Raw genomic sequence first — 110774 nt, 5'->3', positions numbered from 1 at the left:
GAACAGCTCGGCGGCCAGCACCTGCTGCGGACGGTGATAGACATCGGCGGTCTTGCCACTCTGCACCACCCGCCCCTCGTGCAGGATGGTGGTGGTGCCACCGAGGGCCAGCGCCTCGTTCGGCTCGGTGGTGGCGTAGATGGCGATGGTGTGGCGCGCCTGGAACAGCTCGCGCATTTCCTGGCGCAACTCCTCGCGCAGCTTGTAGTCGAGGTTGACCAGGGGCTCGTCGAAGAGGATCAGCGACGCGTCCTTGACCAGTGCCCGCGCCATGGCCGTGCGCTGCTGCTGACCACCGGACAGTTCCAGTGGGTAGCGTGACAGCAGGTTGTCGATGCGCAGCATGCGCGCCGTGCTCTCGACCTTGTCGGCGATCAGTTCCCTGGCCATTCCGGCCTGGCGCAGCGGCGACGCGATGTTCTCGAACACCGTCAGGGTCGGGTAGTTGATGAACTGCTGATAGACCATCGACACGTTGCGCTGACGCACCGGGACGCCGGTGACATCGGCGCCGTTCATCAGCACGCGGCCGCTGCTGGGTCGATCCAGGCCGGCCATCAGGCGCATCAGGCTGGTCTTGCCGGCCAGGGTGCGGCCCAGCAGAACGTTGAAAGAGCCGGGTTCGAAACTCAGGCAGGCATCATCGATATGCACCTGGCCGTCGACGATACGGGTGACGTGTTCGAGCTTGAGCGACATGGCCTGTCCTTTTTCTTGTCGTGCCATTCGATTACGAACACCTTAGCGACAAGCATGCCAGGGCCGAAAAACATCAACTATCCATTTGATAAACAAGAAAAAACGAGAAATATAAGGAGAGTTCATCGCGACCAGGCTGAACAGCTTTGCACAAGCGGATGTGAACAACTGAACAGTTCGACTGTTGACTTTGAACAGTTTTGAACAAGACTGGACGGACGCGACGCAGGTCGCGAGCACATCGCGGCGCAGATCGCGAACCTACAAGAAGAGAGCGTCCATGACAGAAGCTGCCCGCGCGCAGGCGCACGACACCATCATCGAGCAATCCTGGTCGCGCTGCCGTGACTACGGCCTGACCCACCAGAGTCCGCCCTGCTTCGACCCGCCCCCTCCCGGTGAACTCTCGGCCCTGCTGGAGAGCCGCCAGGCACTGGTACAGACCACCCACCAGGAAGTGCTGCCCTACTACGGCACCATCCTGGCCAACTCCAACTGCCTGATCATGCTCGCCGACGAGCAGGGCCGGCTGTTGCAGTCCTGGGGCGACCAGCGCTTCATCGAACCGCGCCAGGCCGCGGGCTTCGTCGCCGGCGCCAGCTGGCTGGAGCGCTACACCGGCACCAATGCCATCGGCACCGCGCTCAGCTGCGGCCAGGCCGTGCACATCCAGCACGACGAGCACTTCCTCAAGGCCAACCGCTTCATGACCGGCTCGGCCTCACCGATCTTCGACGAACAGCGACGCATGGTCGCCGTGCTCGACGTGTCCAGCGACAGCTACCTGCCGCCCGCGCACACCCTGGGCATGGTCAAGATGATGAGCCAGTCGGTGGAGAACCGCCTGATCCTCAAGCTGTTCGCCGAGCAGTACCACCTGCTCAGCTTCAATACCAGCCTGGACAACCTCGACAGCCCCTGGGCCGGGCTGGTGGTGTTCGACGAGCAGGGCCACGTGGTCTCGGCGAACCGCCGCGCCGACAACCTGCTCGGGCAACCCCTTGCCTACTGCGCCATCGAGCAGCTGTTCGACGTGCCACTGCAGCAGTTGCTCAACCAGCCGGACAATCTGCCCTTCAACCTGCGCACCAGCGGCCACTTTCGCTTCCACGCGCGGGTGCGCCGCCCTACCCGGCCAGCCCCCGTTCAACCCCGCGACTTCCGACCGCCGCTGACCAGCCGCAGCAAGCAGGAGCCGCATCTGCACGCACTCAACCTGGGCGACGCCAGAGTGGACAAGGCCATTCGCCAGGCCGAACGCCTGCTGGAGAAGGACATCCCGATTCTGGTGCAGGGTGAAACCGGCGCCGGCAAGGAGGTCTTCGTCAAGGCCCTGCACCGCTCCAGCTCACGCGCCAGCCAGGCGTTCATCGCGGTCAACTGCGCCGCCATCCCGGCGGAGCTGGTGGAGTCGGAGCTGTTCGGCTACGAGAAAGGCGCCTTCACCGGCGCCAGCCAGAAGGGCCATGTCGGCCTGATCCGCAAGGCGCACAAGGGCACGCTGTTTCTCGACGAAATCGGCGACATGCCGCTGCGCGTCCAGGCCCGATTGCTGCGCGTCCTGCAGGAACGCTGCGTGCAGCCGCTGGGCAGCAGCGAGTTGCACCCGGTGGACGTGCGCCTGATCTCCGCGACCAACCGCCCGTTGCGCCAGGACATCGACAATGGCCAGTTTCGCGCCGACCTCTACTACCGCATCAGCGGCCTGAACCTGGAGCTGCCGCCGCTGCGCGAACGCACCGACAAGGCGGCCCTGTTCCAGAAACTCTGGGAACAGCACCGCGAACCCAGGCAGTGGGCGGGGCTCAGTCGCGAGGTACTCGAGCTGTTCCAGCGCCACCCCTGGCCGGGTAACCTGCGCCAGCTCAGCAGCGTGCTGCGCGTCGCGCTGGCCATGGCCGACGACCAGCCGATTCGCGCCGAACACCTGCCGGACGATTTTTTCACCGACCTGCCCGGCGCGGCGCCGCAGCCGTCACAGCCCGTGGCAGACAGCGACGACCTGGCCAGCCAGTACCAGGCCTGCGGCGGCAACATCTCCTACCTGGCGCGCCACCTCGGCCTGAGTCGCAACACCCTGTACAAGCGCCTGCGTGAACAGGGGCTAAAGGTCTGAATACGGCCGTCATCTCGCCTTGGCGAGGCAATAAGCAAATTCGACTAGGAGTCATCCAGAGACCACAAAACTCCAGGGGTCTTTCCCACACGTGAGGATGCACGACTGATTTTTTCAGGGAATCCCAGGGAAAGACCAAACCAATGCAGCCCATGGCCATGGCACATTGCAATCAACCAGATATCTTCTAGCTTTTCCCTGAAATAACCACGCACAGGGATGCCACAAGCGATGAAACTAAGACTCTCGAAATACTGTATCTGCACTGCGACTCTGTTAGCACTGGCTGGCTGCGCACAAGGCCTTCACCACAACGAAGGCGCGACACAGATAGCACACTCCCCCGATGGCAAGCACATTCGCAGCATCTTTATTCCAGATCCAGGCAACGCCACTCAAACCAACGAGCACCCCATCGAAAAGGGAGAAGCGTTCTCCATCAAGCTGATTTCGGCATACATTTGCGACTTCCGCGAGGGTAGCGGCCCCAGAGACTGGTTCTCCAGAAGCAATGCAGGCGCTTTGCCTTGTGAGGGCGGTGATGGCAACACAAGCCTGCTAGGAACCACCAACTACACTCGTGGGGAAATTGCCATCATCGTCAATGCGGGAGAACGTAACGATGGAGTGACAGGGCTGACGTTCAACCCCGCCGATATACAACGCAATGGCCGGATTGTTTATTACAACGAAGACATCCGAGAAAGCGGCCAACTCATCAACGCATTGAATATTCCCATCTATGGTCCGAAGACATACGAAGGTGGGTCGTTCTTCATGGATTGGGCAATCCTCGAACTGGACAACGACGAAAGCGTCCAGAGCCGTCAACTGCTTCAGGAACTGGCCAAAATTGGCAGTGCAGCCTATGCCCCGGGCACTCCGGTACTCAATCTCTTGAATACTCTCGGAGGGGCACTGCTAGGCACGAACGGCGATGACGTAGAACTTCGCTACCAAGTCGAATTCGACCCGCCATACTCTGGAGTGACGAAGAAAGACAGCAATGCCATCCAGAAGCGCGTCACGCCCTATGCGCCTCTACGAGAGGGGTACTACGTCATCGTTCGGGAAGAAAATCGTGACCAGCTTCCCCCCTTTGAAAAACTTCGTGTCAGCCAAGGTAAATACAATCCCTTACTGGCAATAAAAAATGCGCCTAATCAGCCTTACCGGCTTTACAAGGATCGTTCTTGGCTACTTGTACGCGTTGCCCGTGAAGACCACGCCAAAGCATTGACTCAAGACGCTTCGACCACGGCGGCGCAGCTTCTGGAACAATTGAGTAAGGTTCCAAAAACCTCTGCTCAATATCTAGAAGTCCTGTCACAGGCGATCGAAGAGGCCCAAAAGGGCAAGCCCAAGACAACAAGCAATGAACCGATAGAGAAACGCTGAAAATTCGTCATTCTCGCGCAGGCGAGAATCCAAAACCGACAAACGTCCCGGGCTCCCGCCGTCGCGGGAGCGACGATAATCACCGTTTCTGCCTCCTAACCCATCCAGTCATACAGTTCACGCGATGCAACAAATTACGCGACGCCTGAATAACAGGGGCGGCAGCAGGGCGTACGCCCTCACAGCCACTCGACTGTGGCCCAACAATCCATCGAGGCAACGTCAAAAGACCAGCATTGAAAGGACTTGTACTATCCACACCAACACGCACCATCATCAGTCACATATTTCATTGCCGGGCAATCGCATCAACGGCCATGCCGAAACCAACACCGCCATCGTCAAGAAGACCTCGGTCCCGCGCCGATTGCCACCGATGAACTGACAAGGAACGCTCATGCCCTCCTCCCTACGCCCCCTGCTCGCCGCCCTCGGCCTCTGCCTGGCCAGCCAGAACGCGCTCGCCGAACTGCGCCCGGCCGTCGATGCCGCCGTGAAGCCCGTGATGCAGGCCTACGCCATCCCCGGCATGGCCATCGCCATCAGCCACAAGGGGCAGCAGCACTTCTTCGACTATGGCGTCGCCTCCCGTGAAAGCGGCCAGGCCGTGGATCGTCACACGCTGTTCGAGCTGGGTTCGATCAGCAAGCTGTTCACCGCCACCCTCGGCGCCTACGCGGAAGCGCGTGGCACCCTGAACCTCAGCGACAACGCCAGCCAGTACCTGCCAGCCCTGCAAGGCAGCGAGTTCGACCATATCAGCCTGCTGGACCTGGCGACCTACAGCGCCGGCGGCCTGCCGCTGCAGTTCCCGGACGCGGTAGGCGACGAGCTCCAGATGCTCGACTACTACCGCAACTGGCAGGCCGTCTATCCGGCCGGCACCCGTCGCCAGTATTCCAACCCGAGCATCGGCCTGTTCGGTCACCTGGCGGCGGCCAGCCTGGCCGAACCCTTCCAGCAGGTGATGGAGCAGGACCTGCTGCCACGACTGGGCATGCAGGAAAGCTACGTGCAGATACCGGCCGGGCAGATGCAGCACTACGCCTGGGGCTACCGCGACGACAAGGCCATGCGCGTAGGCCCCGGTGCCCTGGATGCCGAAGCCTACGGGTTGAAATCCAGCGCCACCGACATGCTGCGCTTCATCGAGGTCAACCTGCACCCGGATCGCCTGCCCTCGCCGCTGCACCAGGCCGTCAGCGCCACTCATCGCGGCTACTACCAGGTCGGTGAGATGACCCAGGCCCTCGGCTGGGAACGCTACGCCTACCCCATCAGCCTGGAACGGCTGCAGGCCGGCAACTCCGCCGACATGGCCCTGCAGCCACATCCCGTCGAGCGTTTCGCCGTGGCCAAGCCTGCCGAAGGCGATCTGCTGCTGAACAAGACCGGCTCGACCAATGGCTTCGGCGCCTACATCCTGCTGCTGCCCGCACGGGACACCGGGCTGGTGATACTCGCCAACCGCAACTACCCCAACGCCGAGCGTGTGCGCCTGGCACTAAGGATCATCGAGGCGCTATCGCCCTGAGTCAGACGTTCGCCAACCACCACTGCTGCGCGCGCATGGCCAACGGCGACAGCGTGCGCCCTGCCAGACGAACCAGTGCACAAGGCAGCGCCAGCGCCTCGGCAGGCATGGCCAAACCTGCCGCCTGGGGCAAGTCGACCACCTGGCCGCTGGCCAACTCAGCGGCCACGGCTTGCCGCCAGGTCAACAACAGCTCGTTGCTCACGAGCAACCGCCGCCGCAACAGACCCAGGTCACTGCAGGTCAGACGCACCGGTAGTTGCGCGGCATCGATATGCAGCAGGCTGCACAACCGCTGAGCAATACTGGCGTCGAAGCGCACACAACTCCAGGGATAGTCGAGCAAGCGCGCAGGCGTGATGGCCGCGCCATCAAGCAAAGGATGCTGCGCACGGCAAAACAATGAGGCTGCCTGTGCCGGCAGCTCATGCACAACGAAACGGCCATCCTCGACCAGTGGCCTGGCGTAGGCGACGAAGAACTCGATACGCTCGGCCAGCAGCGCCTCGCGCAAAGCCTCCCAGTGATTGACTTCGATATCGAGGCGCACCTCGCTGCCCGCAGGCTGCAGTTGCTCGATCAGCCGTTCAAGCCGGTCAGCCTCCACCAACTGACTGACCCCGAAAGCCAGACGCCCAGCCTGCAGCCCACGCAACTCATCAACCTCGAATTGCAGGCAGGTGGCCTGGGCGATCAGCTCGCGAGCGCGCGCAACGATCTGTCGACCGGCGGCCGTCAGGCTCACCCGACGTGTGTCGCGGTCGAACAAACGCACGCCCAGCTCGCGCTCCAGGGTCTGGATGCTACGACTGAATGCGGTCTGCGACAGGTTCGCGCGCTGCGCAGCCCGAGAGAAGTGCAACTCCTCGGTCAACAGCAGTAGGTGCTGCAAGCGTTTCAAGTCCATTCAGGCACCACCTGCATCAATAAGACTGCAATTTTGCATTGGACGACTTTATAGCCCAGCCAGCAGGATGCGTCATCGCCCTGAAGGTATCGCCTATCCATGCTCCTGCGTGCCCTGATACTCGCCAGCTTTACGTTGCTCGCCGCCTGCCAGCCATCAGCCCCTCAGCTGATCTTCGTCGGCGGTCCGATTCTGACCGTCGACCCAGAGGATCGGGTGGTCGAAGCACTGGCAGTGCAGGATGGTCGCATCCTCGCCACAGGCTCACGCCAGCAGATACTGGCGCTGGCAGGATCTGACAGCGAGATCGTCGATCTGCACGGCAAGACCCTGCTACCTGGGCTGATCGCCGCACACGAACACCCGACCCTCAGCGCCCTGTTCGCGGGCGCAGTGGATCTGTCCGGTTTCACTCATCGTGATAATCAATCGGTTTGGCAGGCGCTACGCCAGCGCGTGGCAAGCACTGCGCCGGGCGAATGGGTGTACGCCGTCGGCCTCGATCCGATCCTGGTGCCGGATCTGCAGATTCCACCCCGCCAGCAGCTCGATCAGTTGGCGCCAAACAACCCGGTGCTGCTGATCGGACAGAACCTGCACTCGTTCTGGGCCAACTCGCGCGCCTTCGCCGTTGCTGGTGTGGATCGCCACACCCCGAACCCGAGCGCGGCCTCCTACTACCAGCGCGACGACCAGGGCGAACTGACCGGGATGATCGTCGAAACCCAGGCAGCCAGGCCCTTCATGACCGAGCTCAGACGCCCCTGGGCACTGCTGCAGCGCTATGAGCGCACGCTCGATGATTTGCTAGCCAATGGCTTCACCACGGTGGCATCGCTGGGCTACAACGTGCCGCCGCTGATGGCACGCTACGCCGCGCTGCGCCACTGGCGACCACGCATCCGCCAATACTTCTATCTGACCGAACAGGAACTCGATGCCCTGCCAGAAAGCCCTGACAACGGCTCGGACAGCTTCGCCGTGCTCGGCGTCAAACTCTGGGCAGACGGTTCGCCCTACACTGGCAGCATGTTCAGCCGTAGCGCCTACCTCGACAGCCCGCTGAACCGCACCCTGGGCATCACGCCCGGCAGCTACGGCCAGCCATTGCTCGGTGTGGCGGCACTGCGCGAAAAAATCGAGCACTACAATCGCGCCGGCTGGCAGGTCGCGATCCACAGCCAGGGCGATGCCTCACTGCTCGAAGTGGCCCGAGCCCTCGAACAGGCCGCGCCACTGAGTGGGCAAGCCCCAGCAGTACGCCTGGAACACGCCATCGAACTACCGAAGCCGCTGATGCCGGAGCTGACAGCCCAGGGCGTGGCCGTGTCGTTTCATATCAACCACCTGCTCTATTACGGCGATGCCTTGCAGGACTCGGTGATAGGTCGCTTCATGACTCAACGCAGCCTGCCTGTGCGCAGCGCCTTCAGCGCCGGCCTGCACCCCACCTTGCATGCGGACAGCCCGATGTTTCCGGCCCAGCCTTTCAGCCTGATGCAAACGGCGATGCTCAGGCGTAGCCAGAGTGGTACTCCAATCAACCCCAGCGAGACCATCGACGCCCACCAGGCGCTACGCGCCATGACCATAAACGCCGCCTACCAACTGCGCCAGGACTCACTCTTGGGCAGCCTGGAGCCAGGCAAATGGGCGGACTTGACGGTGGTCAGCGACAATCCTTATCGGATGCCGCCAACGCAATTGCGGCAGATGCAGGTCAACGCCGTTTACTTGGGTGGGCGCCAGGTATACAGCGACTGATAACAAAAGGCCGCCCGTGGGCGGCCTTGGAGTGGCGCTCGCTTACTCGGCCAAGCGCCAGGTGGTGCCGCCCTTGCCGTCTTCCAGTACCACGCCCATGGCAGTGATCTGGTCACGGATGCGGTCGCTTTCCGCCCAGTTCTTCTCGGCACGCGCCTGCAGGCGCGCGGCGATCAGTGCCTCGACCTCGGCCGCATCGACCTTGCCGGCAGCGCCCGCCTGGAGGAAGGCTTCCGGCTCCAGCTGCAGCACGCCCAGCACGGCGGCCAGCTGCTTGAGCTGGGCAGCCAGGCCGGCAGCGGCCTGCAGGTCGGATTCGCGCAGGCGGTTGACCTCACGGATCATCTCGAACAGCACCGCACAGGCCTCCGGCGAGTTGAAGTCGTCGTCCATCGCCGCACCGAAGCGCTCGACGAAGGCTTCGCCACCGGCAGGCGCCAGCTCCGGCAGGCCCTTGAGGCCGTTGTAGAAGCGTTCCAGGGCGCCCTTGGCTTCCTTGAGGCTCTCTTCGGAGTAGTTGATCGGGCTGCGGTAATGGCTGGACACCAGCAGATAACGCACCACCTCCGGGTGATACTTCTCCAGCACCTCGCGGATGGTGAAGAAGTTGCCCAGGCTCTTGGACATCTTCTCGCCATCGACGCGCACCGCCCCGGCGTGCATCCAGGCCTTGGCGTACTGCTTGCCGGTGGCCGCCTCGCTCTGCGCGATCTCGTTCTCGTGGTGCGGGAACACCAGGTCCGGGCCGCCGCCGTGGATGTCGAAGGTCTCGCCCAGGCAGCAGGTGGACATCACCGAGCACTCGATGTGCCAGCCCGGACGGCCCTTGCCCCACGGCGAATCCCAGCTCGGCTCGCCCGGCTTGGCGCCTTTCCACAGAACGAAGTCCAGCGGGTCTTCCTTGATTTCATCGACCTCGATGCGTGCGCCGATCTTCAGCTCGTCGATCTTGCGCCGCGACAGCTTGCCGTAGGTTTCGAACTTAGTGACGCGGTAGTACACGTCGCCATTACCCGGCGCATAGGCGAAGCCCTTGTCGATCAGGGTCTGGATCATCTGGTGCATGCCGGCGATATGGCCGGTGGCGCGCGGTTCGATGTCCGGGCGCAGCACGGACAGACGCGCCTCGTCCTCGTGCATCGCGGCGATCATGCGCTCGACCAGCGCCTCGAACGGTTCGCCGTTCTCGTTGGCGCGGCGGATGATCTTGTCGTCGATGTCGGTGATGTTGCGCACGTAGGTCACGTCATAGCCGCGCTGACGCAGCCAGCGGGTGACCACGTCGAAGGCGACCATCACGCGGGCGTGACCGATATGGCAGTAGTCGTACACGGTCATGCCGCACACGTACATGCGCACCTGGTTGCCGATCAGTGGCTGGAAGGCGTCCTTGGTCTTGGTCAGGGTGTTGTAAATGCTCAGCATCTTTCTCTAATTCCTCAAGCACGGCGTGCAAGGCAGCGCGCGATGATCAGGCAACGCGGGGCGAGGTGAGCAAACGCTTTGCCAACCTCGCATCGACGCTGCCTGATTGAGCGCAGCGATTTGCCAGCCGTTATTGCCCCCAGGAGTCGCGCAGGGTCACGGTACGGTTGAACACCAGGGCATCGGCGGTCGAGTCCTTGTCCAGGCAGAAGTAGCCTTCGCGCTCGAACTGGAAGCGATCGTCGGCAGTAGCCTGGGCCAGCGACGGCTCGGCACGGCAACCGGTGAGCACCACCAGCGAATCCGGGTTGATGTTGTCGAGGAAGCTGCCGCCCTCTTCCGCCTTCTCCGGGTTGGCCGAGCGGAACAGGCGATCGTACAGGCGCACCTCGCAGGCCACGCTCTCGGCCGCCGGCACCCAGTGGATCACGCCCTTGACCTTGCGCCCTTCCGGGTTCTTGCCGAGGGTGTTCTCGTCGTAGGAACAACGCAGCTCGACGATGTTGCCGGCGGCGTCCTTGATGGCCTCGTCGGCGCGGATCACGTAGCTGCCGCGCAGGCGCACTTCGCCACCGGGGATCAGACGCTTGAAGCCGTCCGGCGGGGTTTCCTCGAAGTCGCTGGCATCGATGTAGATCTCGCGGGAGAACGGCAGCACGCGCACGCCCATGTCCTGCTTCGGGTGGCGCGGCAGCTCGAGGTTCTCGACCTGGCCTTCCGGGTAGTTGGTGATCACCACCTTGAGCGGCTTGAGCACGCACATGGCGCGCGCGGCGTTGGCGTCCAGGTCGTCACGAATGGCGAATTCCAGCATGCCGATATCCACCAGGCCGCCGGCACGGTTGACGCCGATCATGTCGCAGAAGGTACGGATCGACGCCGGGGTGTAACCGCGACGGCGGTAACCGGACAGCGTCGACATGCGCGGGTCGTCCCAGCCATCGACGTGTTTCTCGTCGACGAGCTGCTTGAGCTTGCGCTTGCTGGTGATGGTGTAGTTCAGGTTCAGGCGGGCGAATTCGTACTGACGCGGCGCCGCCGGCACCGGCAGGTTGGCCAGGAACCATTCGTACAACGGACGGTGATCCTCGAACTCCAGGGTGCAGATCGAGTGCGTCACGCCCTCGATGGCGTCGGACTGACCGTGGGTGAAGTCGTAGCTCGGGTAGATGCACCACTTGTCGCCCGTCTGGTGGTGATGGGCGTGGCGGATGCGATAGAGGATCGGGTCGCGCAGGTTGATGTTCGGCGAGGCCATGTCGATCTTGGCACGCAGCGAACGGGCGCCGTCCGCGAACTCGCCAGCCTTCATGCGGGCGAACAGGTCCAGGTTCTCCTCCACCGAACGCTCACGGAACGGGCTGTTCTTGCCCGGCTCGGTGAGGTTGCCACGGTATTCGCGCATTTCTTCGGCGTTCAGATCGCAGACGAAGGCCTTGCCCGCCTTGATCAGCTCGATGGCCCAGGCATGCAGCTGGTCGAAGTAGTTGGAGGCATAGCGCTCCTCGCCCGCCCACTTGAAGCCCAGCCACTCGACGTCGGCCTTGATCGCGTCGATGTATTCCTGGTCTTCCTTGGCCGGGTTGGTGTCGTCGAAACGCAGGTTGCACTGGCCGCCGAACTCCTCGGCCAGGCCGAAGTTCAGACAGATGCTCTTGGCATGACCGATGTGCAGGTAGCCGTTGGGCTCCGGCGGAAAGCGGGTCACGATCTGGGCGTGCTTGCCGCTGTCCAGATCGGCCTGGACGATGGGGCGCAGGAAGTTGGCGGCTTTTTCGACGGTGGGCTTGCTCATGGTGTCCTTAACAATACTGGCGCGGCACAGGGTAGGCCGCCTCGGGCAAAGTCCGTATCATAACCAACCTGTCAAGCCCCTGACAGGGTGCATGCCACCCTGACAAGCGCTGTTCATCCACGAGCCGAGCGCTCGAACCTGCCTCATCACGGATACGATCATGATCAAACTGCACACCAACCACGGCGTCATCACCCTGAACCTGTTCGCCGACAAGGCCCCGGAAACCGTGGCCAACTTCGAGCAATACGTGAAGGAAGGCCACTACGACGGCACCATCTTCCACCGTGTGATCGGCAACTTCATGATCCAGGGCGGCGGTTTCGAGCCGGGCATGAAGCAGAAGCCGACCCGTGCACCGATCAAGAACGAAGCCAACAACGGCGTTGCCAACAAGGTCGGCACCGTCGCCATGGCCCGCACCATGGAGCCGCATTCGGCCAGCGCGCAGTTCTTCATCAACGTCGCCGACAACAGCTTCCTCAACCACAGCGCACCGACCGTTCAGGGCTGGGGCTACGCCGTGTTCGGTGAAGTGGTCGAAGGCATGGACGTGGTCGAGAAGATCAAGGGCGTCTCCACCACCATGAAAGCCGGCCACCAGGACGTACCGGTCGACGACGTAGTCATCGAAAAGGCCGAAGTCGTAGCCGAGTAAGTCGATGATCCTGCTGATCTCCGATCTGCACCTCGAAGAGAAACGCCCGGACATCACCCGGGCGTTTCTGCATTTTCTCGCCACGCGCGCGCGCCAGGCCGAGGCGCTGTACATCCTCGGCGACTTCTTCGAGGTCTGGATCGGCGACGACGGCATGTCGCCCTTCCAGCATGAGATCGCCCGCGCCCTGCGCGAGCTGAGCGATGCCGGCACGCGCATCCACCTGATGCACGGCAACCGCGACTTTCTCATCGGCAAGGCATTCTGCCGCGAGGCCGGCTGCACCCTGCTCAGCGATCCCTGCACGGTGCAACTGGGCGGTGAGCGCGTACTGCTGATGCACGGCGACAGCCTGTGCACCCTGGATGTCGGCTACATGAAGCTGCGGCGCTGGCTGCGCAACCCGCTATCACTGCTGGTCCTGCGCAATCTGCCGCTCGCCACCCGGCAGAAGCTGGCACGCAAGCTGCGCAACGAAAGCCGCGCGCAAACGCGGATGAAGGCCAGCGAGATCGTCGACGTCACGCCGCAGGAAGTGCTCAGGGTCATGGCCGCGCATGGCGTGCGCACGCTGATCCATGGCCACACCCATCGCCCGGCCGTGCATGAGCTGGAGGTGAACGGCCAGCCGGCACGGCGCATCGTGCTGGGCGACTGGGATCGCCAGGGCTGGGCGCTGCAGATCGATGACGAGGGCTTCAACCAGGCGCCGTTCGAGCTTGCTCCCGCAAACGCCTGCGAGCCGTAGCCATACAATCCTGTAGGAGCGGCTTCAGCCGCGAAAGGCCGCTACTGCAATGTTCGCGGCTGAAGCCGCTCCTACAGTGCTCAATCTGAGGTGACCACCGCCGCCGTGGCCTTATGCAGCGATGTAGGGCGGGTGAAACCCGCCATCTCCTTCGCGGCGGGTTTCACCCGCCCTACCCGGCCAAACGCCTCCAAACCGTAGCCCGTACAAATACTCAATCTAAGGTGGCCACCGCTTCGGCGGCCTTATGCAGGGACACCACTGTGGAAACGGAACTGCTCGTCCGGCGAGGTGATCAGTTCCTGCTCCACGGCCCGCACCACCTCGATACGCGCATCGACATCGGCCGCATCGCCGTACAGGTAAGCGAGCTTGAGATAGCCCCGGTAGTGGCGCCCTTCGCTTTCCAGCAGCCCGGCGTAGAACTTGGCCAGCTCGGCGTCCAGACGCGGCACCAGCGCGGCGAAGCGCTCGCACGAACGCGCCTCGATGAAGGCGCCCACCACCAGCACGTCCACCAGCCGCTCGACTTCGCCATTGCGCAGCAGCGCACGCAGGCCGGCGGCGTAGCGCGAGGCCGATACGTGGCGGATCTCGATACCCCGGCCGCGAATGATCTTGCTCACCTGCTCGAAGTGCACCAGCTCTTCACGGGCCAAACGCGACATTCTCGCGGTCAATTCGGTCTTGGTCAGGTAGCGCCCCATGAGGCTCAGGGCTGTCTGTGCGGCCTTGTACTCCAGGTTGCGGTGATCGAGCAGCAGGATTTCCTGCTGACGCAAGGCCTCGTCCAGCCAGGCATCCGGGGTGGCGACGCCGCCAAGAAAGCCGAGAATTTCCTGCAGGATCGACACAGGTTCTTCGCCGTTACTCGGAATATGCTCGGCATTTGACATCATATTTGAAGCGCTCATGGTGCTGGCGAGGTTTAAAATGGCGGGCCATTATACGAGTGACAGGCCCGTCGACCAGCACAGCGTTGATACAGGTCAACGAGCGGCTGAAGCCGGCGCACCTATAGTTGGATAAGCGCTATTCATTCTCAGGGAGACGACCATGCAAGCGATTCGCAGTATTCTGGTGGTGATGGAGCCCCAACACCCGGAAGGCCTGGCACTGAAGCGGGCCAAACTGATAGCTGGAGTCACCCAGTCGCACCTGCACCTGCTGGTGTGCGACAAGAAGGGCGATCACAGCGCCTGGCTCAACGACCTCAGCAGCGGCCTCGCCCAGGAGGGTTTCAGCGTCTCCACCCAGCAGTCCTGGCACGACAACCTGCACCAGACCATCATCACCGTGCAGCAGGCCGAAGGCTGCAACCTGGTGGTCAAGCAGCACCTGCCGGACAACCCCCTGAAGAAAGCCCTGCTCACCCCCGAGGACTGGAAGCTCCTGCGCTACTGTCCGGGGCCGGTGTTGATGGTCAAGACCGACCGCCCATGGACCGGCGGCAGCATCCTCGCCGCCGTGGATGTGGGCAATGCAGATGGCGAGCATCGCACCCTGCATGCCGGCATCATCAGCCACGGCTACGATATCGCCGGGCTGGCCAAGGGCACCCTGCACGTCATCACCGCCCACCCGACGCCCATGCTGTCCGCCGTCGATCCGACCTTCCAGCTGAAAGAGACCATCGAGGCGCGCTACCGCGAGCAATGCCGCAGCTTCCAGGCCGAGTACGACATCAGCGACGAGCGCCTGCACGTGGTCGAGGGCCCTGCCGACGTGGTGATCCCGCAAATGGCTCACCGCCTCGGCGCCGCCGTCACGGTGATCGGCACGGTGGCGCGCACGGGGCTCTCCGGCGCGCTGATCGGTAACACGGCCGAGGTGGTGCTCGATGCACTGGAAAGCGATGTCCTGGTGCTCAAGCCGGATGAGGTGATCGCCCACCTCGAAGAACTGGTGGCGCAGCGCTGAAGCTGCCCCGGAAATGAAAATGCCGCTCGAGGTCGAGCGGCATTTTTGTATCTGCCGGTGTCGGGCTAGACCCTTACTTCCAGGCCTTCGCGCAGGAATTTCGGAGCGATGTAGCGCTCGTAGTGCGCCTCGGACAACAGGAAGAACTCGCGGTCGATGGCATCGCGCAGCTCGGGCAGGCCCCAGCCGCGAAACTCCGGGAGCAGCACCATGCCGTAGGCCTCCAGCTGATTGATCATGCGCGCGCCGCGCGCGATCAGCTGATACGCCCAGCAATAGGGCGACTGCTGCGGCACGAAGCGGATCTGCCGCTGCTCCAGCTGGCTCCGCAGGCGCTGCTCGTCGAACACCTCCAGCTTGGCCGCCATCACCTGCACCAGCAGGACTTCCAGGCGCGTCCAGACGGCGCGCTTCTCCTCGTCGCCGTAGCTGTTCCAGTTGATCACCTCGTGGTGGAAGCGCTTGCAACCGCGGCAGACCACATCGCCATAGACGGTCGAACACAAGCCTACACAAGGCGTCTTGATGCGCTGATTGGACATGGCAAAGCGATATAGACAGCAGAACGGTCGAGCATCTTAGCCCTTTGTCTAATCCAGATCACCCCTACCAATACAGGGACGTCGGCTTAACTTTGTCCGCGCTTTCCAGTAGAATCGGCCCGCCTTTTACGGCGCCAATGTCCGTTGGAAGCTGTTTTCAAAGCGTCACGAGCACAGTCGATCCTGCAGGTACGATGGCGACGCAGCCGCTCGAAGTCCCCCCGAGCGTCTGCGTCAGCCCTCATCAGAACCCGTCCTGCCGGCGTAAAACTTTGAAAGCAGCTTCTACAAGAGACTCATGCAATCTCGGCTGATCGGCTCATAAAGTCGAAAAGCGCCTGGTTCGTGAGTATCTGGATCGCGTCCCGGACAACCCTTTGGGACCACTGATGAGGGTAATAACTGTGCTTGAAGCCTATCGCAAACACGTAGTAGAGCGTGCCGCTCAGGGTATCGTGCCCCAGCCGCTGAACGCCGAACAAACCGCAGGCCTGGTCGAGCTGCTGAAAAACCCGCCGGCTGGCGAAGAAGAATTCCTCGTAGACCTGATCACCAACCGCGTGCCGCCAGGCGTGGACGAAGCCGCCTACGTCAAGGCCGGTTTCCTCTCTGCCGTTGCCAAGGGCGAAGCCACTTCCCCGCTGATCAGCAAGCAGCGTGCCGCTGAACTGCTGGGCACCATGCAGGGCGGCTACAACATCGCCACCCTGGTCGACCTGCTGGACGATGCCGCCCTCGGCACCGTTGCCGCCGAGCAGCTCAAGCACACCCTGCTGATGTTCGACGCCTTCCACGACGTCGCCGAGAAAGCCAAGGCCGGCAATGCCAACGCCAAGGCCGTGCTGCAGTCCTGGGCCGATGGCGAGTGGTTCACCAACAAGCCGGCCATCGCCGAGAAATACAGCCTGGCCGTGTTCAAGGTCCCGGGCGAAACCAACACCGACGACCTGTCCCCTGCCCCGGACGCCTGGTCGCGCCCCGACATCCCGCTGCACGCCCTGGCCATGCTGAAAATGGCCCGCGACGGCATCGTGCCGGAGCAGCAAGGCGCCATCGGCCCGCTGAAGCAGATCGAAGAGATCAAGGCCAAGGGCTTCCCGGTCGCCTACGTCGGTGACGTGGTCGGTACCGGTTCGTCCCGCAAGTCCGCCACCAACTCGGTGCTGTGGTTCTTCGGCGACGACATCCCCTACGTTCCGAACAAGCGTGCCGGCGGTTTCTGCTTCGGCACCAAGATCGCTCCGATCTTCTACAACACCATGGAAGATGCCGGCGCCCTGCCGATCGAGTTCGATGTCTCGAACATCAACATGGGCGACGTGATCGATGTCTACCCGTACGCTGGCAAGGTCTGCAAGCACGGCACCGACGACGTCATCACCACCTTCGAACTGAAGACCCCGGTGCTGCTCGACGAAGTCCGCGCTGGCGGCCGTATCCCGCTGATCGTCGGCCGCGGCCTGACCGAGAAGGCGCGTGCCGAGCTGGGCCTGGGCGCTTCCGAGCTGTTCAAGAAGCCGGAGCAACCGGCTGACAGCGGCAAGGGCTTCACCCTGGCGCAGAAGATGGTCGGCAAGGCCTGCGGCGTCGAAGGCGTGCGTCCGGGCACCTACTGCGAACCGAAGATGACCACCGTCGGCTCCCAGGACACCACCGGCCCGATGACCCGCGACGAGCTGAAAGACCTGGCTTGCCTGGGCTTCTCCGCTGACCTGGTGATGCAGTCCTTCTGCCACACTGCGGCCTATCCGAAGCCGATCGACGTCACCACCCACCACACCCTGCCGGATTTCATCCGCACCCGTGGCGGCGTGTCCCTGCGTCCGGGCGACGGCATCATCCACAGCTGGCTGAACCGCATGCTGCTGCCTGACACCGTCGGCACCGGTGGCGATTCGCACACCCGTTTCCCGATCGGCATCAGCTTCCCGGCCGGTTCCGGCCTGGTGGCCTTCGCCGCCGCCACCGGCGTCATGCCGCTGGACATGCCGGAATCCGTTCTGGTGCGCTTCAAGGGCAAGATGCAACCCGGTATCACCCTGCGTGACCTGGTCCATGCGATCCCTTACTACGCCATCCAGAAAGGCCTGCTGACCGTCGAGAAGAAAGGCAAGAAGAACATCTTCTCCGGCCGCATCCTCGAGATCGAAGGTCTGGACAACCTGACCGTCGAGCAGGCGTTCGAGCTGTCCGACGCCTCCGCCGAGCGTTCGGCTGCCGGCTGCACCATCAAACTGCCGGAAGCGGCCATCGCCGAATACCTGCAGTCCAACATCACCCTGCTGCGCTGGATGATCAGCGAAGGCTACGGCGATGCCCGTACCCTGGAGCGTCGTGCCCAGGCGATGGAAGCCTGGCTGGCCAACCCGGTGCTGATGGAAGCCGACAAGGACGCCGAGTACTCGGAAATCATCGAGATCGACCTGGCCGAGCTCAACGAGCCGGTACTGTGCGCCCCGAACGATCCGGACGACGCCCGTCTGCTGTCCACCGTGGCCGGCGACAAGATCGACGAAGTGTTCATCGGTTCGTGCATGACCAACATCGGTCACTTCCGCGCTGCCGGCAAGCTGCTGGACAAGGTCAAGGGCGGCATCCCGACTCGTCTGTGGCTGTCGCCGCCGACCAAGATGGATGCCCACCAGCTGACCGAGGAAGGCTACTACGGCATCTACGGCAAGGCCGGCGCGCGCATGGAAATGCCGGGCTGCTCGCTGTGCATGGGTAACCAGGCTCGCGTCGCTGCCAACTCCACCGTGGTCTCGACCTCCACCCGTAACTTCCCGAACCGTCTGGGCGATGGCGCCAACGTGTACCTGGCCTCTGCCGAACTGGCTGCGGTCGCTTCGATTCTCGGCAAGCTGCCGACCGTCGAGGAGTACATGGCCTACGCGAAGGACATCGACAGCATGGCTGGCGACATCTACCGCTACCTGAGCTTCGACCAGATCGCAGACTTCCGTGAAGCTGCGGCCAACGCCCAGATCCCGGTCGTTCAGGCCTGATCCCAGCGTTGTGACAAGAGCCCCGCCCAGTGCGGGGCTTTTTTATGCCTGCACAGGAGCAGGCACACTGGCATATGCCTTGCTTCGCCTCCAGGCACAGGGCCCTTTCAACGCTGGAAGCGGCTTGATCGACAACGGCGTCGTATCCCCTCCGGCCATTGCGCCGGGGTCAGGTACGACGTTTTTTTATGGCCTGTCACTGGTCATCTGCGTGAGCGTTAAGGAAGCGACATGAGCGAACACGACACCCCTCGCGACGACGCCCCGGCCTGGGGCAGCGATGCCCCTGAGAAGAGCGTCCTGAACATCGGCTTCATGGCCCTGAGCGACTCCGCCTCGGTGGTGGTCGCCGCCACTCAGGGTTTCGCCGAGAAGTACGGGCTGAGCCTCAGGCTGCATCGCCAGACGTCCTGGGCCGGCCTGCGCGACCGCCTGCTCAGCGGCGAGCTGGATGCCGCGCACAGCCTGTACGGATTGATCTACGGGGTGCAGCTGGGCCTTGGCGGCGCCCCCGCCACCGACATGGCCGTGCTGATGGGGCTGAACCAGAACGGCCAGAGCATCAACCTGTCGCACAGCCTGCAGGCGGCCGGCGTGACCAACGGTGAGGCACTCAGGCAACACGTGCACCAGCATGAGGCGCGCCTGACCTTCGCCCAGACCTTCCCCACCGGCACCCACGCCATGTGGCTCTACTACTGGCTGGCCAGTCAGGGCATCCATCCGCTGCGCGATGTCGACAGCGTGGTGGTCCCGCCGCCGCAGATGATCGAGCACCTCGAAGCGCAGCGCATCGACGGCTTCTGCGTCGGCGAGCCCTGGACCGCCAAGGCCGTCGACGAACAGCTGGGCTGCACCGTCACCACCATCCAGGCGATCTGGCCGGACCACCCGGAGAAGGTGCTGGGTTGCACCCGCGCCTTCGTCGAGCAGAACCCCAACACCGCGCGCGCCCTGATCATGGCCGTGCTCGACGCCGCCCGCTTCATCGACGACAACGAAGAGAACAAGCGCAGCACCGCCCAGCTGCTCAGCGGCAGCGAATACGTCAACGCCCCGGTGTCGGCCATCACGCCACGCTTCCTTGGCCAGTATCAGGACGGCCTGGGGCACACCTGGCAGGACGAGCACCCGCTGCGCTTCCATGCGGGCGGCCTGGTCAATCAGCCCTACCTGTCCGACGCCATGTGGTTCATGACCCAGTTTCGCCGCTGGGGCCTGCTGCGCAGCGACCCGGACTACCTCGGCATCGCCCGCCAGGTTCAGCAACTGGCGCTGTATCGCGAGGCAGCCAGCGCGCTGGGCATTGCCGTACCCGCCGAGATGCGCAGCTCCACGCTTCAGGACGGCACCTGCTGGGATGGCAGCGACCCGGTCGCCTATGCCCGCAGCTTCCACCTCCACGCCCTGGCCGACAGCCCGGCTGCCGCCCTGTAACTGCCCGGAGAGCCATCGATGCTGCGTATCCTGCTGATCAACGACACGCCCAAGAAGGTCGGCCGCCTCAAGACCGCGCTGGTCGAGGCCGGCTTCGAGGTGATCGACGAATCAGGGCTGACCATCGACCTGCCCGAGCGCGTCGAGGCGGTGCGCCCCGACGTCATCCTGATCGACACCGAGTCGCCCGGACGCGACGTCATGGAACAGGTGGTCCTGGTCAGCCGCGACCAGCCACGGCCCATCGTCATGTTCACCGACGAGCACGACCCCGGCGTGATGCGCCAGGCGATCCAGAGCGGTGTCAGCGCCTACATCGTCGAGGGCATCCACGCCCAGCGCCTGCAGCCGATCCTCGACGTCGCCATGGCGCGCTTCGAGAGCGACCAGGCCTTGCGCGCGCAATTGCAGGCCCGCGACGCACAGCTGGCCGAACGCAAGCGCGTGGAGCTGGCCAAGGGCCTGCTGATGAAGATGAAGAGCTGCAACGAAGAGGATGCCTACACCCTGATGCGGCGCCAGGCCATGAGCCGCCAGCAGAAGCTGATCCAGGTCGCCGAACAGATCATCGCCATGCACGACATGCTCGGCGGCTGAGCAACTGTACCGCTGAAACAGTTCACTGTACCGGTACGGACTGTATCAGTCAGGCAACTGTTACAGTCGCCTTCGCCGGCGCCTGTGTATGCCCCGTCCCGCCGGCCTCGGCTAGGGTAGACAACCCCTAGCCGAGGAACCCTTCATGACCGAACACGACCTGCTGGCCGAAGCCGACCGCCGCGCCCTCGCCTACCTGGACGGCACCCCCACGCGCCGGGTCTTCCCCGACGCCCCTGCCATCGCCGCCCTGGCCGCCTTCGACCAGCCACTGCCGGAGCAGGGTCACGCCGCCGAGCAGGTGCTGCGCCAGCTCGATGACATCGGCTCACCCGCGACGGTGGCGAGCAACGGCGGGCGCTACTTCGGCTTCGTCATCGGCGCGACGCTGCCGGCGGCGGCCGCCGCCGAACGCCTGGTGCTGGCCTGGGACCAGTGCGCCTCGTCCTTCAACAACTCGCCGGTGGTCGACCAGCTCGAACGGGTCGCCGGGCGCTGGGTATGCCAGGCTCTGGGGCTGCCGGCGCAGAGCGCGGTCGGCTTCGGCACCAGCGCCACCGCCTGCACCCTGACCTGCATCGCCGCCGCTCGGCGCAAGCTGCTCGCCGGGCAGGGCTGGGATTTCGATGGCGATGGCCTGGCCGGTGCGCCAGCGCTGCGCGTGGTGCTCTCGGAAACGGCGCACGTCACCGTGAAGAAAGCCCTGCGCGTGCTCGGCTTCGGCATGAATCAGCTGATCTACGCACCGGTCGACGAACGCGGGCGCATCGACCCGGCGCGCCTGCCGCCGCTGGATGCACGCAGCCTGCTGATCCTGCAGGCCGGCGAGGTCAACAGCGGCGAATTCGACCCGTTCGCCGAACTGATCCCCAGGGCCCGCGCCGCTGGCGCCTGGGTGCATGTCGACGGTGCCTTCGGGCTCTGGGCGCGGGCCTCGTCGTCGGCGCACCTGGCCGCCGGCATCGAGCAGGCCGACAGCTGGACCTGCGATGGGCATAAATGGCTCAACACCCCTTATGACAGCGCCATGGCCATCTGCCGGGACGCCAGCGCCCTGGCCGCGGCGATGAACAGCGACGCCGCCTACGCCATGGCCAGTGCCCACGCGCAGACCAACCTGACCCTGGAGTTCTCCCGCCGGGCGCGCGGCGTGGCGATCTGGGCGGCACTGGCCAACCTTGGCCGCGACGGCCTGCGGCGCATGATCGACCGACACATTCGCCAGGCCCACCTGCTCGCCGACGCCCTCAGCGCCGGTGGCTACCAGGTGCTCAACCAGGTGCCGCTGAATCAGGTGCTGGTACGTGCCGACTCGGACGCACAGACAGACGCCATCCGCGAGGCGGTCCAGGGCAGTGGCGAGGCCTGGTTCGGCCCGACCCGCTGGCAGGGACGCCCGGCGTTCCGCCTGAGCGTCTCGTCCTGGCGCACCACTGACGAGGACATCCAGGCCCTGGCCGAGCTACTGCTGCGACTCAAGCGACAGAGCGGCGCATAGCGCGCTGGACAGCCTGGCGGCGACAGGCGTATCGTCGCCGCCAGGTCACAGCAGTGACCAACGTCGCTCGGACGGTTCCGGGCGCTTACGTATCCGAGGAAATCATGGCAGAGAACGCCAAGCGCCGCTTTGCGCGCATCGATCGTCTCCCCCCCTACGTCTTCAACATCACCGCCGAACTGAAGATGGCTGCACGCCGTCGCGGTGAAGACATCATCGACTTCTCCATGGGCAACCCCGACGGTGCGACTCCGCCGCACATCGTCGAGAAGCTCGTGCAGGTCGCCCAGCGCGAAGACACCCACGGATACTCCACCTCCCGCGGTATTCCACGCCTGCGCCGCGCCATCTCGCGCTGGTACAAGGACCGCTACGACGTGGAGATCGATCCGGAAAGCGAAGCCATCGTCACCATCGGCTCCAAGGAAGGCCTGGCGCACCTGATGCTGGCCACCCTGGATCATGGCGACACCGTGCTGGTGCCCAACCCCAGCTACCCGATCCACATCTACGGCGCGGTGATCGCCGGCGCCCAGGTGCGTTCGGTACCGCTGGTGCCGGGCGTGGACTTCTTCGCGGAGCTGGAACGCGCCATCCGCGAGTCGATTCCCAAGCCGAAGATGATGATCCTGGGCTTCCCCTCCAACCCCACCGCACAGTGCGTGGAGCTGGACTTCTTCGAGCGCGTGGTCGCCCTGGCCAAGCAGTACGACGTACTGGTGGTGCATGACCTGGCCTATGCCGACATCGTCTATGACGGCTGGAAGGCCCCGTCGATCATGCAGGTGCCGGGCGCCAAGGACATCGCAGTGGAGTTCTTCACTCTGTCCAAGAGCTACAACATGGCCGGCTGGCGCATCGGTTTCATGGTCGGTAACCCCGAGCTGGTCAACGCCCTGGCGCGGATCAAGAGCTACCACGACTACGGCACCTTCACGCCCCTGCAGGTGGCCGCCATCGCCGCCCTGGAAGGCGACCAGCAATGCGTGCGCGATATCGCCGAGCAGTACCGCCAGCGTCGCAACCTGCTGGTCAAGGGGCTGCACGAGATCGGCTGGATGGTAGAGAAGCCCAAGGCCTCGATGTACGTCTGGGCCAAGATTCCCGAGGCCTACGCGCATCTGGGCTCGCTGGAGTTCGCCAAGAAGCTGCTGGCCGAAGCCAAGGTCTGCGTGTCACCCGGCCTGGGCTTCGGTGACTACGGCGACGACCACGTCCGCTTCGCCCTGATCGAGAACCAGGACCGCACCCGCCAGGCGCTGCGCGGGATCAAGGCGATGTTCAGGGCCGACGGCCTGCTGCCGGGCAAGCCCGCCAGAGCCGATCAGGAACAGTGACAGAGGGCGCCGCGAGGCGCCCTTTTTCCATCAGCGGCAAAGCTGACAAGATCTGCGACAATTCATGACGTTTGCCAACCTCAGCTGGTAGTTCCGGGGAATTGCCCGACAGAGTGAACGCCCGTACACTGCGCGCCCCTTCCCTGACGGTCGTACCTCGATGCTCTTCGTTCTGCGCATGCTGCTGATGGGCGTGCATTTCATCTTCGCCGGGCTGCTCGGCCTGCTGCTCGGCCTGTGCCGCCCCTTCAACCCGGACAACAGCCGCCTCTGCGCACGCCTCTACTCGCTGCCCGCGCTGTGCCTGCTGCGCCTCAAGCTCAAGGCCGACGTCCGCCCGCTGCTGGAACACCAGCGCTCATGCGTGATCATTGCCAACCATCAGTCCAACTTCGACCTGTACGTGCTGGGCCGCGTGGTGCCCAGGCGCACGGTGAGCATCGGCAAGAAGAGCCTCAAATGGGTGCCGTTCTTCGGCCAGCTGTACTGGCTGGCGGGCAACGTGCTGATCGACCGCAGCAACGCCCTGGCTGCCAAGCGCGCCATGCTGACCACCACCGCAACCCTGCGTGATCACGACACCTCGATCTGGGTGTTCCCGGAGGGCACGCGCAATCTCGGCCGTGGCCTGCTGCCGTTCAAGAAAGGCGCCTTCCAGATGGCGATCAACGCCGGTGTTCCGATCATTCCGGTGTGCGTGAGCAACTATGCCAGGTCCATGCGTCTCAACCGCTGGAACAGCGGCCGCATCCTGATCCGCTCGCTGCCGGCCATCCCCACTGCCGGCCTGAGCCTGGACGACATGCCGGCGCTGATGGAGCGCTGCCAGCAGGCCATGCGCGAATGCATCAGCAGCATGGACGCGGAACTGGCCAGCGCCTGACTGGCAGGCGGGTTGTCGGTGCGCACCGACAACCTGCGGCAACCATCAAAACGATCGATAGTTACTCTGCTGCACATCCATTATTCAATCGAAATGCCTTGAGCGATTCTGTGCCCACGCCTACCCAAGACCTGGAGCACGGACATGTCACGCCTCGCACAAGCGGCCCGCAACGGCGCCCTCGCAGCCATCGGCCTGTATCTGATCAGCACCTCCACGGCGCTGGTGCTGAGCTATGCCAGCCTGAAGCCAAGCACGCCGACCTTCGAACAGTCGGCGCCGCTGCAGACGCTGATCAGCCAGCTGCCGGCGCTGTTGCGCGCCCTCTCGCCAAGCTGAGGTGCGGCCATGCTCAGAACCCAACGGAGCCGCCTGCTGATGCTTGCCGGCATGGCCCTGCTGACCACCCTGCTGGCCCTGGTTGGCATCGGCAAGGGCTCGGCTGGCGCGGTGGCGCGCAACATCGAGTGCAGCCACAAGCTCGCCCATCACCTCGACCTGGCCGAGAGCCTCAAGCGGCAACGCAGCAGTCCGCCACCCAGCCGCGACGAGCACTTCTCGCCCTACTTCCTGCCCGTCAGGCAGGCATGAAAAAGCCCGGAAATCCGGGCTTTTTCATGCCTGCGAATCAGGCTCAGACCTTGGCTTTCCTGCCCTGGGCGACGAAACGCATCATCCACTCACCCACCACACTGCCCTGCTGGGCGTGCTTGAGGCTGTCCACCCCTTGCTGATAGACCTGCTCACCAAGGTGCTGCTGACGCAGCTCGAGCAGCGCCCGCGAGTAATCGTGGATGAACTCGGGATGGCCCTGGAAGCACAACACCTGATCCTCGATGTGGTACGCACCGATCGGGCAGAAGTCGCTGGACGCCAGCAGCGTGGCCTTCTCCGGCAGGCGAGTGACCTGGTCCTGGTGGCTGATCAGCAGTTGCAGCTCGTCCAGTGCCGGGCTCATCCACTCCGGGTTGCCCTGCAGGCGATAGCTGTGCACGCCAACACCCCAGCCCTGCTCGGCACGCTCGGCCTTGCCGCCCAGCAACAGCGCCAGCAACTGGTGACCAAAGCAGATGCCCAGCAGCTTGTCGCCACGCTGGTAGCGCTCGAGCAGGTACTGCTTGAGGGTCTGGATCCATGGCTCGCTGCCGAACGAATCCGCCTTGCTGCCGGTCACCAGGTAGGCGTCGAACTGCTCGCTGTCGGGCGGGTAATGCCCCTCCACCACGTTGTAGACACTGAACTCCGCCGCAACCGGTTGCTGAGCGAAAAGCTGCTCGAACATACGGCCATAGCCCTGATACTGGTCGACCAGTTCGGGACGGAGGATGTCAGTTTCCAGGATGCAGATACGCAGTGACATGAGGTTTCCTGTGTGAGCACGAAGGTAGGACGATTTGTGCGTTTTTCTTAACACATGCCCCCACACAAAGAAATAGCCAAGCCTGATTTACACGCATATTCGGCGTTCCGGAGCCCTGTGCAAGGCTGCGAACATTCGTCAATTAAAATTGACATCGCCCTGACGCAATGGCGCTGCACGAGGCGCTATCAGCCGCTTCGATAGTTACCATGCACACCATTCACTTCTGTGATGGCGAGCCTGCGGTGAATATCACTTCACCGGGCAGTCGCCCTCTTCACACAGAAGGAAATCGATCATGAGCATTTATGCCGCGCTCGCCAGCTTCGCCGCTGCTTCCACCTTCCAGACCTCCGCCCCGGCTCGCCCTGCCCCTGCGGCACCGGCAAACCGCGACGTCCGTTCCAGCTGACGACCCGCCAGGAGAGCCGCCATGCACAGCCAACTCAGCCTGGACGCCTATGGCGTCACCTACGTTCACCTGCAAGACGACGGCCTGCAGTTCGAGAGCGAAGCCGCCCTGCAGCTCGATGACGGCAGCATGCTGACCCTGCGCATGCCGACCCGCTACAGCGAGATGCTGGCCATCCACGAAGCGGTGTGCATTCAACAGGGCTGGTGCCAGGCGGCCTGACGGACGCTCCCCAAAAAAGAAACGGCCCATCGGGCCGTCTCTTTGCACACCAGTCGCCTCAGAAGCACTCGCCCTTGGCTGCCTTCTCCAGCAGCAGTGCCGGCGGCAGGAAGCGCTCGCCATATTGCTCGGCCAGGTACTGCGCACGGGCGACGAAGTCCTTCACCCCGTACTGATTGATGTACTGCAGCGCACCGCCCGTCCAGGCGGCGAAGCCGATGCCGAAGATCGAGCCGACGTTGGCATCGGCCACCGACTGCAGCACGCCCTCCTCGACGCAACGTACCGTTTCGATGGCCTGGATAAACAGGATCCGGTCGCGGACATCCTGCTGCGGAATCTGCGCATCGGCCTTTTCGAAACGCGCCTTGAGCTCGGGCCACAGGTGCTTCTTGCCAGCGGCCGGGTAGTCGTAGAAACCCATGCCCGCCGCCTTGCCTGGACGCTTGTACTCGCCCAGCATCATGTCGATGACCGCGAAAGCCGGGTGCTCGGGGATGGATTTGCCCTCTGCCGCCAGGTCCTTGATGGTCTGCTGGCGGATGTGGTTCATCAGGCTCATCGACACTTCATCGCTGATCGCCAGCGGGCCGACCGGCATGCCGGCGTTGCGTGCCTCGTTCTCGATCATCGCTGCGCTGACGCCTTCGCCAAGCATGGCCAGGCCTTCGTTGGTGAAGGTGCCGAACACCCGCGAGGTGAAGAAGCCACGGCTGTCGTTGACCACGATGGGGGTCTTCTTGATCTGCATGACGTAGTCGAAACCACGCGCCAGCGTCTCGTCGGAGGTCTTCTCGCCGCGGATGATTTCCACCAGCGGCATCTTGTCCACCGGACTGAAGAAATGCAGACCGATGAAGTTCTCCGGCCTGGCCACGGCAGTCGCCAGACCGGTGATCGGCAGCGTCGAGGTGTTGGAGGCGATCACTGCGTCGCCCAGCGCGGCGGCTTCTGCGGCGGCGGTGACCTTGCCCTTGAGCGCACGATCCTCGAATACCGCTTCGATGATCAGGTCGCAGCCGTCGAAGTCCGCCTCGCTGTCGCTCGCCTTGATCAGCTCGAGGAACGCGTCGCGCTGCTCGGCGCTCATGTGCCCCCTGCCGACCTTCTTGTCCAGCAGCCTGGCCGAGTAGCCCTTGCCCTTCTCCGCCGCTTCGACGGACACGTCCTTGAGCACCACCTCGATACCTGCCGCTGCCGATACGTAGGCGATACCCGCACCCATCATGCCCGCGCCGAGCACGCCGACCTTCTTCGTCCGGGTCTTCGGGTAACCCTGCGGGCGCGAACCGCCGGCATTGATCTCATTGAGCTGAAACCAGAAGGTGCCGATCATGTTCTTCGCCACCTGACCGCAGGTCAGCTCGGTGAAGTAGCGCGCCTCGATGATCTGCGCGGTGTCGAAGTCGACCTGCGCGCCCTCGACCGCCGCGCACATGATTTTCTCCGGCGCGGGGAAGCAGCCCCGGGTCTTGTCGCGCAACACGCTCGGGGCAATGGCCAGCATCTGCGCCACGTTCGGTGAACTCGGCGTCCCCCCCGGAATCTTGTAGCCCTGCACGTCCCAGGGCTGCCGCGCGGTCGGGTTGGCGGCGATCCAGGCCCGCGCCTTGGCCAGCATCTCCTCGCGGTCGCCGGCCAGCTCATGGATCAGCCCGGCCTTGAGCGCTGCCTCCGGGCGCACCTTCTTGCCTTCGGCCAGGTACGGCAGCGCCTTCTCCAGGCCGAGGATGCGCACCATGCGCACCACGCCGCCGCCACCAGGCAGCAGCCCCAGGGTGACCTCCGGCAGGCCGAGCTGCACATGGGGCTCGTTCAGGGCGATGCGCTGGTGGCAAGCCAGGGCGATCTCCCAGCCGCCACCCAGCGCGGCGCCGTTGATGGCCGCGACCACCGGCTTGCCGAGGGTCTCGAGACGGCGCAACTGGCCCTTGATCTTGAGGATCATCTCGTAGAAACCCTGGGCGTCGGCCGGGGTGACCTGGATCAGTTCGTTGAGGTCGCCGCCGGCGAAGAAGGTCTTCTTCGCCGAGGTGACGATGACCCCGGCGATGGTGTCCTTTTCCGCCTCCAGGCGGTCGACGATCTCGGCCATGGCCTCGCGGTACACCGCGTTCATGGTGTTGGCACTCTGGCCGGGCATGTCCATGGTCAGGACGACGATAGCGTCCTGGCCTTTTTCGTAGCGGATGGCGTCAGTCATTTTTTCACGTCCCAAATATTCGGGGAGTGCTTCAGGGGCGTCACGCGCGCGGCTCAGGCAAGGCGGAAATCATTGGACTTCCAGCGCCGCGTGGCCGAGCGCAGTCGCCCGTGACAGCTCCTAGATACGTTCGATGATGGTGGCGATACCCATGCCACCGCCCACGCAAAGGGTGGCCAGGCCATAGCGCAACTGGCGCTTCTCCAGTTCGTCGAGCAGCGTGCCGAGGATCGCGCAGCCGGTGGCGCCCAGCGGGTGGCCCATGGCGATCGCGCCGCCATTGACGTTGACCTTGTCCTCGCTCACGCCCATGTCCTTCATGAACTTCATCACCACCGAGGCGAAGGCCTCGTTGACCTCGAACAAGTCGATGTCATCCACCGCCAGCCCCGCCTTGGCCAGCGCCTTGCGCGTGGCGGGCGCCGGCCCGGTGAGCATGATGGTCGGATCGGTACTGGTCACCGCCGTGGCGACGATGCGCGCACGTGGTTTCAGGCCCAGTTCGCTGCCCTTGGCCGCGGAGCCGATCAGCATCAGCGCGGCGCCGTCGACGATGCCGGAGCTGTTGCCCGGCGTGTGCACATGCTCGATACGCTCGACATGACTGTAGACGCGCAAGGCGGTGGCATCGAAGCCCATCTGCCCCATCATCTCGAAGCTGGGCTTGAGCTTGTTCAGCCCCTCCAGCGTCGAGTCGCCCCGGATGAATTCGTCATGTTCGAGCAGCAGGATGCCGTTCTGGTCGCGGACCGGCACCAGGGACCTGGCGAATGCGCCATTGCCGCTGGCGCGCGCGGCCTTCTGCTGCGAACGCAGGGCGAAGGCATCGACGTCCGCGCGGGTGAACCCTTCCAGCGTCGCGATCAGGTCGGCGCCGATGCCCTGCGGCACGAAATTGGAGTGAATGTTGGTTTCCGGGTCCATCACCCAGGCGCCGCCGTCGGAGCCCATGGGCACGCGTGACATCGACTCGACGCCACCGACCACCACCAGGTCCTCGAAGCCGGAGCGCACCTTCATCGCCCCCATGTTCACCGCCTCCAGCCCCGAGGCGCAGAAGCGATTGAGCTGCACGCCCGCCACGCATACGTCCCAGTCGGCCACCATCGCGGCGGTCTTGGCGATGTCGGCGCCCTGGTCGCCTACCGGCGTCACGCAACCCAGCACGATGTCGTCCACCTGGCTGGTATCCAGATCGTTACGGGCTTGCAGGGCAGTCAGCAGGCCGGCGACCAGCTGGACGGGCTTGACGCTGTACAGCGCGCCGTCCTTCTTGCCCTTGCCACGCGGCGTGCGTACCGCGTCGAAAATATAAGCTTCGGTCATGGCATCCTCGGAAGGTCATGCGGCGCTGGCGATCACGGCGCCGCGCCGGTTCTTGTTTGAGCGTCCCTACCTTAGCGCCACGAGGCCAGCGCTCAATGACCGAAGCGCTCAGCGCCATTGACCACTGAGCTCAGACGAACGGTCGTTTGTTCGTCAACGGGCACATGGGCCCGAGCAACCTGTCTGCCACAAGGCATGCGGCCTGCGCGCCTGGCGAGCGTCATAGCGCGTGTTTCCTAGCAGCCAGCCATTAGCAACCAAGTCATCTAAGAAAGCGCTGACTGCAGCCCTAGAGTTAGTCATGCACCTTGACGAAAACCGGTGCAGGGAACCGTCGCTGGGTCATGCCGGGGCGGTCGATGGAACTACGCCCAGGCAGCAGCTCGCCAGGCAGACCGGCAGGCGTCCGACACGACGCCCATAACAACAAGAGGCATATGGCCATGAACAAGCAGCCGAAATACCGTCAGGCTGGCGTCATTCTCTTCGCCACGGCGGTCATACTGATCCTTCCCAACCTGACCCGTCTGGTCAGCTGAGCCAGCAACGCCCCGCTGCTGTGCAGACGCCGTGGTGCGCTCGGCACAGGGCGGGTGCTTTCCCATGACCTGGTGACACCCCGTCTGGACGGCGCGCCCGCATCGGGCAAAGATAGTTCGATCCCTCGCCAGCCCCGGAGCCAGACATGCGCCTCGCCATTCTCTTCCTTGCCGGCCTGTTCACCCTTGCCGGCGCCCACGCAGCGGAAGTGGACCAGGCTGCCGCACTCGAGACGCTGCAAGACGAAGACAGCCTGCTGATCGACGTGCGCAGCGCCGAGGAATTCGCCGACGGTGCCCTGCCCGGCGCCATCAACCTCGAACATGATCGGATCGCGGAACGCATCGCCAGCGTGGCCCCCGACAAGGACCGCCCGCTGGTGCTGTACTGCCGCAGCGGGCGGCGCTCCTCATTCGCGCAGGACAAGCTGCAGGCACTGGGCTACAGCCGGGTGATCAATGCAGGCGCGTATGACGACCTGCTGCCGCTCCTGGAGCGCGGCGAATGAGGGGGCTGCTGGTCAGCCTGATGCTTCTTGGCTGTTCCCTCTCGCTGCAGGCTGGCGAGTTCGCCGCGCAACTGAACGCTGGCACGCGCAGCTGGAGCAGCAGCGAACTGTTGCACCACCCTCAGGCCCGCGACATCGAGATCGCCGACGACGTCAGCTACAAGCGCCCCATGCGCTACCGTGCGGTCCCGATCCGCGCGCTGCTCGAGGGCGTGACGGCGGGCGATCACCTGCAGGCGGTGGCATCGGACGGCTTCGCCGCCGAGCTTCCGGCCGCCCTGCTGCTGGCCGACGAAGGGGCCAAGGCCTGGCTGGCCATCGAAGACCCGGACGAGCCATGGCCACCGCTGGCCCAGGGCAAGGCCAGCGCGGGGCCGTTCTACCTGGTCTGGACCGCCCCGCACGCCAGCCAGATCAGCCCCGAGCAGTGGCCCTTCCAGGTCGTCAGGATTCGCCAGCTCGCGGCGGTGGAGCAACGCTTCCCCGCCCTGCTCCCGGCCGGTGACGCGAGCAGCGAGGTGCAGGCCGGCTTCGCCCTGTTCCAGAAGAACTGCATGGCCTGCCACCGCCTCAATGGCGCCGGTGATTCCGCGTTCGGCCCCGATCTGAATATCCCCTACAACCCCACCGAGTACTTCACCGGCGACTTCCTGCGCCAGTATATCCGCGACCCGCAAAGCCTGCGGCGCTGGCCGCAGGCACGCATGCCCGGCTTCTCCGAGCAGGTGCTCGACGCCACGCAGCTGCAGCAGCTGATCGCCTACCTGCAGCACATGGCCACGCGCAAGCTCCCGCCGCCGGGCTAGCGCGGCAGGCTCTCCTCCAGCGCCTCGCGGATCAGGCTCTGCAGCAACTGCACCGGCTCGCTCGGCTGCGCCTCGGCGCGGTGCAGGGCCAGCTCCAGCGCCGGCAGCGGCGGCAACCCGCTGCTGCCGCTCGGCAGGACCTCGACGCCGGCCGGCAGGCACAACGCCGTACGCACGGTGATGCCCAGGCGCGCCCGCGCGGCGGCCCACAGGCCACCCAGGTTGGCGCTGGAGAACGCCACGCGCCAGGGCAAACCGGCACGATCCAGCGCCGCGCATGGCTCGGAACGGAACAGGCATGGCGCCTCGAAGCACAGCAGTGGTAACGGTTCGCCCGCCTGTTCGCGCCAGCGGGCCAGCACCTCGGCGTCGCCGATCCAGCACATCGGCACGCGGCCCAGGAGCTCGCGCCCCGGTGCAGCGGGATCGCCCCCCCAGACCAGCGCCAGGTCGAGCCCACCAGCGGCGAGCGCCTCGAGCAACTCGGCGTTGCGCGCCACCCGCACCTCGATGCGCACCCGTGGATGCAAGCGCGCAAAGCGGCCGAGCACCTCCGGCAGGAGGATTTCGCCGAAGTCTTCCTGCAGACCCAGACGCACCTCACCACCGAGCCGGCCGCTGTGCAGCGCGGCGCAGGCCTCGTCATTGAGGGCCAGCAGGCGTCGGGCGTAAGCCAGCATCAGCTCGCCGCTGTCGGTCAGCGCCAGGCCGCGCCCCGCGCGACGCAGCAGCAAGGCATCGGCCTGACTCTCGAGCTTGCGCAGCTGTGCGCTGGTGGCCGAGGTCGAGCGCCCCAGGCGCTGCGCGGCGCGAGCGAAGCTGCCCAGTTCGACCCCGGTAACGAAGGTGCGCAGGGCGTCCATGTCGAAGTTGGTCAGGCGCATGACACTCCCGTTTTTTGGAATCAACAGTTGGAAATTATCCGATTTTCAGCACGGATTCTCTCTCGCACACTGCCAGACCTCAAGCGCGAGGCATCCGGCCTGCGCATGTGCAGCGAGAACCGATCATGAACATGCCCGCCCCCACCGCCACCACCTGTCCGCCACAGGCCCCGCCGCTGAGCCAGCGCTGGAAGGTGCTGATCGCCGGCTTCGTCGCCAACGCCGCGCTGATTGCCGCTACCGCCGGCCTGCCGACCACGGCACTGAGCCTGAGCAGCGACTACGGCTTCGGCCATGCCGAACTGGCCTGGGTCTTCGGCAGCATGGGTCTGGGACTGGCTCTGAGCGAGTTGCCCTGGGGCATGCTGACCGACCGCTGGGGCGACCGCCCGGTGCTGCTCTGCGGCCTGCTGGTGACTGGTCTGGCGCTGCTTGGCCTGGCCATCGGCGGGCAGCCGGGTGATGGCGCCCTGATACGCCTGTGCGCCGGCCTGACGCTCGCCGGGCTGGCCGGCGGTAGCGTGAACGCCGCAAGCGGTCGCGCGGTGATGGCCTGGTTCGGCCCCGGCGAACGCGGGCTGGCCATGAGCATCCGCCAGACCGCCGTGCCCCTGGGCGGCCTGCTGGGGGCCTGCGTGCTGCCGTCACTGGCGCGCCAGCAGGGGTTCAGCCTGGTGTTCGGCCTGCTCGCCGGGCTCTGCGCGCTGGCCGGCTACCTGACCTGGCGCTGGCTGCACGAGGCTCCCGGCCAGTCCCTCGCGGAACCCGAGCGCCGCGCCCTGCGCCCGGCCTGGAGCGAAGCGCCGCTGTGGCGCCTGGCGCTGGGTATCGGCGTGCTGTGCATGCCGCAGTTCGTGATCCTCAGCTTCGGTGCGGTGTTCATACACGAGCAGCTCGGCGGCAGCCTGCTCATGGTCAGTGCCAGTCTGGCCACCCTGCAGCTCGGTGCCGCCGTCGCACGCGTGCTGAGCGGGCGCTGGAGCGACCGCAACGGCAATCGTCATCTGTACCTGTGGCGCTGCGTGCTGGCGGCCGCTGCGGCCTACCTGCTACTGGCCGGTGCCACCGCCCTGCTGACGCGGCAGATGCTGCCCCCGGCGCTGGTGCTGGCGCTGCTGATCGGCTGCGGCATCCTGATCTCGGCATGGCACGGCGTGGCCTATACCGAACTGGCCAGCCAGGCCGGCGTGGCCCGTGCGGGCACGGTGCTGGGCATGGCCAACACCCTGGTGTTCGCCGGCATGTTCCTCACCCCGACGCTGGTCGCCACCGGCCTGCGCCACGGTGACTGGCCGCTGGTGTGGGGCGTGGCGGCCCTGCTGACGCTGGCAGCCTGGCCGCTGCTGCGCGCGTCGCGCGGCTGAGCGGCCCTACTGCTGGCGCACCTGCAGCAACGGCGCGACCTGCACCTGCGCATGCATCTGCTCGCAACCACCGCCACGGCGCATGCCGCGCACCGGGCAGGCATCGAGGTAGTCCAGGCCGACCGCCAGCTTCAGGTGACGCTCAGGGCGTGCCAGGCAGTTGGTCACGTCGAAGCTGTACCAGGCATCGCCGACCCAGGCCTCGGCCCAGGCATGGCTGGCCAGGTGCTCGGCATCGTCCGTGTACAGGTAGCCCGACACGTAACGCGCCGGCACCCCCAGGCTGCGAGCACAGGCGAGGAAGGCATGGGTGTGGTCCTGGCAGACACCACGGCGACCGGCGAAGGCCTCGGCGGCGCTGGTATCCACCTCGGTGACGCCCGGCTGATAGACGATATGGGCATTGAGCGCATGCATCAGGTCGATCAGTCCGTTGCGGTCGCTGTGCGCCCTGGCGTGCTGCGCGGCGAACTCGCGAATGGCGTCATCCGCCTGGGTCAGGCGGGTGAAGCGCAGGAACGGCAACGCCGACTGCTGCTCGTGCTCGGCCTCGCACGTCTCGTCGATCTCCACCTGGCCCCGGGCGCCGATGACGATGGCCTCGTGCGGCTCGTCCAGGGTCAGCACATGCAGGATGTTGCCGTACGGATCGATCTGCGCATGCACCGGGCGCGGCAGATCGAGCTGCCAGCTGAGCACCTGCTGTCGCTCGCTGTCATGCGGGGTCAGGCGCAGGTACTGGATACTCGCGCGCACCTGATCATCGTAACGGTAGGTGGTGTCATGACTGATCGAAAGTCTCATGCGACCTCCAGATAGGACGTGTGGATGGTGTTGCCCAGCTGGCGCACCAGCAGGATGAAGTCGGTCAGCCAGGCGTGCAGACCTTCGTCGAGCACTTCGTCGATGCTGGTGTAGCGCAGGCGCGCATCCAGTTCGGCGGCCAGGCGCTGCGCGGGGCGACCGTTCTCTCCTGGTAGACCGGCGAGCATCAGGTTGAGTTCTTCCATGCAGGCGCGCAGCGAACGCGGCACGTCCGGACGCAGCAGCAGCAGTTCGGCGACCTTGCGCGTGCGCGGCGAGCCACGGTAGATCTCGGCGAAGGCCTCGAACGAGGACAGCGCACGCAGCAGCGCGCTCCACTGGTAGTAACTGCGCGCCGTGCGCTCCTCCAGTTCGTCGATCTCTTCGCCGAGCATTTCGTAGCGCGCATCGAGCAGACGCAGGGTGTTGTCGGCGCGCTCGATGAAGGTGCCCAGGCGGATGAAGCGATAGGCCTCGCCACGCATGATGGTGCCGAAGGTGGCGCCACGGAACAGGTGCGAACGCTCCTTGACCCACTCGCAGAAGCGACTGATGCCATAACGCCCCAGCCCCTGCTCGGCGATGCCGCGCATTTCCAGCCAGGTGGCGTTGATGTTCTCCCACATGTCGGCGGTGATGCGCCCGCGCACCGCGTGCGCATTGCTGCGCGCCGCCTGCAGGCAGCAGTAGATGCTGCCGGGGTTGCTCGCATCGAGGGCGAAGAAGTGCAGCATGCGCTCGGCATGCAGCGGGCCATGACGCTCCAGGTATTCGTCCAGCGTGCCGGTGATGAGCAGCGGCATGGCCAGTTCGTCGAGGCCGTCGCCACGGCCGTCCTGCGGCATCAGCGACAGCGAGTAGCTGACGTCGAGCATGCGCGCGAGGTTCTCGGCACGCTCCAGGTAGCGCGACATCCAGTACAGATCGGAGGCAGTACGACTGAGCATGATTAGTCCTCCACCACCCAGGTGTCCTTGGTCCCGCCGCCTTGCGACGAGTTGACCACCAGCGAGCCTTCGCGCAGGGCCACGCGCGTCAGGCCGCCAGGCACCAGGCGGGTTTCGCGGCCGGTCAGGACGAACGGACGCAGATCGATATGGCGCGGTGCGATACCGCGCTCGACGAAGGTCGGGCAGGTCGACAGGCTCAGCGTCGGCTGGGCGATGTAGGCCTCCGGCTTGGCGATCAGGCGGGCACGGAAGGTCTCGATCTCGGCCTTGCTCGCCGCCGGCCCCACCAGCATGCCGTAGCCACCGGAGCCCTGGGTTTCCTTGACCACCAGCTCGGACAGGTTGGCCAGCACGTGGGACAGCTCCTCCGGCTTGCGGCACTGCCAGGTCGGCACGTTCTTGAGAATCGGCTCCTCGTCCAGGTAGAAGCGGATCATGTCGCCGACGAAGGGATAGACCGACTTGTCGTCCGCGACACCGGTGCCGATGGCGTTGGCCAGCACCACGTTGCGCGCGCGATAGGCCGACAGCAGCCCGGCGACGCCGAGCATCGACTCGGGGTTGAAGGCCAGCGGATCGAGGAAGGCGTCGTCGAGACGGCGGTAGATCACGTCGACCTGGCGCGCCCCCGCGGTGGTGCGCATGTAGACCTTGTCGTCACGCACGAACAGGTCCGCCCCCTCCACCAGCTCCACACCCATCTCGCGGGCCAGGAAGGCGTGCTCGAAATAGGCGCTGTTGAAACGTCCCGGGGTCAGCACCACGACCGTGGGGTTGTCCAGCGGGCTGGAGCTCTTCAGCGCGTCGAGCAGCAGGTTCGGGTAGTGATCCACCGGCGCCACGCGCTGCGCGGCGAACAACTCGGGGAACAGGCGCATCATCATCTTGCGGTCTTCGAGCATGTAGCTGACGCCGCTCGGCGTACGCAGGTTGTCCTCGAGCACGTAGTAGCTGCCGTCGCCATCGCGCACCAGGTCGACCCCGGCGATGTGCGCGTAGATGTCGCGATGCAGGTCGAGCCCCTGCATGGCCATCTGGTACCCCTCGTTGGCCAGCACCTGTTCGGCCGGGATGATGCCCGCCTTGATGATGCGCTGGTCGTGGTAGAGGTCGGCGAGGAACAGGTTGAGCGCCTGCACGCGCTGGATGCAGCCACGCTCGACGATGCGCCACTCGCTGGCGGGTATGGCGCGTGGAACGATGTCGAAGGGAATCAGCCGCTCGGTGCCCTGATCGTCGCCGTAGAGGGTGAAGGTGATACCCGCGCGATGGAACAACAGATCGGCTTCGCGCCGGCGCTGGGCCAGCAGCTCGTCCGGCGTTTCCGCCAGCCAGCGGGCGAACTCTCGGTAGTGCGGGCGGACAGCGCCACTCGCGTCGTACATCTCGTCATAAAAGGTGCGGGCCATGCCGTACTCCTTGTCACCCGGACTTGCAGCATCCTCTGCAAGGCCCGAGCCAGCACTATTAATCCTTTAATTTCAACAACCTAGCAAATGATCGAATACTCCACGCACCATCAAGGTGCGGCGCAATGTTGCCGTCACAACCTGTCGCCCCATTAGGTGGCGCTGGAGCGGCGAACGCCTCGCGATGCAGGCAGAAAGCCTGCACCACCCGCTCCGCGCCGGACGCGGCCATCTGTCCGCCACATTGCGTGACCGCTCGGTCAAGTGCAATCGCTTTCGCACGCAGGCGACGGCATGACCTGCCCCCGGCTGAAGCGCCCCCTCACTGCCTGGAGGCGAGAAACTCGGCAACGACCTGCACGGCCGTGTCGAGGTGCTGCTCATGAGTGTAGCCCGACGCCTTCAGCGGCTTGAGGTCGTGGTCGGCGGCGGCCAGCCAGTGCAGGTCGATGGCCGTGGACAAGGCGTAGGCGGCGACCGCCTCACGATTACCCAGCGCATCGCGTTCGCCCTGGACGATCAGCGTCGGCGTGCGCAGCTCGGCCAGGTGGGCGACACGGGGCTTTTCCGGTTTTCCGGCGGCATAGAAAGGGTAGCCCAGGCAAACCAGGGCAGCCGCCCCCAGTTCGTCTGCCAGCAGACTGGCCATGCGCCCGCCCATGGACTTGCCGCCGATGGCCAGGGGCCCTGCGACGCGTTGGCGCACCTGGGCATGGACGTCACGCCATTGCTGCAGCAGTTGCGCCTGGGGATTGGGGGGGCGCTTGCGTCCATCCACACGGCGCTGGGCCATGTAGGCGAACTCGAAGCGCACCACGCGCACGCCGCGCGCGGCGAGCCCCTGCGCCATGCGCTGCATGAACGGACTGTCCATCGCTGCGCCTGCCCCGTGCGCCAGGATCAGAGTGGCCGTTGCCGCCTGCGGCGGTTCGTCCCACAGCCAGGGCTGCCCCTGCTCACATTGATCGGCGTCAATAAACCCAGATGGCCCTTTGCTCATGCTTGCCTCGCGTCGATATCCGTGGTGTTCATGGCCTGCTCATGCCTAGGGGTGCCACGGATGTCGGCCGCTCTGCCATAACCGTGGATGGAAGCCCAGACATGAACACAACAACCCGTTCCGCCTACAACTACAGGGTGGTTCGCCAGTTCGCCATTATGACGGTGGTTTGGGGCATCGTCGGCATGGGACTCGGCGTATTCATCGCCGCCCAGCTGGCCTGGCCCGAACTGAACTTCAACCTACCCTGGACCAGCTTCGGCCGGCTCCGCCCACTGCACACCAATGCGGTGATCTTCGCCTTCGGTGGCTGCGCACTGTTCGCCACCAGTTACTACGCGGTGCAACGCACCAGCCAAACCACGCTGTTCGCACCCAAGCTGGCTGCCTTCACCTTCTGGGGCTGGCAACTGGTGATCGTGCTCGCCGCGATCAGCCTGCCGCTGGGCTGGACCAGCTCCAAGGAATACGCCGAGCTCGAGTGGCCGATCGATATCCTCATCACCATCGTGTGGGTGTCCTACGCCATCGTCTTCTTCGGCACCGTCATGCAACGCAAGGTCAGCCACATCTACGTGGGCAACTGGTTCTTCGGCGGTTTCATTCTCACCGTGGCGATCCTCCACCTGGTCAACAACATGGAGATTCCGGTCACCCTGACCAAGTCCTACTCGCTGTACGCGGGTGCGACCGATGCGATGATCCAGTGGTGGTACGGCCACAACGCCGTGGGCTTCTTCCTGACCGCCGGCTTCCTGGGGATGATGTACTACTTCGTGCCCAAGCAGGCAGGTCGTCCGGTCTATTCCTACCGCCTGTCCATCGTCCACTTCTGGGCGCTGATCGCGGTCTACATCTGGGCCGGTCCGCACCACCTGCACTACACCGCGCTACCGGACTGGGCCCAGTCCCTCGGCATGGTGATGTCGCTGATTCTCCTGGCACCGAGCTGGGGCGGCATGATCAACGGCATGATGACCCTCTCCGGCGCCTGGCATAAGCTGCGCACCGATCCGATCCTGCGCTTCCTGGTGGTGTCCCTGGCCTTCTACGGCATGTCCACCTTCGAAGGCCCGATGATGGCCATCAAGACCGTCAACGCCCTGTCCCACTACACCGACTGGACCATCGGCCACGTGCACGCCGGTGCCCTCGGCTGGGTCGCCATGGTGTCGATCGGCTCGCTGTATCACCTGATTCCCAAGGTCTTCGGTCGCGAGCAGATGCACAGCATCGGCCTGATCAACGGCCACTTCTGGCTGGCCACCATCGGCACCGTGCTGTACATCGCCTCGATGTGGGTCAACGGCATCACTCAGGGCCTGATGTGGCGTGCAGTCAACGAAGACGGCACCCTCACCTACTCCTTCGTCGAAGCGCTGGAAGCCAGCCATGTCGGCTTCGTGGTGCGGGTGATCGGTGGCGCCATCTTCTTCAGCGGCATGCTGCTGATGGCCTGGAACGTCTGGCTGACCGTGCGTAGCGCCGAGTCGACCGAGATGGAAGCCGCTGCGCAGTTCTCGGTAGAAGGAGCCCACTGATGAAACACGAGATTCTCGAGAAGAACATCGGCCTGATGGCGCTGGTGATGATCCTGGCGGTCAGCATCGGTGGTCTGACCCAGATCGTTCCCCTGTTCTTCCAGGACGTCACCAACGAGCCGGTCGAAGGCCTCAAGCCTTACAACGCCCTGCAGCTCGAAGGTCGCGACATCTACATCCGCGAGGGCTGCGTCGGCTGCCACTCGCAGATGATCCGCCCGTTCCGCGCCGAGACCGAGCGCTACGGCCACTACTCCGTCGCCGGCGAAAGCGTCTGGGACCACCCCTTCCTGTGGGGCTCCAAGCGTACCGGTCCGGACCTGGCCCGCGTCGGCGGCCGCTACTCGGACGAGTGGCATCGCGCCCACCTGTACAACCCGCGCAACGTCGTGCCCGAGTCGAAGATGCCGGCCTACCCCTGGCTGGTGGAAAGCACCCTCGACGGCCAGGACACCGCCAAGAAGATGAGTGCCCTGCGCACCCTTGGCGTGCCCTACAGCGACGAGGACATCGCCGGGGCCGGTGATGCGGTCAAGGGCAAGAGCGAGATGGACGCGCTGGTCGCCTACCTCCAGGTGCTTGGCACCGCCGTGAAGAACAAGAGGTAAGCGCCATGTTGGAATTCATCGATGTGGGCACGCTGCGCGGGCTGGGTACCGCGCTGGTACTGATCGCCTTCACCGCAGTCACCTTCTGGGCCTATAGCGGCGAACGCCGCGACGAGTTCAACGCAGCGGCCAACCTGCCGTTCGCCGACGACAAGCCCGATGTCTGGAGTAACGAAGCATGACCGCCTTCTGGAGCCTATACATCACCCTGCTCACCGTGGGCACGCTGATCGCGCTGTTCTGGCTGATCTTCGCCACCCGCAAGAGCGAAGTGCACAAGAACCCGACCGAGCAGACCATGGGTCATGCCTTCGATGGCATCGAGGAGTATGACAACCCGCTGCCCAAGTGGTGGTTCATGCTGTTCCTCGGCACCCTGGTGTTCGGCGCGGCCTACCTGCTGCTCTACCCGGGCCTGGGCAACTTCAAGGGCCTGCTGCCGGGTTACAAGGACGGCTGGACCCAGGTCAACCAGTGGCAACGCGAGATGGATCGTGCCGATGAGCTGTACGGGCCGATCTTCGCCAAGTTCGCCGCCATGCCCATCGAGGACGTGGCCAAGGACGAGCAAGCCCTGAAGATGGGTGGCCGCCTGTTCGCCTCCAACTGCTCGGTGTGCCACGGTTCCGACGCCAAGGGCAGCTACGGCTTCCCCAACCTGGCCGACGACAGCTGGCGCTGGGGCGGCGAGCCGGAGACCATCAAGACCACCATCCTCAAGGGGCGTCACGGCATGATGCCGCCGCAGGGTGCGGTGATCGGCGAAGACGGCGTGCGCAACGCTGCCGCCTACGTCCTGACCCAGCTGGCGGGTCGCGAACTGCCGGAAGGTGAAGTCGCCGACGTCGCAGCAGGCGAGAAGATCTTCTCCACCACCTGCTTCGCCTGCCACGGCGCCAGCGGCACGGGCACCCCTGCCCTGGGTGCACCGGACCTGACCCGTCCGAGCGCATTCATCTACGGCAGCAGCTTCGCCCAGTTGCAGCAGACCATCCGCTATGGTCGCAGTGGCAACATGCCGCCTCAGGAAGATTTCCTGGGTAACGACAAGGCCCACCTGCTGGCGGCCTATGTGCTGAAACTGAGCCAGGGCAAGAACGAGTAACTCCCGCTTTGCCGGCGATCATCCCCTGGTCGCCGGCCCCTCCCCGCACCTGTGCGACCCAGTGTCGCACCTGCCGACCAATAGCCCTGCAATTTTCTTGATCTGGGCTAAGCTGCCTTTCAGTCGCCATCTGACACAACTCCAAGGCGATCCCTTCTTAGCGCTGCGCAAACTGGTTGCGCCAAAGCTGCCAGAGCTGTCTCCGGGGCCTGCCCGCAGTCCCCTTGAAAGGCTCTGAAACCCCGTTCGTGTCGGCATGTTGCGTTGCAATGGCTACCTGCTTTCTCCATACTTGCCGCCGATTTTTGCCCCATAAAACTCCATTAACCGTGGAACCCCTAGCATGAGCACAGCAATCAGTCAGACTGCTTATAACTATAAGGTGGTCCGCCAGTTCGCCATTATGACGGTGATCTGGGGGGTCATTGGGATGGGTCTAGGCGTGTTCATCGCCGCACAACTCGTGTGGCCAGAACTCAACCTGGGCCTGCCGTGGACCAGCTTCGGCCGTCTGCGTCCCTTGCATACCAACGCGGTGATCTTCGCTTTCGGCGGATGCGCCCTCTTCGCGACCTCGTACTACGTGGTCCAGCGCACCTGTCAAACGCGTCTGGTCTCCGACGGTCTGGCTGCCTTCACCTTCTGGGGTTGGCAAGCGGTCATCGTCCTGGCGGTGATCACCCTGCCCATGGGCTACACCAGCTCCAAGGAATACGCCGAGCTCGAGTGGCCGATCGACATCCTCCTGGGTGTGGTCTGGGTCACCTACCTGCTGGTGTTCTTCGGCACCATCATGAAGCGCAAGACCAAGCACATCTATGTGGGCAACTGGTTCTTCGGCGCCTTCATCCTGGTCACCGCGATGCTGCACATCGTCAACAGCATGGAAGTACCGGTCACTCTGACCAAGTCCTACTCCATGTATGCCGGTGCCACCGACGCCATGATCCAGTGGTGGTACGGTCACAACGCCGTGGGCTTCTTCCTGACCACCGGCTTCCTGGGCATGATGTACTACTTCGTACCCAAGCAGGCCGAGCGTCCGATCTACTCCTATCGCCTGTCCATCGTGCACTTCTGGGCGCTGATCACCCTGTACATCTGGGCCGGCCCGCACCACCTGCACTACACCGCACTGCCGGACTGGGCCCAGTCCCTCGGCATGGCGATGTCCGTGATCCTGCTGGCGCCGAGCTGGGGTGGCATGATCAACGGCATGATGAGCCTGTCCGGCGCCTGGCATAAGCTGCGCACCGACCCGATCCTGCGCTTCCTGGTGGTCTCCCTCGCCTTCTACGGCATGTCCACCTTCGAAGGCCCGATGATGGCCATCAAGACCGTCAACGCCCTGTCCCACTACACCGACTGGACCATCGGCCACGTGCACGCTGGCGCCCTCGGCTGGGTAGCGATGATCTCCATCGGTTCGCTGTATCACCTGATTCCGAAGGTGTTCGGTCGCGAGCAGATGCACAGCATCGGCCTGATCAACGCGCACTTCTGGCTGGCCACCATCGGCACCGTGCTGTACATCGCCTCGATGTGGGTCAACGGCATCACCCAGGGTCTGATGTGGCGCGCGGTCAACGAAGACGGCACCCTCACCTACTCCTTCGTCGAAGCGCTGGAAGCCAGCCATGCGGGCTATGTAGTGCGCATGATCGGTGGTGCCTTCTTCGTCACCGGCATGCTGCTGATGGCCTACAACACCTACCGCACCGTGCGTGCCGCCAAGCCGGCTGAATACGATGCGGCTGCGCAGATTCCCGCCGGAGTAGCTCACTGATGAAACACGAAATCATCGAGAAGAATATCGGCCTGATGGCGCTGCTGATGGTGATTGCCGTCAGCATCGGTGGCCTGACCCAGATCGTCCCGCTGTTCTTCCAGGACGTCACCAACGAGCCGGTCGAAGGCCTCAAGCCCTACACCGCGCTGGAGCTGGAAGGCCGCGACATCTACATCGCCAACGGTTGCGTTGGCTGCCACTCGCAGATGATCCGTCCGTTCCGCGCCGAGACCGAGCGCTACGGCCACTACTCCGTCGCCGGTGAAAGCGTCTGGGACCACCCCTTCCTGTGGGGCTCCAAGCGTACCGGTCCGGACCTGGCCCGCGTCGGCGGCCGCTACTCGGACGAGTGGCACCGCGCCCACCTGTACAACCCGCGCAACGTAGTGCCTGAGTCGAAGATGCCGGCCTACCCCTGGCTGGTCGAGAACAAGCTCGATGGCAAGGACACCGCGAAGAAGATGGAAGTCATGCGTGGCTTCGGCATCCCCTACACCGACGAAGATATCGCCGGTGCTCGCGATGCCGTGAAAGGCAAGACCGAAATGGACGCGCTGGTCGCGTACCTGCAGGTTCTCGGCACTTCCATCAAGAACAAACGGTAAGACGCCATGGATATCGGGACTATTCGCGGAATCGGCACGGCGGTGGTGTTCATCGCCTTCATCAGCGTGGTGCTCTGGGCCTACAGCAGCAAGCGCAAGTCGGGCTTCGACGAGGCCGCCAACCTGCCCTTCGCGGATGATCCCGAAACCAAGCGCGACCAAGACTCTTCCAGGAGCAATAACCAATGACCACGTTCTGGAGTTGGTACGTAACCATCCTCTCCCTGGGCACCATCTTCGCCCTGACCTGGCTGATCTTCGGCACCCGCAAGGGCCAGCGCCAGGAAGTGACCGACGAAACCGTCGGCCACAGCTTCGATGGCATCGAGGAGTATGACAACCCGCTGCCGAAGTGGTGGTTCATGCTGTTCGTCGCCACCATCATCTTCGCCCTCGGCTACCTGGCCCTCTACCCGGGCCTGGGCAACTGGAAAGGCCTGCTGCCGGGCTACGACTACGTCGACAGCGAGAGCAAGACCCCCTTCGCTGCCGGCGTACAGATCGCCGACGGCTCCATGCGTCACGCGGGCTGGACCGGCGTGCACCAGTGGGAGAAGGAAATGGCGCGCGCCGACGAGCAATACGGCCCGCTGTTCGCCAAGTACGCTGCCATGCCCATCGAGGAAGTGGCCAAGGACGAGCAAGCCCTGAAAATGGGTGGCCGTCTGTTCGCTTCCAACTGCTCGGTGTGCCACGGTTCCGATGCCAAGGGCAGCTACGGCTTCCCCAACCTGACCGACAACGAATGGCGCTGGGGCGGCGAGCCGGAAACCATCAAGACCACCATCCTCAAGGGTCGCGAAGGTGCCATGACGCCTCAGGGTCCGGTCATCGGCGAAGATGGCGTGCGCAACGTCGCCGCCTACGTCCTGACCCAGCTGGCGGGTCGTGAGCTGCCGGAAGGCACCGAAGCCGACATCGAAGCGGGCCAGAAGGTCTTCGCCGGTACCTGCTTCGCCTGCCACGGCGCCGACGGCAAGGGTACCCCTGCCCTGGGCGCCCCGAACCTGACCAACCCGGCAGCGTTCATCTACGGCAGCAGCTACGCGCAACTGCAGCAGACCATCCGCTACGGTCGTCACGGCAAGATGCCGGCCCAGGAAGAATTCCTCGGCAACGACAAGGTCCACCTGCTGGCCGCTTACGTTTACAGCCTGTCGCACAAGGCGCAGGAGCAGTAAGCGTAGAAGGACTCTTTTGACAAGGGTCAATGAACGCCCGGGTCGCGACTGCTGGTCGCACCCGGGCGTTGTCTTTCAGGCGTACCATATAGCCACCGTGAACTGACCCTGACCGGCACGCATCGGCCCGGGCTGCCAACCAACCGCCGTGGTATGCATTGATGAGCGAACAGATTCCCGTCCAGGACATCACCCCTCCTTCCGCCAAGAATGCCAGCGTCGATCTGTACGCCAGCCGCGAGAAGATCTACACCCGCGCATTCACCGGCCTGTTCCGCAACCTGCGTCGCGCAGGCGGAGCACTGCTGTTCATTCTGTTCTTCGGCACCGTCTGGCTGAACTGGGAAGGCCGTCAGGCCGTCTGGTGGAACCTGCCGGAGCGCAAGTTCCACATCTTCGGCGCCACCTACTGGCCACAGGACTTCATGCTGCTGTCCTGGCTGCTGATCATCTGCGCCTTCGGCCTGTTCTTCATCACCGTGTTCGCAGGCCGCGTCTGGTGCGGCTACACCTGCCCGCAGAGCGTGTTCACCTGGGTGTTCATGTGGGCCGAGAAGGTCACCGAGGGCGACCGCAACCAGCGCATGAAGCTGGACAAGCAGCAGATGAGCGGCCACAAGCTGGCACGCAAGGTGGCCAAGCACGGCATCTGGCTGGGCGTGTCCCTGCTCACCGCGATCACCTTCGTCGGCTACTTCACCCCCATCCGCGACCTGATTCCCGAGCTGCTGACGCTACAGGCCGGCGGCTGGGCGCTGTTCTGGGTCGGCTTCTTCACCCTGGCCACCTATGGCAACGCCGGCTACCTGCGCGAACAGGTATGTATCTACATGTGTCCCTACGCGCGCTTCCAGAGCGTGATGTTCGACCAGGACACCCTGATCGTCTCCTACGATCCGCGTCGCGGCGAGTCTCGCGGCCCGCGCAAGAAGGACGCCGACTACAAGGCCCAGGGCCTGGGCGACTGCATCGACTGCAAGATGTGCGTGCACGTCTGCCCCACCGGCATCGACATCCGTGACGGCCTGCAGATCGAGTGCATCGGTTGCGCCGCCTGCATCGACGCCTGCGACAGCATCATGGAGAAGATGAACTATCCCAAGGGGCTGATCAGCTACACCACTGAACACAACCTGTCAGGACGCAAGACCCACCTGCTGCGCCCGCGCCTGATCGGGTACGCTGTCGCGCTCGTCGCCATGATCGGCCTGTTCGCCTGGGCCGTGGCCAACCGCCCGCTGGTCGAGCTGGACGTGCTCAAGGACCGCGTGCTGTTCCGCGAGAACGAGCGCGGCCACATCGAGAACGTCTACACCCTGAAGATCATGAACAAGGCGCAGCACGACATGACCTACGTGATCACCGCCGACGGTCTCGACGGCCTGGTCTACGAAGGCAAGCGCGAGGTTCGCGCCCTGGCGGGCGAGGTCTACTCCTTCCCGGTGGAACTCTCCATCGCGCCGGAGAAGCTGCCTTCCAGCGCCAACAACATCGTCTTCCACGTACAATCCGCGGATGACCCCAGTATCAAGAACGACGCCGACAGCCGCTTCATCGGCCCAAGCGTCCGCTGACAACGGAAAGAGCATGACCGAACACGCACCATCGCCAGCAAAACCCTGGTACAAGCAGTTCTGGCCCTGGTTCATCATCGCCCTGCTGGGCTACTCCGTGGTGCAGGGCCTGGCCCTGCTCACGCTGGCCACGCGCAATCCACCCGGGCTGATTTCCGATGACTACTACGACGTCGGCAAGGGCATCAACCAATCGCTGGAGCGCGAGCAACTGGCCGAGCGCCTGCAACTCCACGGCGAGCTGGTGCTCGATGGCGCCACTGGCGTCGCGACCCTGGTGCTGGAGGGCAACAGCCGCCCGCAGCAGATCGTCCTCAACCTGATCTCGCCGACCCAGCCGGAGCGCGATCGTCGCGTCATTCTGCAGCCCGGCGCCGATGGCCAGTACCGTGGCCAGATGGTCGACCAGGTCAGCGGCCGGCGCTTCGTCGAACTGCTGGGCCAGGAAGGCAGCCAGAGCTGGCGCCTGTTCGAGGAAGAGAACATTGCCGACGGCAAGGCCATCATGATCGGTGACAATCCCTCCTACTGATCATGCCCGCCCCTACGCCCTGCTATCACTGCGGACTGCCGGTTCCCACCGGCAGTCATTTCCACGCCACGGTCCTCGGCCAGCCCCGTGACCTCTGCTGCCCCGGCTGCCAGGCCGTGGCGGAAGCCATCGTCGCCGGCGGCCTCGAGCACTACTACAGCCACCGCAGCGAAAACGCCGCCAACCCGCAGACCCTGCCCAAGGCCCTGCCCGACGAGCTGGCGCTGTACGACCGCAGCGACGTGCAACAGCCCTTCGTGCAGCACGAGGGCGAGCTGAGCGAAACCCAGCTGCTGATCGAAGGCATCAGTTGCGCCGCCTGCGGCTGGCTGATCGAGAAACACCTGCGTGGCGTGCCCGGCGTGGCCGAGGCGCACCTGAACCTGTCCAACCACCGCCTGCAGGTGCGCTGGCAGGACAGCCAGATCCCGCTCAGCCAGTTGCTCGCCGAGTTGCGCCGCATCGGTTATGCCGCTCACCCCTGGCACGCGGACGAGGCCGCCGAGCGGCTGGCGGCGGAGAACCGCAGGCGCATGCGCGAGCTGGGCGTGGCCGGCCTGCTGTGGATGCAGGTGATGATGGCGGCCATGGCCACCTGGCCGGAATTCAACGTCGACCTGACGCCCGAGCTGGACAAGATCCTGCGCTGGACCAGCCTGTTCCTCACCACGCCCATCGTCTTCTACTGCTGCGGGCAGTTCTTCCGCGGCGCCCTGCGCGACCTGCGTACCCGCCACCTGACCATGGACATCTCCGTCTCCCTGGCGATCGGCGGGGCCTACGTCGCGGGCATCTGGTCCACCGTCACCGGAGTCGGCGAGCTGTACTTCGACGCCGTGGGCATGTTCGCCCTGTTCCTCCTCGCCGGACGCTATCTGGAGCGGCGTGCGCGCGAGAGAACCGCTGCGGCGACCGCACAACTGGTCCAGTTGCTGCCTGCCTCCTGCCTGCGCCTGGCCGATGACGGCCAGAGCCAGCGCATCCTGCTCAGCGAACTGCAGATCGGCGAACGGGTGCTGGTGCAACCCGGCTCGCTGGTGCCTGCCGACGGGCGCATTCTCGCCGGCCAGTCCAGCGTCGACGAATCCCTGCTGACCGGCGAATACCTGCCGCAGGCGCGCGCTATCGGCGACAGCGTCACCGCCGGCACCCTGAACGTCGAAGGCCCGCTGACCGTGGAAGTCCAGGCCCTGGGCGATGCCACGCGGCTGTCCGCCATCGTCCGCCTGCTCGAACGTGCGCAGAGCGAGAAACCGCGCCTGGCGGAGATCGCCGATCGCGTTTCGCAGTGGTTTCTGCTGTTCATCCTGCTGGCCGCCGCCCTGGTCGGTTTCATCTGGTGGGAAATCGACTCCAGTCGCGCCTTCTGGGTCGTGCTCGCCCTGCTGGTCGCCACCTGCCCCTGCGCACTGGCCCTGGCCACACCGACGGCGCTGACCACCGCGACCGGCAGCCTGCACAAGCTGGGCATGCTGCTGACCCGTGGCCATGTCCTCGAAGGGCTCAACCATATCGACACGCTGGTGCTGGACAAGACCGGCACGCTCACCGAGGGACGCCTCACCCTGAGCGCCATCTATCCGCTGCGCGAACTGGATCAGGACAACTGCCTGGCGCTGGCCGCCGCCCTGGAAAACCGCTCCGAGCACCCCATCGCCCGCGCCTTCGGCCAGGCACCACGGGCCGCCGATGCGGTCGACAGCCATCCGGGCCTGGGCCTGCAGGGCAGCGTCGATGGCCGTCTGCTGCGCATCGGCGAGGCCCGCTTCGTCTGCGCGCTGAGCGGCCAGGAGGCACCGGTGATTGCCGGAGAGCACGGCCAGTGGTTGCTGCTGGGCGACGAACAGGGGCCACTGGCCTGGTTCGTCCTCGACGATCGCCTGCGCGACGACGCTCCCGAGCTGATCGCCGCCGCCCGCGAGCGTGGCTGGCACATCCACCTGCTGTCGGGCGACAGCTCGCCGATGGTCGCCGAGGTAGCGCACCAGCTCGGTATCGAGGACGCCCGTGGCGGCCTGACGCCGGACGCCAAGCTGGCAGTGCTCAAGCAGCTGCACGGCGAGGGACGCCGTGTGCTGATGCTCGGCGATGGCGTCAACGATGTGCCGGTCCTGGCGGCAGCCGATATCAGCGTGGCCATGGGCTCGGCCTCCGACCTGGCCAAGACCAGCGCCGATGCGGTCCTGCTGTCCAACCGTCTGGGCAGCCTGGTACAGGGTCTGGCCATGGCCAGGCGCACGCGACGGATCATCATCGAGAACCTGTGCTGGGCGACGCTGTACAATGGCATGGTCCTGCCCTTCGCCGCGCTCGGCTGGATCACCCCCATCTGGGCGGCGGTCGGCATGTCGTTCAGCTCACTGCTGGTCGTGCTCAATGCCCTGCGCCTGAGCCGCAGCCCGAACAGCTAGGCACGAACCGCGCTCGCCGGCGCTGTGCGTGCCTACCCATACGCCCCCACGGAGACCGCATGCCCGCGCTCTACATCCTGATCCCCGTCGCCATCGCCCTGGCCGCCTTCGCCATCTGGCTGTTCTTCTGGGCCGTGGACAGCGGCCAGTACGACGACCTCGACGGCCCCGCGCACAGCATTCTCTTCGATGACGAAGACCCGCTGCACAAGGCGGGCGTGAAACAGGCCGAAGAGCAGAGCAAGCAGGACAAGCCCGATGCTTGAGCTGGCGCCCCTGCTGGTGTCAGCCCTGATTCTCGGTCTGCTCGGCGGCGGCCATTGCCTGGGCATGTGCGGCGGCCTGATGGGCGCCCTGACCCTGGCCATCCCCCCCCAACAACGTGGTCGCCGCCTGCAGCTGCTGCTGGCCTACAACCTCGGGCGCATCCTCAGCTACAGCGCCGCCGGGCTGCTGCTCGGCCTGGCGGGCTGGGCCGTGCGCGGCAGCGCCGCCGAGGTCGTCATGCGCAGCCTGGCGGCCCTGCTGCTGATCGCCATGGGCCTGTACCTGGCCGGCTGGTGGAGCGGCCTGACCCGCATCGAGGCGCTCGGCCGTGGCCTGTGGCGGCATATCCAGCCGCTCACCCGCCGCTTCATGCCGGTCAGCAGCCTGCCGCGCGCGCTGGTGCTCGGCGGCCTGTGGGGCTGGCTGCCCTGCGGCCTGGTCTACAGCACCCTGCTGTGGGCCTCCAGCCAGGGCGATGCCCGCGTCAGCGCCCTGCTGATGCTGGCGTTCGGTCTCGGCACCTGGCCGGTCCTGCTGGCCACCGGCCTCGCCGCCGAACGCATCACCGCCCTGCTGCGCCAGCGCGGCATCCGCATGGCGGGTGGCCTGCTGGTGATCCTGTTCGGCCTCTGGACCCTGCCCGGTCCGCACCAGCACTGGCTGATGGGCCACTGAACCCTTCCCTGGCCCGGATGCTATCCGGGTCCGGCAGCGACAACCCACCGCACCCCGCCTGCCCTTGATTCAGATCAAGCCGCCCGCCCAGCTGCATCCCTAGACTGGCCGCACAGCCTGACCAGGATTATTTCCCATGCTCGAAGCCATCCAGTGGGACGCCGATCTGATCCGCCGCTACGATCTCGCCGGCCCACGCTACACCTCCTACCCGACTGCCGTGCAGTTCCACGACGACATCGGTCCGTTCGACCTGCTGCACGCCCTGCGTGACAGCCGCAAGGCCGGCCGCCCGCTGTCGCTGTACGTGCACATCCCGTTCTGCGCGCACATCTGCTACTACTGCGCCTGCAACAAGGTGATCACCAAGGACCGTGGCCGCGCCCTGCCCTACCTGGAGAAGCTCGAGCGCGAGATCGAGATGGTCAGCCGCTACATCGGCAAGGAGCAGGTCATCGAGCAGCTGCACTTCGGCGGCGGCACGCCCACCTTTCTCAACCACGACGAGCTGCGCCGGCTGATGCAGCACCTGCGTCAGCATTTCAACCTGCTGGATGACGATTCCGGCGACTACAGCATCGAGATCGACCCCCGCGAAGCGGACTGGTCGACCATGGGCCTGCTGCGCGAGCTGGGCTTCAATCGCGTCAGCCTGGGCGTGCAGGATCTCGACCCGGAGGTGCAGCGTGCGGTCAATCGCCTGCAGACGCTGGAAGAAACCCGCGCCATCATCGAGGCTGCGCGCACCCTGCAGTTCCGCTCGGTGAACATCGACCTGATCTACGGCCTGCCCAAGCAGACGCCGGAGCGCTTCGCCCGTACCGTTGCCGAGGTGATCGCCCTGCAACCGGACCGCCTCTCGGTGTTCAACTACGCCCACCTGCCCGAGCGCTTCATGCCGCAGCGGCGCATCAACAGCGAGGACCTGCCAGCGGCAGCCGACAAGCTGGCCATGCTCCAGGCCAGCATCGAGCAGCTGGCCAACGCGGGCTACCGCTACATCGGCATGGACCACTTCGCCCTGCCGGATGACGAACTGGCGATTGCCCAGGAAGAAGGCACCCTGCAGCGCAACTTCCAGGGCTACACCACCCACGGCCATTGCGACCTGATCGGCCTGGGCGTGTCGGCCATCAGCCAGGTCGGCGACCTCTACAGCCAGAACGACAGCGACATCGCCAGCTACCAGCAAAGCCTCGGCAACGGCCAGCTGGCCACCCGTCGCGGCCTGCATTGCAACGCCGACGACCGCCTGCGCCGCGCGGTGATCCAGCAGCTGATCTGTCATTTCGAACTGGATTTCCGCGGTATCGAGCACGCCTACGCCATCGACTTCCGCGACTATTTCGCTGCCCTCTGGCCAGACCTGCAGCGCCTGCATGACGACGGCCTGATCGAGCTGGGCGAACACAGCATCCGCGTGCGCCCTGCCGGACGCCTGCTGGTGCGCTCGCTGTGCATGCTGTTCGACCGCTACCTGAACGACCAGGTGCGCCAACGCTTCTCACGGGTGATCTGAAGCGCCGAGCGCCAGCGCTGCCCAGGCGCTGGCAGGCGAGTCAGGCCACGGACAGGCTCGCCACCGTCTGCATCTGCTGCTCGGTGAGGTTGCTCTCACGGATCAGCTTGATCAGATTGGCATTGGCCGAGGTCAGGGCGCCGTTGAGTGACGCCAGCTCACTTTGCAACCCTTCCAGTTGCTGGCGCTTCGCCTCCGGATCGAGGCTCTGATCGCTCATCAGCGCCTCGATCTGCGCCTGTTTCTCGGCGATCTGCGCGCGCAGCTCACGGATCATCTTCAGCAGGTCCTTGATCGCCCTGGGCAGGTCGCTGTCGTCGATGTCCTTGTTCTTCTCGGCGCTCGCCGACATGCTCTTGCCCAGGTTGGAAAGGCTCACGCGAAGCCCTTCGCGCACCTCCTCCGGGCTCCTTTCCACTGCGGTATTTTGTCGCTGAACGCCCTGGACGAGATTGCCCAGCGACCCGCCGATATCGATACGCATCACGCTGCTCCCTGCCTTGGACGATAGTGCTACAGTCTGCATCGGCCGCCGCGGAATAAACTTGAGCATCCGGTCAGGCCTCAGATAGCTAGCCCCTGCCTGCCCCGCTGCGGTACCCTTACGAGCATTGCGTGTATATCGGGAAGCCCAACGATGTCCGAGAGCATCAAGTTGCGTACGCAACATCAAGCCCATTGCAAGGATTGCAGCCTGGCTGCCCTGTGCCTGCCCATTTCGCTGAACATGGAGGACATGGACGCGCTGGACGACATCGTCAAGCGTGGCCGTCCGCTGAAGAAAGGCGAGTTCCTGTTCCGCCAGGGCGATGCCTTCGGCTCCGTTTTCGCGGTACGTTCCGGCGCCCTGAAGACCTTCGGCCTGAGCGATGGCGGCGAGGAGCAGATCACCGGCTTCCACCTGCCCAGTGAACTGGTCGGCCTGTCCGGCGTCGATGGCGAGCGCTACCCGGTCTCCGCCCAGGCCCTGGAAACCACCTCCGTGTGCGAGATTCCCTTCGAGCGCCTGGACGACCTGGCCCTGCAACTGCCACAACTGCGTCGCCAGCTGATGCGCATCATGAGCCGCGAGATTCGTGACGATCAGCAGATGATGCTGCTGCTCTCGAAGAAGACCGCCGACGAACGCATCGCGACGTTCCTGGTCAACCTCTCGGCCCGTTTCCGCGCACGCGGTTTCTCGGCCAACCAGTTCCGCCTGGCCATGTCGCGCAACGAAATTGGTAACTATTTGGGCCTTGCGGTCGAGACGGTGTCTCGCGTATTTACCCGCTTTCAGCAGAACAAGCTGCTCGAAGCCGAGGGCAAGGAAGTGCACATTCTCGATCCGATCGAGCTGTGCGCCCTGGCTGGCGGCAATCTAGACGTTTGAGTTCGCACGATTCTCGCGGGCTCAACGCATTCAGGACCCCACGATGATTTTCGACGAATTCAGCATCAAGACCCTGATCCGCCCGGTACCGGACTTTCCCAAGCCGGGCGTGATCTTCCGCGACATCACTCCGCTGTTCCAGTCACCACGCGCGCTGCGCCTGGTGGCCGACAGCTTCATCCAGCGCTACGTCGAAGCCGAGTTCAGCCATATCGGCGCCATGGATGCCCGTGGCTTCCTGATCGGCTCGATCATCGCCTACGAGCTGAACAAGCCGCTGGTACTGTTCCGCAAGCAGGGCAAGCTGCCGGCGGATGTCCTCAGCGAGGGCTACCAGACCGAGTACGGCGAAGCCTTCCTCGAAGTGCATGCCGACAGCCTCTGCGAGGGCGACTCGGTGCTGGTCTTCGATGACCTGATCGCCACTGGCGGTACCCTGATCGCCGCCGCCAACCTGGTGCGACGCATGGGCGCCGATGTGTTCGAGGCCGCCGCCATCATCGACCTGCCCGAGCTGGGCGGTTCGCAGAAACTCCAGGATGCCGGCATCGCCACCTTCACCCTGACCGCCTTCGCTCTCGACGACCATTGAGCCTCCGGACCCGCCCTCTCGCGGCGGGTCACGCTCGGGTACCCATCGACCCTTCTCGCTGAAATGACTATGCAAGCATTCGAACTCGACCAATCACCCGACTGGCGCAAGCGCCTGGGTGCCCGGATGGACAGCCTGATCACACAACGCGTGGTCACCCTGCTGATCATCATCAACGCCGCCATTCTCGGCCTGCAGACCTCGCCGGCGCTCATGGCGGACTGGGGTAAGCCGCTGCTGATCCTCGACAGCCTGATCCTCGCTTGCTTCGTGATCGAGCTGGCGCTGCGCTTCGCGGCCCACGGCGTCGCCCTGCTGCGCAATCCCTGGGCGGTATTCGACTGCGTGGTGGTGGCCATCGCCCTGGTGCCCGCCAGCGGCCCCTTCGCCGTATTGCGCGCCCTGCGCGTACTGCGGGTGCTGCGTCTGGTCTCGATCAACCCGAGCATGCGCAAGGTGGTGCAGGCCCTGCTCGCCTCGCTGCCCGGCATGGGCAGCATCGTCATGCTGATGGGGCTGGTGTTCTACGTCGCGGCGGTGATGGCCACGCAGCTGTTCGGCGCGAGCTTCCCTGAGTGGTTCGGTAACATCGGCGCCAGCCTGTACACCCTGTTCCAGGTGATGACCCTGGAAAGCTGGTCGATGGGCATCGTGCGCCCGATCATGGAACAGCACCCGCTGGCCTGGCTGTTCTTCGTGCCCTACATTCTCGTCGCCACCTTCATGATGCTCAACCTGTTCATCGCGGTGATCGTCAACGCCATGCAGAGCACGCACGAGCCGAGCGCCGAGGAGCTGGCCGCCGCCGCACGCGAACAGGCCATTCTCGACGAACTGCGCGCCCTGCGCAGTGAAGTGGCCGAACTGCGCCGCAACACGCCCTGATCCGCGCTTCGCGCGCCCGGCGTCTCGCGTCGGGTCGCGCCCCTCCCCAGGCAGCACACCCGCCTTAAGTTGGCGGCGCCAGGCGCCGCCACACCCGATAGTTACATCGTTCAATGACACAGTTGGCCTGTCGAGGTCCCGGCACCTCGACCCGAATGCTGTCACCCGGAGCCGCACGATAACCGGGAGCGCCAACTCCCCTTAAGAGGACACGAACGATGAGCGCCAGCGCCACCCTGCCCCAAACGAAATCCAGCTTCCCGGTTCGCCGCATGGATTTCAGCTTCAGCGAGACACCGAAATACTGGTTCTACGACGACCCCTTCATGAGCCAGTTCATGAACAACCTGTCGTCGCTGTTTCCCTACGGCGAGAAGTTCTTCGTCGACAGCGTACGGGCGGTCCGCGACCAGGTCAGCGAGCCGCAGCTGAAGAAGGACATCAGTGCCTTCATCGGCCAGGAGGCCATGCACTCCAAGGAGCACGCGGCGTACAACGACTACGCCAATGCCCACGATATCGACCTGGAGCGCCTGGAGCTGCGCATCAAGGTGCTGCTGGAATGGGTCACCCGCTTCAGCACCAAGAAGCATCGTCTGGCCGCCACCTGCGCCCTGGAACACTTCACCGCGACCATGGCCGAACAGCTGCTCAAGCGCGAAGACCTCACCACGCAGATGAACGATCCCAAGCTCTATCAGCTGTGGATGTGGCACGCGATCGAGGAGAACGAGCACAAGGCGGTCTGCTACGACGTCTACCAGAAGGTCTACGGCGGCTACTTCACCCGGACCCTGGTGATGCTGCTGACCACCGTGATCTTCTTCGGCGTGATCGGCTGGTTCCAGATCCACCTGCTGCGCAAGGATGGTCAGCTGTTCAACTGGCGCAGCTGGGGCTTCGGCCTGAAGAAGCTGTTCGGCCCGCGCAACGGTTTCTTCACCAAGCTGATCGGCCCTTACCTGGACTACTACCGGCCCGGCTTCCATCCGAAGGATCACGACACCGAGAAGCTGGAGAACCGCTGGCGCGAACGCCTCGGCTTCAACAGCTGATACCCCTGCAGGGCGGCCCAGGCCGCCCTTTTTCATGCAAGTGTGCAACTGCAGGAACGTCGTCAACCGCGAAAGGCATCGCGGCTTAAGCCGCTCCTACAACAGCCCTCCATGCCCTGCATATCTCACCGCCGCCGGCGTCCCTCAGCCCAGCCGCAGCTGCCCCATGCTCTGCAGCACGCTGGCGCCGGTGAACAGCATGACGATCTGCTCCTCGGCCAATGCACAGATCGCCTCGCGCCGATGCGGCTGGCCGATATAGTCCAGCGACTGCTCGAACAGACTGCGACTGATCAGCCCCGAGACCTGACGCACGGCCGCCGCACTGACGATCCCCGGCAGCAGCTTGAACTCGACGATGTCGGCGGCCATGTCGTCGGCGAAATCATCCATCACCCGGCGCAGGGCCTCGCGCAGCACCGGTGAGGCGCCATGCAGCTCGCGGACACCGATGATGAAGGCCTCCGGGTGCGCGGCAACGAAGTCGAAGAACAGCTGCACCGTCTCGTGACAGACGCGCCGCCCACGCCCCAGGTCGATCCCCAGCAGCCTGGGCAGTGCCGGCCCCTGCTCCTTGACCGCGCGCTGTGCCGCCTCGCGGCGCAGGTCACGCAACGGCTGGCGCAACAAGCGGGTGATCTCGCCGATCACGTTCAGGCCGAGATCGTCGACATCGCGAAAGTGCCGGTAGAAGGTATTGGGGTTGAGGCCCGCCTCGCGGGCCAGTTCGCGCAGTCCCAGGCTGCTGAGGCTGCGGCTGGTTGAGGTGAGGCGTAACGCCGCCTCCATCAGCAGGCGCTTGCCGGGCGCCTCGCTGGCCTTGTCACGCACCTGCGCTTCGTCGTCGTGCATCCCTTCCCCTATCTAAAGTTGGCTTGCTGGCCCGATGCCTTGCCGCCGAGTATACACATGTCTACCTTGGTATACAGATGTAGACACCAACAAGAACGACAAGCAGGAGTCCGGCCATGAATGCGCCCGTGTCACCCCCTACCGCTGCCCGCCATTGCAAGATCGCCATCCTCGGCAGCGGCTTTTCCGGCCTCGGTATGGCCATCCGCCTCAGGCAACAGGGCGAGCAGGACTTCCTGCTGTTCGAAAAGGAGGCCGGCGTCGGCGGCACCTGGCGCGTGAACAATTACCCAGGCTGCGGCTGCGACGTGCAATCGCACCTTTACTCCTTCTCCTTCGAACCGAATCCGAACTGGACGCGCATGTTCGCCAAACAGCCGGAAATCAGGGCCTACCTGGAAGGCTGCTGGGAGAAATATCGCCTGCAGGACAAGACCCGGCTCGGCACCGAGGTGGTGGAGATCCGCTGGGACGAACAGGCCGAGCTGTGGCACCTGCTGGATCGCGCTGGCAACCGCTACAGCGCGCAGTTCGTGGTGTCGGGGATGGGCGCCTTGTCCACGCCATCGATTCCCGCGCTCAAGGGCCTGGAGAACTTCAGCGGCGAGGTGTTCCACTCGCAGCAGTGGAACCACGACTACGACCTTTCCGGCAAACGCGTGGCGGTGATCGGCACCGGTGCCTCGGCCATTCAGTTCGTGCCGCAGATCCAGAAGCAGGTCGAGCACCTCGACCTCTACCAGCGCACCGCTCCGTGGATCATGCCCAAGCCGGATCGCGCCATCCGCGACAACGAGCGCAGCCGCTTCAAGCGCTTCCCGCTGGCGCAGAAACTCTGGCGCGGCGCCCTCTACAGTATCCTCGAAAGCCGGGTGATCGCCTTCGCCTTCGCCCCGCGCCTGCTGCGCATGGCCCAGGGAATCGCCAAGCTGTACATCAAGAAGCAGATCAAGGACCCGGTGCTGCGCGCCAAGGTCACCCCGGACTACACCATGGGCTGCAAGCGGGTACTGATCTCCAATGACTACTACCCGGCGCTGAGCCAGGCCAATGTCGACGTGATCACCGATGGCATCGCCGAAATCCTGCCACATGGAGTGCGCACCAGCGACGGCCAGGAACGCGCCGTCGACGCGATCATCTTCGGCACAGGCTTCACCCCCAGCGATCCACTGCCACGCGGCACGGTGTTCGGCCGTGGCGGCGTCGACCTGCTCGACACCTGGCCGGAAGGCCCGGAAGCCTACAAGGGCACCATGACCGCCGGCTTCCCCAACCTGTTCTTCCTGATGGGACCGAACACCGGCCTGGGCCACAACTCCATGGTCTACATGATCGAGTCGCAGATCACCTACGTGCTCGGTGCGCTGCGCCAGATCGACGACGGGCGCCTGCAGAGCCTGGAGCCCAAGCGCGAAGCGCAGGATGCCTTCAACAGGAAGATCCAGGGCACCCTCGGCGCCACCGTGTGGAACGCCGGCGGCTGCATGAGCTGGTACCTGCATCCGGTCAGCGGACGCAACTGCACGGTATGGCCCGGTTTCACCTGGCGCTATCGCATGCTGACCCGCCACTTCGACCCGCCTGCCTACCACTTCAGCCGCAAGCAGGCCGCCCACCCGGCGCAAAGCAACGCCATCGCCCTCGATGCCCAGGAGGCCAGCGCATGAAATCCTTCGAAAACAAGGTAGCCGCCATCACCGGCGCCGGCTCCGGCATCGGCCGCGCCCTCGCCTGGCACCTGGCTCGCCAGGGCTGCCACCTGGCGCTCTCCGACGTCAACGTCGAGGGCCTCAGGGAAACCGCCGAGCAGGCGCGCAAGCTGGGCGTCACCGTCAGCGAACAGCGCGTCGACGTTGCCGACCGCGCCGCCGTCGAAGCCTGGGCGGAACAGATCGTCGTCGAGTTCGACCGGGTCAACGTCATCTTCAACAATGCCGGCGTCGCCCAGGGCGGCACGGTGGAAGGCAACGACCACGCCGACTATGAGTGGATCATGAACATCAACTTCTGGGGCGTGGTCAACGGCACCAAGGCCTTCCTGCCCTATCTCAAGAATGCCGGCCAGGGCCATGTGATCAACGTTTCCAGCGTCTTCGGGCTGTTCTCGCAGCCCGGCATGAGCGCCTACAACGCCAGCAAGTTCGCCGTGCGCGGCTTCACCGAGTCGCTGCGCCAGGAGCTGGACATGGCCAACTGCGGGGTTTCCGCCAGCTGCGTCCACCCCGGCGGCATCCGCACCAACATCGCCAAGACCGCACGCATGAACGACAGCCTGGCCAAGGTCACCGGCCAGGCCGCCGAGCAGGCACGCCAGCAGTTCAACGACCAGTTGCTGCGCACGACGCCAGAGCAGGCGGCCAAGGTCATCGTCAACGGCGTGCTGGCCAACAAGCGGCGCATCCTCATCGGTGCCGACGCCCATGTGCTGGACTGGATGCAGCGCAGCATGCCGGCGCTGTATCAGCGCCTGGTCACCCTGTCGATGCGCCTGGCCGCACGCTTCGCCCCGAGGCCGCGCAATGCCGGCAAGGCCAGCGAAGCGACCGAATAGCAGGCTGCATGCGAACACAGGGCCGGCGCACTGCCGGCCCTGTGCGTTTGTCGGGTAGTGCCCGGGGCGTCCGCAGCTGCGCTAAGGTATGGCAATAGACGCACCCTCATCCACGCGGCGCCGCCACCGGCCCCGGCTGGAACCTCGGTGCGGCGTCGACACCGAGGGCGGCACCTTGATCCAGAAGGTGGCCTCATGAGCGTACTCACCTGCACCCACCGCGACCACACCATCCGCGCCAGTGTCATGGAGCACCCCGGCCTGCCCACGCCCTGGGCCGGCGGTTGCCAGATCACCGATCCTGCCGGCCACACCAGCAAGCGCCAGACGCTGCCGGTGGACTACGCCTTCATGGATGACCTGGACAAGGCCCAGCACGCCTCCATCGCGCACGGCAGATGGCTGGTGGACCAGAAACTGGACCACGGTCGCAACTGGCACTGAACGCGCCCTGCGTACACGAGCGGGGCGCCAGCCAGCCGCGCAGCGTCTCCTGGCGCTCCCGCTGCGGGCCTGAGCTAGTTGCGGTCGCGCAGCGGATCGAGCAACGGCTTGAGGCCGTTGTGATCGATCTCCTGCATCAGTGCCAGCAGCTGGCCCAGCTCGCCCTTGGGAAACCCCTCGCGGGCGAACCAGTTGAGGTAGTGCCCGGGCAGGTCGGCGATCAACCGGTCCTTGTACTTGCCGTACGGCATGCGGCGGGTCACCAGGAGTTTCAGCGCTTCGGGGTTCATCGTTCGCTCGGGTCGTCGAAAAAATCCGCCCATTGTGCCAGGCCTCAGCGACTCAATGCCTCACGCACGAAGTCCAGGCGGTCCTGGCCGAAGTACATGTCGTCTCCGACGAAGCAGGTCGGCGCACCGAACACGCCACGCCTGACCGCTTCCTCGGTGGTCGCCTTCAGCGCGTCCTTCACTGCGGGCTCGCCGATCTGCTGCTGCAACGCCGCAGCGTCGAGGCCGGCCGCCGCCAGCACTTCCGCGACCCTGGCCGGGTCGCCCATGTTCACGCCATCCACCCAGGTCGCCTGGAACAGCGCCTGCAGCGCGTCGTCGAGGCGCTCGGGGTGGTGCAGCTGCACCGCCACCAGCAGGCGCATGAGGGTCAGGGTGTTGATCGGAAAATGCGGATTGAAACGCATCGGCACGCCGTAGCGCTCGGCGTAGCGCGCCAGGTCGCGAATCATGTAGCGCCCCTTGGCCGGAATCATCGCCGGCGAGGCGTTGCCGGTCGCCTGGAAGACGCCGCCCAGCAGCATCGGCCGATAGACCAGCGCAGCGCCACAGTCGCGGCACAGCGCCGGTAGCTGGGTATGGGCCAGGTAGGAGGCCGGGCTGCCCAGGTCGAAGAAGAACTCCACCGTCTTGCTCATCAGCTTCACTCGCTCGTTGTTGTGGTTATCGGCTTGCACAGGTTACCAGCGCTCCATCCACGGCCGCAGGTCCAGCTCGAACGTCCAGGCATCGCGAGGCTGGGCGTGCAGGAACCAGTAGCTGTCGGCGATGTGCTCGGGGTCGAGGATGCCATCCTGATCCTTCCTGGCATACAGCTCGGGGAAGCTGTCACGGATGAAGGCCGTGTCGATCGCCCCGTCCACCACCACATGGGCCACGTGGACGTTCAACGGCCCCAGCTCGCGCGCCATGCTCTGCGCCAGGGCGCGAATGCCGTGCTTGGCCCCGGCGAAGGCGGCGAAACCGGCGGCGCCACGCAGGCCTGCGGTCGCCCCGGTGAAGAGAATGGTGCCGCGACCACGCCCGACCATGCGCCTGGCCACCGCCTGGCTGGTGAGGAAGCCAGCGAAGCAGGCCATTTCCCAGATCTTGAAATACTTGCGCGCGGTTTCATCGAGGATGCTGCAGGGCACGTTGGCGCCGATGTTGAAGACCATCACCTCGATGGGGCCGATATCCCGCTCGATGTGCTCGACCAGTTCGGCCACCTGTTCTTCACGCCGCGCATCGGAAGCAAAGCCATGGGCTTCGCCGCCCTCGTCACGGATCTGCTCCAGCAACGGCTGCAACTTGTCCAGGCTACGCCGGGTGACGCAGGCCACATAGCCTTCGCGGGCGAAACGCCGGGCAATGGCGCCGCCAGTGGCATCACCGGCGCCGATGATCAAAGCGACTTTCTTGTTCTCGTTCATGGCCTTCTCCTTTTAACTAACGATCGTTAGCTGAACGAACGTTATGCTATGCTCCCGGACAGGTCAAGCCACCCTCATCCACGGAGCCTCTCATGCGTTATTCCGCCGAACACAAGGCCGAAACCCGCGAACGCCTGCTCGCCAGCAGCGGCGCCATCGCCAAGCAGCAGGGCTTTGCCGTTACCGGCGTGGATGCGCTGATGAAAACCATAGGCCTGACCGGCGCGGCGTTCTACAGCCACTTCCCGAGCAAGGACGAGCTGTTCGCCGAGCTGATCGAGCGCGAGCTGCGTACCAGCCTGCAACGCCTGGGTGGCGAACCGGGCGCTGCCGGGCGTGACAAGCTGCAGCGCTGCCTGGCGGCCTACCTCAGCCTGGCGCATGTCGAGCAGCCCGACAAAGGCTGTGTGTTGCCGAGCCTGGGCGCCGAGATCGCGCGTGCCGACGAGCGCGTCCGGCAGCGCACCGAGCAGCAGATTCTGCAACTGCAGGAAACCTGGGCCGAGATCATCGGCGACCGGCAACTGGCCTGGACGATCCTCGCGCAATGCCTGGGCAGCCTGCTGCTGGCACGCATGCTGGCCAGCCAGGACACGCGCCAGCAGGTGCTGGATGCCAGCCTGGACATGCTCGAACACACATTGAAGCCTGTCGGCTGAGCACGTATGCCGTTAACCTAGACGGAACATCTCTGCCAGGACCGCACCATGTCCCACACCCCTTCCCCGCTGGTTGGCGAAAGCCCCCTGCATGCGATCGAGGTCCGCATCCTCGGTTGCCTGATCGAGAAGCAGCTGACCACCCCGGAAAGCTATCCGCTGACGCTCAATGCCGTGCAACTGGCCTGCAACCAGAAGACCAGCCGTGAACCGCTGATGAACCTCGAATCCGGCGAAGTCGGGCGCTACCTGCGCAGCCTGGAAGGCCGGCAACTGGTGCACCTGCAGATGGGCAGCCGGGCGGACCGCTGGGAACAGCGCTGCGACAAGCAACTGGAACTGGTCAAGCCGCAGACGGTGCTGCTCGGCCTGCTCATGCTGCGCGGACCGCAGACCCTCAACGAACTGCTGACCCGCAGCAACCGCATGTACGACTTCGATGACGTGGCCGAAATCCAGCACCAGCTGGAACGCCTGATCGGTCGCGGCCTGGCCCTGCTGCTGCCGCGCCAGGCGGGCCAGCGCGAGGACCGCTACATGCATCTGCTGGGTGAACCGGCGGACCTCGAAAGCCTGCTGGCCAGCCGCCCGAGTGGCCGCAGCGAGGCCGCGGCACCTAACGAAGATCGCCTGGTCGAACTGGAAGCGCGCATCGCTGCGCTGGAAGAACGTCTGGCGCGCCTAGAAGGCGCGCAATGACCGCTACCCCCATGGAAAAGGAGCCCAACGCGTTGAACCTCAAGACTCGTTTCAGCCTGATCATCGCCACTGCCCTGCTCGCAGCCGGCTGCAGCAGCACCGCGGAAAAATCCCAACCTGCAATCACCCCTGCCGACCCCAGCCAGGGCTGCACCTCCTCGGCGGTGGAGCACCTGAAGGGCGAGACCGCGACCCCCGAGCTGCTGGAGCAGGCACGCCAGCAGGCGGGCGCCAGTACCGCGCGCATACTGACACCGGGCAGCGTGGTGACCCTAGAATACAATAGACAGCGTCTCAACCTCAACGTCGATGACCAACGCGTGATCACCCGCGTTTCCTGCGGCTGATTGCAGCGCTGCGGATCGCTCCGCAGCGCTTGCGCCGACACTGCCCACCACCCTTGCACAGGCCAACGCCATGACCTCCCAAGTGGAACCCTGCGCCGAGCTGATGCTGGACAACCAGCTGTGCTTCGCCCTCTATTCCACCTCGCTGATGATGACCAAGACCTACAAGCCATTGCTGCAGGCACTCGGTCTTACCTACCCGCAGTATCTGGCAATGCTGGTGCTGTGGGAGAACGAGGGCATTACCGTCAGCGAGATCAGCGCGCGCATGCTGACCGATCCCGGCTCGCTGACGCCGCTGCTCAAGCGCCTGGAGAGCGAAGGCCTGCTGCAGCGCCAGCGCAGCAGCCAGGATGAGCGTGTCGTGCAGCTGTACCTGACCGACAAGGGCCGTGCCCTGCACGAGCAGGCCAAGGCCTTGCCGGCGTGCATCCTCAAGGCCTCCGGCCTCAACATCGACCAGCTGGGCGACCTGCGCGATGACCTGGTGGCCTTGCGCAAGCACCTGCAGGACGCCCTCTGAAGCAACGCCTGCTTCTGCCCGGCCTGCGCATGAAACAAGACCCCGCGACCGTCACCGGTCGCGGGGTCTTGTTTTGTCGAGCGGGTGGCGGCCACGGCCCGCACTGCCGCGACCAGGACGGCAGGGCTTACGCCTGATCGCGCACCTGCTCCCAGGTCAGATCCAGGCACTTGCGCGCCTTATCCACCAGCTCGTCCACTTCCGCCTGGCTGATCACCAGTGGCGGCGCGATGATCATGGTGTCGCCCACGGCGCGCATGATCAGGCCGTTGCTGAAGCAGTGGCCGCGGCAGACCATGCCCGCCCCCACATCAGCGGAGAAACGCTTGCGCGTCGCCTTGTCCTGCACCAGTTCGATGGCGCCGAGCATGCCGATACCGCGCACTTCGCCCACCAGCGGGTGATCCGCCAGCTCGCGCAGACGCTTCTGCAAATACGGTGCCGTTTCCGCCTTCACCCGCTCGACGATGCCCTCTTCCTTGAGGATGCGCAGGTTCTCCAGGCCCACCGCCGCCGCCACCGGATGCCCGGAATAGGTGAAGCCGTGGTTGAAATCGCCATGCGCCTCGATCACCTCGAACACCTTGTCGCTGACGATCAGGCCACCCATCGGCACGTAGCCGCTGGTCAGCCCCTTGGCGATGGTCATCAGGTCGGGCTGCAGACCGTAGTACTGGCTGCCGAACCACTCGCCGGTACGGCCGAAGCCGCAGATCACTTCATCGGCGACGAAGAGGATGTCGTACTTCGCCAGGATCGCCTTGATCCGTGGCCAGTAGCTGTCCGGCGGCACGATCACCCCACCGGCACCCTGGATCGGCTCGGCGATGAAGGCCGCCACGTTCTCCTCGCCCAGTTCTAGAATCTTCTTCTCCAGCTGGTCGGCGGCCCAGATGCCGAACGCTTCCGGCGACTGCTCGCCACCCTCACCGAACCAGTACGGCTGCGGGATGTGGGCGATGCCGGGAATCGGCAGGTCGCCCTGCTCGTGCATGAACTTCATGCCACCAAGGCTGGCACCGGCCACGGTGGAGCCGTGGTAGCCGTTCTCGCGGCCGATGATGACCTTCTTGTTCGGCTGCCCCTTGCACGCCCAGTAGTGGCGCACCAGGCGCAGCATGGTGTCGTTGCCCTCGGAGCCGGAACCGGTGAAGAACACGTGGTTCATGCCGGCCGGTGCGAGTTGGGCGATGGCCTGGGCCAGCTCCAGCACCGGCGGGTGGGCGGTCTGGAAGAAGGTGTTGTAGAACGGCAGCTGGCGCATCTGCGCGCTGGCGGCCTCAACCAGTTCCTCGCGACCATAGCCGACGGCCACGCACCACAGGCCGGCCATGCCATCGAGGATCTTGTGCCCCTCGCTGTCCCACAGGTGCACGCCACGGGCCTCGGTGATGATGCGCGGGCCGTTCTCGGCCAGCTGCTTGTAGTCACTGAACGGCGCCAGATGGTGGGCCTGGCTCAGAGCCTGCCAGTGTGCGGTTTTCGAGTTGTTCATGTCGCCTCCTTCGATCCGGGACATCACAGGTACCAGCGGTATTCACGCGGGCTGATGTCGTGCATGAAGGCCAGGTGATCCTGGCGTTTGTTCTCGCAATAGACCATGACGAACTCGCTGCCGAGACCAGCCGCGACACGCTCGCTGGCTTGCATGCGGCGCACGGCGTCGAGCATGTCCTTGGGGAAATCGACGCCGCTGCTGCGGTCATCGTTGAGCGGTGCGATGGGCTCGACCCTGGCGTCGAGCCCCTGCTCGATACTGGTCAGCAGCGCCGCCAGGACCAGGTAGGGGTTGGCGTCGGCACCGGGAAGACGGAATTCCAGGCGCAGGTTGCGGGTGTCCGATTCGGGGATTCGCACGCAGGCGTCGCGGTCCTCGAAACCCCAGCTGGCCTGGCTCGCCGAGTTCACCTGAGCACCGAAACGGCGGTAGCTGTTGTGGTTCGGCGCGTAGATCGGCATCAGTTCCGGCAGCAGGCTCAGGCAGCCGGCCACGGCATGGCGCAGCGGACGCTGGTCGTCGCGCGCCAGCAGGTTGTCACCCGCTTCGTCGTACAGGCTGACATGCACATGCATGCCACTGCCGGGGTACTGCAGGTAGGGCTTGGCCATGAAGCTGGCGCGGTGGCCGTGCTGCAGGGCCACGCCCCGCGTGACCCGGCAGAACAGCGCGGACCAGTCGGCGGCCTGCATCGGGTCGGCGTTGTGGCTGAAGTTGATCTCGAACTGCCCCGGACCGATCTCGGCGGTGATCACCGTGGTGTCGATGCCCTGCAGGCGCGCGGTCTCGCTGATGTCGTCGAGCACCTCGGCGAAGCGCGACAGGCGCTCGATGTGCATGTTCGGCTGGTCGTCGGCATCGCCACTGAGGTCATCACGCGGGTATTGCGGCAGGCCTGCCTTGAGCGCCTTGTCGAACAGGTAGAACTCCAGCTCGAACGCCACCACCGGACGGATGCCACGCGCCGCCAGGCGCTGCACCACCCGCGCCAGCACCTCGCGCGGCTCGAACTCGATGGGAGCGTCGGTGCCGTCGGAGCTGATCAGCATCTGCCCCAGCGGCTGGCGCTCCCAGGTCACCGGCTTGAGCGTGCCGGGAATCAGGCGGCGCGGCGCATCCGGGTCACCATCATGGAAGCAGTAGTCGCCGATCTCGTGGAGCCCGCCCTGGGCGCCGAGCAGCACGCAGTTCTGCGGCAGCTTCAGGGCACTGCCGGCTGCGACCTTCTCCAGCATCTCGATGGGATAGCGCTTGCCGTAGAAGTGCCCGGGAATATCCAGGCAGATCAGGTCGACGAAGCGCACCTCGGGGTGGGCCTGGCGAAATTGGCGGACTTCGTCGAGCAGCTCGACTCGGGTGGCGTTCATGATGGTCATTTCCGGTCAACGGGAAGGTTCAGGTGTAGATCCACAGCACGCGCGCAGGCGTATCGCCCTGATTGGCGTAACGCAAACGCGCGTAGCTCGGGACCTGGAAGGCATCGCCCGGGTACAGGGTGGCGCTCTCTTCGTCCTCGCCCAGCCACAGCGTCAGCTGGCCCTCGAGCACGTAGCCGGCCTGCTCCGAGCGGTCGCTCATCTGCCGCTCGCCACTGCTGGCGCCGGGCTCGAGCAGGCTGTCGACGACCATGAAGGCGCCCTGCAGGGTCGGTGATGCCATGATGTCGGTGATGCCGCCGGCCAGGTACAGGGTGCGACGCTCGTCCGGCCGGGTGACCCAGTCCAGCGCCTTGGGCTTGGGCAGGCTGTAGAAATAGGTCGTCGGCACATCGAGGGCTTCGCTGATCGCGGTCAGGTCCGCGACCGTCGGGCGCGACAGGCCGCGCTCGACCTGGGAAAGAAAGCCCACGGAACGCCCGATACGCTCGGCCAGCTCATTGAGGGTGACCTTCTTGTGCTTGCGCAGGTCGTGGATGAGAACCGCCAGCGCGGCCATCTCCAGGTTCTTGTCCATGTCAGGGCTGTCCATTTCAGAAGCTGTCTCTCAGTCGATACCAGGCCTTGCCGATGGCCTCGAGCGGCGCAGCCAGGCGTTCGCCAAAGGGGAAGTCGGGATTGCGCAGTTGCCGGTACAGCGCCAGCTCATCCTCGTTGCCGAGGATGGCGTCGCTCACCGCACGTGCCGCTGCCAGGGTCGGCAGCACGCCATGCCCGGAGAAGCCCTGTAGCCAGTAACGCCCGCTCTCCCCGCCGATGTCCGGCGTGCGCGCGCGGGTCACGTCGATATGGCCGCCCCAGGCGAAGTCGATGGCCACGCCAGACAGCTGCGGGAAGACACGCTCGAGAATGGGCCGGGTCGCCGCCGCCATGTCCTGCGGCAAGCCGCCCAGGTAGGTGCAGCCGCCGCCGAACAGCAGCCGGTGATCCGGCGTGCGGCGGAAGTAGTCGAGGACGAACTGATTGTCGGTGACGCAGGCATTGCGCGGCAGCAGCGCCTCGGCACGCTCCGCCCCCAGCGGCTCGGTAGCGATCTGGTAGGTGCCCACGGGCAGTATGCGTCGCGCCAGGCGCGGCTCCAGATGGTCGATGTAGGTGTTGCAGGCCAGCACCAGGTTGCCGGCCTGCACGCTACCTTGCTCGGTACGCACGCGGTAGCCTGCAGCATGCGCTTCCTGGCTCAGCGCACGGCTCTGCTCGAAGATGCGACCGCCGGCCGCGACGAATGCCTCGGCCAGGCCAAGCGCCAGCTTGAGCGGATTGACGTGCCCGGCCTGCGGGTCGTAGAGCCCGGCCCGGTAACGCTCGCTGGCCACCCACTCCGGCATCTGCTCGCGCGAGACGAACTGCAGGGTGCGGTGCCCCCACTTGCTCGCAGCCTCTTCCTGCCATTCGTGCAGCTGCGCCACGCGCCGGGGCAGCACGGCCGTCCACAGATGGCCACGGCGGTAGTCGCAGTCGAACGCATGGCGCTGCGGCAGCTCGCGCAGCTCGTTCGCCGCCCAGGCCATGCCGTCCCACAGACGCTGGGCGCCCTCGATGCCAAGGGCCTTTTCCAGTGGCGGCATGTCGCACGACCAGCCCAGGATCGCCTGGCCGCCATTGCGCCCCGAAGCCGCCCAGGCCACGCGACTGGCTTCCAGCACGATGACCTGCAGGCCCGCCTCGGCCAGGCGCAGCGCCGTGTGCAGGCCACTGAAGCCCGCACCAACCACCAGCACATCGCACTGCACCTCACCTTGCAGGCGCGGATGATGGCTCAGCCGGTCCTTGCAGCTATGGGCGTAGTAACTGTCGACGTGCTCATGGGCGTGGCGAAACATAGACGACTCATGAAATTTAAAATAATTAATTTCATGAAAATCTATAGAGATAAATTCACAAAGGCAAGTCAGGCGACTTGTTGTTGCAGCTCCATCGCGCATTCGAGATGGGTGAAAAGCCCCTCCTCTATGGCCTGCGCCAGCACCCGGCGCAGGCACTCGCTACCGAGAAAGGCGTCTCGTGCTGCGGCCGAGCGCCACTGCCCTTCGACTTCCCAGGTCAGCGGGTCGCCACGCAGCGGCAGGACCCGCAGCCCCTGGCAGCCGGGAATGTCCCGGCCGATCTGATCGAGCCGGGCCAGGCACTGCCTCAACCGGACGGCGCGGTCGTGGCGAGCGCGAATGGTCATACGGTGAACGATGCTCATGGCAACCTCCTGGAATGGATCAATGCAGATCGGCAGCCTGTCGCTGCAGAACATGGGGTGCGGCTTGCGGATCGGCGAAAACCGCTTCGCCACCCGCTCGAGAATCGAGCCAGGCAGTGGCGAGCAACAAGAGTGTCAGTGGTGCGATCAGCCATTTGCTGGACATGTGGCGGGCTCCTTCGGACACGTGGGGCACCGCTTAGCGGGTGGCGTAGCTACTTCAAGCGTTCGCGCGACGCAGGGACACGGCGCGATGACTGCAGAGATTAACCGCCAGGTCACGGCAGCGTTAGCCGGATACTGGCCGATCATTGCCTAAAACTGCACGATCCACCGCAACTCCACATCGCAGACCAGGACTGGTGGCATTCCTGAAACACTCTATTTCAGGGGACGTTTGCCCATTACTGGCAAATATTTGCCTAATCCTGCAGGCGCCCATGACTTGCCTGAAAAACCTGGCTAGTCTTCGCAGACCTTCTGGAGGAGCGCCATGCAGTCACTCACCCATACCGCCACCAATCTCGACACTCCTCTTGCCGACCTCAGCCATGAAATGGCGCGCCTCGTCGAACGCTTCGTCCCGGAGGATGGCCTGCACCTCACCGCCATTCCCGGCCTCAAGCTGGCGCGGGCCACCACCCCGAGCCTGCCGATGCAGACGGTCTACGACCCCTGCCTGTGCATCATCGCGCAGGGGCGCAAGGAGATACGCCTGGGCGACGAGCTCTATGTCTACGATCCGCTGAACTACCTGGTGGCCTCGGTGGTACTGCCGGTCACCGGCCGGGTGATCGAGGCCAGCCCGGAAGCCCCCTACCTGAGCCTGGCACTGGAGATCGACCCGGCGCTGATCAGCAGCCTGCTGACCGAGATGCCACCCATCCCGGCACCCGACGCGGCCTCGCAACGGGCGCTGTTCCTCGATCGCCTCGACCCGCGCCTGCTGGATGCGGTGATTCGCCTGCTGCGCCTGCTGGAGACCCCACGCGACATCGCCATGCTGGCCCCGCTGGCCCTGCGTGAAATCTTCTACCGCATGCTGCTCAGCCCGCAGGGGCATCGCCTGCATGAGGTGGTGGTGGCCGACAGCCAGAGCCAGCGCATTTCGCGCGCCATCGAGTGGCTGCGCAAGAACTTCGATCAGCCGCTGCGCATCGAAGAGCTGGCGCGCGAGGTCAACCTCAGCCCCTCGACCCTGCACCATCGCTTCAAGGCCGTCACGGCCTTCAGCCCGCTGCAGTACCAGAAGCAGCTGCGTCTGCAGGAGGCGCGCCGGCTGATGCTCTGCGACAACCTGGAAGCGGCGGCGGCCAGCTATCGCGTGGGCTACGAGAGCCCCTCGCAGTTCAGCCGCGAGTACAGCCGCCTGTTCGGCGACCCGCCACAGCGCGACATCGCACGCCTGCGCCAGGCGGCGCAGAACCAGGTCGCGTCCTGATCAGAGGCCCATCTGCTTGGCGATGATCTCGTTCATGATCTCTCGCGTGCCACCGCCGATGGAAAGGATGCGATTGTCGCGATACAGCCGTTCGACCAGCGATTCACGCATGTAGCCCATGCCGCCGAGGATCTGTACCGCATCGTAGGTCAGGCGATCGGCAATATCGGTGGCGAAGTTCTTGGCCATGGAGATTTCCTTGACCACGCTCCTGCCCGCCGCCATCTGCGCCGCCTGGCGGTAGGTGAACTCGCGGGAGACCTCCAGCTGGGTGGCCATTTCGGCCAGGCGATGCTTGAGCACCTGGAACTTGCCCACCGGCTTGCCGAACGCCTGGCGCTCGCGGGCCCACTTCATCGACTCGTCCAGGGCCAGTTGCGCCGTCATGTTGGCCATGATCGCCAGGCTCAGGCGCTCGCTCTGGAAGTTGGCCATGATGCAGGCGAAACCGGCGTTCTCGACGCCAATCAGGTTGTCCACCGGTACCTTGCAGTCATCGAAGAACAGCTCGGCGGTATCCGACGCCCACCAGCCCATCTTCTTCAGCTTGCGCCCCACGCTGAACCCCGGCGTACCCTTTTCCACCAGCAGCAGGCTGACACCGCCGAAACCTTCGCCACCGGTGCGCACCGCCACCGTGTAGTAGTCGGCACGCACGCCACTGGTGATGAAGGTCTTGCTGCCGTTGATGCGGTAGTGGTCGCCCTCGCGCACGGCACGGGTCTTCAGGTTGGCCACATCGGAACCACCGGACGGTTCGGTGACCGCGAGCGCCATGATCTTCTCGCCGGCCAGAACCTGGGGCACCACGCGCTCGCGAACGGCCGGCCTGGCCCATTTGAGTACCGGCGGCAAGCCGATATCCAGGGAGCCGAGCCCCGCCACCAGGCCACCCGAGCCACAGCGCATCAGTTCTTCGCTGGCGACGACTTTGGCGAACACGTCACCTTCGTGGCTGCCGCCGTACTGCTCCGGATAGCCGATGCCGAGAATGCCTGCCGCCCCTGCCTTGAGGTACAGCTCGCGGGGAAACTCCTCGGCCTCTTCCCAGTCGTCGATGTGCGGAAGGATCTCGCGCTCGACGAAACGCCGAACGGAGTCGCGAACCAGTTGGTGGGATTCATCGAAATACGACTGAGGGGCGGCCATGCGGGTACTCCCGTTATTGTTTTGGCCACCCTAACCTAGCGCTTGCTTGGTTTTCAAGCGAGCGTTTCATTTCTGCTCGCGCAGCGCGCGCCTGATCCGTACCTGCATGGCATAGGCTGGCGCCTCGACAGCCTCGAAATCACGGGTGTAGCGCTGGGCGAATCCGCGGCTGCCCCACTCGCGATACTGTCGTACGTGCCAGAGTTCGTGCGCCCAGAGGGCAGCATCCTGGCCAGCGGCATCAGCGCTGCGAAACACCACCACATCGATCAGGGTCACGGCCTGCACGTCCGGGTTGCGCAGCATGACGCTGGCAGCGTCCATCGCGTCGGTGCTGCCCACGCGAAAGCGCACCTCGTCGAGCAAGGCGTCATCGTAGAACGGCGCAAGCTGCGCGCGAATCATCAGGGGTATCGGCTCGGTGCCTGCACTCAGGGCCGCCTGGCGTGACTGCTGCAGCCAGGCTTCTAGGTGTGCGGCGGCCAGGTTCAGGCCATCTTCACGCACGCGGGCCGGATCGGGCACACACAGACAGCTCTGCCCCAGGCAAACCGGGATCTGGCCGAGCGCGCACTGCGCGCTTGCCGCAACCGGTATCCCGAGCAGGAGCGCCAGCGCGACACGGCGCACGAAGTCGCGGCCCATGGGCAGCGCGCAGCGTGGGTGCGAAGGGTCAGAGCGTGATCGGACGTCGGCCGGCCAGGGCGTGCGCCAGCGTGCCGCCGTCGACCAGCTCCAGCTCGCCCCCCAGTGGCATGCCATGGGCGATGCGCGAAGCGACCAGGCCCTTGCCGGTAAGGATCTGCGCGATGTAGTGCGCCGTGGCCTCGCCTTCCACCGTCGGATTGGTAGCGAGGATGACCTCGCTGAAGGCACCGGCGTCGATGCGCTCCAGCAGCTCGGGAATACCGATGGCTTCCGGCCCCAGGCCATCGAGCGGCGACAGGTGCCCCTTGAGCACGAAGTAGCGCCCGCGATAGCCGGTGTGCTCGACGGCGTAGACATCCATCGGGCCTTCCACCACGCACAGCAGGCTGTCGTCGCGACGCTCGTCGGCGCACAGGTGGCAGATGTCATCCTCGCTCAGGCTGCGGCAACGCTTGCAGTGCCCCACCCCTTCCATCGCCGCATTGAGTGCCTGCGCCAGGCGCTGGCCGCCACTGCGATCGCGCTCGAGCAACTGCAGGGCCATGCGTTGCGCAGTCTTCTGCCCCACACCAGGCAGGATGCGCAGGGAGTCGATCAGCTGGCGAATCAGAGGACTGAAGCTCATGGTGTTCCTACAGGTTGATAGCCCGGATGCGCTCCGGGGAAACGGGCCAGGCAACAGGCCCGGATGGCCTCAGGCCAGGCACTGAGGCCAGCCACCACCCTGCGCGCACGAGCGCCATGTCAGGCGTGGCGATCAGACGACGCGTGGGGCAAGGCGCAGGTGGACGAGGAAGCGCCGCATGCTGGAGCGCATGCGAGTTCCGCGTCCGCCTGCAACGCCGCCCTGTGCGTCGGCTGGACGGCACGAGGCCGGTCAGAAAGGCATCTTGAAGCCTGGCGGGAGCTGCATGCCGGCCGTCATGCCGGACATCTTCTCCTGGCTGTTCTGCTCGACCTTGCGCACCGCATCGTTGACGGCCGCGGCGATGAGGTCCTCAAGCACTTCCTTGTCTTCCTGCATCAGGCTGTCATCCAGGGTGATGCGCTTGACGTCATGGCGGCCGGTCATCACCACGCTGACCAGGCCGGCACCGGACTGGCCGGTGACTTCGGCATTGGCCAGCTCTTCCTGCATCTTCTGCATCTTTTCCTGCATCTGCTGGGCCTGCTTCATCAGGCCTGCCATGCCACCTTTCATCATGTCGCTATCCTCGGGTGTTCGTGTTAACGGGAGGTGTCGAGTGGTTCGATACTGTCGTCGCGCACCTTGGCGGCGAACTGCTGGATCATCTGCTGCACCAGCGGGTCGGCCTGGATCGAGGCCTCGGCACTGCGCTGGCGCTCGGCACGGCGACGGGCCGCCGCCTGGGCCGGTGTCTCTTGCTCGGGCTTGCACAGCTCGATACGCAACTTGATGCTGCGTCCCTGCTGCTGATTCAAGGCATCGTTGAGACGCCGCTGCTGGGTCGGATTGAACAACGCACTGTGCGCCGGGTCCAGGTGCAGCAGCCAGTCATCGCCATTGGCCTCGATCAGCGTACAGTTGGCCGCGATGCTGCCGGTCATGCCGCCCAGACCCAGTTGCGGGAACAGGGACAGCCACTCGGCGGCCAGCCCCGTGGCGGGTTTGGCGGCGGGCAGAGGCTCTTCGACCTGCGGCGCCGCGGCTTCGCTCTGACCGAAATCGTAGTCAAGCGTTTCGGCGTCCATCTCGACATAGTCGTAGTCACCGGGCGGCGGCTCATCGTCGCCAGCATCAGCGTCGGCCTCTGCCTGCACGATCGCATTGGCGACCGGGGCCACGACCTCGGCCTCCAGCGGCGCCACGACAGGCGCCGACGGCACTGCCACGACTTCGGGCTGGGCAACGGCAACAGCTTCTGGCGCCTTGGCGGTGTCCCAAGGCAGATCGACGACGGGCTCGGGCGCGACGGGTGCTTCTGGCTCTGGCTCTGGCGGCAGGCTGGCGGCGGCTTCGGGCGTGTCAACGACCGGTACCGGCACGTCCGCAACCGGCGCAGGTTCACTCACGGCCGGCACAACGCTCGTGTCCGGTGCCACGGCAGCAGGCTCGGCGGCCACCGGCATGACAGGCGCAGGCGCTACCGGGGCAGCGGCAGGCGCCGGGGCAGAAACGACAGGAGCCGGCATAGCGGTGCCGGCCACTGGGTTCGTCCGGGAATCAGCAGTGGCCTGGCTGATCCCCAACGGCTTTAGCGTGACCCTGGGAGCATCGTCGGCTCCCGCAGGGCGGAAGGCCAGCATGCGCAGCAGGACCATCTCGAAACCACCGCGCGGCTCAGGCGCCAGGGGCAGATCGCGACGGCCGATCAAACCCATCTGGTAGTAGAACTGCACATCCTCGGCAGGCAAGGCCTGGGCCAGCTGCAGCACGCGCTCGCGGTCACCCTGACCGTTGTCAACCGCGTCCGGCAGCGCCTGGGCGATGGCCACACGGTGCAGCACATTGAGCATCTCCGCCAGCACGCCATTCCAGTCCGGGCCCTGCTCCGCCAGATGGCGCACGGCTTCGATCAGTGCGCGCGCATCGCCTTCGATCAGCGCGTGCAGCACGCCATAGACCTGGCCGTGATCCAGCGTGCCGAGCATGGCACGCACATCGGCGGCCAGCACCTTGCCTTCACCGAAGGCGATGGCCTGGTCGGTCAGGCTCATGGCATCGCGCATCGAACCATCGGCGGCGCGCCCCAGCAGCCACAGGGCGTCGTCTTCGAACGGCACGTTCTCGGCGCTGAGGACATGGCTCAGGTGCTCGACCACCCGCTCCGGCGGCATGTTCTTCAGGGAGAACTGCAGGCAGCGCGACAGCACGGTGACCGGCAGCTTCTGCGGGTCGGTGGTGGCGAGCAGGAACTTGACGTGAGGTGGCGGCTCTTCCAGGGTCTTCAACAAGGCGTTGAACGAGCTGGTGGAGAGCATGTGCACTTCGTCGATCAGGTAGACCTTGAAGCGCCCACGGGTCGGCGAATACTGCACGTTGTCGAGCAGCTCGCGGGTGTCCTCGACCTTGGTACGACTGGCGGCGTCCACTTCGATCAGGTCGACGAAGCGCCCCTCGTCGATCTCCCGGCACACCGAGCAGGTCCCGCAGGGCGTGGAGCTGATGCCGGTCTCGCAGTTCAGGCACTTGGCGATGATCCGCGCAATGGTGGTCTTGCCCACCCCACGGGTACCGGTGAACAGGTAGGCGTGGTGCAGGCGCTGGCTGTCCAGGGCATTGATCAGGGCTTTGAGCACATGGGTCTGGCCGACCATTTCGCGGAACGAGCGCGGACGCCATTTACGTGCAAGAACCTGATAACTCATGGAAAACCGTCATGTGAGGAAAGCAAAAGTGGGCTAATCCTAGCGGAGCGACCGGCAAATTGCATCCGCCAACCGAGCCACTGAAAAGGCCCCTTGTCGAGTTGCGAAACAGTGCTGTTCATTTATTGCGCAATACAGTATGATTCGCGCCGTTCGTACCAAGCTGCAAGTCATCCAGGCCCTCGCGCCTCCCCGCTGGTTTCCCGGTTCAACGTCTAGCGCATTCCTGCGCAGCCGCCCTCCCCGATCCCACCTGCTGACTGATCAGGCCGACTCGCCACTCACGTTAACTGGCGCAGTTCCTCCGCCTGCCTCCGACGTACTGACCACGCCGAAGAACCGTAACAATGGAACTTTATCGTGCTAATACAGCTCCGATCGGTTGACTGCTATGGCCGCTTTTCGGCCAACCCCATGGAGCGACACCACGCGCAACGAAGCGCACATGCTTTAAAGGAAACACTTAGAAAAATGCATACTCAACATCAGATTCAGAAAGCCATCAGCACGCTGACCCACGCCTTCGCCCCATTCGACTGCCGTATCCAGGCAGCGCGCAAAGGCAGCTTCAGCTTCACCCTGGTCGACAAGACCGGTATTGCCCAGTACAGCCAGCGCCTGTACCCGGGCCAGTACGGCGACGACTCGCTGCAACAGGTGATCGAGCGCACCCGCCAGTCGCTCATCGCCTGAACCTATCGCTCATCCTGAGGTCCAAACTGGCCAATCTCAGGATGGAGTAGGTCATGGAATTCACCAACCAGCAACTCGTCGATCACCTGTTCACCCCGCTGCGTGCCAACTTCAGCTCCCCACGGCCGGACGGCAGCGTCATCCTCGCCCTGCTCGACGAGAGCGACAGTACCGTCTACAGCCGCGTGCTGGCCAAGCCACAGCTCGACGACCAGAACGCCTTCGCCCAGAGCCTGGAAGACATCCGCCTCGAACTGGCCGTACGCGCTGGCAACATTCCTGCCGAACTGCGCAAGACGCTCAAGGAACAGGACAGCGTACTGAGCTATCGCACGGCCTGAACCAGACCGCCGTCAACAGAGCGCCCGATGCCATTGGCATCGGGCGTTTTCGTTCATGGCGCAACGATCGCCGCATGCTGCGCGAGTGCGCATGGACGGCTACGGAAACGGCGGTGACGAGCAGGCGGCAGCCCTGGCGATGCGCGCGCAAGCCAAGGAAAGATGATCGAGATGGGGAATCGCAGATTGGAGGCGAGCCCTGCCAGCCACACCCCGGCACACGATGTTCCCGCTGTGGCTGCTCCCTTCCGGGCCTGACCAGGTTCACAGGTAATCGTTGCGAGGGGACCGACAGGACCCACCATCACGCAGCCCGTCATTGCGACGGGCCGCGCCATTGTAACGACTAAATGCAAAGTTACAACCGGTTCAAACACTTAGATGCGTTGCAGCACCCTCTCACACGCGAAAACGCCCCACCAGCTGCGCCAGACCGTGGGACAGCTCGGACAGGTGCTGGCTGGCCCGCGTGCTCTGCTCGGAGGTCTGCGCCGCCTCGTTGGAGAGGTCACGAATGTCGCTGATGTTGCGGGCGATCTCCTCGGTCACGCTGCTCTGCTCCTCGCACGCCGTGGCGATCTGCGCGGCCATGTCGTTGATGCGCTGCACCGACTCACCAGTGACGTTCAACGCCTGGTCGACGCCGGCAGCCTGATCGACGCTCTGCCGTGCCCGTTCGCTCCCCGTGTGGGTCGCCTTGACCGCGTTCTGCACCCCGACCTGCAGGCGCTCGATCATGCCCTGAATGTCCTTGGTGGACTCCTGGGTACGCGCCGCCAATGCCCTGACCTCGTCGGCCACCACCGCGAAGCCCCGCCCCTGCTCGCCGGCTCGTGCCGCCTCGATGGCGGCGTTGAGCGCCAGCAGGTTGGTTTGCTCGGCGATGCCCTTGATCACGGCCAGCACCGCACCGATGTTGGCGGCCTCCTGCTCCAGGGTCTGGATGGTCGAAGAGGCGCTCTCCACTTCCTGCGCCAGCTGACGGATCGAGGCGATGGTCGCCCCCACCACCTCGGCTCCTTCGCGTGACTGTTGCTCGGCACTGCGCGCTGCATCCGCCGCATTCTGCGCATTGCGCGCCACCTCATGCACGGCCGTGCTCATTTCCGTCGCGGCGGTGCTGACCTGGTCGACCGCCGCATGTTCACTGCTGATCAACTGGTCATTGGCCGCCGCCAGACCGGCAAGGTTCTTCGCCGAGTCGGCCACCTCGTCGGTGACCCGCCCCACTTCCTTGATCAACGGCTGCAGCTTGTCGAGGAAGCGATTGAAGGCATGGCTGAGCTGGCCCAGCTCGTCCCTGGACAACACGTCGAGGCGCACGCGCAGGTCGCCATCGCCATCGGCGATCTGCTCGATGCGATGCAGCAGGCTGTGCAGGGGACGCGTCACCAGCAGCGGGAAGCCGATGACCAGCAGCAGGCAGACGGCCAGCCCCACGGCAATGACGATGCCCTGCTGCCAGGCCAGTTCTTCGCCATGGGCGATCGCCGCAGTGCCCACGGCGTTGGCGGAGCTGTCCTCCAGTTCGCCGAGCTTGTTGATGGCGCCACGCATCACCTCGAACTGCGCCTCGCTGTCACCGAAGCTGAGGTGGCTGGCCTCCTCGGGGTTGCTGGCGGCCAGCTGCAATACTTTCAGGGAGGTGGCTTTCCACAGTTCGAAGCCGCGATCGAACTCGGCGACCAGCGCCATCGCTTCGCCGCCCGGCTGCATGTCCGCGAACTTGTGCACACGGTCATAGGCCTGCTGCAGGTTCTCGGTGTGCGCAGCACGCAGCTCCTCGAGATGGCTGCCCGAATCCTCGTCGAGCATGCTGCGCTCGGCGATGAACGCCTGGTAGAGATCCCGGTCGGCATTGAGCAACAGGCTGATGCCTGGCAGGAAACGGTTGGTCAGGGTCGTCGAGGAATCGGCCACCTGCGTGATGCCACGCATGCCGAGCACGCCCATGGCCACCAACAGGGCCGCCAGAAGGAGAATGGGCAGGGCAATTTTCCAGCGAAAACCAAGGTCAGTGAAGGCACGCAGCATGATTGCACTCCAGTATCAATCAGGTAAGAGCAAGCATAGTCGAGGCTGGCAAAACTGATTCGTCAGCCTTCCTGGCCGTGAGCCTAGGCACGAAGGCTTAACACTTCGTTAAGCCCGATCAGGGTGCGTAATGCGGTTGCACAGGCTTGGCTCCCCTCTCCCATTTATGGGCGAGGGGCTGGGGGTGAGGGCTGAAAATGCCGCAAAGCTGCCAGTGCCCCCTCTCCGAACGCGGCCCGCCCTAACCCTCTCCCCAACGGGGCGAGGGGACTCGCGTCCGACCACCCTTTATGTGGACAGCATTCCGACCAGGGTCCCGGCTTTTTTATCCGCCACCCGGAACCACCCGACCCGCTGCGACACTAAGCCCTATCGGAAGTGTCTGCCACGGCACTCCCGGACTGTACCTTTTGTGCTAGCTTTCCCTCGTTTTCGGCTGCCCGGGCACGACCCAGCGCACCGAACCTCTCACCTGCAAACGGAGTTACATCATGGCAATCACCAAAGACCAACTGATCAGCGACCTGGCCGAGGCCGTTTCCCTGCCGAAAGCCACTGTTCGCACCCTGATCGATCAGCTGGGCGAAATTGTCGGCGACGCACTGGAAAACGACGGTGAGATCACCCTTCCTGGCATCGGCAAACTGAAGGTGAGCGAGCGTCCGGCCCGCACCGGTCGCAACCCGCAGACCGGCAAGAGCATCGAGATCGCGGCCAAGAAAGTGGTCAAGCTGGTGCCTGCCAAGGCGCTGAGCGATGCGCTGAACTGATTGTCTGCCGGCCCGGACGCAATGCCGGGCCGGCCTGTTTCGGCTTACTTCAGTACATTCAATTCGGTGACGACGTAGCGACTCCCCCGCTGCTCCACCTGAAAGCTCACCTTCTCCCCGCCTGAAACGCCTTCCAGCAATTTCGGCTCGCCCACCTCGAACACCATGGTCATCGGCGGCATGCCGACGCTGGCGATGGGGCCGTGACGCAGGGTGATCTTCTGCGCTGCAATATCCACCTTGCGCACCTCGCCCTGGCTCAGCGGCGCGGGTTCGGCGGCCTGCAACGGCAGGCTGAACAGGGTGGCCAGGGCCGTGATCATCAATGTGCTCTTCATACGTGCATTCCTCCAGCAGGTCATTCGGCCAGCACCTGGATGCGGCCAGTCATGCCGGCCTGGTAGTGGCCGGCGATCAGGCAGGCGAAGTCGAACTCGCCTGCACGGTTGAACGTCCAGATCATCTCGCCGCTCTGCCCGGGCGCGACATGCGCCATGTAGGGCTCGTCGTGCTCCATGCCGGGAAACCTGGCCATCATCGCGGCATGCTGATCCAGCTCGGCTCGGGTGCCGATGACGAACTCATGCAGCAACTGCCCGTCGTTGTGATGAACGAAACGGATGGTTTCGCCCTGCCTGACCTGCAGGCGATCCGGTGTGAAACGCATCTGGTCGCCCATGCGGATGTCGATGCTGCGATCGACCTGTGCAGCGCTGCCAGCGATGCCCCAGGGCTTTTGTTCCATCGGCATCGCCGCAGCGTCGTGAGTGCCATGGGCTTCGCCGTGGGCAAGTGCCAACGGGCTATTCAGGACGCCACCCAGCGTCAGGGTCAGGGCAAGAAGCGATAGGGTTTTCATTCAGGATGTTCCTCGATTGGTCTGCTGACCGGGCCGCGCGTGGCGGCCCGGCGTGTTTTCAATGCCCGGCATGGCCACCGGGTTTGCGTACCTGCACGTCCACCGGCGCCTCGACCGGCCGCTCGAGCGGCATCGACTGACCGCCGCCGTCATGCGTGCGGCTCGGCTCGGCCAGGGCGCCTGTCCACTCGTAGGCCTGCGAACCAGGCGGATGCCTGAACCAGCCCGGATTGCGGTAATCACCAGCGGCCTGCTCCTTGCGCACCTTGAGCAGGGTGAACATGCCGCCCATCTCCACCGAGCCGAAGGGCCCGTCACCGGTCATCATCGGCACGGTGTTGTCCGGCAGCGGCATCGGCATCTCCGCCATGTCGGCCATGCCGCGCTCGCCCATCACCATGTAGTCGGGCACCAGCCTGGCGATCTTGCCGGTCATGTCGCGGTGATCGACGCCGACCAGCGTCGGCACGTCGTGGCCCATGGCATTCATGGTGTGGTGGCTCTTGTGGCAATGCAGTGCCCAGTCGCCCTCCTCGTTGGCGATGAACTCCACCTGGCGCATCTGCCCCACCGCCACGTCGGTGGTCACTTCCGGCCAGCGCGAAGCAAGTGGGGTCGGTCCGCCGTCGGTACCGGTCACCTCGAATTCGTGGCCGTGCAGATGGATCGGGTGGTTGGTCATGGTCAGGTTGCCGACACGCAGGCGCACCCGCTCGCCCTGACGCGCCACCAGCGGATCGATGCCGGGAAACACGCGACTGTTGAAGGTCCACAGGTTGAAGTCGAGCATCTGCATGATCTTCGGCGTGTAGGCGCCGGGCTCGATGTCGTAGGCGTTGAGCAGGAAGCAGTAGTCGCGGTCCACCTCACTGATCAGCGGATGGTGCTCCCTGGGGTGGGTGACCCAGAACCCCATCATGCCCATGGCCATCTGCACCATCTCATCGGCATGCGGGTGGTACATGAAGGTGCCGGGCCGGCGCGCGACGAACTCGTAGACGTACGTCTTGCCCACCGGGATCGCCGGCTGGGTCAGGCCCGAGACGCCGTCCATGCCGTTGGGCAGGCGCTGGCCATGCCAATGGATGCTGGTGTGCTCGGGCAGCTTGTTGGTGACGAAGATGCGTACCCGGTCGCCCTCCACTACCTCGATGGTCGGCCCCGGTGACTGGCCGTTGTAGCCCCACAGGTGAGCCTTGTAGCCGGGCGCCAGCTCGCGCACCACCGGCTCGGCGACCAGGTGGAACTCCTTGACGCCGTTGTTCATGCGCCACGGCAGCGTCCAGCCGTTGAGCGTCACCACCGGGTTGTAGGGGCGCCCGCTGTCCGGCTGCAAGGGCGGCTGGGTATCGGCGCTGGCCTGCAGCACCGGCTCGGGCAACGCCGCCAGGGACACCCGGCTGACCGCCGAGGTGGCGACCGCCGCACCGATGGCACTGGCACCGAGAAAGAAATCACGTCGTGAAACCATGTCAGCAGATCCTTGTTCAGTGGCCGCCAGCGGCCGGCTCGGCACTGGCGACTGGCGCCGCGGCGAGCGTGGGATTGGGTGTGCCCAGCAGGGCCATGTCGAGGTCGGCGCGGGCCAGCCAGAAATCGCGCTGCGCCTGCAGATAGCCATCCACCGCCTGCACCTGGCGACGGGCGTCGGCAAGCAGTTCGAAGGTGCTGATGAACATGCCGTTGTAGCGCAGCAGGTTTTCCTCGGCCATGCGCTGGCGCAGCGGCAGGACCTCGACGCGATAGTGGCGCGCCAGTTCGAAGGCGTTGCGATAGGCCTGGTAGGCCTCGCGCACCTGCGAACGGGCATTGATCGCCGTCTCGGCAGCCCGGTTGAGCGCCTGGCGATACTGCGCCTCGGCCCTCGCCACCTTGGCGCCGCTCCAGTCGAACAGCGGCAGTTCGACGCTGATCTCGTAACCGCGCTGGGTCGGTTCCTCGTTGGAGCGGTTGTTGACCACGCCCAGCTCCAGCACGTTGACGAAGCGTGTGGTGCGCGTCAGCCCAAGGTTCTGCGCCAGCCGTTCGACGTCCAGGCGCATCGCCTGAATGTCCTGGCGCTGGCTCATGGCCAGACGCTCCACCTCCGGCAGTTCATCGGCGGCATCCGGTAACGGCGGCAAGCGCTCGGGCAGGCGATAGGCAATCTGCTCGCCCCACAGGCCGAGCAGCCGGGTCAGCCGCTCGCGGCTGGCCACCCGCGCCTGTTCGGCACGCAGTACGGCGATCCCCGCCTCGGCATAGAAGCCCTGCTGCTCGGCCTGCTGCAACTTGCTGAAGTTGCCGACCGCCGCCAGCCGCCTGGCCAGTTCGGCGCCAGCTTCGGCGGCCTCCAGCACCTGCCGCGCGTAGACCAGCCCCTCCTCCGCCGCGACCGTCTGGTACCAGGCCTTGCGCGTCTCGCTGGCCAGCTCGACCACCGCCAGGCTGGTGCGGCGCTGCAACTGCTCGAAGCGCCTGCCTTCGAGACGCGAGGTCATCGGCAAGGCGATCAACCGCGCCAGGTTCAGGTGCAGGCCGCGCTCGTATTCCACTTCGCGGCCTTTCTCCAGGCGCCCGTAGGAGAAACCGGGATAAGGCACCCAGCGACCATCCGGCAATCGGATGAAACTTCATGATGTGTTCTCGCGTAGGGCGGCCAACCGGCCGCATGAGCTACAAGCACCGGTCTACGGCGCTAACCTCGGGGGCTCAGGCGAGAAAAGGACGCGGGGGGCGTTCAGGCGTGTCGGCGACGCCGATGACGAGGCGATCGGGCCAGGCCATGGGCGGCTCGGCGCTTCGCGCGATGCTGTGATTCAGGAACGGCTCGCCGGGCGCGGCGACACCGACGCAGAAGGCGCACAGGGTGCAGACACCGCCATCAGCGGCGGGCGCGGCATCCTGCTGCAGGTCAGGCGCGTCGGCCGTGGCCATGCCATGAGCCATGCCGGACGCGCCATGCTCCGTCATGTTCATCGACATGACGCTGCTGCGGTGGACCTGCTGGCAAAGTTGCATGCCGAGCGCCGCCATGGCCTGTGTCGGCAAGGCCAACATCAGCATCCAGATCAGGGCGGTACGCAGGGTCTTGCGCATAGAGGTCATGCAGCCGGTTCAGCAAGCGATGTTCGGATTATCCTTACGCCGGGCGCTTTGTCCAGCGCTACAAGGTCAAATGTCCGGCATACAGGCCATAGCCAGCCACCACGGCGGTCAGCAGCACCGCGCTGAAGATCAACCATTCATGAGGCTGGAACAAGGCCTGGCCCAGCTCGCGTTTGGCCCGCCGGAACAGCAGCACGCCCGGCGCGTAGAGCAGCGCCGACAGCAGCAGGTACTTCACCCCGCCGGCATACAGCAACCAGGCGGCATACAGAATCGCCAGCAGACCGACCAGCAGATCCTTGCGCCGTACTGCGGCTTGCGCCTCGTAGGTCTCGCCACGCACCACCAGCAGCAGCGCGTAGACAGACGACCACAGATAGGGCACCAGGATCATCGACGAGGCCAGATAGATCAGCGACAGGTAGGTGCCCTGAGCGAACAGGATGATCAGCAGGAACAACTGGATCATCGCGTTGGTCAGCCAGAGCGCGTTGGCAGGCACCTTGTTGGCGCTCTCCCGGCGCAGGAAGGCCGGCATGGTGCCGTCCTTCGCCGCGACGAAGAGGATCTCCGCGCAGAGCAGCGCCCAGGACAGCAATGCACCGAGCAGCGAGACGGCCAGGCCGACGCTGATCAGCACCGCGCCCCAGCGCCCCACCACATGCTCCAGCACACCAGCCATCGACGGGTTCTGCAACGCGGCCAGCTCGGGCTGGCTCATCACCCCCAGCGACAGCAGGTTGACCAGCATCAGCAATGCCAGCACCCCGAGAAAGCCGATCACCGTGGCCGTGCCGACATCCCTGCGCCGTTCGGCACGCGAGGAGTACACGCTGGCCCCCTCGATACCGATGAACACGAACACGGTGACCAGCATCATGTTGCGCACCTGCTCCAGCACGCTACCGAACTGCGGATTGCTGCGCCCCCAGATATCCCGCGTGAAGACGTCGCGATCGAATGCCAGGCCGACGATGACGATGAACAGCAGGATCGGCACCAGCTTGGCCACCGTGGTGACCAGGTTGATCAGCGCCGCCTCCTTGATCCCGCGCAGCACCAGGGCATGCACGCACCACAGCAACACCGAGGCGCAGCCGATGGCCAGGGGCGTATTGCCCTCGCCGAAGGCCGGGAAGAAATAGCCCAGCGTCGAGAACAGCAGGACGAAGTAACCGACGTTGCCCAGCCAGGCGCTGATCCAGTAGCCCCAGGCCGAGGAGAAGCCCATGTAATCGCCCAGACCGGCTTTGGCATAGACGTATACGCCACCGTCCAGCTCCGGTTTGCGATTGGCCAGGCCCTGGAACACGAACGCGAGCGCCAGCATGCCCACCGCCGTGATTCCCCAGCCGATCAGCACCGCACCGACATCCGCCCGGGCGGCGATGTTCTGCGGCAGCGAGAAGATCCCGCCACCCACCATCGAGCCCACCACCAGCGCGGTGAGCGCACCCAGGCTCAGTTTTCGACTTCCGTCCGACATGGCGGTCCCTCTGCGAGCTACCGCCAAACTCTAGACCAGAGCGGTGAACCTACCAGCACACTTCCCCGCTCAGCCCAGCATGGTCACGTGATGCGGGTGGCTGGCCACGCGATCGAGCCAGGCACGCACCGCCGGGAAGGATTCGAGGCTGAAGCCGCCTTCGTCCGCGACATGGGTATAGGCATAGAGCGCGATATCGGCGATGGAGTAGTGCTCACCGACCAGATAGGGCGTGCGTTCGAGCTGCCTCTCCATGACCTTGAGCGCCTTGTAGCCGAGCTTCAGGCAGCGCGCGTGCTCCTCGCGCCGCTCCTCGGGCATCCCCTGGTAGAGCTGGATGAAGCGCGCCACCGCGACATAAGGCTCATGGCTGTACTGCTCGAAGAACTGCCACTGCAGCACCTGAGTACGCAGGCGCGGCTCGCTGGGCAGGAACTCGCTGCCGTCGGCAAGGAAGTTGAGAATGGCGTTGGACTCCCACAGGCAGGTGCCGTCGTCCAGCTCCAGCACCGGAATCTTGCCGTTGGGGTTCTTCGCCAGGAAGGCTTCGCTCTGCGTCTCGCCCTTGAGGATATCGATGGGAACCCACTGGTACGGCTTGCCCAGCAGATGCAGCATCAGCTTGACCTTGTAGCAGTTGCCCGAACGGTAGTCGCCATAGACCTTGAACATCGCGTTGCCCTCCCTATCAATCCTCGCGGCAAGCTCGCCGCCAATCACCCTGCCTGCCGGAGCTGCCGTGTCCGGAGCTGTCGCGGCTCACGCCGCGCCTGCAGGCAAACAACCCTCACGCACCCTGCGCAGCACGGATCACCGCAGCCAACCGGCGCAACCCCTCGCCCAGGCGCTCCGGCGCCACATGGCTGAAGTTCAGTCGCAGATGCCCGGGGTTGGCGTCCGGGTCGATGAAGAACGGCTCGCCCGGCATGAAGGCGACATTCTGCGCCAACGCCGCATCGAGCAGCGTACGAGTATCGAGCGGCTGCTTCAGGGTCAGCCAGAAGAACAGGCCGCCCTGCGGAACCTCCCACTCGGCGAGATCGCCGAAATGCTCCAGCAGCGCACCCTGCATGGCGTCGCGGCGGATACGGTAGAAGTCACGCAGTTCGGCCAGGTGACCACGGTACTGCTCGCTGCCCAGCCACTGCAGCGCCTGCCACTGACCGATGCGGTTGGTGTGCAGGTCGGCCGACTGTTTCAGACGCAGCAGGTGCGGGTACAGGTCCTTGGTGGCGATCAGATAGCCCACGCGCAGGCCCGGCAGCAGCGTCTTGGACACGGTGCCGGTGTAGATCCAGCTGGCTTTGCGCAGGCGGCTGACGATGGGCGTGGCGCTGCCGGCATCGAACACCAGCTCGCGGTACGGCTCGTCCTCGATCAGGGTCACGCCGAATTCGTCGAGCAGCGCCGCCACGGCCTCGCGCTTGGCTTCGCTGTAGCGCGTGGCGGACGGATTCTGGAACGTCGGGATCAGGTAGGCGAAAGCCGGCTTGTGTTGTTCCAGGCGCTGGCGCAACACGGCCAGCTCGGGGCCATCGGCCTCCTGCGGCACGCTGATGCAGTCGGCACCGAACAGCTGGAACGCCTGCAGCGCCGCCAGGTAGGTCGGCGCCTCGAGCAGCACTTCGGTGCCCGGATCGATGAACAGCTTGGCGGCCAGGTCCAGCGTCTGCTGCGAGCCACTGACGATCAGCACCTGGCTGGCATCGCACGGCACCCCCAGGGCACGCGCCTCGGCAGCGATGGCTTCGCGCAGCGCCGGCTCGCCTTCGCTCATGCCGTACTGGCCCATGCTCGCCGGCATCTCGGCCCAGTCCACCTTCGGCAGCATCGGCTCGGCCGGCAGGCCACCGGCGAAGGACATCACCTCCGGACGCTGCGCCGCGGCAAGAATTTCACGGATCAGGGAGCTTTTCAGGCGGGCGATGCGTTCGGAGAAGGCCATGGTGTGTCCTGGGGTGCCAAAGTCGTTTAATTAAGTCAAACTGCTTGACCGAAACTACGCCGCCACCCAGAGATACGTCAATATGACTGACCTAAAAAATTTCTCCGAGAAATTTTTAACGTCGCCCGGCGACAGCCCCCAGGGTGGCCTCAATGGTGCGCAGGTCATTCGCAATTCCGCCGCCCAGCAGGCCGCCATGGAGGCCTTCTTCTTCGGCTATCAGGCCTTCACCGCCAAGCCCGACGAGATGCTGGCCAAGCGCGGGCTGTCGCGCGTGCACCACCGCATCCTGTTCTTCATCGCCAAGTACCCGGGCCTGAACATGACCGAACTGCTCGGTTACCTGGGCGTCAGCAAGCAGGCATTGAACATGCCGCTGCGCCAGTTGATGGAGATGCACCTGGTGCAGAGCGAGGCGGCAGCGGACGACAAGCGCAAGCGCCTGCTGGTGTTCACGCCGGAAGGCGCCAAGCTGGAACAGGCCCTGCGCCGGGAACAGGCCCGCCTGCTGCAGCGCGCGTTCGCCGAAGTGGGCGAAGACGCCGTGCAGGGCTGGCTCCAGGTCAACCTGGCCCTGGCCTCCAGCCACAGCAACTAGTCCGCGCCGTGGCCCGTGCAGCTGGCCTTCTGCAACCATCCATCGCCGATTTGACGCAGCGATTGCGTCATGGCCGCCTCCTCTGCGAACATATGCGAATCATTATCAACTCAACTTAGATCTCGCGAGGGGCGTGTGTCGGTCCAGGACTCCAGCAATCAGCAGTTGGTCGGCCTGCTCTACCGCGATCACCGCGACTGGCTGTTCGGCTGGCTGCGCAAGAGCCTGAACTGCGCGCAACGCGCGGAAGACCTGAGCCAGGACACCTTCGTCCGCCTCCTGGGGCGCACCGAGCTGCACAGCCCACGCGAACCCCGCGCCCTGCTCACCACCATCGCCAAAGGGCTGCTGGTCGACCAGTTCCGGCGCAATGCCCTGGAACGCGCCTACCTGGATGAACTGGCGCTGGCCCCCGAAGCCGTGCAACCCAGCCCGGAAGAACAGGCGCTGGCCCTGGAGCAGCTGGCGGAGATCGATCGCCTGCTCGGTCAGTTGTCGAGCAAGGCGCGCGCGGCATTCCTCTACAACCGCCTGGACGGTCTCGGCCATGCCGAGATCGCCGAGCGCCTGGGGGTCTCCCCTTCCCGCGTGCGCCAGTACCTCGCCCAGGGTCTTCGCCAGTGCTATGTCGCGCTGTATGGGGCACCGCAATGAGCCAGGTTTCGGCTCGCGCCCTGGATGAGGCGATCGCCTGGCAGCTGTGTCTGGGTTCGGGCAATGCCAGCGAGCAACAGCACCGCGAGTTCGCCAGGTGGCTGGCCGCCCATCCCGAGCACGGCCTGGTCTGGCGCCGCCTCGGCGGGATCGATCAGCAACTCGCGGCGGCCAACACGCCCCTGGCGCGCCGTGCGCTGCTGCAAGGCGGCATCAACCGCCGACGCAGCTTGCGTCGCCTGGGCGGTGGCACCCTCGGCCTGCTGCTTGCCACCGGCGTCGCCCTGACCCTGCTGGCCCAACAGCGCCCGCTGGACGACTACCTGGCCGACTATCACACCGCCAGCGGCGAGCAGCGCGACCTGTTGCTCGCCGACCGCAGCCAGGTGCGCCTCAACAGCCGCAGTGCGCTGGACGTGGAGTTCGACGCCAAAGAGCGTCGCCTGCGCCTGCGCAGTGGCGAGATCCTGATCCAGACGGCCAAGGGCGATACTCGCCCGTTCATCGTCGAGACCGAGCAGGGCCGCCTGCACGCGCTGGGCACGCGCTTCCTGGTGCGCCGCGAAGGTGCGGCGACCGAGCTGATCGTCCTGCAGTCGGCCGTCGCCGCCAGGCCGCGGGCTGCCACCGAGGAACGCATCATCCACAGCGGCGAGCAGGTGCGCATGGACCGCCATCATCTGAGCGACAGCTCGCCCGCGCCGGTCGGCGCCGATGCCTGGAGCCGCGGCATGCTGGTGGCGGACAACCTGCCGCTGCAACAGCTGATCGACCAGCTGGGCGAATACCGCAGCGGCTACCTGGGCCTCGATCCGAGCCTGAGCGGCCTGCGCATCAGCGGCAGCTTCCCGCTGCACGACAGCGACAAGGCACTGGCCGCCATCGCCCTCAGCCTGCCCGTGCAAACCGAGCGACTGGGCCCCTGGTGGACTCGCGTGGTGCCCCGGGAAAAATAGTTTTCCCTCCCCCCTGTCACTTTTTCGTTCTGCTTCGGCAAGAAGGCATTGAGATACATTAACTCTTAGGAGACGTTCGCAATGTCCTTCCGCCCTGCTCCGTTCCGCCACACACTGCTGGCCCTCACCGTCGCCTGCGCCGGCCATGTCGGCCTGGCCCACGCCGAAGCCTATCAGTTGCCGGCAGGCCCACTGGCGCCGACGCTCAATCAGATTGCCAGCCAGGCCGGCGTGACCCTGAGCATCGACCCGGCCCTGACCGAGGGCAAACGTTCGGCGCCGGTCAGCGGTGACTACGAAGCCCTCGACGCGCTGAACCAGGCACTGCGCGGCACCGGCCTGCAGCTGCAGGGACGCGGCGGCGCCTACAGCCTGGCCCCCGCAGCGGAAGCGGCGATGGCCCTGCCGGACGTTACCGTCACCGCCAGCGAGCAGGCGGCCGAACGCGCCCTGGGCCCGACTCGCGGCTACCTGGCCAACCGCACGGCCACCGGCACCAAGACCGATACGCCACTGCTGGAAACCCCACGCTCGATCTCCGTGGCCACCCGTGCGCAGATGCAGGATCGCAAGGTGCAGAACCTCGACGATGCCGTGCGCTACATGCCCGGCGTGATCGCCAGCAGCTACGGCAGCGACAGTCGCGCCGACTGGATGAAGATCCGCGGCTTCGAACCGATCCAGATGCTCGATGGCCTGCCGCTGCCCAAGGGCAGCTACACCATGGCCAAGCTGGAAACCTGGAACCTGGAGCGCGTCGCCGTGCTGCGCGGGCCGGCTTCATCGGTCTATGGCCAGACCCCGCCCGGTGGCCTGGTCGATGCCGTCAGCCGCCGGCCGCAGGCCGAGAGCAGCCATGAGGTGCAGGTGCAGATCGGCAACTACCAGCACAAGCAGATCAGCTTCGACAGCACCGGCAAGATCGACGACGACGGTCGTTTCCTCTACCGCTTCAGCGGTGTCGGCCGTGACAGCGGCACGACCGTCGAGCATATCGACGATCAGCGCTTCAACCTGGCGCCGAGCCTGACCTGGAATATCGCCGACGAAACCAGGCTGACCCTGCTCGGCCAGTTCAACCGCGACGATACCGGTGGCACCAGCCAGTTCCTGCCGTTGCAGGGCACCAAGCTCGATACGCCGGCTGGCAAGGTCGACTACAACAAGAACCTCGGCGACCCCGACTGGGAGTTCTACGACAAGACCTTCTATGCCCTGGGCTATGCCTTCGAGCACCGTCTCGACGACATCTGGCAGTTCCGCCAGAACCTGCGCTACAGCAAGCTCGAACTGGACAATCAGATCATCACCGCAGGTGGCTGGTCCGGTGCGGTCAGCGACGACGGCAGCGTCAGCCGCGGGGCCAACGTGTACGACGAGAACATCAGCCATTTCGCCGTGGACAACAACTTCCAGGCCGACTTCAGCACCGGCGCGCTGGATCACACCCTGCTGCTCGGCCTGGATTACCTGCGGGTGAACACCGACTACCGCTGGCTCTACGGCAGCGCGCCGAGCAGCAACATCATCACCCCGATCTACGGCCGGGACTTCAGCGGCGTCACCTACGGCGCCTTACAGGACTACAACCAGAAGCGCCGCAACACCGGCCTCTACCTGCAGGATCAGATCGCCCTGGACGCCTGGCGCCTGACCCTCGGAGGGCGCTGGGACCGACTGGAAACCGACTCGGTGTTCCACAACGCCAGCGACGCCAAAGACAGCCGCCGCGACAGCCAGTTCAGCGGCAACGCGGCGCTCAGCTACGTCTTCGACAGCGGCTTCACCCCGTACCTCTCCTATGCCGAGTCCTTCCAGGCCGAAGCAGGCGGCAGTGGTGGCGAAGCGTTCAAGCCCAGCACCGGCAAGCAGTACGAACTGGGGGTCAAGTACCAGCCACCCGGCAGCGACCTGCTGCTGACCGCTGCGGTCTATGACCTGAAACGGCAGAACATCGTCACCACCAACGTCGCCGGGGCCACCGAGCCGGTCAGTGAAGTCCAGGTACGCGGCCTGGAACTGGAGGCCACCGGTAACGTCACGGAAAACCTCAGCCTGACCGCGTCCTACACCTACACCAACAGCAAGATGACCGAGGTGGGCGACCCGCGTGACAAGAACCGCGCGCTGCCGCTGATCCCCGAGCATCAGGCGTCCGTCTGGGCCGACTACGACTGGCATCAGGGCGTGCTGGCAGGCTTCGGGGTGGGCTTCGGCGCTCGCTTCGTCGGCTCCACGGACAACATCGCGGTCGGCAGCATGGGCTTCGTGCGCGACGCCTCCGACGGCCACAGCAGCGCCTACACCGTCTACGATGCCGTCGTGCGCTACGACCTGGGCCAGCTCGATAGCAGCCTGCGCGGCGCCAGCCTGTCGCTCAATGCCAGCAACCTGTTCGACAAGGAGTACCTGGCCACCTGCGACGGCTTCTACTGCTATGCCGGCGACCCGCGCCGGGTCACTGCCAGCCTCGACTACAAGTGGTAGGCAGCACACCGGGGTCGCCCAGCGGGCGGCTCCGGCCCTATGCAACACCCTCAGTCAACCTGCTCCGGCAACTCGTCCGCCGCACTGAAGAACACCCGCATCAGCGCCACTCCGGCACCGAGCAGGGGCAGCACGGCCAGCAGCGCCAGTATCACGCTGGCCAGCATCACCCCGCCGACGATGTCGAGCCAGGCCATCACCCTCAGCGCCGGATAGGGGCATGCCACCTTCAGCAGGCGAATTCCCAGCCAGGCGGTGCAGGCCCCCGTCAGCGCCAGCAGCAGCATGTAGCCCAGCGTCGGCCAATCCAGAGCGGTGAACAGCTGCTCGCCGAATGCGCGGTCCGCCAGTTCCAGCGACACCGTCACCAGCAGCAGGCTCCAGATCGGAGCCGCCAGCTGCCGGGCGGCGAAGCGTGCCTCGGCGAACGCCTTGAAGCGCAGCAGCAGGTAGCAGCCAAGCAGCACCAGCATCAGGCTCAACCAACCGATGTAGCTCTGCAGCCGCTGCGCCTCGCGCTCATCCAGCCATGCGCCGGCCAGGGTCAGGCCGACCACCAGGGCATTGGCCAGCACCGCCACCAGCGCCAGCCAGCCAAGCACACGCAGCTGGCGGGCGCTCCAGCCCGGCAGTGGCGGCCCCCCGCGACGGTCGAGCAATTCCACCTGCGGTGCGCTGTAGGGATTGTCCGACTGCATCACCCTGCCCCTGTTCGACGATGGCTGCAGGCTAACCAGCCAGGTCCCGCTTGAACAGACTGTACGGTTCAACCCAGGCGTGGCTGTATCGCGACTTCATGCCGGCAGCGCAATAGGCTTTGCCAGTCACCGGAGAACAACAATGACGCCCGAACTCCTGCTCGCCTTCATCACCTTCGCCTTCGTCACCTCGGTGACGCCGGGGCCCAACAACATGATGCTGCTGGCCTCGGGCGTGAACTTCGGCTTGCGCCGCAGCATTCCGCACATGCTCGGTATCAGCCTGGGCTTCATGCTCCTGGTGACGGCGACAGGGCTGGGCCTTGGCCAGCTGTTCGAGCGCGTGCCCGTGCTGCACGAGGTGCTGCGCTATGTCGGCGCCGCCTACCTGCTCTACCTGGCCTGGAAGATCGCCCAGTCCGGCGCACCGCAGAGCCGCGAGAACCCGACCGCGAAACCCTTCACCTTCCTCCAGGCTGCCGCCTTTCAGTGGGTCAACCCCAAGGCGTGGATCATGGCCATCGGTGCTATCACTACCTATACGCCGCAGGACGGTTTCTTCAGCAACGTGCTGCTGATCGCGGCGCTGTTCGCCCTCGTCAACTGCCCCAGCGTGGGCCTGTGGACGGTGGCTGGCAGCCTGCTGCGCAACTGGCTGGACAATCCGCGCCTGCTGCGCGCGTTCAACATCGGCATGGCCCTGCTGCTGGTCGCCTCGCTGTATCCCATCCTCGTCGACACTGGAATGTTCTGATGCAAGATGTCGCCCCTACCCGTCTGCGCCCGCTGGCGGACACCTCCACGTCGGCCGTGGTCGCCGGCTTCATCGCCATGCTCACCGGCTACACCAGCTCCCTGGTGCTGATGTTCCAGGCCGGCCAGGCGGCAGGCCTGAGCGCTGGCCAGATATCCTCGTGGATCTGGGCCCTGTCGATCGGCATGGCGCTGTGCTGCATCGTCCTCTCGCTGCGCTACCGCGCGCCGGTGATGATCGCCTGGTCCACCCCAGGCGCCGCGCTGCTGATCACCAGCCTGCCGCAGGTGTCCTACGGCGAAGCCATCGGCGCCTACATCCTCGCGTCGGGCCTGATCCTGCTGATCGGCCTGACCGGCACCTTCGATCGCCTGATGCGCCGCATCCCTGCCTCCATCGCCGCCGCCCTGCTGGCCGGGGTACTGTTCAAGATCGGCCTGGAAATCTGCGTGGCAGCCGAGCAGCAGCCGACCCTGGTGGTCGCCATGCTGCTCGCCTACCTGTTCGGCAAACGCCTGTGGCCGCGCTACGCGGTACTCGCCGCGCTGATCGTCGGCAGCCTGCTGGCCGGCCTCTTCGGCCTGCTCGATTTCAGCGGTTTCGAACTGCAGCTGGCCACGCCGCAATGGACCACGCCGAGCTTCTCCCTGGCTGCGGCGATCAGCATCGGCATCCCGCTGTTCATCGTCGCCATGGCCTCGCAGAACCTGCCGGGCATGGCCGTGCTGCGCGCCAATGGCTACGACGTACCGGCGTCGCCGCTGCTGACCAGCACCGGCCTGGTGTCGATCCTGATGGCGCCGTTCGGCAGTCACGGCATCCACATGGCCGCCATCAGCGCCGCCATCTGCGCCGGCCCGGAGGCCCACGAAGACCCGCACAAGCGCTACACGGCGGCGGTCTGGTGCGGTGTGTTCTACGCCATCGCCGGCCTCTTCGGCGCAACGCTGGCCTCGCTCTTCGCCGCCCTGCCGGCCGCGCTGATCCTGTCCATCGCCGCGCTGGCGCTGTTCGCCTCGATCATCGGCGGCCTGACCCAGGCCATGAGCGAACCGAACGAGCGTGAAGCGGCGCTGATCACCTTCCTGGTCACCGCCTCGGGCATGACCCTGGCGGGCGTCGGCTCGGCATTCTGGGGCATTGTCGCCGGCCTGCTGACCCTGGCGATCCTCAACGCCGGCAAACGCTGAGCGGGTTCAGAGGGGCTCCTGCGGAGCCTCTCGCTTTGCTGCGGCTACGCCCCGTCGCCCTGAGCCAGCGGCTCGACCAGTTCAGCGCCGTGTACGCGGTTGACCCACAGGCCGAACAGCGCCGCCGTGACGAACATGATCAGGCTGTAGATCGCCGCCGGAATGGCCATGGTCGGGTTGTTCAGCAGCGCCGGGCTCAGCGCCAGCGCGATGGCCAGGGTGCCGTTGTGGATACCGATCTCCATGGCGATGGCGATGGCCTGGCGCAGATCGAGCTTGAGCAGGCGCGGCACGCAGTAGCCCACCGCCATGCTCAGCAGGTTGAAGGCCAGCGCCGCACCACCCACCGCCGGCGCGTACTCGACGAAGGTGCGCCAGTCCTTGGCCACCGCCAGCAGGATGATCAGCAGCAGGAACAGCGCCGAAACGATCTTCACCGGTTTCTGCATGCGCTCGGCGAAGTGCGGGAAGCGGCTGCGCAGCCACATGCCGATGGCAACCGGGCCGAGGACGATGGCGAACACCTGCACCACTTTGGCGAACTGCAGCGGAATGGCCTGGTCGGCGGACATGAAGTGCGCCAGCGACAGGTTGACGATCAGCGGCATGGTCAGGATGGCGACCACCGAATTGACGGCGGTCAGGGTGATGTTCAACGCCACGTCGCCATGGGCCAGGTGGCTGTAGAGGTTGGCCGTGGTACCGCCCGGCGAGGCCGCCAGCAGCATCAGGCCGACGGCCAGCGCCGGCGCCAGGCCGAACAGCTTGGCCAGGAAGAAGCAGGCCAGCGGCAGCAGGAGCAACTGGCAGGCCAGGCCGATCAGCACCGGCCGGGGAAACTTGGCCACGCGGGCGAAGTCGGCCAGGCTCAACGACAGGCCCAGGCCGAGCATGATGATGCCCAGCGCGGCGGGAAGGAAAAGCGTCAGCAAGGGATCGGCGGTCATTATTGTTATCGCTCCTGTTCAACCTGGCAGGATTCTGCGCAGTCAGGACCACCGCTGACAGTGGCCCTGCGTGCCAAGATTCGCCCGTGATCGCCTCCCGCGCGGGTGCGATCAGATCGCCGTGGCGCCACCGTCGACGGCCAGGGCCTGGCCGGTGGTGAAGCCGGCGTGATCGCTGCACAGGTACAGCACAGCCGCGGCGATTTCTTCCACCTTGCCGATGCGCCCGACCGGATGCATGGCGGCGGCGAACTCGGCCTTGCGCGGGTCGGCCTCGTAGGCGCGGCGGAACATGTCGGTGTCGATCACGGCGGGGCATACCGCATTGACGCGCACCTTCTTCTTCGCGTATTCCACTGCCGCCGACTTGGTCAGGCCGATCACCGCGTGTTTGGACGCCGCATAGATGCTCATCTTCGGCGCCGCCCCCAGGCCCGCCACCGACGCCGTGTTGACGATGGCGCCGCCACCCTGGGCCAGCAGGAGCGGTATCTGGTGCTTCATGCACAGCCACACGCCCTTGACGTTGACGCCCATGATCGCGTCGAACTCGGCCTCGTTGCCGTCGGCCAGCTTGCCCTGCTCGATCTCGATACCGGCATTGTTGAAGGCATAGTCCAGGCGGCCGTACTGGCTCAGGGTCGCCTCCATCAGGGCCTTCACCTCGGCATCGCGGGTAACGTCGCAGCGCACGAAGCAGGCGTCACCACCGGCGGCACGAATCAGCTCGACGGTGCCTTCACCGCCAGCCACGTCGACATCGGAAACCACCACCTTGAGCCCTTCGGCGGCGAATGCCTGGGCGGTGGCGCGGCCTATACCGGCCGCAGCGCCGGTGACCAGGGCGACCTGGCCGGAGAACGTCATGCTCATGTCTGCTTCCTCGCAACGATTCTTGTTGAATTGGCGAGGAGTCTAGCCAGACGGCTGGGCGCAGAGCAGCACTATCAGGCTCTGGAGTGACAGGTCATGCAGGGCGCTGATGGCGTGGCGCCCTGGGTCGGCGCGCGGCTCAGCCCTGCAGTTCGGCGACCACGGCGGCCAGCGCCTGCGCCGGGTCGGCGGCCTGGCTGATCGGACGACCGATCACCAGGTAGTCGGAGCCGGCATCCAGCGCCTGACGTGGGGTCAGAATGCGCTTCTGGTCGTCGGCACTGCTGCCGGCCGGACGAATGCCGGGCGTCACCAGTTGCAGACGCGGTTGTTCGAGCTTGAGCGCCGGCGCCTCCTGCGCCGAGCAGACCAGGCCATCGAGCCCCGCTTCGGCAGCCAGGCCGGCCAGACGCAGCACCTGCGCCTGCGGCGTTACGTCCAGGCCGATGCCGGCCAGGTCCTGCTGCTCCATGCTGGTCAGCACGGTCACGCCGATCAGCAGCGGCTTGGCGCCAGCCAGCTTGTCCAGTTCGTTGCGGCAGGCCGCCATCATGCGCAGGCCGCCGGAGCAATGCACGTTGACCATCCACACGCCCATCTCCGCCGCCGCCTTGACCGCCATCGCCGTGGTGTTCGGAATGTCGTGGAATTTCAGGTCGAGAAACAGCTCGAAGCCCTTGGCCTGCAGCGCCTCGACCACTTGCGGGCCGCTGCGGGTGAACAACTCCTTGCCGACCTTTACCCGGCACAGCGCCGGATCGAGCTGGTCGGCCAGCGCCAGGGCGGCGTCACGGCTGGGGAAGTCGAGGGCGACGATGATGGGGGTTTGGCAGGCAGGCATGGGAGGCTCTCGGGCTGGGTCAAAAACGCCGCGCATTGTAGCGCAAAGCGACCGGGCGCTGGAGCAGCACGCCACCCGGCGCCACCGCAGAGCGCGCTCGCCTGCCGCAGGCCGCAGAGGGCGCGCGGCCGACGGCATGCAATCAGGCGATCAGCCGCTCTCGCAGGCGCCCGAGCATGCCCATCAGGCTGCCGACCTTTTCCTGCTCACGCTCGTCACGCGGCACCTCGGCCAGGCGGCTGACCACCTGCTGCGGCTGCGCGCGCCAGATCGCCGCCTGTTCGGCGGCAGCCTTGAGCCCCTTGTCAAACAGGCCACGGCGAATCGGCTTGGGCAGGTAGCGAAAGATCTGCGCCTCGTTGACCAGGCGCAGCAGGGCCTGGGTGTCCTGAAACGGCGTGACCACCAGGCTGAGCAAGCGCGGATGGGCCTGAGCCAGGGTCTTGAGCAGCGGCGCGGTGTCTTCGCCGGCAAGCTTGAGGTCGCTGACCAGGATATCCACGCGCTCGTTGTTCAGTTGCAGCATCGCCTCGGCGAGGTTGCGTGCACGCAGCAGGCGATGCCCCCCGGCCACGCAGAACTCGCCGACCACGGCGAGGGTGTCGGGCTCGTCGTCCAGCAACAGCAGCGAGAGCGGTGCGCTCAGCTGTTCGTGGGTAGTGGCAAGCAGCGGCTGGGCCTGGCGCACGGCCAGCTCGGCGGCCTGGCGCAGGGTGAAGGCCATTTCCTGCTGATCCCAGGGCTTGGTCAGGTAGCGGAAGATGCCACCGTTGTTCAGCGCTTCCACCGCTGCATCCAGATCGGAGTAGCCGGTCAGCAGGATGCGCAGGGTGTCCGGTGCGATCTCGCGCGCCTCGGCGAGCAGCTGCGCCCCGCTCATCTGCGGCATGCGCTGATCGCTGACCAGCACGTGGATGTGCTCGTCGCGCAGGCGCTGCAGGGCGCGCAGCGGGTCGCTCTCGGTCAGCACCTCGTAGTGACGCCGGAATTGCAGGGCGAGGCTGCGCAGAATGCGCTCTTCATCGTCGACGAACAGTATGCGAACGGGTGCGGACATCAGGCGCTCCTTTTCATGGCGACGGTGACGGGCAGTGGCAGGCTGATCAGGAAACGCGTGCCGCGTCCCGGTTCGGAGGCGACACGAATCTGGCCGCCGTGGTCCTGGATGATCTTGTAACTGATGGACAGGCCCAGGCCGGTGCCCTGCCCCACGGGCTTGGTGGTGAAGAAGGGATCGAAGATCTTCGCCAGGACCTCGGCCGGCATGCCGCTGCCGTTGTCCTGCAACGAGACGTGGACACCCTGCTCGTCCGCCCAGCTGCGAATCTGGATGCGCCCGACCCCGTCGATGGCCTGCGCCGCGTTGGTCAGCAGATTGAGCAGGACCTGGTTGATCTGCGAGGGCGCGCAGGCAACGCGGGGCAACTCGCCGAGCTGCTGCACCACCTCGGCCTTGTCCTTGATGTGGTTGCGGGCGATCAGCAGCGCACTGCGGATGCAGTCGTTGAGGTCGACCTCTTCGCTCATGGCCCGGTCCAGGCGGGCGAAGTCCTTCAGGCCGACCACCAGCTCGGCGATCTGCTCCAGGCCATACAGGGTGTCCCCGTAGAGCTGCTGCAGGTCCTCGGCGAGCAGCTCGGGGGCCGCCTGCCGGCGCGCCTGTTCGGCAGCCTGCAAGGCCTCGCCCAGGCGCGCTTCGTCGCAGCCGGGATCGTTCAGGCACTGGCCCAGATGAGCCTGGGCCGCGGCCAGATCGAACAGCGGCGCGCTGAGCTCACGCAGCAGCTGCACGTTGTTCTTCACATAGCCCAGCGGGGTATTCAGCTCGTGGGCGACACCCGCCACCATCTGCCCCAGCGAGGCCATCTTCTCCGACTGCAGCAGCTGCGCCTGGGACTCCTTGAGGTCCACCAGCGCCTGGCGCAGCACCCGATTGCGCTGCGCGACCCGCGCCTCCATGGCCTTGAGCAGGTCGAGCACGGTACCCAGGCCGCAGTAGTGGCCCCGGCCATCGATGAGGATGAAGTCCTCGGTGATCGGGTACTGCAACTGCGCCGTGACCTGCTTGGCCGCCTCTTCCAGGCCGGCCTCGAGCGAGACGATCAGCGGCGCGGGATTCATCACCTCGCCCACCGGGTGGCGCCCGCGCAGGTCGCGGCCGAAGCGCTGCATGAAGATGTCCTGTAAGGTGGCGCGGCTGACCAGCCCCAGTGGCAGTCCCTGGTCATCGACCACCGGCAGGGAAAGAAAGGCGCGGTGCTCGGCCGCCAGGAACAGGTCGGCCACCTCATTGATACTCATCGACGCAGCGAGTGGTTCGACCGCTCGCATCAGCGATTGCAGCGCTCTGGCTTGGGTCACGAACAGCCTCCCCCAGCTGTCTGAAAGTCGCCATTCAAACAGCGCCAAGTTGCCATCATGTGACAGAGATCACGATCGCACCCGTGCTTCAGGCGCAGCCGAGCGCCGTCGGGGAGCCCGCCTGACAACAGACAGCCGAGCGCGTATGGTGAAGGTCCATCCCCCGAGAGGAACCGTCCATGCCCTGGTACGCCTGGCTCATCCTGGTTATCGCCCTGGGCTCCATCGTCGGCAGCCTGCTGATGCTGCGTGACACGGCGAAGAAACTGCCGTTGACCGAGGAGCAGCTCAAGCGCATTCACGAGCGTAATGCCGAACAGGACGCCAAGGACAATCGCGAACGCTGAAGCGGCGACTCATCGACCTGCCGCGACAGACTGGAACGGGGTCGCCGAGCGGCTCGCCCACTCCTGCTAGACTGCGCCCCTCGTCCACGAGGAGGCGCCATGCCCCTGCACCTGCGCTTGCTGATTCCAGCCTTCACCCTGGCGCTGGGTTTCGCGACGGGTTTCATCCAGCCGATCGGCCTGCTGCTCGGCGCGCTGTTCATTGCTGCCGTGCTGCTCGGTCATCGATCACTGCCAAGCGGGCCGTGGGCCATCCTGGTCCTGCTCGGCGGCATTGCCCTGGCCGCACACCTGTTGCCGGGCTTCAGCGCATGGCCGCTATGGGAGCCCCGCCAGCTGAGCCCTGACGCGGCACCTTACGCGCTGCGCCTGTCCTGGGACAAACTGCTGGTGGGCATGACGCTGCTGGCCTGGTGGCTGGGGCAACCCGGCAAGCCGGCGCTCTCCTGCACGCGCGCCGGGCTGGTCTGCATCCTCACGCTGCTCGCCGTGCCGCCGCTGGCCATTGCCCTGGGCCTGGTCGCCTGGCAGCCGAAATGGCCAGATGGGCTCTGGCTGTGGCTGGCGGTCAATCTGGGCGTTGCGGTGGTGGCCGAGGAACTGCTGTTCCGCGGTGTGCTGCAGCCCGCCCTGACCCAGCGCCTGGGCACCTGGCCGGGCCTGCTGCTCACCGCCGCCCTGTTCGGCGCGGCTCATCTGCCGTTCAGTGCGCTATTCGCCCTGCTGGCTGCCGTGGCTGGTCTCGGCTACGGCCTGGCGTTCCACTACAGCGGACGCCTGAGCCTGGCGATTGCCCTGCATGCTGCGGTCAATCTTCTGCACGTGCTGCTGCTGAGCTACCCACTACGACTGGCATGACGGCGATGCGATACGGCGAGAAGATCCGCTCGAGCTCGCCCTTGGCCCGCAGTCGCTCGAGCAAGGCGGCGAACGCCTCGGGGCTGATCGGCGAGCCGGCACGGACCATGGCGTGATGGTGGTAGACCTGATCGATGCGCTCTGAAATCAGCAGCGCGCGGGCATGCTCGCGGTTGCGCTTGATGAAGTCGTAGAGGTTCGAACGGGTGACCAGCGCAATGTCGGCACGGCCGCGCAGCACCATCAGCAGGTTGCTGTCATGGGAATGGCCGAGGTTGGCGTTGTAGGTCCGGGTCAGGAATTCAGGGTCGCTGTTGAAGTCGGCGAAGCCGTAGTGGTAACCACGGTAGAGGGCCAGGCGCTTGCCCTGCAGCTGATCGAAGTACTCCTGGCCACGCAGCTCCTCGTCCCGCGCAACGAACAGCTCGGCATCCTCCAGCCCCATGTCGACGGCCGTGGCATCGATGTCCTGCCAGCCCCAGCTGGGGTTCTCGAAGATCGCCATGTCGATGCGCCCGCGCTGCAGATCACCGAAACGCCGCACGATGGCCGTGGGCAGCATGGTGAAGTGATAGTCGCTCTGTTCCTGGTTGAGGGCTTCGAGCAGCTGCGGCAGCAGCCCGGTCGACTCACGCGTATTGGATTTGTCGACATAGGGAGGGAAATGCGCACCGCCGACCTTGACGGTCTCGGCTGCGGAAACTGCACCGACGAGCAACAGCGAGACAGCACTCAGCCATCCGTGAATCCAGCGCCGCGAATGCCGCATGTCGACTCCCCAAAAAATCCTTCTTCTAGTTGTGGTGCAGCCTACCCGAGTCTTTGCTGACCAACCAGATAGTTTTTCAGTCCGCTACTACTTTGCCAGCCAATGTCAGACGATAGCGTCGAAGTAGCGCAGGAAGCTCACCATTTTCTTGTAACTCACTCAGCATTCCGGCCACCTGATCGGGTGTCAGCACGCCGCCAGGACGCAGCAACACCTGATGGTGATACTGCTGGTCGACACGCTCGGAAACCAGCAGTTCGGGCACCAGCTGCGGGTTCCGGTCGAGGAACATCTGCAGGTACGACCAGGTCACCACCGCCACATCCACCCGACGCGCCAGCAGCATCCGCAGGTTGCTGTCATGAGAATAGGTCATAAGCGCATCGAACGTATGCGCGAGGTACTCGGGATCCGCCTCGAAACCCGCGAAGCCATAGTGATAGCCACTGTACAGGGCCAGACGCTTGCCCTTCAGGTCGTCGAAATACGCCTGGCCACGCCCTGGTTCGGCTGCCGCGACGTAGACCTCGGCATCATCGATGGAAAGGTTCAGCTCCAGGTGCGGCGTCGCGTCCCAGCCCCAGAGGCTCGACTCGAAGAAGATCAGGTCGAAGCGCCCGCCCTGCAGGTCACGATAGCGGCGGGTCGCCGACGTCGGCACGAGCACGAAATGGTATTGCCGCTGCAATGCATTGAGCGCATGCAGCAGATCCGGAACCAGCCCCTGCGGGTGCGGCGACTCGGGTTTGTCCAGATAGGGAGGGAAGTGGTAGCCGCCGACACGCACCTCCTGCGCCGCGATGGCCGTCGGCACATTCAGCAGCGTGAGGTAGGTAAGCAGACAAGCAACTAGCGCACGCAAACTCGACCTCTCGTCACGTAATACAGGGTGCGATACGCCTCGGAACCCGCCAACGGTCGTCATCGACCCTAGCTTAGTTCAATTTGCTCAAGCTTCCTTGCAGACCAATGACAAGGCCTCTTCGGCCAGCTGATCGAGAGTCATGGGGCCCTGGGAGCGGAACCAGGTGGTGGTCCAGCTCAACGCGCCGGTAAGGAAGCGCCGCTGGATGAACGGGTCGCCGTTGAAGTAGCCCGCGTCGCGCGCCTCGCCCAGCACCTCCAGCCAGATCTGCTCGTAGGTGTCACGCAGCGCCAGCACCTGTGCCTGCCCTGCCTCGGAAAGCGAACGCCATTCGTAGACCAGCACCGCCATCGCCTCGCCGGTACCGCCCATGATCGATTGCAGCTCGCAGCGAATCAGCGCCAGCAGGCGCTCGCGAGTGCCTTGCGCCTGCGCCAGCGCCGCACGCATCAGCGCGGTGTTGTAGACGATGGTCTCCTCCATCACCGAGCGCAGGATCTCGTCCTTGCTCTTGAAGTGATGAAAGATGCTGCCCGACTGGATGCCGATGGCGGCGGCCAGGTCACGCACCGTCGTGCGTTCGTAGCCCTTGCTGCGAAACAGATGGGCGGCCATCTGCAGCAGCTTGCCGCGTGCGCTGTCCGGGTCGGTAATCCGGCCTGTCTCGACCAGTTCCTGCATTACCGCCTGGGCCCTGTGTTCTTCCACGCTGACTGATCCCCCTCACTGCCCTGCCCGGCAATTGTTCTGATGAATTCTCGATGCTGCCGGCAAGTACTTGTCTTGCATGATGAAATGTATGCGCCGAACACCTACCAAGCAAGCGCTTGGGCGCATTTTTGGCCGTTTTGCCCTCTCCCGGCGCTTTTCAACCAAGCGCTTGCTTGGTAATGTCGACGCATCCCTTCAATGTGTCACGGGCCATCACAATGACTAAAACCGTACGCATCGGCTGCGCCTCCGCATTCTGGGGCGACACCTCCACCGCCGCCGCCCAGCTGGTTCGCGGGGCCGAGCTGGACTATCTGGTGTTCGACTACCTGGCCGAGATCACCATGTCGATCATGGCCGGCGCACGGATGAAAAAGCCCGACGAGGGCTACGCCCGCGACTTCGTCGAGGTGCTCACGCCCCTGCTGGGCGAACTGGCGCACAAGCGCATCCGCGTCATCAGCAACGCCGGCGGGGTCAACCCGATGGCCTGCGCCGCGGCCCTGAACGCGGCCTGCGAGCGGGCCGGCGTGCAACTGAAGATCGCCGTGCTGCACGGCGACAACCTGCAGCCCAAGCTTGGCGAACTGGTCAAGGCCGGTACCCGCGAGATGTTCAGCGACGCACCGCTGCCGCCCTTCTGTGTATCGGTCAACGCCTACCTGGGCGCACCGGGCATCGTCGCCGCGCTCGAACGCGGTGCCGATATCGTCATCACCGGCCGCGTGGTCGACAGCGCCGTGGTCAGCGCCGCCCTGGTGCACGAATTCGGCTGGGCCTGGGACGACTACGACAGGCTGGCCCAGGCCGCCCTGGCCGGGCACATCATCGAATGCGGCGCGCAGTGCACCGGCGGCAACTTCACCGACTGGCGCGACGTGCCGGACTACGAACACATCGGCTTCCCCATCGTCGAGGTCGCGGACGATGGCCATTTCGTCGTGACCAAGCCGGAAGGTTCCGGCGGCCTGGTCACGCCTTTCACCGTCGGCGAGCAGATGCTCTACGAGATTGGCGACCCGCGCGCCTATCTGCTGCCGGACGTGGTCTGCGATTTCACCCAGGTGCAGCTGAGCCAGGTCGGCCCTGACCGAGTGCAGCTGCAGGGTGCCCGCGGCCTGCCTCCCGGCGAGCGCTACAAGGTCAGCGCCACCCACCCGGACGGTTTCCGCTGCACCGCCAGTTTCCTGCTCGCCGGCATCGATGCCGTGGCCAAGGCCGAACGGGTCAGCCAGGCAATCATCCGCAAGACCGAAGAGCTGTTCGCCGAGCGCGACTGGGGCCCGTACCAGGAGGTCAGCATCGAGCTGCTCGGCAGTGAAGCCACCTACGGCGCCCACGCCCATCGCCGCTACAGCCGCGAAGTCGTGGTGAAGATCGCCGCACGTCACGCCAGGAAGGAAGCACTGCTACTGTTCTCCCGCGAAATCGCCCAGGCCGCCACCGGCATGGCCCCCGGCCTGACCGGCATCGTCGGCGGACGACCGACCGTGTACCCGGTGATCCGCCTGTTCAGCTTCCTCGTGGACAAGAGTGCCTGCACCCTGGAGGTGGAGATCGACGGCGAGCGCCAGCCGGTCGGCCTGCCGCAGGTGGCGGCCTTCGACCCGGCCCAGGTGCCCGCCCCCGCAGCCCTGCCCATCCCCATGGACGACGCCGACAGCGCCGTACCGCTGGTGCGCCTGGCCGTGGCGCGCTCCGGCGACAAGGGCAACCACAGCAACATCGGCGTGATGGCGAGAAAGCCCGAGTACCTGCCGTGGATCGCCGCTGCGCTGACACCCGAGGCGGTGGCTCAGTGGATGGCCCACACTCTGGATGCCGAGCAGGGACGCGTGAGCCGCTGGTACCTGCCGGGCAGCCACAGCCTCAACTTCCTGCTGGAGAACGCGCTGGGCGGTGGTGGCGTCGCCAGCCTGCGCATCGACCCGCAGGGCAAGGCGTTCGCCCAGCAGTTGCTGGAATTCCCGGTGCCGGTGCCAAGGGCGCTGGCCGAAGCGCTGTAGGTGCCAATCGCAGGGTGGATGGATGCTTCATCCAGCCACCGGCTTCGGGTGGGAAACGCTGCGCGGTTTCCACCTTCCATGTTGTAGGAGCGGTCGGGCGACGTATCGCTTCAGCCGCGATCTGGACTGGGCAAGAGCATCGCGGCTGAAGCCGCTCTTACGGAACCGAGAAGGACAACAAGAACAATGAGCTACGACTCCGTATTCCGACCCGGTCTGTTCGCAGGCCAGACCATCCTGGTCACCGGTGGTGGCAGCGGCATCGGCCGCTGCGTGGCCCACGAACTGGCCCATCTCGGCGCTCACGTGGTGCTGGTCGGGCGCAAGCAGGACAAGCTGGAAAACACCGCAGGCGAGATCATCGAGGATGGCGGCAGCGCCAGCTGGCATGTCTGTGACATCCGCGACGAAGACAGCGTGAAGGCCATGGTCGCCACGCTGATCGCACAGCGCGGGCGCATTCACCAGCTGGTCAACAATGCCGGTGGGCAGTTCCCGGCGCCGCTGATCGGCATCAACCAGAAAGGCTTCGAGACCGTGGTGCGCACCAACCTGGTGGGTGGCTTCCTGGTGGCCAGGGAGGTCTTCCTGCAGAGCATGAGCAAGCACGGCGGCGGCATCGTCAACATGCTCGCCGACATGTGGGGCGGCATGCCCGGCATGGGCCACTCGGGCGCGGCGCGGGCCGGCATGGAGAACTTCACCAAGACCGCCGCCTACGAGTGGGGCCACGCTGGCGTGCGGGTCAACGCCGTGGCACCCGGCTGGATCGCCTCCAGCGGCATGGACACCTACCCCGAATCGATGAAGAACATGATCCGCAACCTCAAGGATCACGTACCGCTGCAACGCATCGGCAGCGAGTCCGAGGTGGCCGCGGCCATCGTGTTCCTACTCAGCCCCGGCGCCAACTTCATCAGCGGCAACACCATCCGCATCGATGGTGCCGCCAGCCAGGGCACCCGCGCCTGGACGCTGGGCAAGGCGACGAACAGCGAGCCGTACAACGGTTTCCACCGAGCCTACGTGCCCGACGTACTGAAAGATCAGGAGTAAGGCGATGCCCGTGATCCAATCGGAAATCGACGTAAATGGCGACGCCTTCGCGCAGAACCGCGAGGCCATGCTGGCGGCCATCGCCAGCTTCCGTGACGTGGAACAGAAGGTGCTCGACAAGGCCCAGGAGGCCAAGGCCAAGTTCGACAAGCGCGGCCAGCTGCTGCCCCGCGAGCGCATCAGCCTGCTGCTCGACCTCGGTGCGCCATTCCTCGAACTGGCCTCGCTGGCCGGCTACAAGCTGCACGACGATAAGGACGGCAGCCAGGCCGGTGGCGGGCTGATCGCCGGCATCGGCTACATCGCCGGGGTGCGCTGCCTGGTGATCGCCAACAACAGCGCGATCAAGGGTGGCACCATCTCCCCCACCGGCCTGAAGAAATCCCTGCGCCTGCAGCAGATCGCGGTCGAGAACAAGCTGCCGGTGGTGACCCTGGCCGAGAGTGGTGGCGCCAACCTCAACTACGCCGCCGACATCTTCGTCGAAGGCGCACGCGGCTTCGCCAACCAGGCGCGCATGTCCGCCATGGGCCTGCCGCAGATCACCGTGGTGCACGGTTCCAGCACCGCCGGCGGGGCCTACCAGCCAGGGCTGTCGGACTACGTCGTGGTGGTACGAGGCAAGGCCAAGATGTTCCTCGCCGGCCCGCCACTGCTCAAGGCCGCCACCGGCGAGATCGCCAGCGACGAACAACTCGGCGGCGCCGAGATGCATGCCCAGGTCGCCGGTACCGCCGAGTACCTGGCCGAGAACGACGCCGATGGCGTGCGCCTGGCCCGCGAGATCCTCGCCATGCTGCCGTGGAACCAGCAACTGCCTGCACGCCCGGCGAAAACCTGGCGCGAGCCGCTGTACCCGGCCGAGGAGCTGCTCGGTCTGGTACCAGCCGACGCCAAGAAGCCCTATGACGTGCGCGAAATCATCGCGCGCATCGCCGATGGCTCGGCGTTCCTCGACTTCAAGAACGAATTCGACAGCCAGACCGTCTGCGGCCACCTGCAGATCGAAGGCCAGGCCTGCGGTTTCATCGGCAACAACGGCCCGATCACCCCGCAGGGTGCGGCCAAGGCGGCGCAGTTCATCCAGCTGTGCGAACAGAGCAATACCCCGATCCTGTTCTTCCACAACACCACCGGTTTCATGGTCGGTACCGAGTCGGAACAGCACGGCGTGATCAAGCATGGTTCGAAGATGATCCAGGCGGTGGCCAACGCCACGGTGCCCAAGCTCACCATCGTCGTCGGCGGTTCCTACGGCGCCGGCAACTACGCCATGTGCGGACGTGGCCTCGACCCGCGCTTCATCTTCGCCTGGCCCAACAGCCGCACCGCAGTGATGGGCGGCGCCCAGGCCGGCAAGGTGCTGCGCATCGTCACCGAGGAGAAACACGCCAAGGAAGGCAAGGAGGCCGACCCGAAGATGCTCGACATGCTGGAAAACGTTACCGCACAGAAGCTCGACAGCCAGTCCACCGCGCTGTACGGCACCGCCAGCCTGTGGGACGACGGTCTGATCGACCCGCGCGATACGCGCAAGCTGCTGGGCCTGTTGCTGGATATCTGCGCCGAAGCGAGCCTGCGTCCGTTGAAGACGAGCAGCTTCGGCGTCGCCAGATTCTGAAAAACCCAGGGCGGGTGCCACCCGCCGCAAGCCCCATTCGATACGGAGCACAACAACAATGATCTTCACCCAGGAACACGAAGAACTCCGCCGCACCGTCCGCAACTTCGTCGACAGGGAAATCAATCCGCATGTCGATGAATGGGAGAAGGAAGGTCGCTTCCCCATCCACGACATCTTCAGGAAAGCCGGCGAACTGGGTCTGCTGGGCATCTCCAAGCCGGAGCAGTTCGGCGGCATGGGCCTGGACTACAGCTACTCGATCGTCGCCGCCGAGGAGTTCGGCACCATCCATTGCGGCGGCATTCCCATGTCCATCGGCGTGCAGACCGACATGTGCACGCCCGCCCTGGCCCGCTTCGGCTCCGACGCGTTGCGCGACGAATTCCTGCGCCCGGCCATCAGCGGCGAGATGGTCGGCTGCATCGGGGTTTCCGAAGTCGGTGCCGGCTCCGACGTGGCCGGTCTGAAGACCAGCGCACGCAAGGACGGCGACGACTACGTGATCAACGGCAGCAAGATGTGGATCACCAACTCGCCATCGGCGGACTTCATCTGCCTGCTGGCCAACACCAGCGACGACAAGCCCCACGTCAACAAGTCGTTGATCGTGGTGCCGATGAAGACGCCGGGGATCAGCGTCAGCCCGCACCTAGACAAGCTCGGCATGCGCAGCTCGGAAACCGCCCAGGTGTTCTTCGACAACGTGCGCGTACCGCAGCGCTACCGCATCGGTCACGAAGGCGCAGGGTTCATGATGCAGATGCTGCAGTTCCAGGAGGAACGCCTGTTCGGCGCGGCCAACATGATCAAGGGCCTGGAGCACTGCGTCGACAGCACCATCGACTACTGCAAGCAGCGCCACACCTTCGGCCAACCGCTGATCGACAACCAGGTCATCCACTTCCGCATGGCCGAGCTGCAGACCGAGATCGAAGCCCTGCGTGCCCTGGTCTACCAGGCCACCGAGCAGTACGTGAAGGGGCGTGACGTCACCCGCCTGGCGTCGATGGCCAAGCTCAAGGCCGGTCGCCTGGGCCGCGAGGTATCCGACGCCTGCCTGCAGTACTGGGGCGGCATGGGCTTCATGTGGGACAACCCGGTGTCGCGCGCCTACCGCGACGTGCGCCTGGTCAGCATCGGCGGCGGTGCCGACGAAATCATGCTCGGCATCATCTGCAAGCTGATGGGCATCCTGCCTGGGAAGAAGAAAGTCTGAACGCAGGGTGGATCACGCCTTATCGATCCACCATGGCGGTGGACGTAAGAAGCGACGTCCAGCCTACGCACCGAAACGCCATTGCCGTGCGGCGGGTTCCACCCGCCCTACACCGAGGTATGCGATGAACGACCTGCCCCACTGCGAAACCCTGCTGCTGAACCTCGAGAACGGCGTGCTGCACGTCACCCTGAATCGTCCGGACAGCCGCAACGCCATGAGCCTGGCCATGGTCGGCGAGTTGCGCGCCATCCTGGAAGCCGTGCGCCATGAGCCGGAGGTACGCGCCCTCGTCCTGCGTGGCGCGGACGGCCACTTCTGCGCCGGAGGCGACATCAAGGACATGGCTGGCGCCCGCGCCAGAGGCGGCGACGCCTACCGCGAGCTGAACCGCGCCTTCGGTGCGCTGCTGGAGGAGGCCCAGGCCGCGCCGCAGGTGCTGGTGGCCGTGCTGGAAGGCGCCGTGCTCGGCGGCGGTTTCGGCCTGGCCTGCGTGTCCGACGTGGCCATCGCCGCCAGCGACGCCAGATTCGGCCTGCCTGAGACCACGCTGGGCATCCTGCCGGCGCAGATCGCCCCGTTCGTGGTACACCGCATCGGCCTGACCCAGGCCCGCCGCCTGGCGCTGACGGCCGCCCGTGTGGACGGCGCCGAGGCGCTGCGCCTGGGCCTGGTGCATCACTGCGAGGCCGACGCGGCTGCGCTGCAACAGCGCCTGCAGGACACCCTGGCACAGATCCGCCAGTGCGCGCCGCAGGCCAATGCCCAGACCAAGGCGCTGCTGCTGGCCAGCGAACGCGAGGCGCTCGGCCCACTGCTCGACCGCGCGGCCGAACAGTTCGCCGCCGCCGTCACGGGCGCCGAGGGCGTCGAAGGCACCATGGCCTTCGTGCAGAAACGCAAGCCGAAATGGGCGCAATGATGGCTTGGACGGACTGATACCGCCGTCCTTTCGGAGCAACCGCAGGGTGGCTGTCGCTTTTCACCTCCGCCCGCGCACGTACCACACACGGTGGATCGAGACAGCGCGATCCACCCTACGAACATCGTGGCCCGGATGAAATCCGCGGATCGCCGCACAGGAGCACGAAGATGCCCGCATTCAACAAGATCCTGATCGCCAACCGTGGCGAGATCGCCTGCAGGGTGATGCGCACCGCCCTCGAGCTCGGTTACCGCACCGTTGCGGTCTACTCCGAAGCCGATGCCGACGCCCGCCATGTGCAGCTGGCCGATGAGGCGGTGTGCATTGGCCCCGCCCAGGTGAGCCAGTCCTACCTGCGTATCGATGCCATCATCGAGGCAGCACGCCGGACCGGCGCCGACGCCATCCACCCCGGCTACGGCTTCCTCTCCGAGAACGCCGATTTCGCTCGTGCCTGTACAGATGCCGGCATCGTCTTCATCGGCCCGAGCGTGGAAGCCATCCACCTGATGGGCAGCAAGCGCCTGTCGAAGATCGCCATGCTGGAAGCCGGCGTGCCGTGCATTCCGGGCTACGAAGGTGCCGCCCAGGACGACGATACCCTGGCCAGCGAAGCCGAGCGCATCGGCTATCCGCTGATGATCAAGGCCAGTGCCGGTGGCGGCGGTCGCGGCATGCGCCTGGTGCAGGCATCCGCTGAACTGCTGGCGCAGATTCGCACGGCGCGCTCGGAGGCGCAGAACGCCTTCGGCTCCGGCGAGCTGATCCTCGAACGCGCGGTGATCCGCCCGCGCCACGTCGAGATCCAGGTGTTCGGCGACACTCACGGCAATATCGTCTACCTCGGCGAGCGCGACTGCTCGGTGCAGCGCCGCCACCAGAAAGTGCTAGAGGAAGCGCCCTGCCCGGTGATGACGCCCGAGCTGCGCCGTGCCATGGGTGAAGCTGCGGTGAAGGCGGCGGCCTCGGTCAGCTACGTCGGAGCCGGTACGGTAGAGTTCCTGCTCGATGCCAGCGGCGAGTTCTTCTTCCTGGAAATGAACACCCGGCTGCAGGTGGAGCACCCGGTCACCGAACTGATCAGCGGACAGGACCTGGTGGCCTGGCAGATTCGCACCGCTGCCGGCCAGCCACTGCCGCTGCGCCAGGAGGAAATCCGCCTGCAGGGTCACGCCATCGAAGTGCGCCTGTATGCCGAGGATGCCGCCGCCGGCTTCCTGCCACAAACCGGCCAGGTTCTGCGCTGGGAGCCGGAGCTGCTGCCGGGTGTGCGCATCGACCACGGCCTGCTCGAAGGCCAGGCCGTCACGCCCTTCTACGACCCGATGCTGGCCAAGGTCATCGCCTACGGCGAGACCCGTGACGACGCCCGGCGCAAGCTGGTGCGCGCCGTGGAGCGCTGCGTGCTCCTCGGCGTCAACGGCAACCAGCGTTTTCTCGCCAACCTGCTCGAACACCCGCAGTTCGCTGCCGGCAACGCCACGACGGCGTTCATCGCCGAACACTTCGAGAACGACCCCAGCCTGCAGCCACACAGCGCCAGCCTGGCCGAGCTGGCCATCGCCGCCGCCCTGCTCTACCAGGCTTC

General features: G+C 65.2%; 110 protein-coding genes, 1 other RNA gene and 4 pseudogenes (2 of these 115 cut by a window edge). 64 read left to right on the top strand and 51 right to left on the bottom strand.

What is annotated here, in order from left to right; translation table 11 throughout:
* A protein-coding gene (locus FIV02_RS10580) for an ABC transporter ATP-binding protein (protein WP_037053060.1) crosses the window boundary here: on the bottom strand, positions 1 to 699 show its 5' portion. It extends 396 nt beyond the left edge of the window; only the first 699 of its 1095 coding nucleotides appear in the window; the start codon lies at positions 697 to 699; the stop codon falls past the left edge of the window.
* A gap of 280 nt (positions 700 to 979) precedes the next feature.
* Here FIV02_RS10580 and FIV02_RS10575 point away from each other — a divergent pair, with 280 nt between their 5' ends.
* From FIV02_RS10575 to ampC, 4 genes and pseudogenes are all read left to right on the top strand, one after another.
* A complete protein-coding gene (locus tag FIV02_RS10575; protein ID WP_152488580.1) occupies positions 980 to 2815 on the top strand; it encodes a sigma-54-dependent Fis family transcriptional regulator in 1836 nt (611 codons plus the stop codon).
* 231 nt (positions 2816 to 3046) lie between these two features.
* The gene (locus FIV02_RS10570) at positions 3047 to 4213 is read left to right on the top strand and encodes a hypothetical protein (RefSeq protein WP_152488579.1); all 1167 of its coding nucleotides are present in this window, start codon (positions 3047 to 3049) and stop codon (positions 4211 to 4213) included.
* Positions 4214 to 4514: 301 nt separating this feature from the next.
* Positions 4515 to 4598 (top strand): annotated as a pseudogene (locus FIV02_RS10565) (Lrp/AsnC family transcriptional regulator); the annotation flags it as partial.
* 12 nt (positions 4599 to 4610) lie between these two features.
* Positions 4611 to 5747 (top strand): class C beta-lactamase, encoded by a 1137-nt coding sequence (gene ampC, locus FIV02_RS10560; RefSeq protein WP_152488578.1) that lies wholly within the window; start codon positions 4611 to 4613, stop codon positions 5745 to 5747.
* A gap of 1 nt (position 5748) precedes the next feature.
* On the opposite strand, the gene FIV02_RS10555 is transcribed toward ampC, so the two are convergent.
* Together FIV02_RS10555 and FIV02_RS25230 are read right to left on the bottom strand one after the other, a co-directional pair.
* On the bottom strand, positions 5749 to 6516 hold the full coding sequence (locus tag FIV02_RS10555) for a substrate-binding domain-containing protein (protein WP_256663117.1): 768 nt from the start codon (positions 6514 to 6516) through the stop codon (positions 5749 to 5751).
* 12 nt (positions 6517 to 6528) lie between these two features.
* Positions 6529 to 6654, bottom strand: a pseudogene (locus FIV02_RS25230) (LysR family transcriptional regulator); the annotation flags it as partial.
* A 99-nt stretch (positions 6655 to 6753) separates the two neighbouring features.
* On the opposite strand from FIV02_RS25230, the gene FIV02_RS10550 reads away from it, so the two are divergent.
* Positions 6754 to 8418, top strand: coding sequence for an amidohydrolase (locus FIV02_RS10550; protein ID WP_152488576.1), 1665 nt, complete (start codon positions 6754 to 6756; stop codon positions 8416 to 8418).
* A gap of 42 nt (positions 8419 to 8460) precedes the next feature.
* On the opposite strand, the gene cysS is transcribed toward FIV02_RS10550, so the two are convergent.
* On the bottom strand, positions 8461 to 9843 hold the full coding sequence (gene cysS, locus FIV02_RS10545; protein WP_150609377.1) for a cysteine--tRNA ligase: 1383 nt from the start codon (positions 9841 to 9843) through the stop codon (positions 8461 to 8463).
* Positions 9844 to 9973: 130 nt separating this feature from the next.
* Complete coding sequence (locus tag FIV02_RS10540) at positions 9974 to 11638, bottom strand: glutamine--tRNA ligase/YqeY domain fusion protein (protein ID WP_047587410.1); 1665 nt, start codon at positions 11636 to 11638, stop codon at positions 9974 to 9976.
* A gap of 160 nt (positions 11639 to 11798) precedes the next feature.
* On the opposite strand from FIV02_RS10540, the gene FIV02_RS10535 reads away from it, so the two are divergent.
* Positions 11799 to 12296, top strand: a complete 498-nt coding sequence (locus FIV02_RS10535) for a peptidylprolyl isomerase (RefSeq protein WP_152488575.1) — start codon at positions 11799 to 11801, stop codon at positions 12294 to 12296.
* Between the two features lie 4 nt (positions 12297 to 12300).
* Entirely contained in the window at positions 12301 to 13044 is a 744-nt protein-coding gene (lpxH, locus tag FIV02_RS10530; RefSeq protein ID WP_152488574.1) for a UDP-2,3-diacylglucosamine diphosphatase, read from the top strand.
* Between the two features lie 245 nt (positions 13045 to 13289).
* On the opposite strand, the gene FIV02_RS10525 is transcribed toward lpxH, so the two are convergent.
* Complete coding sequence (locus tag FIV02_RS10525; protein ID WP_134675973.1) at positions 13290 to 13943, bottom strand: tRNA-(ms[2]io[6]A)-hydroxylase; 654 nt, start codon at positions 13941 to 13943, stop codon at positions 13290 to 13292.
* A gap of 157 nt (positions 13944 to 14100) precedes the next feature.
* On the opposite strand from FIV02_RS10525, the gene FIV02_RS10520 reads away from it, so the two are divergent.
* The gene (locus FIV02_RS10520; RefSeq protein ID WP_152488573.1) at positions 14101 to 14964 is read left to right on the top strand and encodes a universal stress protein; all 864 of its coding nucleotides are present in this window, start codon (positions 14101 to 14103) and stop codon (positions 14962 to 14964) included.
* Positions 14965 to 15029: 65 nt separating this feature from the next.
* Here the strand turns inward: FIV02_RS10520 and FIV02_RS10515 are convergent, their stop codons facing one another.
* The gene (locus FIV02_RS10515) at positions 15030 to 15506 is read right to left on the bottom strand and encodes a DUF1289 domain-containing protein (protein WP_152488572.1); all 477 of its coding nucleotides are present in this window, start codon (positions 15504 to 15506) and stop codon (positions 15030 to 15032) included.
* Between the two features lie 404 nt (positions 15507 to 15910).
* Here FIV02_RS10515 and acnB point away from each other — a divergent pair, with 404 nt between their 5' ends.
* The 8 genes from acnB to FIV02_RS10475 all read left to right on the top strand — a co-directional run bounded on the left by acnB (position 15911) and on the right by FIV02_RS10475 (position 24854).
* Entirely contained in the window at positions 15911 to 18511 is a 2601-nt protein-coding gene (acnB, locus tag FIV02_RS10510) for a bifunctional aconitate hydratase 2/2-methylisocitrate dehydratase (RefSeq protein WP_152490109.1), read from the top strand.
* A gap of 231 nt (positions 18512 to 18742) precedes the next feature.
* Positions 18743 to 19948, top strand: a complete 1206-nt coding sequence (locus FIV02_RS10505; protein WP_152488571.1) for a CmpA/NrtA family ABC transporter substrate-binding protein — start codon at positions 18743 to 18745, stop codon at positions 19946 to 19948.
* 18 nt (positions 19949 to 19966) lie between these two features.
* A complete protein-coding gene (locus FIV02_RS10500; protein ID WP_037053090.1) occupies positions 19967 to 20545 on the top strand; it encodes an ANTAR domain-containing response regulator in 579 nt (192 codons plus the stop codon).
* Positions 20546 to 20690: 145 nt separating this feature from the next.
* Positions 20691 to 22043, top strand: a complete 1353-nt coding sequence (locus FIV02_RS10495) for a pyridoxal-dependent decarboxylase (RefSeq protein ID WP_152488570.1) — start codon at positions 20691 to 20693, stop codon at positions 22041 to 22043.
* Positions 22044 to 22147: 104 nt separating this feature from the next.
* Positions 22148 to 23380: an alanine transaminase gene (alaC, locus tag FIV02_RS10490; protein WP_152488569.1), complete on the top strand. Its 1233-nt coding sequence runs from the start codon at positions 22148 to 22150 to the stop codon at positions 23378 to 23380.
* A gap of 160 nt (positions 23381 to 23540) precedes the next feature.
* The gene (locus tag FIV02_RS10485) at positions 23541 to 24263 is read left to right on the top strand and encodes a 1-acyl-sn-glycerol-3-phosphate acyltransferase (RefSeq protein ID WP_037053094.1); all 723 of its coding nucleotides are present in this window, start codon (positions 23541 to 23543) and stop codon (positions 24261 to 24263) included.
* A 144-nt stretch (positions 24264 to 24407) separates the two neighbouring features.
* On the top strand, positions 24408 to 24602 hold the full coding sequence (locus FIV02_RS10480; RefSeq protein ID WP_152488568.1) for a hypothetical protein: 195 nt from the start codon (positions 24408 to 24410) through the stop codon (positions 24600 to 24602).
* A 9-nt stretch (positions 24603 to 24611) separates the two neighbouring features.
* The gene (locus FIV02_RS10475) at positions 24612 to 24854 is read left to right on the top strand and encodes a hypothetical protein (protein WP_152488567.1); all 243 of its coding nucleotides are present in this window, start codon (positions 24612 to 24614) and stop codon (positions 24852 to 24854) included.
* Between the two features lie 43 nt (positions 24855 to 24897).
* Here the strand turns inward: FIV02_RS10475 and FIV02_RS10470 are convergent, their stop codons facing one another.
* Complete coding sequence (locus tag FIV02_RS10470) at positions 24898 to 25623, bottom strand: amidotransferase (protein WP_037053097.1); 726 nt, start codon at positions 25621 to 25623, stop codon at positions 24898 to 24900.
* A gap of 298 nt (positions 25624 to 25921) precedes the next feature.
* On the opposite strand from FIV02_RS10470, the gene FIV02_RS25105 reads away from it, so the two are divergent.
* Complete coding sequence (locus FIV02_RS25105) at positions 25922 to 26035, top strand: PA2485 family small membrane protein (protein WP_306085265.1); 114 nt, start codon at positions 25922 to 25924, stop codon at positions 26033 to 26035.
* 21 nt (positions 26036 to 26056) lie between these two features.
* Positions 26057 to 26257 carry a type III secretion system co-regulatory protein PtrC gene (gene ptrC / locus FIV02_RS10465; RefSeq protein WP_037053098.1) on the top strand — a complete coding sequence of 67 codons (201 nt, stop codon included), beginning with the start codon at positions 26057 to 26059 and terminating at the stop codon, positions 26255 to 26257.
* Between the two features lie 58 nt (positions 26258 to 26315).
* Here ptrC and FIV02_RS10460 read toward each other — a convergent pair whose 3' ends face one another.
* Together FIV02_RS10460 and FIV02_RS10455 are read right to left on the bottom strand one after the other, a co-directional pair.
* Positions 26316 to 28460 carry a 3-hydroxyacyl-CoA dehydrogenase NAD-binding domain-containing protein gene (locus tag FIV02_RS10460; RefSeq protein WP_152488566.1) on the bottom strand — a complete coding sequence of 715 codons (2145 nt, stop codon included), beginning with the start codon at positions 28458 to 28460 and terminating at the stop codon, positions 26316 to 26318.
* A 120-nt stretch (positions 28461 to 28580) separates the two neighbouring features.
* Positions 28581 to 29786, bottom strand: coding sequence for an acetyl-CoA C-acetyltransferase (locus tag FIV02_RS10455; RefSeq protein ID WP_037053104.1), 1206 nt, complete (start codon positions 29784 to 29786; stop codon positions 28581 to 28583).
* Between the two features lie 685 nt (positions 29787 to 30471).
* Here FIV02_RS10455 and FIV02_RS10450 point away from each other — a divergent pair.
* Together FIV02_RS10450 and FIV02_RS10445 are read left to right on the top strand one after the other, a co-directional pair.
* Positions 30472 to 30834: a rhodanese-like domain-containing protein gene (locus FIV02_RS10450; protein WP_152488565.1), complete on the top strand. Its 363-nt coding sequence runs from the start codon at positions 30472 to 30474 to the stop codon at positions 30832 to 30834.
* Positions 30831 to 31640, top strand: a complete 810-nt coding sequence (locus tag FIV02_RS10445; protein ID WP_152488564.1) for a cytochrome c — start codon at positions 30831 to 30833, stop codon at positions 31638 to 31640. Before FIV02_RS10450 ends, FIV02_RS10445 begins: the two co-directional genes overlap by 4 nt.
* Here the strand turns inward: FIV02_RS10445 and FIV02_RS10440 are convergent.
* Entirely contained in the window at positions 31637 to 32524 is an 888-nt protein-coding gene (locus FIV02_RS10440; RefSeq protein ID WP_152488563.1) for a LysR substrate-binding domain-containing protein, read from the bottom strand. The two genes, FIV02_RS10445 and FIV02_RS10440, sit on opposite strands and share 4 nt — an antisense overlap.
* 125 nt (positions 32525 to 32649) lie before the next feature.
* Here FIV02_RS10440 and FIV02_RS10435 point away from each other — a divergent pair, with 125 nt between their 5' ends.
* A complete protein-coding gene (locus FIV02_RS10435; protein WP_218571706.1) occupies positions 32650 to 33888 on the top strand; it encodes an MFS transporter in 1239 nt (412 codons plus the stop codon).
* 6 nt (positions 33889 to 33894) lie between these two features.
* On the opposite strand, the gene FIV02_RS10430 is transcribed toward FIV02_RS10435, so the two are convergent.
* The 4 genes from FIV02_RS10430 to FIV02_RS10415 all read right to left on the bottom strand — a co-directional run bounded on the left by FIV02_RS10430 (position 33895) and on the right by FIV02_RS10415 (position 38051).
* Positions 33895 to 34692 carry a transglutaminase family protein gene (locus tag FIV02_RS10430; RefSeq protein WP_047590582.1) on the bottom strand — a complete coding sequence of 266 codons (798 nt, stop codon included), beginning with the start codon at positions 34690 to 34692 and terminating at the stop codon, positions 33895 to 33897.
* Entirely contained in the window at positions 34689 to 35639 is a 951-nt protein-coding gene (locus FIV02_RS10425) for an alpha-E domain-containing protein (protein ID WP_037053110.1), read from the bottom strand. The genes FIV02_RS10430 and FIV02_RS10425 overlap by 4 nt, the downstream gene beginning before the upstream one ends.
* 2 nt (positions 35640 to 35641) lie before the next feature.
* Positions 35642 to 37051 (bottom strand): circularly permuted type 2 ATP-grasp protein, encoded by a 1410-nt coding sequence (locus FIV02_RS10420; protein WP_047590580.1) that lies wholly within the window; start codon positions 37049 to 37051, stop codon positions 35642 to 35644.
* A 322-nt stretch (positions 37052 to 37373) separates the two neighbouring features.
* On the bottom strand, positions 37374 to 38051 hold the full coding sequence (locus FIV02_RS10415) for an alpha/beta family hydrolase (RefSeq protein ID WP_256663116.1): 678 nt from the start codon (positions 38049 to 38051) through the stop codon (positions 37374 to 37376).
* Positions 38052 to 38152: 101 nt separating this feature from the next.
* Here FIV02_RS10415 and ccoN (FIV02_RS10410) point away from each other — a divergent pair, with 101 nt between their 5' ends.
* The 14 genes from ccoN (FIV02_RS10410) (at position 38153) to hemN (ending at position 51858) form a co-directional block, all read left to right on the top strand.
* Complete coding sequence (ccoN, locus tag FIV02_RS10410) at positions 38153 to 39592, top strand: cytochrome-c oxidase, cbb3-type subunit I (RefSeq protein WP_152488562.1); 1440 nt, start codon at positions 38153 to 38155, stop codon at positions 39590 to 39592.
* On the top strand, positions 39592 to 40200 hold the full coding sequence (ccoO, locus tag FIV02_RS10405) for a cytochrome-c oxidase, cbb3-type subunit II (protein ID WP_134675983.1): 609 nt from the start codon (positions 39592 to 39594) through the stop codon (positions 40198 to 40200). Before ccoN (FIV02_RS10410) ends, ccoO (FIV02_RS10405) begins: the two co-directional genes overlap by 1 nt.
* 5 nt (positions 40201 to 40205) lie before the next feature.
* Positions 40206 to 40382 carry a CcoQ/FixQ family Cbb3-type cytochrome c oxidase assembly chaperone gene (locus FIV02_RS10400; RefSeq protein ID WP_037057539.1) on the top strand — a complete coding sequence of 59 codons (177 nt, stop codon included), beginning with the start codon at positions 40206 to 40208 and terminating at the stop codon, positions 40380 to 40382.
* Positions 40379 to 41305: a cytochrome-c oxidase, cbb3-type subunit III gene (ccoP, locus tag FIV02_RS10395; RefSeq protein WP_047589881.1), complete on the top strand. Its 927-nt coding sequence runs from the start codon at positions 40379 to 40381 to the stop codon at positions 41303 to 41305. Before FIV02_RS10400 ends, ccoP (FIV02_RS10395) begins: the two co-directional genes overlap by 4 nt.
* A 343-nt stretch (positions 41306 to 41648) precedes the next feature.
* Positions 41649 to 43091 (top strand): cytochrome-c oxidase, cbb3-type subunit I, encoded by a 1443-nt coding sequence (gene ccoN / locus FIV02_RS10390; protein WP_134675984.1) that lies wholly within the window; start codon positions 41649 to 41651, stop codon positions 43089 to 43091.
* Positions 43091 to 43699, top strand: coding sequence for a cytochrome-c oxidase, cbb3-type subunit II (ccoO, locus tag FIV02_RS10385; protein ID WP_134675985.1), 609 nt, complete (start codon positions 43091 to 43093; stop codon positions 43697 to 43699). Before ccoN (FIV02_RS10390) ends, ccoO (FIV02_RS10385) begins: the two co-directional genes overlap by 1 nt.
* Before the next feature lie 6 nt (positions 43700 to 43705).
* Positions 43706 to 43888: a CcoQ/FixQ family Cbb3-type cytochrome c oxidase assembly chaperone gene (locus FIV02_RS10380; protein WP_037057020.1), complete on the top strand. Its 183-nt coding sequence runs from the start codon at positions 43706 to 43708 to the stop codon at positions 43886 to 43888.
* Complete coding sequence (gene ccoP / locus FIV02_RS10375) at positions 43885 to 44880, top strand: cytochrome-c oxidase, cbb3-type subunit III (protein ID WP_037057022.1); 996 nt, start codon at positions 43885 to 43887, stop codon at positions 44878 to 44880. The genes FIV02_RS10380 and ccoP (FIV02_RS10375) overlap by 4 nt, the downstream gene beginning before the upstream one ends.
* Before the next feature lie 161 nt (positions 44881 to 45041).
* Complete coding sequence (gene ccoG, locus FIV02_RS10370) at positions 45042 to 46454, top strand: cytochrome c oxidase accessory protein CcoG (protein WP_037057029.1); 1413 nt, start codon at positions 45042 to 45044, stop codon at positions 46452 to 46454.
* A 13-nt stretch (positions 46455 to 46467) separates the two neighbouring features.
* Positions 46468 to 46986: a FixH family protein gene (locus FIV02_RS10365; protein WP_037057032.1), complete on the top strand. Its 519-nt coding sequence runs from the start codon at positions 46468 to 46470 to the stop codon at positions 46984 to 46986.
* A gap of 2 nt (positions 46987 to 46988) precedes the next feature.
* Positions 46989 to 49397, top strand: coding sequence for a heavy metal translocating P-type ATPase (locus FIV02_RS10360; protein ID WP_152488561.1), 2409 nt, complete (start codon positions 46989 to 46991; stop codon positions 49395 to 49397).
* A 59-nt stretch (positions 49398 to 49456) separates the two neighbouring features.
* Positions 49457 to 49663, top strand: coding sequence for a cbb3-type cytochrome oxidase assembly protein CcoS (gene ccoS / locus FIV02_RS10355; protein ID WP_152488560.1), 207 nt, complete (start codon positions 49457 to 49459; stop codon positions 49661 to 49663).
* A complete protein-coding gene (locus FIV02_RS10350; RefSeq protein ID WP_150609355.1) occupies positions 49656 to 50339 on the top strand; it encodes a sulfite exporter TauE/SafE family protein in 684 nt (227 codons plus the stop codon). The genes ccoS and FIV02_RS10350 overlap by 8 nt, the downstream gene beginning before the upstream one ends.
* Positions 50340 to 50475: 136 nt before the next feature.
* On the top strand, positions 50476 to 51858 hold the full coding sequence (hemN, locus tag FIV02_RS10345; protein WP_152488559.1) for an oxygen-independent coproporphyrinogen III oxidase: 1383 nt from the start codon (positions 50476 to 50478) through the stop codon (positions 51856 to 51858).
* Between the two features lie 40 nt (positions 51859 to 51898).
* Here the strand turns inward: hemN and FIV02_RS10340 are convergent, their stop codons facing one another.
* Complete coding sequence (locus tag FIV02_RS10340; RefSeq protein ID WP_047587450.1) at positions 51899 to 52342, bottom strand: DUF1931 family protein; 444 nt, start codon at positions 52340 to 52342, stop codon at positions 51899 to 51901.
* Positions 52343 to 52495: 153 nt separating this feature from the next.
* Here FIV02_RS10340 and fnr point away from each other — a divergent pair, with 153 nt between their 5' ends.
* The 4 genes from fnr (at position 52496) to FIV02_RS10320 (ending at position 55762) form a co-directional block, all read left to right on the top strand.
* Positions 52496 to 53230, top strand: coding sequence for a fumarate/nitrate reduction transcriptional regulator Fnr (fnr, locus tag FIV02_RS10335; protein ID WP_037057050.1), 735 nt, complete (start codon positions 52496 to 52498; stop codon positions 53228 to 53230).
* 43 nt (positions 53231 to 53273) lie between these two features.
* Positions 53274 to 53822 (top strand): adenine phosphoribosyltransferase, encoded by a 549-nt coding sequence (locus FIV02_RS10330; RefSeq protein ID WP_037057052.1) that lies wholly within the window; start codon positions 53274 to 53276, stop codon positions 53820 to 53822.
* Between the two features lie 69 nt (positions 53823 to 53891).
* Positions 53892 to 54707: an ion transporter gene (locus FIV02_RS10325; RefSeq protein ID WP_152488558.1), complete on the top strand. Its 816-nt coding sequence runs from the start codon at positions 53892 to 53894 to the stop codon at positions 54705 to 54707.
* 218 nt (positions 54708 to 54925) lie between these two features.
* Positions 54926 to 55762, top strand: coding sequence for a metal-dependent hydrolase (locus FIV02_RS10320; RefSeq protein ID WP_134675987.1), 837 nt, complete (start codon positions 54926 to 54928; stop codon positions 55760 to 55762).
* A gap of 144 nt (positions 55763 to 55906) precedes the next feature.
* Here FIV02_RS10320 and FIV02_RS10315 read toward each other — a convergent pair whose 3' ends face one another.
* Positions 55907 to 56614 (bottom strand): TetR family transcriptional regulator, encoded by a 708-nt coding sequence (locus tag FIV02_RS10315; protein WP_047587452.1) that lies wholly within the window; start codon positions 56612 to 56614, stop codon positions 55907 to 55909.
* A 116-nt stretch (positions 56615 to 56730) separates the two neighbouring features.
* Between FIV02_RS10315 and FIV02_RS10310 the strand changes: the two genes are divergently transcribed.
* From FIV02_RS10310 to FIV02_RS10300, 3 genes are all read left to right on the top strand, one after another.
* Positions 56731 to 58284 (top strand): NAD(P)/FAD-dependent oxidoreductase, encoded by a 1554-nt coding sequence (locus FIV02_RS10310; protein WP_152488557.1) that lies wholly within the window; start codon positions 56731 to 56733, stop codon positions 58282 to 58284.
* Entirely contained in the window at positions 58281 to 59168 is an 888-nt protein-coding gene (locus tag FIV02_RS10305) for an SDR family oxidoreductase (RefSeq protein ID WP_152488556.1), read from the top strand. The genes FIV02_RS10310 and FIV02_RS10305 overlap by 4 nt, the downstream gene beginning before the upstream one ends.
* A gap of 195 nt (positions 59169 to 59363) precedes the next feature.
* Positions 59364 to 59612 (top strand): hypothetical protein, encoded by a 249-nt coding sequence (locus FIV02_RS10300; protein ID WP_134675989.1) that lies wholly within the window; start codon positions 59364 to 59366, stop codon positions 59610 to 59612.
* A gap of 74 nt (positions 59613 to 59686) precedes the next feature.
* Here FIV02_RS10300 and FIV02_RS10295 read toward each other — a convergent pair whose 3' ends face one another.
* From FIV02_RS10295 to FIV02_RS10285, 3 genes are read right to left on the bottom strand one after another with little or no spacing between them, the layout of a single operon-like run.
* Positions 59687 to 59902, bottom strand: a complete 216-nt coding sequence (locus FIV02_RS10295) for a DUF3820 family protein (protein WP_152488555.1) — start codon at positions 59900 to 59902, stop codon at positions 59687 to 59689.
* A gap of 44 nt (positions 59903 to 59946) precedes the next feature.
* Entirely contained in the window at positions 59947 to 60540 is a 594-nt protein-coding gene (locus FIV02_RS10290; protein ID WP_152490106.1) for a 2-hydroxychromene-2-carboxylate isomerase, read from the bottom strand.
* Between the two features lie 42 nt (positions 60541 to 60582).
* Positions 60583 to 61314: an SDR family oxidoreductase gene (locus FIV02_RS10285; RefSeq protein ID WP_152488554.1), complete on the bottom strand. Its 732-nt coding sequence runs from the start codon at positions 61312 to 61314 to the stop codon at positions 60583 to 60585.
* Between the two features lie 92 nt (positions 61315 to 61406).
* Here FIV02_RS10285 and FIV02_RS10280 point away from each other — a divergent pair, with 92 nt between their 5' ends.
* The 4 genes from FIV02_RS10280 (at position 61407) to FIV02_RS10265 (ending at position 63542) form a co-directional block, all read left to right on the top strand.
* The gene (locus tag FIV02_RS10280) at positions 61407 to 61973 is read left to right on the top strand and encodes a TetR/AcrR family transcriptional regulator (protein WP_152488553.1); all 567 of its coding nucleotides are present in this window, start codon (positions 61407 to 61409) and stop codon (positions 61971 to 61973) included.
* Positions 61974 to 62021: 48 nt separating this feature from the next.
* Positions 62022 to 62672 carry a YceH family protein gene (locus FIV02_RS10275; RefSeq protein WP_152488552.1) on the top strand — a complete coding sequence of 217 codons (651 nt, stop codon included), beginning with the start codon at positions 62022 to 62024 and terminating at the stop codon, positions 62670 to 62672.
* Positions 62673 to 62704: 32 nt separating this feature from the next.
* Positions 62705 to 63019 (top strand): I78 family peptidase inhibitor, encoded by a 315-nt coding sequence (locus FIV02_RS10270; protein ID WP_037057071.1) that lies wholly within the window; start codon positions 62705 to 62707, stop codon positions 63017 to 63019.
* Between the two features lie 70 nt (positions 63020 to 63089).
* Positions 63090 to 63542 carry a MarR family winged helix-turn-helix transcriptional regulator gene (locus tag FIV02_RS10265; RefSeq protein WP_037057064.1) on the top strand — a complete coding sequence of 151 codons (453 nt, stop codon included), beginning with the start codon at positions 63090 to 63092 and terminating at the stop codon, positions 63540 to 63542.
* Positions 63543 to 63669: 127 nt separating this feature from the next.
* Here the strand turns inward: FIV02_RS10265 and FIV02_RS10260 are convergent, their stop codons facing one another.
* The 6 genes from FIV02_RS10260 to FIV02_RS24805 form a co-directional block, all read right to left on the bottom strand.
* Positions 63670 to 65037, bottom strand: coding sequence for an aspartate aminotransferase family protein (locus FIV02_RS10260; protein ID WP_152488551.1), 1368 nt, complete (start codon positions 65035 to 65037; stop codon positions 63670 to 63672).
* Between the two features lie 23 nt (positions 65038 to 65060).
* On the bottom strand, positions 65061 to 66407 hold the full coding sequence (locus FIV02_RS10255) for a glutamine synthetase family protein (protein ID WP_152488550.1): 1347 nt from the start codon (positions 66405 to 66407) through the stop codon (positions 65061 to 65063).
* A 28-nt stretch (positions 66408 to 66435) separates the two neighbouring features.
* Positions 66436 to 66993, bottom strand: coding sequence for a helix-turn-helix domain-containing protein (locus FIV02_RS10250; protein ID WP_047591545.1), 558 nt, complete (start codon positions 66991 to 66993; stop codon positions 66436 to 66438).
* A 16-nt stretch (positions 66994 to 67009) separates the two neighbouring features.
* Complete coding sequence (locus FIV02_RS10245) at positions 67010 to 68299, bottom strand: FAD-binding oxidoreductase (protein WP_152488549.1); 1290 nt, start codon at positions 68297 to 68299, stop codon at positions 67010 to 67012.
* 68 nt (positions 68300 to 68367) lie between these two features.
* Positions 68368 to 68667 (bottom strand): antibiotic biosynthesis monooxygenase, encoded by a 300-nt coding sequence (locus FIV02_RS10240; RefSeq protein WP_037054253.1) that lies wholly within the window; start codon positions 68665 to 68667, stop codon positions 68368 to 68370.
* A gap of 19 nt (positions 68668 to 68686) precedes the next feature.
* Positions 68687 to 68833 (bottom strand): hypothetical protein, encoded by a 147-nt coding sequence (locus tag FIV02_RS24805; protein WP_167494402.1) that lies wholly within the window; start codon positions 68831 to 68833, stop codon positions 68687 to 68689.
* Positions 68834 to 69160: 327 nt separating this feature from the next.
* Between FIV02_RS24805 and FIV02_RS10235 the strand changes: the two genes are divergently transcribed.
* Positions 69161 to 70108 carry an AraC family transcriptional regulator gene (locus FIV02_RS10235; RefSeq protein WP_037054258.1) on the top strand — a complete coding sequence of 316 codons (948 nt, stop codon included), beginning with the start codon at positions 69161 to 69163 and terminating at the stop codon, positions 70106 to 70108.
* Here the strand turns inward: FIV02_RS10235 and FIV02_RS10230 are convergent, their stop codons facing one another.
* From FIV02_RS10230 to dnaX, 5 genes are all read right to left on the bottom strand, one after another.
* The gene (locus tag FIV02_RS10230; RefSeq protein WP_152488548.1) at positions 70109 to 71257 is read right to left on the bottom strand and encodes an acyl-CoA dehydrogenase family protein; all 1149 of its coding nucleotides are present in this window, start codon (positions 71255 to 71257) and stop codon (positions 70109 to 70111) included.
* Between the two features lie 66 nt (positions 71258 to 71323).
* Complete coding sequence (locus FIV02_RS10225) at positions 71324 to 71902, bottom strand: DUF4157 domain-containing protein (RefSeq protein ID WP_152488547.1); 579 nt, start codon at positions 71900 to 71902, stop codon at positions 71324 to 71326.
* 28 nt (positions 71903 to 71930) lie between these two features.
* Entirely contained in the window at positions 71931 to 72530 is a 600-nt protein-coding gene (gene recR, locus FIV02_RS10220) for a recombination mediator RecR (RefSeq protein ID WP_037054265.1), read from the bottom strand.
* Positions 72531 to 72782: 252 nt separating this feature from the next.
* Positions 72783 to 73109: a YbaB/EbfC family nucleoid-associated protein gene (locus FIV02_RS10215; protein ID WP_003460931.1), complete on the bottom strand. Its 327-nt coding sequence runs from the start codon at positions 73107 to 73109 to the stop codon at positions 72783 to 72785.
* A 23-nt stretch (positions 73110 to 73132) separates the two neighbouring features.
* Positions 73133 to 75235: a DNA polymerase III subunit gamma/tau gene (gene dnaX / locus FIV02_RS10210; RefSeq protein ID WP_152494742.1), complete on the bottom strand. Its 2103-nt coding sequence runs from the start codon at positions 75233 to 75235 to the stop codon at positions 73133 to 73135.
* Positions 75236 to 75706: 471 nt separating this feature from the next.
* On the opposite strand from dnaX, the gene FIV02_RS10205 reads away from it, so the two are divergent.
* Both FIV02_RS10205 and FIV02_RS10200 read left to right on the top strand, forming a co-directional pair.
* Positions 75707 to 75928 (top strand): hypothetical protein, encoded by a 222-nt coding sequence (locus FIV02_RS10205; protein WP_037054270.1) that lies wholly within the window; start codon positions 75707 to 75709, stop codon positions 75926 to 75928.
* 53 nt (positions 75929 to 75981) lie between these two features.
* Positions 75982 to 76269 (top strand): DUF3509 domain-containing protein, encoded by a 288-nt coding sequence (locus FIV02_RS10200; RefSeq protein WP_037054273.1) that lies wholly within the window; start codon positions 75982 to 75984, stop codon positions 76267 to 76269.
* A 197-nt stretch (positions 76270 to 76466) separates the two neighbouring features.
* On the opposite strand, the gene ffs is transcribed toward FIV02_RS10200, so the two are convergent.
* The 3 genes and pseudogenes from ffs to FIV02_RS25220 form a co-directional block, all read right to left on the bottom strand.
* Positions 76467 to 76563, bottom strand: an RNA gene (gene ffs / locus FIV02_RS10195) — signal recognition particle sRNA small type.
* Between the two features lie 105 nt (positions 76564 to 76668).
* Positions 76669 to 77265: pseudogene (locus tag FIV02_RS25225) on the bottom strand (methyl-accepting chemotaxis protein); the annotation flags it as partial.
* A 309-nt stretch (positions 77266 to 77574) separates the two neighbouring features.
* Positions 77575 to 78207 (bottom strand): annotated as a pseudogene (locus tag FIV02_RS25220) (MCP four helix bundle domain-containing protein); the annotation flags it as partial.
* A gap of 587 nt (positions 78208 to 78794) precedes the next feature.
* On the opposite strand from FIV02_RS25220, the gene FIV02_RS10185 reads away from it, so the two are divergent.
* Entirely contained in the window at positions 78795 to 79073 is a 279-nt protein-coding gene (locus FIV02_RS10185; RefSeq protein WP_037054278.1) for an HU family DNA-binding protein, read from the top strand.
* A 44-nt stretch (positions 79074 to 79117) separates the two neighbouring features.
* Here the strand turns inward: FIV02_RS10185 and FIV02_RS10180 are convergent, their stop codons facing one another.
* The 8 genes from FIV02_RS10180 to FIV02_RS10145 form a co-directional block, all read right to left on the bottom strand.
* Positions 79118 to 79411 carry a copper-binding protein gene (locus FIV02_RS10180; RefSeq protein WP_047589530.1) on the bottom strand — a complete coding sequence of 98 codons (294 nt, stop codon included), beginning with the start codon at positions 79409 to 79411 and terminating at the stop codon, positions 79118 to 79120.
* A gap of 20 nt (positions 79412 to 79431) precedes the next feature.
* A complete protein-coding gene (locus FIV02_RS10175; protein WP_134678275.1) occupies positions 79432 to 79932 on the bottom strand; it encodes a plastocyanin/azurin family copper-binding protein in 501 nt (166 codons plus the stop codon).
* 58 nt (positions 79933 to 79990) lie between these two features.
* A complete protein-coding gene (locus FIV02_RS10170) occupies positions 79991 to 81403 on the bottom strand; it encodes a multicopper oxidase family protein (RefSeq protein WP_152488544.1) in 1413 nt (470 codons plus the stop codon).
* A gap of 16 nt (positions 81404 to 81419) precedes the next feature.
* Entirely contained in the window at positions 81420 to 82514 is a 1095-nt protein-coding gene (locus FIV02_RS10165; protein WP_256663115.1) for a TolC family protein, read from the bottom strand.
* A gap of 109 nt (positions 82515 to 82623) precedes the next feature.
* The gene (locus tag FIV02_RS10160; protein WP_152488543.1) at positions 82624 to 83010 is read right to left on the bottom strand and encodes a hypothetical protein; all 387 of its coding nucleotides are present in this window, start codon (positions 83008 to 83010) and stop codon (positions 82624 to 82626) included.
* Between the two features lie 67 nt (positions 83011 to 83077).
* Positions 83078 to 84505 (bottom strand): arginine-ornithine antiporter, encoded by a 1428-nt coding sequence (arcD, locus tag FIV02_RS10155; RefSeq protein WP_152488542.1) that lies wholly within the window; start codon positions 84503 to 84505, stop codon positions 83078 to 83080.
* 69 nt (positions 84506 to 84574) lie between these two features.
* Positions 84575 to 85177: a glutathione S-transferase family protein gene (locus FIV02_RS10150; RefSeq protein WP_152488541.1), complete on the bottom strand. Its 603-nt coding sequence runs from the start codon at positions 85175 to 85177 to the stop codon at positions 84575 to 84577.
* A 115-nt stretch (positions 85178 to 85292) separates the two neighbouring features.
* Entirely contained in the window at positions 85293 to 86450 is a 1158-nt protein-coding gene (locus FIV02_RS10145) for a PLP-dependent aminotransferase family protein (RefSeq protein ID WP_152488540.1), read from the bottom strand.
* A gap of 82 nt (positions 86451 to 86532) precedes the next feature.
* Here FIV02_RS10145 and FIV02_RS10140 point away from each other — a divergent pair, with 82 nt between their 5' ends.
* From FIV02_RS10140 to FIV02_RS10125, 4 genes are all read left to right on the top strand, one after another.
* Entirely contained in the window at positions 86533 to 87048 is a 516-nt protein-coding gene (locus FIV02_RS10140) for a MarR family winged helix-turn-helix transcriptional regulator (protein WP_152488539.1), read from the top strand.
* 135 nt (positions 87049 to 87183) lie between these two features.
* Positions 87184 to 87702: an RNA polymerase sigma factor gene (locus FIV02_RS10135; protein ID WP_037054308.1), complete on the top strand. Its 519-nt coding sequence runs from the start codon at positions 87184 to 87186 to the stop codon at positions 87700 to 87702.
* Complete coding sequence (locus tag FIV02_RS10130) at positions 87699 to 88658, top strand: FecR family protein (RefSeq protein ID WP_152488538.1); 960 nt, start codon at positions 87699 to 87701, stop codon at positions 88656 to 88658. Before FIV02_RS10135 ends, FIV02_RS10130 begins: the two co-directional genes overlap by 4 nt.
* Positions 88659 to 88739: 81 nt before the next feature.
* Positions 88740 to 91145 (top strand): TonB-dependent siderophore receptor, encoded by a 2406-nt coding sequence (locus FIV02_RS10125; protein WP_152488537.1) that lies wholly within the window; start codon positions 88740 to 88742, stop codon positions 91143 to 91145.
* A gap of 50 nt (positions 91146 to 91195) precedes the next feature.
* On the opposite strand, the gene FIV02_RS10120 is transcribed toward FIV02_RS10125, so the two are convergent.
* On the bottom strand, positions 91196 to 91843 hold the full coding sequence (locus tag FIV02_RS10120; protein WP_152488536.1) for a hypothetical protein: 648 nt from the start codon (positions 91841 to 91843) through the stop codon (positions 91196 to 91198).
* A 142-nt stretch (positions 91844 to 91985) separates the two neighbouring features.
* On the opposite strand from FIV02_RS10120, the gene FIV02_RS10115 reads away from it, so the two are divergent.
* Together FIV02_RS10115 and FIV02_RS10110 are read left to right on the top strand one after the other, a co-directional pair.
* Positions 91986 to 92597: a LysE family translocator gene (locus FIV02_RS10115; protein ID WP_037054314.1), complete on the top strand. Its 612-nt coding sequence runs from the start codon at positions 91986 to 91988 to the stop codon at positions 92595 to 92597.
* Positions 92597 to 93787 carry a benzoate/H(+) symporter BenE family transporter gene (locus FIV02_RS10110; RefSeq protein WP_037054316.1) on the top strand — a complete coding sequence of 397 codons (1191 nt, stop codon included), beginning with the start codon at positions 92597 to 92599 and terminating at the stop codon, positions 93785 to 93787. Before FIV02_RS10115 ends, FIV02_RS10110 begins: the two co-directional genes overlap by 1 nt.
* Before the next feature lie 44 nt (positions 93788 to 93831).
* Here the strand turns inward: FIV02_RS10110 and FIV02_RS10105 are convergent, their stop codons facing one another.
* The 5 genes from FIV02_RS10105 to FIV02_RS10085 form a co-directional block, all read right to left on the bottom strand.
* Complete coding sequence (locus FIV02_RS10105; protein WP_152488535.1) at positions 93832 to 94734, bottom strand: bile acid:sodium symporter family protein; 903 nt, start codon at positions 94732 to 94734, stop codon at positions 93832 to 93834.
* Positions 94735 to 94845: 111 nt separating this feature from the next.
* The gene (locus tag FIV02_RS10100) at positions 94846 to 95607 is read right to left on the bottom strand and encodes an SDR family oxidoreductase (RefSeq protein WP_037054320.1); all 762 of its coding nucleotides are present in this window, start codon (positions 95605 to 95607) and stop codon (positions 94846 to 94848) included.
* Between the two features lie 139 nt (positions 95608 to 95746).
* Complete coding sequence (pyrF, locus tag FIV02_RS10095; RefSeq protein ID WP_152488534.1) at positions 95747 to 96448, bottom strand: orotidine-5'-phosphate decarboxylase; 702 nt, start codon at positions 96446 to 96448, stop codon at positions 95747 to 95749.
* A gap of 142 nt (positions 96449 to 96590) precedes the next feature.
* A complete protein-coding gene (locus tag FIV02_RS10090) occupies positions 96591 to 97508 on the bottom strand; it encodes a response regulator (RefSeq protein WP_152490105.1) in 918 nt (305 codons plus the stop codon).
* Positions 97505 to 98749, bottom strand: a complete 1245-nt coding sequence (locus tag FIV02_RS10085) for a sensor histidine kinase (protein ID WP_172979212.1) — start codon at positions 98747 to 98749, stop codon at positions 97505 to 97507. Before FIV02_RS10085 ends, FIV02_RS10090 begins: the two co-directional genes overlap by 4 nt.
* A gap of 239 nt (positions 98750 to 98988) precedes the next feature.
* Between FIV02_RS10085 and FIV02_RS10080 the strand changes: the two genes are divergently transcribed.
* Together FIV02_RS10080 and FIV02_RS10075 are read left to right on the top strand one after the other, a co-directional pair.
* Complete coding sequence (locus FIV02_RS10080) at positions 98989 to 99156, top strand: DUF2897 family protein (RefSeq protein WP_080756935.1); 168 nt, start codon at positions 98989 to 98991, stop codon at positions 99154 to 99156.
* A 99-nt stretch (positions 99157 to 99255) separates the two neighbouring features.
* Positions 99256 to 100014, top strand: a complete 759-nt coding sequence (locus FIV02_RS10075) for a CPBP family intramembrane glutamic endopeptidase (RefSeq protein ID WP_152488532.1) — start codon at positions 99256 to 99258, stop codon at positions 100012 to 100014.
* Here FIV02_RS10075 and FIV02_RS10070 read toward each other — a convergent pair.
* The 3 genes from FIV02_RS10070 to FIV02_RS10060 all read right to left on the bottom strand — a co-directional run bounded on the left by FIV02_RS10070 (position 99965) and on the right by FIV02_RS10060 (position 102329).
* Positions 99965 to 100783: an ABC transporter substrate-binding protein gene (locus tag FIV02_RS10070; RefSeq protein ID WP_152488531.1), complete on the bottom strand. Its 819-nt coding sequence runs from the start codon at positions 100781 to 100783 to the stop codon at positions 99965 to 99967. The two genes, FIV02_RS10075 and FIV02_RS10070, sit on opposite strands and share 50 nt — an antisense overlap.
* A 76-nt stretch (positions 100784 to 100859) precedes the next feature.
* A complete protein-coding gene (locus tag FIV02_RS10065) occupies positions 100860 to 101645 on the bottom strand; it encodes an ABC transporter substrate-binding protein (RefSeq protein ID WP_150609311.1) in 786 nt (261 codons plus the stop codon).
* Positions 101646 to 101732: 87 nt separating this feature from the next.
* Entirely contained in the window at positions 101733 to 102329 is a 597-nt protein-coding gene (locus FIV02_RS10060; RefSeq protein WP_167494404.1) for a TetR/AcrR family transcriptional regulator, read from the bottom strand.
* 248 nt (positions 102330 to 102577) lie between these two features.
* Between FIV02_RS10060 and FIV02_RS10055 the strand changes: the two genes are divergently transcribed.
* From FIV02_RS10055 to atuF, 6 genes are all read left to right on the top strand, one after another.
* Complete coding sequence (locus FIV02_RS10055; protein WP_152488530.1) at positions 102578 to 104365, top strand: acyclic terpene utilization AtuA family protein; 1788 nt, start codon at positions 102578 to 102580, stop codon at positions 104363 to 104365.
* Between the two features lie 186 nt (positions 104366 to 104551).
* Positions 104552 to 105421: an SDR family oxidoreductase gene (locus FIV02_RS10050; protein ID WP_152488529.1), complete on the top strand. Its 870-nt coding sequence runs from the start codon at positions 104552 to 104554 to the stop codon at positions 105419 to 105421.
* Positions 105422 to 105425: 4 nt separating this feature from the next.
* Positions 105426 to 107042 carry a geranyl-CoA carboxylase subunit beta gene (gene atuC / locus FIV02_RS10045; RefSeq protein ID WP_152488528.1) on the top strand — a complete coding sequence of 539 codons (1617 nt, stop codon included), beginning with the start codon at positions 105426 to 105428 and terminating at the stop codon, positions 107040 to 107042.
* 58 nt (positions 107043 to 107100) lie between these two features.
* Entirely contained in the window at positions 107101 to 108261 is a 1161-nt protein-coding gene (gene atuD / locus FIV02_RS10040) for a citronellyl-CoA dehydrogenase (RefSeq protein ID WP_134677828.1), read from the top strand.
* A gap of 124 nt (positions 108262 to 108385) precedes the next feature.
* Positions 108386 to 109183 carry an isohexenylglutaconyl-CoA hydratase gene (gene atuE, locus FIV02_RS10035; RefSeq protein ID WP_152488527.1) on the top strand — a complete coding sequence of 266 codons (798 nt, stop codon included), beginning with the start codon at positions 108386 to 108388 and terminating at the stop codon, positions 109181 to 109183.
* 170 nt (positions 109184 to 109353) lie between these two features.
* Positions 109354 to 110774, top strand: partial view of a geranyl-CoA carboxylase subunit apha gene (gene atuF / locus FIV02_RS10030; RefSeq protein ID WP_152488526.1) — the 5' portion only. 568 nt of this gene lie beyond the right edge of the window; the window shows 1421 of its 1989 coding nt (coding positions 1–1421); the start codon lies at positions 109354 to 109356; the stop codon falls past the right edge of the window.

The organism is Pseudomonas sp. THAF187a, from assembly GCF_009363395.1.
GTDB lineage: Bacteria > Pseudomonadota > Gammaproteobacteria > Pseudomonadales > Pseudomonadaceae > Aquipseudomonas > Aquipseudomonas khazarica.
Note: the sequence above shows the minus strand (reverse complement) of the source record. Positions and strands in the feature narration are given on the sequence as shown.

Excerpts from the sequence above, each read along its gene's own strand:
- FIV02_RS10350 (WP_150609355.1), top strand. The coding sequence starts at position 49,656 with ATGCTTGAGCTGGCGCCCCTGCTGGTGTCAGCCCTGATTCTCGGTCTG.
- FIV02_RS10290 (WP_152490106.1), bottom strand. The coding sequence starts at position 60,540 with ATGAGCAAGACGGTGGAGTTCTTCTTCGACCTGGGCAGCCCGGCCTCC.
- pyrF (WP_152488534.1), bottom strand. The coding sequence starts at position 96,448 with ATGCCTGCCTGCCAAACCCCCATCATCGTCGCCCTCGACTTCCCCAGC.
- FIV02_RS10540 (WP_047587410.1), bottom strand. The coding sequence starts at position 11,638 with ATGAGCAAGCCCACCGTCGAAAAAGCCGCCAACTTCCTGCGCCCCATC.
- recR (WP_037054265.1), bottom strand. The coding sequence starts at position 72,530 with ATGAGCTTCAGTCCTCTGATTCGCCAGCTGATCGACTCCCTGCGCATC.
- ccoP (WP_047589881.1), top strand. The coding sequence starts at position 40,379 with ATGACCGCCTTCTGGAGCCTATACATCACCCTGCTCACCGTGGGCACG.
- FIV02_RS10280 (WP_152488553.1), top strand. The coding sequence starts at position 61,407 with ATGCGTTATTCCGCCGAACACAAGGCCGAAACCCGCGAACGCCTGCTC.
- ccoS (WP_152488560.1), top strand. The coding sequence starts at position 49,457 with ATGCCCGCGCTCTACATCCTGATCCCCGTCGCCATCGCCCTGGCCGCC.
- ccoO (WP_134675983.1), top strand. The coding sequence starts at position 39,592 with ATGAAACACGAGATTCTCGAGAAGAACATCGGCCTGATGGCGCTGGTG.
- FIV02_RS10380 (WP_037057020.1), top strand. The coding sequence starts at position 43,706 with ATGGATATCGGGACTATTCGCGGAATCGGCACGGCGGTGGTGTTCATC.
- FIV02_RS10475 (WP_152488567.1), top strand. The coding sequence starts at position 24,612 with ATGCTCAGAACCCAACGGAGCCGCCTGCTGATGCTTGCCGGCATGGCC.
- FIV02_RS10160 (WP_152488543.1), bottom strand. The coding sequence starts at position 83,010 with ATGCGCAAGACCCTGCGTACCGCCCTGATCTGGATGCTGATGTTGGCC.
- FIV02_RS10305 (WP_152488556.1), top strand. The coding sequence starts at position 58,281 with ATGAAATCCTTCGAAAACAAGGTAGCCGCCATCACCGGCGCCGGCTCC.
- FIV02_RS10575 (WP_152488580.1), top strand. The coding sequence starts at position 980 with ATGACAGAAGCTGCCCGCGCGCAGGCGCACGACACCATCATCGAGCAA.
- FIV02_RS10445 (WP_152488564.1), top strand. The coding sequence starts at position 30,831 with ATGAGGGGGCTGCTGGTCAGCCTGATGCTTCTTGGCTGTTCCCTCTCG.
- FIV02_RS10325 (WP_152488558.1), top strand. The coding sequence starts at position 53,892 with ATGCAAGCATTCGAACTCGACCAATCACCCGACTGGCGCAAGCGCCTG.
- hemN (WP_152488559.1), top strand. The coding sequence starts at position 50,476 with ATGCTCGAAGCCATCCAGTGGGACGCCGATCTGATCCGCCGCTACGAT.
- FIV02_RS10340 (WP_047587450.1), bottom strand. The coding sequence starts at position 52,342 with ATGCGTATCGATATCGGCGGGTCGCTGGGCAATCTCGTCCAGGGCGTT.
- FIV02_RS10150 (WP_152488541.1), bottom strand. The coding sequence starts at position 85,177 with ATGTTCAAGGTCTATGGCGACTACCGTTCGGGCAACTGCTACAAGGTC.
- FIV02_RS10415 (WP_256663116.1), bottom strand. The coding sequence starts at position 38,051 with ATGAGCAAAGGGCCATCTGGGTTTATTGACGCCGATCAATGTGAGCAG.
- FIV02_RS10205 (WP_037054270.1), top strand. The coding sequence starts at position 75,707 with ATGCATACTCAACATCAGATTCAGAAAGCCATCAGCACGCTGACCCAC.
- FIV02_RS10570 (WP_152488579.1), top strand. The coding sequence starts at position 3,047 with ATGAAACTAAGACTCTCGAAATACTGTATCTGCACTGCGACTCTGTTA.
- FIV02_RS10485 (WP_037053094.1), top strand. The coding sequence starts at position 23,541 with ATGCTCTTCGTTCTGCGCATGCTGCTGATGGGCGTGCATTTCATCTTC.
- FIV02_RS10435 (WP_218571706.1), top strand. The coding sequence starts at position 32,650 with ATGAACATGCCCGCCCCCACCGCCACCACCTGTCCGCCACAGGCCCCG.
- FIV02_RS10240 (WP_037054253.1), bottom strand. The coding sequence starts at position 68,667 with ATGAGCATCGTTCACCGTATGACCATTCGCGCTCGCCACGACCGCGCC.
- cysS (WP_150609377.1), bottom strand. The coding sequence starts at position 9,843 with ATGCTGAGCATTTACAACACCCTGACCAAGACCAAGGACGCCTTCCAG.
- FIV02_RS10255 (WP_152488550.1), bottom strand. The coding sequence starts at position 66,407 with ATGAACGCCACCCGAGTCGAGCTGCTCGACGAAGTCCGCCAATTTCGC.
- FIV02_RS10515 (WP_152488572.1), bottom strand. The coding sequence starts at position 15,506 with ATGTCCAATCAGCGCATCAAGACGCCTTGTGTAGGCTTGTGTTCGACC.
- FIV02_RS10185 (WP_037054278.1), top strand. The coding sequence starts at position 78,795 with ATGGCAATCACCAAAGACCAACTGATCAGCGACCTGGCCGAGGCCGTT.
- FIV02_RS10500 (WP_037053090.1), top strand. The coding sequence starts at position 19,967 with ATGCTGCGTATCCTGCTGATCAACGACACGCCCAAGAAGGTCGGCCGC.
- FIV02_RS10285 (WP_152488554.1), bottom strand. The coding sequence starts at position 61,314 with ATGAACGAGAACAAGAAAGTCGCTTTGATCATCGGCGCCGGTGATGCC.
- FIV02_RS25105 (WP_306085265.1), top strand. The coding sequence starts at position 25,922 with ATGAGCATTTATGCCGCGCTCGCCAGCTTCGCCGCTGCTTCCACCTTC.
- FIV02_RS10250 (WP_047591545.1), bottom strand. The coding sequence starts at position 66,993 with ATGGACAAGAACCTGGAGATGGCCGCGCTGGCGGTTCTCATCCACGAC.
- FIV02_RS10115 (WP_037054314.1), top strand. The coding sequence starts at position 91,986 with ATGACGCCCGAACTCCTGCTCGCCTTCATCACCTTCGCCTTCGTCACC.
- FIV02_RS10430 (WP_047590582.1), bottom strand. The coding sequence starts at position 34,692 with ATGAGACTTTCGATCAGTCATGACACCACCTACCGTTACGATGATCAG.
- ccoN (WP_134675984.1), top strand. The coding sequence starts at position 41,649 with ATGAGCACAGCAATCAGTCAGACTGCTTATAACTATAAGGTGGTCCGC.
- FIV02_RS10535 (WP_152488575.1), top strand. The coding sequence starts at position 11,799 with ATGATCAAACTGCACACCAACCACGGCGTCATCACCCTGAACCTGTTC.
- dnaX (WP_152494742.1), bottom strand. The coding sequence starts at position 75,235 with ATGAGTTATCAGGTTCTTGCACGTAAATGGCGTCCGCGCTCGTTCCGC.
- FIV02_RS10480 (WP_152488568.1), top strand. The coding sequence starts at position 24,408 with ATGTCACGCCTCGCACAAGCGGCCCGCAACGGCGCCCTCGCAGCCATC.
- ptrC (WP_037053098.1), top strand. The coding sequence starts at position 26,057 with ATGCACAGCCAACTCAGCCTGGACGCCTATGGCGTCACCTACGTTCAC.
- FIV02_RS10050 (WP_152488529.1), top strand. The coding sequence starts at position 104,552 with ATGAGCTACGACTCCGTATTCCGACCCGGTCTGTTCGCAGGCCAGACC.
- FIV02_RS10550 (WP_152488576.1), top strand. The coding sequence starts at position 6,754 with ATGCTCCTGCGTGCCCTGATACTCGCCAGCTTTACGTTGCTCGCCGCC.
- FIV02_RS10145 (WP_152488540.1), bottom strand. The coding sequence starts at position 86,450 with ATGGCCTTCTCCGAACGCATCGCCCGCCTGAAAAGCTCCCTGATCCGT.
- FIV02_RS10105 (WP_152488535.1), bottom strand. The coding sequence starts at position 94,734 with ATGACCGCCGATCCCTTGCTGACGCTTTTCCTTCCCGCCGCGCTGGGC.
- FIV02_RS10055 (WP_152488530.1), top strand. The coding sequence starts at position 102,578 with ATGACTAAAACCGTACGCATCGGCTGCGCCTCCGCATTCTGGGGCGAC.
- FIV02_RS10120 (WP_152488536.1), bottom strand. The coding sequence starts at position 91,843 with ATGCAGTCGGACAATCCCTACAGCGCACCGCAGGTGGAATTGCTCGAC.
- FIV02_RS10175 (WP_134678275.1), bottom strand. The coding sequence starts at position 79,932 with ATGAAAACCCTATCGCTTCTTGCCCTGACCCTGACGCTGGGTGGCGTC.
- FIV02_RS10520 (WP_152488573.1), top strand. The coding sequence starts at position 14,101 with ATGCAAGCGATTCGCAGTATTCTGGTGGTGATGGAGCCCCAACACCCG.
- arcD (WP_152488542.1), bottom strand. The coding sequence starts at position 84,505 with ATGTCGGACGGAAGTCGAAAACTGAGCCTGGGTGCGCTCACCGCGCTG.
- FIV02_RS10070 (WP_152488531.1), bottom strand. The coding sequence starts at position 100,783 with ATGCGGCATTCGCGGCGCTGGATTCACGGATGGCTGAGTGCTGTCTCG.
- FIV02_RS10495 (WP_152488570.1), top strand. The coding sequence starts at position 20,691 with ATGACCGAACACGACCTGCTGGCCGAAGCCGACCGCCGCGCCCTCGCC.
- FIV02_RS10450 (WP_152488565.1), top strand. The coding sequence starts at position 30,472 with ATGCGCCTCGCCATTCTCTTCCTTGCCGGCCTGTTCACCCTTGCCGGC.
- FIV02_RS10400 (WP_037057539.1), top strand. The coding sequence starts at position 40,206 with ATGTTGGAATTCATCGATGTGGGCACGCTGCGCGGGCTGGGTACCGCG.
- FIV02_RS10200 (WP_037054273.1), top strand. The coding sequence starts at position 75,982 with ATGGAATTCACCAACCAGCAACTCGTCGATCACCTGTTCACCCCGCTG.
- alaC (WP_152488569.1), top strand. The coding sequence starts at position 22,148 with ATGGCAGAGAACGCCAAGCGCCGCTTTGCGCGCATCGATCGTCTCCCC.
- FIV02_RS10525 (WP_134675973.1), bottom strand. The coding sequence starts at position 13,943 with ATGATGTCAAATGCCGAGCATATTCCGAGTAACGGCGAAGAACCTGTG.
- FIV02_RS10140 (WP_152488539.1), top strand. The coding sequence starts at position 86,533 with ATGACTGACCTAAAAAATTTCTCCGAGAAATTTTTAACGTCGCCCGGC.
- FIV02_RS10100 (WP_037054320.1), bottom strand. The coding sequence starts at position 95,607 with ATGAGCATGACGTTCTCCGGCCAGGTCGCCCTGGTCACCGGCGCTGCG.
- FIV02_RS10360 (WP_152488561.1), top strand. The coding sequence starts at position 46,989 with ATGCCCGCCCCTACGCCCTGCTATCACTGCGGACTGCCGGTTCCCACC.
- FIV02_RS10085 (WP_172979212.1), bottom strand. The coding sequence starts at position 98,749 with ATGAGTATCAATGAGGTGGCCGACCTGTTCCTGGCGGCCGAGCACCGC.
- FIV02_RS10330 (WP_037057052.1), top strand. The coding sequence starts at position 53,274 with ATGATTTTCGACGAATTCAGCATCAAGACCCTGATCCGCCCGGTACCG.
- FIV02_RS10125 (WP_152488537.1), top strand. The coding sequence starts at position 88,740 with ATGTCCTTCCGCCCTGCTCCGTTCCGCCACACACTGCTGGCCCTCACC.
- FIV02_RS10460 (WP_152488566.1), bottom strand. The coding sequence starts at position 28,460 with ATGACTGACGCCATCCGCTACGAAAAAGGCCAGGACGCTATCGTCGTC.
- ampC (WP_152488578.1), top strand. The coding sequence starts at position 4,611 with ATGCCCTCCTCCCTACGCCCCCTGCTCGCCGCCCTCGGCCTCTGCCTG.
- ccoN (WP_152488562.1), top strand. The coding sequence starts at position 38,153 with ATGAACACAACAACCCGTTCCGCCTACAACTACAGGGTGGTTCGCCAG.
- atuE (WP_152488527.1), top strand. The coding sequence starts at position 108,386 with ATGAACGACCTGCCCCACTGCGAAACCCTGCTGCTGAACCTCGAGAAC.
- FIV02_RS10245 (WP_152488549.1), bottom strand. The coding sequence starts at position 68,299 with ATGTTTCGCCACGCCCATGAGCACGTCGACAGTTACTACGCCCATAGC.
- FIV02_RS10310 (WP_152488557.1), top strand. The coding sequence starts at position 56,731 with ATGAATGCGCCCGTGTCACCCCCTACCGCTGCCCGCCATTGCAAGATC.
- ccoG (WP_037057029.1), top strand. The coding sequence starts at position 45,042 with ATGAGCGAACAGATTCCCGTCCAGGACATCACCCCTCCTTCCGCCAAG.
- FIV02_RS10265 (WP_037057064.1), top strand. The coding sequence starts at position 63,090 with ATGACCTCCCAAGTGGAACCCTGCGCCGAGCTGATGCTGGACAACCAG.
- FIV02_RS10425 (WP_037053110.1), bottom strand. The coding sequence starts at position 35,639 with ATGCTCAGTCGTACTGCCTCCGATCTGTACTGGATGTCGCGCTACCTG.
- FIV02_RS10230 (WP_152488548.1), bottom strand. The coding sequence starts at position 71,257 with ATGGCCGCCCCTCAGTCGTATTTCGATGAATCCCACCAACTGGTTCGC.
- FIV02_RS10505 (WP_152488571.1), top strand. The coding sequence starts at position 18,743 with ATGAGCGAACACGACACCCCTCGCGACGACGCCCCGGCCTGGGGCAGC.
- FIV02_RS10275 (WP_152488552.1), top strand. The coding sequence starts at position 62,022 with ATGTCCCACACCCCTTCCCCGCTGGTTGGCGAAAGCCCCCTGCATGCG.
- FIV02_RS10420 (WP_047590580.1), bottom strand. The coding sequence starts at position 37,051 with ATGGCCCGCACCTTTTATGACGAGATGTACGACGCGAGTGGCGCTGTC.
- ccoP (WP_037057022.1), top strand. The coding sequence starts at position 43,885 with ATGACCACGTTCTGGAGTTGGTACGTAACCATCCTCTCCCTGGGCACC.
- FIV02_RS10215 (WP_003460931.1), bottom strand. The coding sequence starts at position 73,109 with ATGATGAAAGGTGGCATGGCAGGCCTGATGAAGCAGGCCCAGCAGATG.
- ccoO (WP_134675985.1), top strand. The coding sequence starts at position 43,091 with ATGAAACACGAAATCATCGAGAAGAATATCGGCCTGATGGCGCTGCTG.
- FIV02_RS10365 (WP_037057032.1), top strand. The coding sequence starts at position 46,468 with ATGACCGAACACGCACCATCGCCAGCAAAACCCTGGTACAAGCAGTTC.
- atuD (WP_134677828.1), top strand. The coding sequence starts at position 107,101 with ATGATCTTCACCCAGGAACACGAAGAACTCCGCCGCACCGTCCGCAAC.
- fnr (WP_037057050.1), top strand. The coding sequence starts at position 52,496 with ATGTCCGAGAGCATCAAGTTGCGTACGCAACATCAAGCCCATTGCAAG.
- FIV02_RS10260 (WP_152488551.1), bottom strand. The coding sequence starts at position 65,037 with ATGAACAACTCGAAAACCGCACACTGGCAGGCTCTGAGCCAGGCCCAC.
- FIV02_RS10075 (WP_152488532.1), top strand. The coding sequence starts at position 99,256 with ATGCCCCTGCACCTGCGCTTGCTGATTCCAGCCTTCACCCTGGCGCTG.
- FIV02_RS10315 (WP_047587452.1), bottom strand. The coding sequence starts at position 56,614 with ATGCACGACGACGAAGCGCAGGTGCGTGACAAGGCCAGCGAGGCGCCC.
- FIV02_RS10110 (WP_037054316.1), top strand. The coding sequence starts at position 92,597 with ATGCAAGATGTCGCCCCTACCCGTCTGCGCCCGCTGGCGGACACCTCC.
- FIV02_RS10180 (WP_047589530.1), bottom strand. The coding sequence starts at position 79,411 with ATGAAGAGCACATTGATGATCACGGCCCTGGCCACCCTGTTCAGCCTG.
- FIV02_RS10470 (WP_037053097.1), bottom strand. The coding sequence starts at position 25,623 with ATGTCACTGCGTATCTGCATCCTGGAAACTGACATCCTCCGTCCCGAA.
- FIV02_RS10440 (WP_152488563.1), bottom strand. The coding sequence starts at position 32,524 with ATGCGCCTGACCAACTTCGACATGGACGCCCTGCGCACCTTCGTTACC.
- FIV02_RS10130 (WP_152488538.1), top strand. The coding sequence starts at position 87,699 with ATGAGCCAGGTTTCGGCTCGCGCCCTGGATGAGGCGATCGCCTGGCAG.
- FIV02_RS10235 (WP_037054258.1), top strand. The coding sequence starts at position 69,161 with ATGCAGTCACTCACCCATACCGCCACCAATCTCGACACTCCTCTTGCC.
- FIV02_RS10080 (WP_080756935.1), top strand. The coding sequence starts at position 98,989 with ATGCCCTGGTACGCCTGGCTCATCCTGGTTATCGCCCTGGGCTCCATC.
- FIV02_RS24805 (WP_167494402.1), bottom strand. The coding sequence starts at position 68,833 with ATGTCCAGCAAATGGCTGATCGCACCACTGACACTCTTGTTGCTCGCC.
- FIV02_RS10300 (WP_134675989.1), top strand. The coding sequence starts at position 59,364 with ATGAGCGTACTCACCTGCACCCACCGCGACCACACCATCCGCGCCAGT.
- FIV02_RS10295 (WP_152488555.1), bottom strand. The coding sequence starts at position 59,902 with ATGAACCCCGAAGCGCTGAAACTCCTGGTGACCCGCCGCATGCCGTAC.
- FIV02_RS10320 (WP_134675987.1), top strand. The coding sequence starts at position 54,926 with ATGAGCGCCAGCGCCACCCTGCCCCAAACGAAATCCAGCTTCCCGGTT.
- lpxH (WP_152488574.1), top strand. The coding sequence starts at position 12,301 with ATGATCCTGCTGATCTCCGATCTGCACCTCGAAGAGAAACGCCCGGAC.
- FIV02_RS10170 (WP_152488544.1), bottom strand. The coding sequence starts at position 81,403 with ATGGTTTCACGACGTGATTTCTTTCTCGGTGCCAGTGCCATCGGTGCG.
- FIV02_RS10455 (WP_037053104.1), bottom strand. The coding sequence starts at position 29,786 with ATGACCGAAGCTTATATTTTCGACGCGGTACGCACGCCGCGTGGCAAG.
- FIV02_RS10225 (WP_152488547.1), bottom strand. The coding sequence starts at position 71,902 with ATGGGCCGCGACTTCGTGCGCCGTGTCGCGCTGGCGCTCCTGCTCGGG.
- atuC (WP_152488528.1), top strand. The coding sequence starts at position 105,426 with ATGCCCGTGATCCAATCGGAAATCGACGTAAATGGCGACGCCTTCGCG.
- FIV02_RS10060 (WP_167494404.1), bottom strand. The coding sequence starts at position 102,329 with ATGCAGGAACTGGTCGAGACAGGCCGGATTACCGACCCGGACAGCGCA.